General features: G+C 47.1%; 125 protein-coding genes, 5 tRNA genes, 2 rRNA genes, 2 other RNA genes, 1 pseudogene and 2 CRISPR repeat arrays (2 of these 137 cut by a window edge). Of the genes and pseudogenes, 81 read left to right on the top strand and 54 right to left on the bottom strand.

What is annotated here, in order from left to right; translation table 11 throughout:
• The 3 genes in view from N186_RS03125 to N186_RS03115 are tightly spaced (each overlapping or abutting the next) and all read right to left on the bottom strand, a layout consistent with a single transcriptional unit that may run on beyond the window.
• Positions 1-162, bottom strand: the 5' portion of a protein-coding gene (locus tag N186_RS03125; protein WP_020962322.1) for a transketolase C-terminal domain-containing protein. Its footprint begins 1023 nt before the window's first position; only the first 162 of its 1185 coding nucleotides appear in the window; the start codon lies at positions 160-162; its stop codon lies beyond the left edge, outside the window.
• On the bottom strand, positions 159-455 hold the full coding sequence (porD, locus tag N186_RS03120; protein ID WP_020962321.1) for a pyruvate synthase subunit PorD: 297 nt from the start codon (positions 453-455) through the stop codon (positions 159-161). Before porD ends, N186_RS03125 begins: the two co-directional genes overlap by 4 nt.
• On the bottom strand, positions 448-1020 hold the full coding sequence (locus tag N186_RS03115; protein WP_020962320.1) for a 2-oxoacid:acceptor oxidoreductase family protein: 573 nt from the start codon (positions 1018-1020) through the stop codon (positions 448-450). Before N186_RS03115 ends, porD begins: the two co-directional genes overlap by 8 nt.
• Before the next feature lie 70 nt (positions 1021-1090).
• On the opposite strand from N186_RS03115, the gene N186_RS03110 reads away from it, so the two are divergent.
• The gene (locus tag N186_RS03110; RefSeq protein WP_020962319.1) at positions 1091-2137 is read left to right on the top strand and encodes a histone deacetylase family protein; all 1047 of its coding nucleotides are present in this window, start codon (positions 1091-1093) and stop codon (positions 2135-2137) included.
• 40 nt (positions 2138-2177) lie between these two features.
• On the opposite strand, the gene N186_RS03105 is transcribed toward N186_RS03110, so the two are convergent.
• On the bottom strand, positions 2178-2423 hold the full coding sequence (locus N186_RS03105) for a hypothetical protein (protein WP_020962318.1): 246 nt from the start codon (positions 2421-2423) through the stop codon (positions 2178-2180).
• 196 nt (positions 2424-2619) lie between these two features.
• Here N186_RS03105 and N186_RS03100 point away from each other — a divergent pair, with 196 nt between their 5' ends.
• Positions 2620-2937 carry an AbrB/MazE/SpoVT family DNA-binding domain-containing protein gene (locus N186_RS03100; protein WP_020962317.1) on the top strand — a complete coding sequence of 106 codons (318 nt, stop codon included), beginning with the start codon at positions 2620-2622 and terminating at the stop codon, positions 2935-2937.
• 21 nt (positions 2938-2958) lie between these two features.
• Here N186_RS03100 and N186_RS03095 read toward each other — a convergent pair whose 3' ends face one another.
• From N186_RS03095 to N186_RS03085, 3 genes are all read right to left on the bottom strand, one after another.
• Positions 2959-3366 carry a hypothetical protein gene (locus N186_RS03095; protein ID WP_020962316.1) on the bottom strand — a complete coding sequence of 136 codons (408 nt, stop codon included), beginning with the start codon at positions 3364-3366 and terminating at the stop codon, positions 2959-2961.
• A 91-nt stretch (positions 3367-3457) separates the two neighbouring features.
• Positions 3458-4114, bottom strand: a complete 657-nt coding sequence (locus tag N186_RS03090) for a CDP-2,3-bis-(O-geranylgeranyl)-sn-glycerol synthase (protein ID WP_020962315.1) — start codon at positions 4112-4114, stop codon at positions 3458-3460.
• A 49-nt stretch (positions 4115-4163) separates the two neighbouring features.
• Positions 4164-4406 carry a hypothetical protein gene (locus N186_RS03085; protein WP_148682012.1) on the bottom strand — a complete coding sequence of 81 codons (243 nt, stop codon included), beginning with the start codon at positions 4404-4406 and terminating at the stop codon, positions 4164-4166.
• 224 nt (positions 4407-4630) lie between these two features.
• Here N186_RS03085 and N186_RS03080 point away from each other — a divergent pair.
• The 4 genes from N186_RS03080 to ftsY all read left to right on the top strand — a co-directional run bounded on the left by N186_RS03080 (position 4631) and on the right by ftsY (position 6422).
• A tRNA-Ala gene (locus N186_RS03080) sits at positions 4631-4733 on the top strand.
• Positions 4734-4821: 88 nt separating this feature from the next.
• Entirely contained in the window at positions 4822-5085 is a 264-nt protein-coding gene (gene rpl18a, locus N186_RS03075; protein ID WP_052887180.1) for a 50S ribosomal protein L18Ae, read from the top strand.
• A gap of 6 nt (positions 5086-5091) precedes the next feature.
• The gene (gene pfdA, locus N186_RS03070; protein ID WP_020962312.1) at positions 5092-5493 is read left to right on the top strand and encodes a prefoldin subunit alpha; all 402 of its coding nucleotides are present in this window, start codon (positions 5092-5094) and stop codon (positions 5491-5493) included.
• A 20-nt stretch (positions 5494-5513) separates the two neighbouring features.
• Positions 5514-6422 (top strand): signal recognition particle-docking protein FtsY, encoded by a 909-nt coding sequence (gene ftsY, locus N186_RS03065; RefSeq protein ID WP_020962311.1) that lies wholly within the window; start codon positions 5514-5516, stop codon positions 6420-6422.
• Between the two features lie 7 nt (positions 6423-6429).
• Here ftsY and N186_RS03060 read toward each other — a convergent pair whose 3' ends face one another.
• The 4 genes from N186_RS03060 to fen all read right to left on the bottom strand — a co-directional run bounded on the left by N186_RS03060 (position 6430) and on the right by fen (position 11026).
• Complete coding sequence (locus tag N186_RS03060) at positions 6430-7329, bottom strand: hypothetical protein (RefSeq protein ID WP_148682011.1); 900 nt, start codon at positions 7327-7329, stop codon at positions 6430-6432.
• A 66-nt stretch (positions 7330-7395) separates the two neighbouring features.
• Positions 7396-8394 (bottom strand): MBL fold metallo-hydrolase, encoded by a 999-nt coding sequence (locus N186_RS03055; RefSeq protein ID WP_020962309.1) that lies wholly within the window; start codon positions 8392-8394, stop codon positions 7396-7398.
• The gene (locus N186_RS03050) at positions 8378-9979 is read right to left on the bottom strand and encodes an ATP-dependent DNA ligase (RefSeq protein WP_020962308.1); all 1602 of its coding nucleotides are present in this window, start codon (positions 9977-9979) and stop codon (positions 8378-8380) included. Before N186_RS03050 ends, N186_RS03055 begins: the two co-directional genes overlap by 17 nt.
• A gap of 24 nt (positions 9980-10003) precedes the next feature.
• Complete coding sequence (gene fen / locus N186_RS03045; RefSeq protein ID WP_020962307.1) at positions 10004-11026, bottom strand: flap endonuclease-1; 1023 nt, start codon at positions 11024-11026, stop codon at positions 10004-10006.
• 64 nt (positions 11027-11090) lie between these two features.
• Between fen and N186_RS03040 the strand changes: the two genes are divergently transcribed.
• A complete protein-coding gene (locus N186_RS03040; RefSeq protein ID WP_020962306.1) occupies positions 11091-11441 on the top strand; it encodes a thioredoxin family protein in 351 nt (116 codons plus the stop codon).
• A gap of 2 nt (positions 11442-11443) precedes the next feature.
• Here N186_RS03040 and N186_RS03035 read toward each other — a convergent pair whose 3' ends face one another.
• Positions 11444-11764 (bottom strand): translation initiation factor aIF-1A, encoded by a 321-nt coding sequence (locus tag N186_RS03035; RefSeq protein ID WP_020962305.1) that lies wholly within the window; start codon positions 11762-11764, stop codon positions 11444-11446.
• 83 nt (positions 11765-11847) lie between these two features.
• On the bottom strand, positions 11848-12225 hold the full coding sequence (locus N186_RS03030; RefSeq protein ID WP_020962304.1) for a 30S ribosomal protein S6e: 378 nt from the start codon (positions 12223-12225) through the stop codon (positions 11848-11850).
• Between the two features lie 111 nt (positions 12226-12336).
• On the opposite strand from N186_RS03030, the gene N186_RS09670 reads away from it, so the two are divergent.
• The 3 genes from N186_RS09670 to N186_RS09455 all read left to right on the top strand — a co-directional run bounded on the left by N186_RS09670 (position 12337) and on the right by N186_RS09455 (position 12999).
• The gene (locus N186_RS09670) at positions 12337-12507 is read left to right on the top strand and encodes a ribbon-helix-helix domain-containing protein (protein ID WP_020962303.1); all 171 of its coding nucleotides are present in this window, start codon (positions 12337-12339) and stop codon (positions 12505-12507) included.
• A 65-nt stretch (positions 12508-12572) separates the two neighbouring features.
• On the top strand, positions 12573-12794 hold the full coding sequence (locus N186_RS03025; RefSeq protein WP_020962302.1) for an LSm family protein: 222 nt from the start codon (positions 12573-12575) through the stop codon (positions 12792-12794).
• A gap of 13 nt (positions 12795-12807) precedes the next feature.
• Positions 12808-12999, top strand: a complete 192-nt coding sequence (locus tag N186_RS09455) for a 50S ribosomal protein L37e (protein ID WP_148682010.1) — start codon at positions 12808-12810, stop codon at positions 12997-12999.
• Here N186_RS09455 and N186_RS03020 read toward each other — a convergent pair.
• The 4 genes from N186_RS03020 to ffs all read right to left on the bottom strand — a co-directional run bounded on the left by N186_RS03020 (position 12986) and on the right by ffs (position 15225).
• On the bottom strand, positions 12986-13474 hold the full coding sequence (locus N186_RS03020) for a RecB-family nuclease (RefSeq protein ID WP_020962301.1): 489 nt from the start codon (positions 13472-13474) through the stop codon (positions 12986-12988). The genes N186_RS09455 and N186_RS03020 overlap by 14 nt on opposite strands.
• 65 nt (positions 13475-13539) lie before the next feature.
• Complete coding sequence (locus N186_RS03015; protein WP_240366754.1) at positions 13540-14487, bottom strand: DNA cytosine methyltransferase; 948 nt, start codon at positions 14485-14487, stop codon at positions 13540-13542.
• Positions 14488-14547: 60 nt separating this feature from the next.
• An RNA gene (gene rnpB / locus N186_RS09940) (RNase P RNA component) lies at positions 14548-14845 on the bottom strand.
• A gap of 61 nt (positions 14846-14906) precedes the next feature.
• Positions 14907-15225, bottom strand: an RNA gene (gene ffs / locus N186_RS09450) — signal recognition particle sRNA.
• A gap of 113 nt (positions 15226-15338) precedes the next feature.
• On the opposite strand from ffs, the gene N186_RS03010 reads away from it, so the two are divergent.
• From N186_RS03010 to N186_RS09445, 5 genes are all read left to right on the top strand, one after another.
• Positions 15339-15926, top strand: coding sequence for a DNA-directed RNA polymerase (locus tag N186_RS03010; protein ID WP_187147051.1), 588 nt, complete (start codon positions 15339-15341; stop codon positions 15924-15926).
• Positions 15919-16128 carry a transcription elongation factor subunit Spt4 gene (gene spt4 / locus N186_RS03005; RefSeq protein ID WP_020962298.1) on the top strand — a complete coding sequence of 70 codons (210 nt, stop codon included), beginning with the start codon at positions 15919-15921 and terminating at the stop codon, positions 16126-16128. The genes N186_RS03010 and spt4 overlap by 8 nt, the downstream gene beginning before the upstream one ends.
• 81 nt (positions 16129-16209) lie before the next feature.
• A complete protein-coding gene (locus tag N186_RS03000; RefSeq protein ID WP_020962297.1) occupies positions 16210-17205 on the top strand; it encodes a deoxyhypusine synthase in 996 nt (331 codons plus the stop codon).
• 13 nt (positions 17206-17218) lie between these two features.
• Positions 17219-18241 carry an MraY family glycosyltransferase gene (locus N186_RS02995; protein WP_148682009.1) on the top strand — a complete coding sequence of 341 codons (1023 nt, stop codon included), beginning with the start codon at positions 17219-17221 and terminating at the stop codon, positions 18239-18241.
• A gap of 5 nt (positions 18242-18246) precedes the next feature.
• Positions 18247-18480, top strand: a complete 234-nt coding sequence (locus N186_RS09445) for a hypothetical protein (RefSeq protein ID WP_148682008.1) — start codon at positions 18247-18249, stop codon at positions 18478-18480.
• On the opposite strand, the gene N186_RS02990 is transcribed toward N186_RS09445, so the two are convergent.
• The 3 genes from N186_RS02990 to serS all read right to left on the bottom strand — a co-directional run bounded on the left by N186_RS02990 (position 18421) and on the right by serS (position 20856).
• On the bottom strand, positions 18421-18969 hold the full coding sequence (locus N186_RS02990) for a pantetheine-phosphate adenylyltransferase (RefSeq protein ID WP_020962295.1): 549 nt from the start codon (positions 18967-18969) through the stop codon (positions 18421-18423). The two genes, N186_RS09445 and N186_RS02990, sit on opposite strands and share 60 nt — an antisense overlap.
• A gap of 59 nt (positions 18970-19028) precedes the next feature.
• Positions 19029-19427, bottom strand: coding sequence for a translation initiation factor IF-5A (locus N186_RS02985; protein ID WP_020962294.1), 399 nt, complete (start codon positions 19425-19427; stop codon positions 19029-19031).
• Between the two features lie 70 nt (positions 19428-19497).
• Positions 19498-20856: a serine--tRNA ligase gene (gene serS / locus N186_RS02980; RefSeq protein WP_052885503.1), complete on the bottom strand. Its 1359-nt coding sequence runs from the start codon at positions 20854-20856 to the stop codon at positions 19498-19500.
• Positions 20857-20949: 93 nt separating this feature from the next.
• Here serS and argF point away from each other — a divergent pair, with 93 nt between their 5' ends.
• The 4 genes from argF to N186_RS02960 all read left to right on the top strand — a co-directional run bounded on the left by argF (position 20950) and on the right by N186_RS02960 (position 24134).
• Positions 20950-21909: an ornithine carbamoyltransferase gene (argF, locus tag N186_RS02975; protein ID WP_020962292.1), complete on the top strand. Its 960-nt coding sequence runs from the start codon at positions 20950-20952 to the stop codon at positions 21907-21909.
• Between the two features lie 57 nt (positions 21910-21966).
• The gene (locus tag N186_RS02970; protein ID WP_020962291.1) at positions 21967-22245 is read left to right on the top strand and encodes a SecE/sec61-gamma family protein translocase subunit; all 279 of its coding nucleotides are present in this window, start codon (positions 21967-21969) and stop codon (positions 22243-22245) included.
• Positions 22246-22262: 17 nt separating this feature from the next.
• Positions 22263-22742, top strand: a complete 480-nt coding sequence (locus N186_RS02965; RefSeq protein ID WP_020962290.1) for a transcription elongation factor Spt5 — start codon at positions 22263-22265, stop codon at positions 22740-22742.
• 69 nt (positions 22743-22811) lie between these two features.
• Positions 22812-24134 carry a UbiD family decarboxylase gene (locus N186_RS02960; RefSeq protein WP_148682006.1) on the top strand — a complete coding sequence of 441 codons (1323 nt, stop codon included), beginning with the start codon at positions 22812-22814 and terminating at the stop codon, positions 24132-24134.
• A 28-nt stretch (positions 24135-24162) separates the two neighbouring features.
• Here the strand turns inward: N186_RS02960 and N186_RS02955 are convergent, their stop codons facing one another.
• Positions 24163-24549: a hypothetical protein gene (locus N186_RS02955; protein ID WP_020962288.1), complete on the bottom strand. Its 387-nt coding sequence runs from the start codon at positions 24547-24549 to the stop codon at positions 24163-24165.
• Positions 24550-24612: 63 nt separating this feature from the next.
• Here N186_RS02955 and N186_RS02950 point away from each other — a divergent pair, with 63 nt between their 5' ends.
• The 7 genes from N186_RS02950 to N186_RS02920 all read left to right on the top strand — a co-directional run bounded on the left by N186_RS02950 (position 24613) and on the right by N186_RS02920 (position 31897).
• Positions 24613-25206 (top strand): hypothetical protein, encoded by a 594-nt coding sequence (locus N186_RS02950; protein WP_020962287.1) that lies wholly within the window; start codon positions 24613-24615, stop codon positions 25204-25206.
• 225 nt (positions 25207-25431) lie between these two features.
• Positions 25432-26932 (top strand): 16S ribosomal RNA (locus N186_RS02945).
• Positions 26933-27093: 161 nt separating this feature from the next.
• Positions 27094-30174, top strand: a 23S ribosomal RNA gene (locus N186_RS02940).
• Together the 16S and 23S rRNA genes form the textbook arrangement of a ribosomal RNA operon.
• A gap of 106 nt (positions 30175-30280) precedes the next feature.
• Entirely contained in the window at positions 30281-31180 is a 900-nt protein-coding gene (locus tag N186_RS02935; protein WP_020962286.1) for a CBS domain-containing protein, read from the top strand.
• 115 nt (positions 31181-31295) lie between these two features.
• Positions 31296-31371 (top strand) — tRNA-Met (locus N186_RS02930).
• Positions 31372-31432: 61 nt separating this feature from the next.
• Positions 31433-31509, top strand: a tRNA-Gly gene (locus tag N186_RS02925).
• Positions 31510-31570: 61 nt separating this feature from the next.
• On the top strand, positions 31571-31897 hold the full coding sequence (locus N186_RS02920; protein ID WP_020962285.1) for a helix-turn-helix domain-containing protein: 327 nt from the start codon (positions 31571-31573) through the stop codon (positions 31895-31897).
• A 2-nt stretch (positions 31898-31899) separates the two neighbouring features.
• On the opposite strand, the gene N186_RS02915 is transcribed toward N186_RS02920, so the two are convergent.
• Together N186_RS02915 and N186_RS02910 are read right to left on the bottom strand one after the other, a co-directional pair.
• On the bottom strand, positions 31900-32253 hold the full coding sequence (locus tag N186_RS02915; protein ID WP_020962284.1) for a hypothetical protein: 354 nt from the start codon (positions 32251-32253) through the stop codon (positions 31900-31902).
• 55 nt (positions 32254-32308) lie between these two features.
• A complete protein-coding gene (locus tag N186_RS02910) occupies positions 32309-32776 on the bottom strand; it encodes an OB-fold nucleic acid binding domain-containing protein (protein WP_020962283.1) in 468 nt (155 codons plus the stop codon).
• Positions 32777-32854: 78 nt separating this feature from the next.
• On the opposite strand from N186_RS02910, the gene N186_RS02905 reads away from it, so the two are divergent.
• The 3 genes from N186_RS02905 to N186_RS02895 all read left to right on the top strand — a co-directional run bounded on the left by N186_RS02905 (position 32855) and on the right by N186_RS02895 (position 34844).
• The gene (locus tag N186_RS02905; RefSeq protein ID WP_020962282.1) at positions 32855-33832 is read left to right on the top strand and encodes an ATP-binding protein; all 978 of its coding nucleotides are present in this window, start codon (positions 32855-32857) and stop codon (positions 33830-33832) included.
• A gap of 85 nt (positions 33833-33917) precedes the next feature.
• Positions 33918-34190: a hypothetical protein gene (locus tag N186_RS02900; protein ID WP_020962281.1), complete on the top strand. Its 273-nt coding sequence runs from the start codon at positions 33918-33920 to the stop codon at positions 34188-34190.
• On the top strand, positions 34191-34844 hold the full coding sequence (locus N186_RS02895; RefSeq protein WP_020962280.1) for a DUF47 domain-containing protein: 654 nt from the start codon (positions 34191-34193) through the stop codon (positions 34842-34844).
• A gap of 10 nt (positions 34845-34854) precedes the next feature.
• Here N186_RS02895 and N186_RS02890 read toward each other — a convergent pair whose 3' ends face one another.
• On the bottom strand, positions 34855-37245 hold the full coding sequence (locus N186_RS02890; RefSeq protein WP_020962279.1) for a DNA-directed DNA polymerase: 2391 nt from the start codon (positions 37243-37245) through the stop codon (positions 34855-34857).
• An 80-nt stretch (positions 37246-37325) separates the two neighbouring features.
• On the bottom strand, positions 37326-37943 hold the full coding sequence (psmB, locus tag N186_RS02885) for an archaeal proteasome endopeptidase complex subunit beta (RefSeq protein WP_020962278.1): 618 nt from the start codon (positions 37941-37943) through the stop codon (positions 37326-37328).
• Between the two features lie 63 nt (positions 37944-38006).
• Between psmB and N186_RS02880 the strand changes: the two genes are divergently transcribed.
• The 11 genes from N186_RS02880 to N186_RS02830 all read left to right on the top strand — a co-directional run bounded on the left by N186_RS02880 (position 38007) and on the right by N186_RS02830 (position 45798).
• Positions 38007-39032 (top strand): NOG1 family protein, encoded by a 1026-nt coding sequence (locus N186_RS02880; RefSeq protein ID WP_020962277.1) that lies wholly within the window; start codon positions 38007-38009, stop codon positions 39030-39032.
• Positions 39033-39080: 48 nt separating this feature from the next.
• A complete protein-coding gene (locus N186_RS02875) occupies positions 39081-39632 on the top strand; it encodes a 50S ribosomal protein L15e (protein ID WP_020962276.1) in 552 nt (183 codons plus the stop codon).
• Complete coding sequence (locus tag N186_RS02870; protein WP_020962275.1) at positions 39610-40092, top strand: RNA-binding domain-containing protein; 483 nt, start codon at positions 39610-39612, stop codon at positions 40090-40092. Before N186_RS02875 ends, N186_RS02870 begins: the two co-directional genes overlap by 23 nt.
• Positions 40093-40105: 13 nt before the next feature.
• Entirely contained in the window at positions 40106-40876 is a 771-nt protein-coding gene (locus tag N186_RS02865) for an RNase P subunit p30 family protein (protein ID WP_020962274.1), read from the top strand.
• The gene (locus tag N186_RS02860; RefSeq protein WP_020962273.1) at positions 40866-41183 is read left to right on the top strand and encodes a hypothetical protein; all 318 of its coding nucleotides are present in this window, start codon (positions 40866-40868) and stop codon (positions 41181-41183) included. Before N186_RS02865 ends, N186_RS02860 begins: the two co-directional genes overlap by 11 nt.
• A 29-nt stretch (positions 41184-41212) precedes the next feature.
• Positions 41213-42118 carry a ribose-phosphate diphosphokinase gene (locus N186_RS02855; protein ID WP_020962272.1) on the top strand — a complete coding sequence of 302 codons (906 nt, stop codon included), beginning with the start codon at positions 41213-41215 and terminating at the stop codon, positions 42116-42118.
• Complete coding sequence (locus tag N186_RS02850) at positions 42099-43061, top strand: eIF2B alpha/beta/delta subunit family protein (RefSeq protein WP_020962271.1); 963 nt, start codon at positions 42099-42101, stop codon at positions 43059-43061. The genes N186_RS02855 and N186_RS02850 overlap by 20 nt, the downstream gene beginning before the upstream one ends.
• A gap of 6 nt (positions 43062-43067) precedes the next feature.
• The gene (locus tag N186_RS02845; protein WP_020962270.1) at positions 43068-44057 is read left to right on the top strand and encodes a ribose 1,5-bisphosphate isomerase; all 990 of its coding nucleotides are present in this window, start codon (positions 43068-43070) and stop codon (positions 44055-44057) included.
• A gap of 42 nt (positions 44058-44099) precedes the next feature.
• Positions 44100-44654, top strand: a complete 555-nt coding sequence (locus tag N186_RS02840; protein ID WP_020962269.1) for a phosphoribosyltransferase — start codon at positions 44100-44102, stop codon at positions 44652-44654.
• 89 nt (positions 44655-44743) lie between these two features.
• Positions 44744-45301 carry a DNA replication complex GINS family protein gene (locus N186_RS02835; protein ID WP_020962268.1) on the top strand — a complete coding sequence of 186 codons (558 nt, stop codon included), beginning with the start codon at positions 44744-44746 and terminating at the stop codon, positions 45299-45301.
• A 65-nt stretch (positions 45302-45366) separates the two neighbouring features.
• Positions 45367-45798, top strand: coding sequence for a translation initiation factor IF-2 subunit beta (locus N186_RS02830; RefSeq protein WP_020962267.1), 432 nt, complete (start codon positions 45367-45369; stop codon positions 45796-45798).
• Here the strand turns inward: N186_RS02830 and N186_RS02825 are convergent.
• From N186_RS02825 to N186_RS02810, 4 genes are all read right to left on the bottom strand, one after another.
• Positions 45785-46939 (bottom strand): tRNA (guanine(10)-N(2))-dimethyltransferase, encoded by a 1155-nt coding sequence (locus tag N186_RS02825; RefSeq protein ID WP_020962266.1) that lies wholly within the window; start codon positions 46937-46939, stop codon positions 45785-45787. The two genes, N186_RS02830 and N186_RS02825, sit on opposite strands and share 14 nt — an antisense overlap.
• A gap of 61 nt (positions 46940-47000) precedes the next feature.
• Positions 47001-47924: a helix-turn-helix domain-containing protein gene (locus N186_RS02820; RefSeq protein ID WP_020962265.1), complete on the bottom strand. Its 924-nt coding sequence runs from the start codon at positions 47922-47924 to the stop codon at positions 47001-47003.
• A 61-nt stretch (positions 47925-47985) separates the two neighbouring features.
• Positions 47986-48687 (bottom strand): fibrillarin-like rRNA/tRNA 2'-O-methyltransferase, encoded by a 702-nt coding sequence (locus N186_RS02815; RefSeq protein ID WP_020962264.1) that lies wholly within the window; start codon positions 48685-48687, stop codon positions 47986-47988.
• The gene (locus N186_RS02810) at positions 48684-49955 is read right to left on the bottom strand and encodes an NOP5/NOP56 family protein (protein WP_020962263.1); all 1272 of its coding nucleotides are present in this window, start codon (positions 49953-49955) and stop codon (positions 48684-48686) included. The genes N186_RS02815 and N186_RS02810 overlap by 4 nt, the downstream gene beginning before the upstream one ends.
• 104 nt (positions 49956-50059) lie before the next feature.
• Here N186_RS02810 and N186_RS02805 point away from each other — a divergent pair, with 104 nt between their 5' ends.
• From N186_RS02805 to N186_RS02790, 5 genes and pseudogenes are all read left to right on the top strand, one after another.
• Entirely contained in the window at positions 50060-50344 is a 285-nt protein-coding gene (locus tag N186_RS02805) for an H/ACA ribonucleoprotein complex subunit GAR1 (protein WP_020962262.1), read from the top strand.
• Positions 50341-50409, top strand: a pseudogene (locus tag N186_RS09905) (hypothetical protein); the annotation flags it as partial. The gene N186_RS02805 and the pseudogene N186_RS09905, both read left to right, overlap by 4 nt.
• Positions 50410-50604: 195 nt before the next feature.
• The gene (locus tag N186_RS02800) at positions 50605-51180 is read left to right on the top strand and encodes a transcription initiation factor IIB family protein (RefSeq protein WP_020962261.1); all 576 of its coding nucleotides are present in this window, start codon (positions 50605-50607) and stop codon (positions 51178-51180) included.
• A gap of 146 nt (positions 51181-51326) precedes the next feature.
• Entirely contained in the window at positions 51327-52271 is a 945-nt protein-coding gene (locus N186_RS02795; protein WP_020962260.1) for a coiled-coil protein, read from the top strand.
• 56 nt (positions 52272-52327) lie between these two features.
• A complete protein-coding gene (locus tag N186_RS02790) occupies positions 52328-53020 on the top strand; it encodes an orotidine 5'-phosphate decarboxylase / HUMPS family protein (RefSeq protein ID WP_020962259.1) in 693 nt (230 codons plus the stop codon).
• Between the two features lie 10 nt (positions 53021-53030).
• On the opposite strand, the gene N186_RS02785 is transcribed toward N186_RS02790, so the two are convergent.
• Positions 53031-53816 (bottom strand): ATP/GTP-binding protein, encoded by a 786-nt coding sequence (locus N186_RS02785; RefSeq protein ID WP_020962258.1) that lies wholly within the window; start codon positions 53814-53816, stop codon positions 53031-53033.
• Positions 53817-53925: 109 nt separating this feature from the next.
• Between N186_RS02785 and N186_RS02780 the strand changes: the two genes are divergently transcribed.
• Genes N186_RS02780 through N186_RS02765 form a run of 4 tightly spaced genes read left to right on the top strand, consistent with a single transcriptional unit; the run spans position 53926 to position 56980 of the window.
• On the top strand, positions 53926-54339 hold the full coding sequence (locus tag N186_RS02780) for a helix-turn-helix transcriptional regulator (RefSeq protein ID WP_020962257.1): 414 nt from the start codon (positions 53926-53928) through the stop codon (positions 54337-54339).
• Positions 54332-54895 carry an RNA 2',3'-cyclic phosphodiesterase gene (gene thpR, locus N186_RS02775; RefSeq protein ID WP_020962256.1) on the top strand — a complete coding sequence of 188 codons (564 nt, stop codon included), beginning with the start codon at positions 54332-54334 and terminating at the stop codon, positions 54893-54895. Before N186_RS02780 ends, thpR begins: the two co-directional genes overlap by 8 nt.
• The gene (gene cca / locus N186_RS02770; RefSeq protein ID WP_020962255.1) at positions 54882-56252 is read left to right on the top strand and encodes a CCA tRNA nucleotidyltransferase; all 1371 of its coding nucleotides are present in this window, start codon (positions 54882-54884) and stop codon (positions 56250-56252) included. Before thpR ends, cca begins: the two co-directional genes overlap by 14 nt.
• Positions 56240-56980, top strand: coding sequence for an RIO1 family regulatory kinase/ATPase (locus tag N186_RS02765; protein ID WP_020962254.1), 741 nt, complete (start codon positions 56240-56242; stop codon positions 56978-56980). Before cca ends, N186_RS02765 begins: the two co-directional genes overlap by 13 nt.
• A 15-nt stretch (positions 56981-56995) precedes the next feature.
• On the opposite strand, the gene N186_RS02760 is transcribed toward N186_RS02765, so the two are convergent.
• Positions 56996-57460, bottom strand: coding sequence for an Lrp/AsnC ligand binding domain-containing protein (locus N186_RS02760; protein WP_020962253.1), 465 nt, complete (start codon positions 57458-57460; stop codon positions 56996-56998).
• 123 nt (positions 57461-57583) lie between these two features.
• Here N186_RS02760 and N186_RS02755 point away from each other — a divergent pair, with 123 nt between their 5' ends.
• Genes N186_RS02755 through N186_RS02745 form a run of 3 tightly spaced genes read left to right on the top strand, consistent with a single transcriptional unit; the run spans position 57584 to position 58795 of the window.
• Positions 57584-58090, top strand: a complete 507-nt coding sequence (locus N186_RS02755; protein ID WP_020962252.1) for an SAM-dependent methyltransferase — start codon at positions 57584-57586, stop codon at positions 58088-58090.
• Positions 58091-58136: 46 nt separating this feature from the next.
• Complete coding sequence (locus N186_RS02750; RefSeq protein WP_187147050.1) at positions 58137-58427, top strand: RpoL/Rpb11 RNA polymerase subunit family protein; 291 nt, start codon at positions 58137-58139, stop codon at positions 58425-58427.
• Positions 58424-58795 carry a ribonuclease III family protein gene (locus N186_RS02745; protein ID WP_020962250.1) on the top strand — a complete coding sequence of 124 codons (372 nt, stop codon included), beginning with the start codon at positions 58424-58426 and terminating at the stop codon, positions 58793-58795. Before N186_RS02750 ends, N186_RS02745 begins: the two co-directional genes overlap by 4 nt.
• Before the next feature lie 12 nt (positions 58796-58807).
• Here the strand turns inward: N186_RS02745 and N186_RS02740 are convergent, their stop codons facing one another.
• Positions 58808-58960, bottom strand: a complete 153-nt coding sequence (locus N186_RS02740; protein WP_020962249.1) for a 30S ribosomal protein S30e — start codon at positions 58958-58960, stop codon at positions 58808-58810.
• A 153-nt stretch (positions 58961-59113) separates the two neighbouring features.
• Here N186_RS02740 and gatD point away from each other — a divergent pair, with 153 nt between their 5' ends.
• Complete coding sequence (gene gatD, locus N186_RS02735) at positions 59114-60475, top strand: Glu-tRNA(Gln) amidotransferase subunit GatD (RefSeq protein ID WP_020962248.1); 1362 nt, start codon at positions 59114-59116, stop codon at positions 60473-60475.
• A gap of 6 nt (positions 60476-60481) precedes the next feature.
• Complete coding sequence (gene gatE / locus N186_RS02730; protein WP_020962247.1) at positions 60482-62377, top strand: Glu-tRNA(Gln) amidotransferase subunit GatE; 1896 nt, start codon at positions 60482-60484, stop codon at positions 62375-62377.
• On the opposite strand, the gene N186_RS02725 is transcribed toward gatE, so the two are convergent.
• Positions 62364-62669: a signal recognition particle subunit SRP19/SEC65 family protein gene (locus tag N186_RS02725; protein ID WP_020962246.1), complete on the bottom strand. Its 306-nt coding sequence runs from the start codon at positions 62667-62669 to the stop codon at positions 62364-62366. The two genes, gatE and N186_RS02725, sit on opposite strands and share 14 nt — an antisense overlap.
• Before the next feature lie 2 nt (positions 62670-62671).
• Complete coding sequence (locus N186_RS02720) at positions 62672-63058, bottom strand: 30S ribosomal protein S8e (protein WP_020962245.1); 387 nt, start codon at positions 63056-63058, stop codon at positions 62672-62674.
• A gap of 161 nt (positions 63059-63219) precedes the next feature.
• Between N186_RS02720 and N186_RS02715 the strand changes: the two genes are divergently transcribed.
• Positions 63220-63969 (top strand): proteasome assembly chaperone family protein, encoded by a 750-nt coding sequence (locus tag N186_RS02715; RefSeq protein ID WP_020962244.1) that lies wholly within the window; start codon positions 63220-63222, stop codon positions 63967-63969.
• A gap of 11 nt (positions 63970-63980) precedes the next feature.
• Here N186_RS02715 and tgtA read toward each other — a convergent pair whose 3' ends face one another.
• On the bottom strand, positions 63981-65627 hold the full coding sequence (tgtA, locus tag N186_RS02710) for a tRNA guanosine(15) transglycosylase TgtA (RefSeq protein WP_020962243.1): 1647 nt from the start codon (positions 65625-65627) through the stop codon (positions 63981-63983).
• Positions 65628-65738: 111 nt separating this feature from the next.
• Between tgtA and N186_RS02705 the strand changes: the two genes are divergently transcribed.
• Complete coding sequence (locus N186_RS02705; RefSeq protein WP_020962242.1) at positions 65739-66047, top strand: 50S ribosomal protein L21e; 309 nt, start codon at positions 65739-65741, stop codon at positions 66045-66047.
• Between the two features lie 11 nt (positions 66048-66058).
• Here the strand turns inward: N186_RS02705 and N186_RS02700 are convergent, their stop codons facing one another.
• The 7 genes from N186_RS02700 to N186_RS02670 all read right to left on the bottom strand — a co-directional run bounded on the left by N186_RS02700 (position 66059) and on the right by N186_RS02670 (position 69727).
• Positions 66059-67360, bottom strand: a complete 1302-nt coding sequence (locus tag N186_RS02700; protein WP_148682000.1) for a tRNA pseudouridine(54/55) synthase Pus10 — start codon at positions 67358-67360, stop codon at positions 66059-66061.
• Between the two features lie 9 nt (positions 67361-67369).
• The gene (locus N186_RS02695; protein ID WP_020962240.1) at positions 67370-67996 is read right to left on the bottom strand and encodes a DUF655 domain-containing protein; all 627 of its coding nucleotides are present in this window, start codon (positions 67994-67996) and stop codon (positions 67370-67372) included.
• A 23-nt stretch (positions 67997-68019) separates the two neighbouring features.
• Positions 68020-68343 carry an RNA polymerase Rpb4 family protein gene (locus N186_RS02690; protein ID WP_020962239.1) on the bottom strand — a complete coding sequence of 108 codons (324 nt, stop codon included), beginning with the start codon at positions 68341-68343 and terminating at the stop codon, positions 68020-68022.
• A 91-nt stretch (positions 68344-68434) separates the two neighbouring features.
• Positions 68435-68716, bottom strand: a complete 282-nt coding sequence (locus tag N186_RS02685; protein ID WP_020962238.1) for a hypothetical protein — start codon at positions 68714-68716, stop codon at positions 68435-68437.
• Positions 68717-68722: 6 nt separating this feature from the next.
• Positions 68723-69070, bottom strand: coding sequence for a hypothetical protein (locus N186_RS02680; RefSeq protein ID WP_020962237.1), 348 nt, complete (start codon positions 69068-69070; stop codon positions 68723-68725).
• A 61-nt stretch (positions 69071-69131) separates the two neighbouring features.
• Positions 69132-69407: a 30S ribosomal protein S17e gene (locus tag N186_RS02675; RefSeq protein ID WP_020962236.1), complete on the bottom strand. Its 276-nt coding sequence runs from the start codon at positions 69405-69407 to the stop codon at positions 69132-69134.
• A gap of 59 nt (positions 69408-69466) precedes the next feature.
• The gene (locus N186_RS02670; RefSeq protein ID WP_020962235.1) at positions 69467-69727 is read right to left on the bottom strand and encodes a histone family protein; all 261 of its coding nucleotides are present in this window, start codon (positions 69725-69727) and stop codon (positions 69467-69469) included.
• Between the two features lie 183 nt (positions 69728-69910).
• On the opposite strand from N186_RS02670, the gene N186_RS02665 reads away from it, so the two are divergent.
• The 6 genes from N186_RS02665 (at position 69911) to N186_RS02640 (ending at position 74772) form a co-directional block, all read left to right on the top strand.
• Positions 69911-70018, top strand: a tRNA-Leu gene (locus N186_RS02665).
• A gap of 120 nt (positions 70019-70138) precedes the next feature.
• Positions 70139-70235 (top strand) — tRNA-Asn (locus tag N186_RS02660).
• A 152-nt stretch (positions 70236-70387) separates the two neighbouring features.
• On the top strand, positions 70388-72310 hold the full coding sequence (locus N186_RS02655; protein ID WP_020962234.1) for a carboxypeptidase-like regulatory domain-containing protein: 1923 nt from the start codon (positions 70388-70390) through the stop codon (positions 72308-72310).
• Positions 72311-72332: 22 nt separating this feature from the next.
• Positions 72333-73598 (top strand): M56 family metallopeptidase, encoded by a 1266-nt coding sequence (locus tag N186_RS02650; protein ID WP_020962233.1) that lies wholly within the window; start codon positions 72333-72335, stop codon positions 73596-73598.
• A 106-nt stretch (positions 73599-73704) separates the two neighbouring features.
• The gene (locus N186_RS02645; RefSeq protein WP_148681998.1) at positions 73705-74052 is read left to right on the top strand and encodes a hypothetical protein; all 348 of its coding nucleotides are present in this window, start codon (positions 73705-73707) and stop codon (positions 74050-74052) included.
• A 60-nt stretch (positions 74053-74112) separates the two neighbouring features.
• Positions 74113-74772 carry a zinc ribbon domain-containing protein gene (locus N186_RS02640; RefSeq protein WP_020962231.1) on the top strand — a complete coding sequence of 220 codons (660 nt, stop codon included), beginning with the start codon at positions 74113-74115 and terminating at the stop codon, positions 74770-74772.
• Between the two features lie 10 nt (positions 74773-74782).
• On the opposite strand, the gene N186_RS02635 is transcribed toward N186_RS02640, so the two are convergent.
• Positions 74783-75880, bottom strand: coding sequence for a transglutaminase domain-containing protein (locus N186_RS02635; RefSeq protein ID WP_020962230.1), 1098 nt, complete (start codon positions 75878-75880; stop codon positions 74783-74785).
• Positions 75881-75968: 88 nt separating this feature from the next.
• On the opposite strand from N186_RS02635, the gene N186_RS02630 reads away from it, so the two are divergent.
• The 4 genes from N186_RS02630 to N186_RS02615 are packed head-to-tail and all read left to right on the top strand — an operon-like array spanning position 75969 to position 80684.
• Positions 75969-77774, top strand: a complete 1806-nt coding sequence (locus tag N186_RS02630) for a V-type ATP synthase subunit A (protein WP_052885502.1) — start codon at positions 75969-75971, stop codon at positions 77772-77774.
• Complete coding sequence (locus N186_RS02625; protein ID WP_020962228.1) at positions 77774-79189, top strand: V-type ATP synthase subunit B; 1416 nt, start codon at positions 77774-77776, stop codon at positions 79187-79189. Before N186_RS02630 ends, N186_RS02625 begins: the two co-directional genes overlap by 1 nt.
• Before the next feature lie 8 nt (positions 79190-79197).
• A complete protein-coding gene (locus N186_RS02620) occupies positions 79198-79800 on the top strand; it encodes a V-type ATP synthase subunit D (RefSeq protein ID WP_020962227.1) in 603 nt (200 codons plus the stop codon).
• A complete protein-coding gene (locus tag N186_RS02615) occupies positions 79800-80684 on the top strand; it encodes a V-type ATPase subunit (protein WP_020962226.1) in 885 nt (294 codons plus the stop codon). Before N186_RS02620 ends, N186_RS02615 begins: the two co-directional genes overlap by 1 nt.
• Positions 80685-80691: 7 nt before the next feature.
• On the opposite strand, the gene N186_RS02610 is transcribed toward N186_RS02615, so the two are convergent.
• From N186_RS02610 to N186_RS02600, 3 genes are all read right to left on the bottom strand, one after another.
• Complete coding sequence (locus N186_RS02610; protein WP_020962225.1) at positions 80692-81048, bottom strand: ATP synthase subunit C; 357 nt, start codon at positions 81046-81048, stop codon at positions 80692-80694.
• A gap of 62 nt (positions 81049-81110) precedes the next feature.
• Positions 81111-83948 carry a V-type ATPase 116kDa subunit family protein gene (locus tag N186_RS02605; protein ID WP_020962224.1) on the bottom strand — a complete coding sequence of 946 codons (2838 nt, stop codon included), beginning with the start codon at positions 83946-83948 and terminating at the stop codon, positions 81111-81113.
• 107 nt (positions 83949-84055) lie between these two features.
• The gene (locus tag N186_RS02600; protein ID WP_020962223.1) at positions 84056-85552 is read right to left on the bottom strand and encodes an acetate--CoA ligase family protein; all 1497 of its coding nucleotides are present in this window, start codon (positions 85550-85552) and stop codon (positions 84056-84058) included.
• A gap of 290 nt (positions 85553-85842) precedes the next feature.
• Between N186_RS02600 and N186_RS02595 the strand changes: the two genes are divergently transcribed.
• Positions 85843-87756, top strand: coding sequence for an anaerobic ribonucleoside triphosphate reductase (locus N186_RS02595; RefSeq protein WP_020962222.1), 1914 nt, complete (start codon positions 85843-85845; stop codon positions 87754-87756).
• 8 nt (positions 87757-87764) lie between these two features.
• Here the strand turns inward: N186_RS02595 and N186_RS02590 are convergent, their stop codons facing one another.
• From N186_RS02590 to N186_RS02580, 3 genes are read right to left on the bottom strand one after another with little or no spacing between them, the layout of a single operon-like run.
• The gene (locus tag N186_RS02590) at positions 87765-88643 is read right to left on the bottom strand and encodes a metallophosphoesterase (protein WP_020962221.1); all 879 of its coding nucleotides are present in this window, start codon (positions 88641-88643) and stop codon (positions 87765-87767) included.
• 9 nt (positions 88644-88652) lie between these two features.
• Positions 88653-88901 carry a hypothetical protein gene (locus N186_RS02585; RefSeq protein WP_020962220.1) on the bottom strand — a complete coding sequence of 83 codons (249 nt, stop codon included), beginning with the start codon at positions 88899-88901 and terminating at the stop codon, positions 88653-88655.
• Between the two features lie 56 nt (positions 88902-88957).
• A complete protein-coding gene (locus N186_RS02580) occupies positions 88958-89650 on the bottom strand; it encodes a VTT domain-containing protein (RefSeq protein WP_020962219.1) in 693 nt (230 codons plus the stop codon).
• A gap of 105 nt (positions 89651-89755) precedes the next feature.
• Here N186_RS02580 and N186_RS02575 point away from each other — a divergent pair, with 105 nt between their 5' ends.
• The gene (locus N186_RS02575) at positions 89756-92881 is read left to right on the top strand and encodes a DEAD/DEAH box helicase (protein ID WP_020962218.1); all 3126 of its coding nucleotides are present in this window, start codon (positions 89756-89758) and stop codon (positions 92879-92881) included.
• A 30-nt stretch (positions 92882-92911) separates the two neighbouring features.
• Positions 92912-94309: a pyruvate kinase gene (pyk, locus tag N186_RS02570; protein WP_020962217.1), complete on the top strand. Its 1398-nt coding sequence runs from the start codon at positions 92912-92914 to the stop codon at positions 94307-94309.
• Between the two features lie 54 nt (positions 94310-94363).
• Here the strand turns inward: pyk and N186_RS02565 are convergent, their stop codons facing one another.
• Both N186_RS02565 and N186_RS02560 read right to left on the bottom strand, forming a co-directional pair.
• The gene (locus tag N186_RS02565) at positions 94364-94984 is read right to left on the bottom strand and encodes an SAM-dependent methyltransferase (protein ID WP_020962216.1); all 621 of its coding nucleotides are present in this window, start codon (positions 94982-94984) and stop codon (positions 94364-94366) included.
• A gap of 594 nt (positions 94985-95578) precedes the next feature.
• Positions 95579-96450: a CRISPR direct-repeat array (repeat unit 25 nt; unit sequence GATGCAACTAAGAAAGAATTGAAAG).
• Positions 96451-96516: 66 nt separating this feature from the next.
• A complete protein-coding gene (locus N186_RS02560) occupies positions 96517-96819 on the bottom strand; it encodes a hypothetical protein (RefSeq protein WP_148681995.1) in 303 nt (100 codons plus the stop codon).
• A gap of 132 nt (positions 96820-96951) precedes the next feature.
• Here N186_RS02560 and rpiA point away from each other — a divergent pair, with 132 nt between their 5' ends.
• The 6 genes from rpiA to N186_RS02530 all read left to right on the top strand — a co-directional run bounded on the left by rpiA (position 96952) and on the right by N186_RS02530 (position 102226).
• Positions 96952-97662 (top strand): ribose 5-phosphate isomerase A, encoded by a 711-nt coding sequence (gene rpiA / locus N186_RS02555; protein WP_020962214.1) that lies wholly within the window; start codon positions 96952-96954, stop codon positions 97660-97662.
• 57 nt (positions 97663-97719) lie between these two features.
• Positions 97720-98487 (top strand): protein disulfide oxidoreductase, encoded by a 768-nt coding sequence (gene pdo / locus N186_RS02550; protein WP_148681994.1) that lies wholly within the window; start codon positions 97720-97722, stop codon positions 98485-98487.
• Between the two features lie 119 nt (positions 98488-98606).
• A complete protein-coding gene (locus tag N186_RS02545; RefSeq protein WP_020962212.1) occupies positions 98607-101033 on the top strand; it encodes a valine--tRNA ligase in 2427 nt (808 codons plus the stop codon).
• 2 nt (positions 101034-101035) lie between these two features.
• Complete coding sequence (locus N186_RS02540; RefSeq protein WP_020962211.1) at positions 101036-101632, top strand: ASCH domain-containing protein; 597 nt, start codon at positions 101036-101038, stop codon at positions 101630-101632.
• Positions 101633-101660: 28 nt separating this feature from the next.
• The gene (locus N186_RS02535; RefSeq protein WP_020962210.1) at positions 101661-101906 is read left to right on the top strand and encodes a hypothetical protein; all 246 of its coding nucleotides are present in this window, start codon (positions 101661-101663) and stop codon (positions 101904-101906) included.
• 62 nt (positions 101907-101968) lie between these two features.
• The gene (locus tag N186_RS02530; RefSeq protein WP_187147047.1) at positions 101969-102226 is read left to right on the top strand and encodes a 50S ribosomal protein L35ae; all 258 of its coding nucleotides are present in this window, start codon (positions 101969-101971) and stop codon (positions 102224-102226) included.
• A gap of 109 nt (positions 102227-102335) precedes the next feature.
• Here N186_RS02530 and N186_RS09660 read toward each other — a convergent pair whose 3' ends face one another.
• Complete coding sequence (locus tag N186_RS09660) at positions 102336-102485, bottom strand: hypothetical protein (RefSeq protein WP_020962208.1); 150 nt, start codon at positions 102483-102485, stop codon at positions 102336-102338.
• A gap of 58 nt (positions 102486-102543) precedes the next feature.
• Here N186_RS09660 and thiI point away from each other — a divergent pair, with 58 nt between their 5' ends.
• On the top strand, positions 102544-104007 hold the full coding sequence (gene thiI, locus N186_RS02525) for a tRNA uracil 4-sulfurtransferase ThiI (protein WP_020962207.1): 1464 nt from the start codon (positions 102544-102546) through the stop codon (positions 104005-104007).
• On the opposite strand, the gene N186_RS02520 is transcribed toward thiI, so the two are convergent.
• Positions 103987-105231, bottom strand: coding sequence for a M28 family metallopeptidase (locus N186_RS02520; RefSeq protein WP_020962206.1), 1245 nt, complete (start codon positions 105229-105231; stop codon positions 103987-103989). The two genes, thiI and N186_RS02520, sit on opposite strands and share 21 nt — an antisense overlap.
• Positions 105232-105335: 104 nt before the next feature.
• On the opposite strand from N186_RS02520, the gene hypF reads away from it, so the two are divergent.
• The 5 genes from hypF (at position 105336) to N186_RS02490 (ending at position 111411) form a co-directional block, all read left to right on the top strand.
• The gene (hypF, locus tag N186_RS02515; protein WP_052885631.1) at positions 105336-107600 is read left to right on the top strand and encodes a carbamoyltransferase HypF; all 2265 of its coding nucleotides are present in this window, start codon (positions 105336-105338) and stop codon (positions 107598-107600) included.
• A gap of 472 nt (positions 107601-108072) precedes the next feature.
• Positions 108073-108421: a CRISPR direct-repeat array (repeat unit 25 nt; unit sequence GTATCAGAAACGAATGAATTGAAAG).
• Between the two features lie 121 nt (positions 108422-108542).
• A complete protein-coding gene (locus N186_RS02505; protein WP_020962203.1) occupies positions 108543-109430 on the top strand; it encodes a ribose-phosphate diphosphokinase in 888 nt (295 codons plus the stop codon).
• Between the two features lie 52 nt (positions 109431-109482).
• Positions 109483-110688, top strand: a complete 1206-nt coding sequence (locus N186_RS02500) for a M20 family metallopeptidase (RefSeq protein WP_020962202.1) — start codon at positions 109483-109485, stop codon at positions 110686-110688.
• 5 nt (positions 110689-110693) lie between these two features.
• Positions 110694-110948 (top strand): MoaD/ThiS family protein, encoded by a 255-nt coding sequence (locus tag N186_RS02495; protein ID WP_020962201.1) that lies wholly within the window; start codon positions 110694-110696, stop codon positions 110946-110948.
• 1 nt (position 110949) lies between these two features.
• Positions 110950-111411: a molybdenum cofactor biosynthesis protein MoaE gene (locus N186_RS02490; RefSeq protein WP_020962200.1), complete on the top strand. Its 462-nt coding sequence runs from the start codon at positions 110950-110952 to the stop codon at positions 111409-111411.
• A gap of 10 nt (positions 111412-111421) precedes the next feature.
• On the opposite strand, the gene moaC is transcribed toward N186_RS02490, so the two are convergent.
• Positions 111422-111520: the 3' portion of a cyclic pyranopterin monophosphate synthase MoaC gene (gene moaC, locus N186_RS02485; protein WP_020962199.1), read on the bottom strand. 357 nt of this gene lie beyond the right edge of the window; the window shows 99 of its 456 coding nt (coding positions 358-456); the start codon falls outside the window, past its right edge — the gene reads right to left on this strand; the stop codon is at positions 111422-111424.

Below are 111520 nucleotides of genomic sequence, written 5' to 3'. Positions count from 1 at the left end.
AAAAGCGGCATCAAGTTCACCATTGTTCACATACTCGGCGAGTGTCTCGACAATTATTGTCTGGGGGGTTATTGGGTAAGCGGAGATCACGTCGACCTTTGCCTGTTTAGCGGCAAATGCTACAGCCCTGTCCCCATTCATTCCGACACGTTTTCCCATCATTCCTCCATCACCATTTCAATTGCGTGTACGGGGCAAACATTCGCACATATCCCACATCCCTTACAGTAGTCATAGTCTATCGATACATAGTCGTCATCAAGTCTAATGATCGCAGGCTCGGGGCAGTGGGTCCAGCAAAGCAGGCATCTTATACATTTGTCCTTGTTAAGGACGGGCTTTAACGCGCGCCAGTTACCAGTCTTATTGTATAGGCTCGTCTTGGGCTCCGAAATTATGCCTCCAATTGGCATTTCTTTCCAGGTTTTCAAGACAAATGGTGTGCTCTTACTCATATTTCTTCACCTCCTCATAAGCTCTTTTAATTGCGAGAACATTTAGCTGTGCAATTTTGCTGTCCTTGGAGAACCGCTCAGAGACGGCTGAGAGAACAGAGTCTAGATTAACAATGTTGCTTGCCTTTACTAGTGCTCCGAGCATAGGCGTATTATAGAATGGGCGCCCAAATACCTCCATTGCTATCTTGTAGGCGTCCACAATCCACAGATTTAATCCAAGGTTCTTCACATTTTCTAGAACCTTTTCGCTAGGAGTCTTCGCATTTATTACTAGTGTCCCGTTTTTCTTGAGCCCAGCAAATATGAAGGGCTCGTTCTGCATTGAGGGGTCTATCACGACAACTATGTCGGGCTCGTATATGCCGGAGTGCAGTTCTAAAGGGACGTTCCCTATCCTAGTGTAGGCTCTCACAGGAGCTCCCCGGCGTTCCGGCCCAAATTCGGGAGCATGGTAAACGTGTTTACCCTCTTTTAGGGCGGCGAGGGCGAGAAGTTCACTGCTTGTGACTACTCCTTGTCCTCCACGTCCATGCCAACGGACTTCGTAAAACTCTCTTTCCATTTCTCGTCAAGCTACTTAAAGATATGTGGGATAAAAATGTTTTTAATAAGAGGGAATATAAATCATAGGCATGGAAATATTGGTAGCCTGGCACAAAGAATATCGAGATATATCTTTTACTCCTCCCTCTTTGAAGGATAGGTGGACAGGCTCCCGGAGAGTTTTCTATGATAGATTTTTGCCGCTTCTTCAGAGCATGTTGCCTCTTAGGATTGTAGAGGTTAGACCTATTCAAGAAGATGTATTGCTTCTTGCACATGATGAGAAATATGTCTCGTTTGTCAGAGAGGTGTCTAGAATCGGTGTCGGTCTTCTCGACTATGGAGACACTCCGGCTTTCCCAGGGGTATACGAGAAAGCCTTGCTGGCGGTTTCAGGTACTTTTATGCTTGCAGATTTTCTGAGAGAAAGAGGGGGGATAGGCTTCAATCCTCAGGGAGGTTTTCATCATGCCAGGAGATCGTCTGCCGGCGGTTTCTGCGTTTTTAACGACATTGCTATCGCCGCGAGACATTTGTCGCGAAATGGAGTGCAACGAATAGCAATAGTGGATATCGACGCTCACCATGGCGATGGGACACAAGAGATACTCTATAGGGATGCAATTCTAAAAATTAGTAGCCATGGCTACGGCTATGGATTTTATCCGGGGACAGGATGGATAGATGAGCTAGGCGAGGGAGAGGGCCAATGTAGAAACATTAATCTTCCAATGCCTTTCCCAAGTGGGGACGACGTATTCAGGCTCGTTTTAGCTTTTATCGACGAAATACTTGAAAGGTATCATCCCGACTTCATTATTGTTCAGGCGGGGGGCGACGCGTATAAAGGAGACCCCCTTGTAGGCCTCAGATTGACTGATAATTCATACTACGCTTTCTCGTTGATGCTTTCGAGGTATGCATCTAAGGGAATACCTATACTTATGACTGGAGGGGGAGGCTACCAGCCCGAAGTTGTGGCAAGGCTCTGGGCCCTCATGCTGGCGTGCGTTTCAGGCAAATGCATAAAGGAACTTGGACCCATTGACCGGGAAACCGTATCAGAACCCGGAATTGTTAAGGCTATGCAGTCTAGAATAGAGCATCTTAGAAAGAAAACTGCTGAATGTCTTTAAACATCAAGGAAATATGTTCTCTATTCAACTTCAACCGGACTTAGTAAATCTCTACTTCTACACCGTACGCGGCTCCTTGTATGCTCACTATGACATCTGCGTCTTTTGCGCCAGTAAGCTTCGCTATGCCAGAGACGAGGTCGCCAAGCTTGACGAACAACGTGTTGAGTTCTTCGCCTACTCCCTCTATCGCTAGCTTAACACCTTTTCCGTCAACTTTGACGTCTATCTCGGCATCCTTAAAAAGGCTCTTTACTTTTTTCTCAATATCAGTTTTAGCTATCACATGCCCTCAAGTGGCTTTCAGACGACCCCTCTTTAAAAGTTTTTCTAGCAGATGCCACGGTTGCTATTGTGAAATGGCTTATTGTGTGTCATGAGGCAGTATCGAGACATGTACCGTTTCGTGGTTTTGAATTTTTGGGTGGCTTAATCAAAAAATTTTAATCTATGAAAATTCTTATTTTAAATGGTGATGATAAATGATTTCAAGGGGTAGAAGGGGAGCACGGGGACTCAGCATAACGACTTTGCCTTACAAGGTTAAAGTCTATTCCAACAATCAGGTATTGATCCCTGCTCAGCTTGTACGAGCCCTGGGAATTCAGACCCTTGAATATGCGGAAATAGTCCTACGCAGGGGCGATCAATCTGTAACTGTTTTTGTGAGGTTGCTTAAGACACGGTTCACAGACTCTAGACAGTTCACCATACCTAAAGAAGTTAGAGAGAAGCTGGGTATTCTCCCAGGCATGGAGGTAGAGATAGTTGAAATAAGGCGTCCAAAAGACGTTATATAGCAATGTGTGTTTCCTGGAGTCCTAAACTACTCCAAATCTCTCCTCGTGTGTGGGCGGAGAAAGAGAAGCAACGACTATCAAAGCCCCCATTATGAATGAGAATAGTTCTGAAACAGAGCTCGCCAGGAGCTGGACTAGCTGTTCTTTTTCCCCGTAGGCATAGAGGGGGCTCACGTATTTCAGCCCCTCGAGGACACCCTTTGTGTATGAGAGTGTCTTTTCATACCCCGAAATATAGTTGTCTGCCAATGAACGTACAGTAGGGTCAATTATCACCCCTAAGACCTCGTTTCTCGCTATCGTGACGAGTTTTTCTAGCACCATAAGTGCAAGGGAGATTGCCGCGTCGTAGTCTTTTCTCGAGACTGCGTCAGAGAACTCTTGTGTGTATTTTTTCATTAGCTCGCTGAGCTCAACGATGCTTGTCATAGATTCACTGTTTATCGAGAAATCTTCAAACGGTTAAATTTATCGGATATCTATAACGGGCAACACACTTCTTTGAGAAGAGAATAGCCCTTTACCATGGAACATTTTTTAGCTTTAGAAGATAAGCGGCGAAATTCGTTAAGATATGTATGAGAGGCGTTATAACCATGGCAATGAATGCGAGGCCCATGTCTAGGTCTCCGAAGAAGATAAACTGTAAAATGAAGGATCCTATTAGGAAGTCCACCTGGTCAAGTATCCACGCGGGATCCCCCGGCTTTATTCCTATTCTACGTTTTATGAAGGCGCCGACCAAATCCCCCAGCAAAGCTCCCAGCGCCAGCAAACTCCCTAGGGCTAAGTCGTGAAGACCCATGTATTGTAGTATAAGGGAGGCGAGACAGCCAGCGGCCAGTCCGCCGAGGAATCCTTCAAATGTCTTGTTCTTGCCGAATATTTCCCTACCGTCAAAGAAACGCTTGTTAAAATCTATTGGGTGTCTCTTTATGTTTTTTGACAAGAAAAATTTTCCAATGACTACGGGCGACCCGTTTGCTACGTATGCAGGTAAAATCCAGATTATAGCATTGACCACGTGTTGCAAGGTAAAGACATTCATGAGAGCTTTGGGCCCCATTGTGAAGAAGAATAAAACCAAAAGGACAAACACGTAGAAGCCATAAAACACTAGGAAGCTCGAAAGCAACGCCTTGCGAACATTGTCAATGGCAGCAAATGCACTATCCATGGCTCATCTAGAAACAGAAAAAGGATTATAATTTATCTTTTTCCACGATCTACTGGTTTGAGAAAGAGGCCTTAATGTAATTCCTAATTTCCTCGTAGCCCGAGAGAATCGTATTGTTAGTGACGAGTAATGGTGTCTTTGTAGACCCATATTCTACTAGAAGCCAGCCCCTTAACCCATTTACACTTACATCTACAATCTTTATCTTGTCGTGTGCCCCCCAAATCTTAATGTCTTCGAGGAGCTTCTTTGAGTCCTCATCACTACCAACAAACAAGACTAGGTTCTTCATAGTGTTTTCCACCCTAACTAGGGAATCTCCTCCGCTAATCAAAAAAGTGTCACTTCCTTTGTTGACCATATGAACCCCGTAATAGGTTTGTAACAAAAACATGAAATTGCTTCCGAAAATAATCCTGAAAGTTATCTCTCCTATACAAAAAACAATGACTGGAAAGAAAAGCGATGGAGCTCAGCGCAAAAACTTTTAAAAATCTCAAGTATTCTAAACAAAGGGGGCCGGTCGTCTAGTGGGAGGATGCCGCCTTTGCAAGGACCATGAAAGTTGGGGTTCCGAGAACGGCGGTGGTCCCGGGTTCGAATCCCGGCCGGTCCACCATTTTTCTGACAAATGCTTTGTGAGGAAGTTTTGGCCGCGTTGAAGCAAAAAAACTATAAATCTTGTTACATTTTTTCTGAGGGTCGTTATGGGTTCAGTGAAAACATTTGAAGTTTCGGGAACAATGCGTCTAAGGCTCGGCGAACAAAGGAAGTTTAGGATCTACGTAAGGGGGCTAAGCGAGGACGAAGCAAAAGAAAAAGTATACAGTATCTTGGGGTCGAGACACAAGCTCACTAGAAACCACATAAAGATTGCAAGTATTAGAGAGGTTCCCCTAGAAGAGGTTCAGGACGAATACGTCAGGGATCTGGCACAGGCAGACAAGATTGTCGCGTATATTTTAAGGTGAATATAATTGTCACAGATAAGTAGGGAGAGGCTGGCCGAGGAATACGGTTACCTGGCCCAAATAGCTGAAGAACTCGAGAAGGAAATAACCCTTGCACAGAGCCTAGTCGCCGAAGTTGAAGCTGCTATTTCGGCTCTTAAAAATATAAATTCTTTGGAAGATTCAAAGGAGATACTTGTCCCGGTTTCCTCAGGGATATATATCAGGGCAAATGTGAAGAAGCAAGAGAAGTTCCTAGTGGCAATAGCGCGAGACATACTTGTTGAGAAAACCTTCGAGGAGACTTTGGATTTCCTCAGCAAGAGAAAGGAAGAACTGAACCAGCTCATACAAAAAAGAGTAGACGATTTGAACAAAATCGTGTCTAGGATCAGAGAAATCGAAGGAATAATCAAGGCAACAAAATAGCCTGCCGGGAGTAGTTTCTAATGCCGAGCTTTAGCCTGAAAAATGTTTTAAAGTCGTTTGTAGAGGAGCTTGCCTATACGGAGCTTGACCCCAAGGCTGTAGAAGAGGTTTCGTCGACCTATGTATTGAAGCTTGTCGAAGAAGGAGTAGCCCTAGAAGTTGCAGAGTCTATTTTTAGGGATCTTTCCGAGCGTATTTCTGGGAAAAAAGTAGGCAGACTAGAAAACAAGAAGGAAATCATCCTTAAAGAGTTCAGGAGGCTCCTCGAAGACCTTTTCTCCCAGGCGGGGAAGATAGATATATGGCAGAGAACTGCTGAGGCTATTCGACAAAAAGGCTATTTCACAATTGTATTTCTAGGGCCAAATGGCCACGGAAAAACAACTACTGTGGCCAAGCTGGCCAATCTATACAAGGAAAAGGGCTATAGGGTTACCATAGCGGCGGCTGACACTTTTCGGGCAGGTGCCATAGAGCAGGCACAGTACTGGGCGTCCAAAATTGGTGCAGACTTTGTGTCTCTGGGATATGATGCTGACCCCGCCGCTGTTGCCTATGAGGCTGTGAAACGCGGGGAAAAGGGTTTGTCTCAGGTTGTTTTGATCGACACTGCGGGCAGGATGCATACAAAGAAGAATCTAATGGACGAGATGAGGAAAATAGTTAGAGTATCTCAGCCAGACCTAAAGATATTTGTGGGAGATGCCCTTGTAGGGAACGATGCAGTAGAGCAGGCCAAGACATTTTACAACGAGGTCGGATTCGACGGCTCTATTCTCACCAAGTTTGATGCAGATACTAAAGGAGGTGCTGCCCTGTCCATTGTATACATAACACGGAAGCCAATAATTTTTGTCGGCGTCGGGCAGGGTATAAGAGACCTAAAAGAATTCGATCCGGAATGGTACCTAGAAATGCTTCTTGACTAGCCATGCGTTAGAATGTTACCTTGCCTACTATCCGTGACATTTTCCCATTTGTATTAGGCGTTGCTATCAAGTATTCCTTTGCCTCAGGCAACGGTTTCCTAAGCTGTACTCTGATGCCGTCTCCTTCAACCTCAACTATTCCAGTAGAATAGCAGCCTTCGCTGTATATATGGTACTCATTGCCATTTTTGAGGTCGACGGACCAGGGGAGCTTTACGATCTTGCCTTCAATTTTTTCAGTCAAGTTGCCTCTTACCAGCGAATAAGTCTCTTTGAGTCTTTCGTACTCCTCGCCCTTAATAGCTAGGCCTACCCTTGTCCCATAGCCCACTTCTTCAAAGTCAACGTCTAAAACTTGTATGCTTTTTATCTCTATTTCCTTTTTTGCAGGGAGAGAGACAAACTTGTCATGTGCTCTTATGGATGTCTTGGCATATCCAAGCATCACTGTGCCGACACCCCTCACCGGGAAAACTCTGTCGATATAGATGAAGCCCGCATTTTTATCTACTGCTAAGTCTTCAAAGCGGATCTCGTGGGGGCTGTCTACGAAGAGGGCGTTCTTGACTCCGGCGCTTGACGCAAGTTTCTTAATTCTTTCGTCTCCACCTATAATTATGCTTTTCTTCTCGAGCATGCCCATCAACAGTAGGAGTTCTCCATCAAATGAATTTAGCGGCTCGTCGCCGTAAAATATGATCACATCAGAGAGAGTAGCCGTGGAAACAGCGTTGAGTATGCTGTCTGGGTAGTCTGTGGGTACAAGTAGAGAGAGGAGAAGGTCTGGGGAAAGCTTTCTATAGTAGATTTCAACCTTGTTTTTGTCCTCGAGTTTTGCAATGCTCCCCGCTATTTCACGTGCTTTTTCTGGGGATTTAGATAGCACGGTTACTATTATTCCCCTCAACCTTATCACCTTCACTATTTTTCACAACAAGGAGTTTGCTATAGCAGATGCAGAGTTAATAAGTCTTTATTTTTCCAGGAAATCAAAGAGCTTATCACATCTCGCGCGTTCTTTTTTCAGTGCCTCCAGTATCTCTCTGTAGTTGCTTGGCGGCGGGTTGTTTTCGAAGAGGAAATTTCTGTATGCCTCCAAACCCGTGTATGGGAGCCCGAGAATGTCGCTATAAGTCTTTATGCTGTTCCCAGGGATACCATAGCTTTCAAGCTTTTCTCTCCATTCGGGATCTCTTAGAAGGTGGTGGGAAATAATGATTTTGCTTTCTTGTGAGAGCTGGGCGTAAAGCCTCGAGAGGTTCCTCATCCCCCTGTCCACAGCATCCTTTGATACTTTCGACCCCGAGAGATAAGTTGGGGGACCTCCAACTATTACGATTCTGGGTTTGATTTTTGTTATCTTTTCTAGGACATCGTTGCTGTAGGGACCCTGCACGTCGGGCAAGAAGGCTAGCTCGGCTTTGTCTTGAAAATAAACGATAAAACATAGCACATAGCCTAGATTTTCTCCATGAGGGGCCAGGAAGCTTTCAATTTTAGTATCTCCAAAGCTTAGGAGAGAATCGTTTACTAGGTGTATCTCATTGGTTCTGCCTTCGATAGCTTTAAAGAACTTTCTAGCTCTCTCTTTCTGACTGGGATTTATCTTTTCAGAGGGATGTTTAGCTACGAGTATTTTTCCAGAATATATTTCTAGGTACTCGTTTCCACCTGTACATTCAAAGAGAGATGGGTAGGGCGGTGTATAATGGTCACGATGGTAGTGTGACACTGTGATTATTTCTGCTTGTCGAGCTTTTTCTAGAATCTTTTCTCGGCGCTTAGCCAGTGCTTTGAATTCTTCTGGATGCGGGGGTAAGCCATACCTTTCCGGGCCAAGAGAAACAGACGCATCGAAGAGAATCTTTAGTCCCGCTATATCTGCATAGAGCGCCATTGATCTGACTCCGAGGCTCTCGTCGGCAATAGGCTCTATACTTATCTTTGCCAATGCTCTATCCCTCCTCCTCATCCAGTTCTTTATTCTGCATTTTCTGGAGATATCTTCTTCTAAGCTCGCCTAGCGTTGTGGCTTCATCGGGGCTTTTGTCAAAGCGTATCCTTCTGATACGTGCAAAACGCAACGCAAAGCCTGAGGGGTATCGCTTGCTTCTCTGTATCTCGCTATAGTCGACCTCCACAACTATTTCAGGCTTCACATATACAGTGTAGCCTTCCTCTCTGGTCTTCAGCTGTAAAAGTTTCTTTGTCATTTCTTCGAACTCCGCGTCGCTGAGCCCCTTGAATGTTTTTCCTACAGATAGAAACTTTCCACTTTCCTCATCTAGAACGCCTAGATGATAGTTGCTGAGCCATCCACTTCTTCTGCCGTGCCCCCATTCTGCCGCGATGATGACGCAGTCAATCGTATCATAAGACTTAAGTTTAAGCCAGTCGCTCCCCCTTATTCCAGGCTTGTAAAATGAAGATGCACGCTTCGACATTACGCCTTCATGGTTTTCGCTCAGCGCCTCCTTATAGAAATTCTCGGCCTCCTCCTTCTCGTATACGATCTTCATCTTGGCAAGTAGCTCGTCGCTTGTAACTATTTCCTGCAAGATGCTCCTTCTCGAACTATAGGTTTCCTTAACCAGCGTCCTGCCATTGATATATATCACGTCGAAAAGATGGAGCTGGAACGGAAGCTCGCGGAAAAACTTTTCGCGTTCTCTTTTCCGTCTCACCCTCTTCAGCAGATCCTGAAAAGCTACAGGTTTGCCGTCGACAACAGCTAGGGCCTCGCCGTCAAGAATAGCTTTCTCCGCCTTAACGTTTCCTAGGACTTTTTCTACAACATCCGGCACAAACTCGGTAATCCTGTTCAGCCGCCTAGAAAAAACCTCAACCCTTCCTGAGTCTATGTGTATCTGCAAGCGTATACCGTCATACTTGTACTCTAAGTATAGTGGAGCCCCATGCTCCTGGAAAAGCTCTTCCACACTGTATGCCATATCTGCAAGCATGGGCTTGACTGGATGGAAAAGATTCAGCTCTGCTCTTCCAAGCATTGAAGGCTTTTCTCGGGCCATTAATAGCACGTCACCCACATCGCTTAGAACCATGTATGCGTGCAGTACGTCGCTTATTGGCACATTTGCAATCTTTGAGGCCGCCTCGAGCAGGAGGCCCTTGCTTGCACCTATCCGGACCTCGCCGAACAGTACACGTAGCAGAAAGTCTATTTCTCTTTGCTCCATCCTAGAAAGGAGAGACTGCAAAAGCTTGATCTTCTTGTTTTTGCTACCCTCTCCAGTAGCGCCAGCTATCCTCTCAAGTGTACGATAAACCTCAGTAATTGTTAAAGGCTGTACAGCTATCGGCAGGATAGATGCATGCCTCACCACACTATATGCCTGTTTAAGCGAAGAATACCCCACGCCGAGCTCCTTCGTGTCATATTCTGGGAAAACCTCGCCGGCCAGGAACCTTGCCGCGATGGGCACTTCTTCTGGGGACAGCTTTTCAAGAAACTCTGCTAGTAGGCGTATCTTTTCTTTTCTACTAGCTACCTGTGTAACCCTGTCTGCTACTTCTACTAGGTCCCTAAAGAATGCCACATGATAATAGACTCTGCAACACCATTATAAAAAATAATCTAGAGTCCTAGTTCGCCTCTGGAACGCCTCTCTTAACCTTTTAAGATATGTTTCTACTTTTTCATGTGAAAAGTCGTTTTCGTCTACGAGAAACTTTCTAAGCCCCTCCTCGTCGAGCTCTCCAAAGATTATATCATAGCTCGTGGTTATAGGAGGATTCAAGAAGAGTTCACGTATTTCCTTATAGTTGTTTGGGAGCATTTTCTTCAGATTTAGCGGCAAGCCTTCGAGGGATCCATACTTTTTTATCAGGTAGAGTGCACGTTTAGGTCCTACCCCGGGAATCCCGTCATTGTAATCCGTGCCGACAAGGATAGCTAAATCAACTAGTTGCTGATGCGTGATGCCAAGCATATTCAGCGTCTCCTCGAGCTCGACTATTTCTGGCATAAGTTTTCGAGCCATCATCTTAGAAGGTAGCCATTCGAACCCTGTAAGCGTAACGTACCGGACAAGTCTGGGTGAACCGTACAAGAGAGAGTCCCAATCCATGGAGCCCACAGCCCACGCTTGCTCACTTTTCACCAGGAAGGCAGCCTGCGCCTCGGCGTCATGGGGAGCCTGTATAATTGGGAAGCCCATAAGTCTCAAAAGCTTCTTTGAGCTTTCAACTATCCATTCGTCTATCGAGGCTGAGACTACTGCCTTAGAGAAAGCTTTTTCTAGGTCGCCTTTCCTCAAAAGCTCAAGATATTCTTGTCTAGCCTTTTCGCGCAGGGTTTTCCTTCTTTCCAGCTCTTTTCTCTTTAATGGGTGGGGTGGCCCATCGAATACGAAGATAAAGAGCATGTTGTACTCGTATACAAGCCTAGAATACCGGGACACTAGTCCAACCAAGTGAGAGGTAACTTGTCCTCTACTGTTTGTTAGGGGTCTCCCATACTTGTCTCGCACGAGGGCCAGGAACTGGTAAATAGAGTTGAAAGCGTCTATGGCCAGTATTCTTCCCTGAAGCTTGTCCAATTCAACATGTTTAGGGCTTATCAGAGGAGTTAGATATGTACCCATCTTTCTGTTCTATTTAATGCCTTGCGCTAAATAAATTAAGTGCCTGGGACACCTTGGATAAGGTATGTCTGAGGCATGCAACCAGCTAGTAGACGTGACTGGCGACGTCTTGATACAGCTCTTGCAAAACATGAGAGTAGTTGTTATAGACTTTTATGCAGATTGGTGTGTCCCATGCAAAGCTGTTGACGAGATACTTAGACAGGTTAGCAAGTTGTTCGCGAAATATGGATCTGTATGCTTTGTCAGGGTAAATGTTGACGTAGAGAAGGAGATTGCCGAGAAGTTTGAGGTTCTAGGTCTCCCGACAGTAGTTGTGATAAAGAAAGGAACGGAAGTCAAGAGGTATTCGGGCGTGCCGAGAGACCTCGCTTCCGACTTGGCCCACACAGTTAAAAACTGTCTCAGAGAGTAGGGCTATCCGAGAAGGTCCTTCAGCTCCTTCAAAAGCCCCTTCTTCTCTAATTTTTGTAGCTCGTTAGAGGTATACCTATAAATTATGTCGCCACGCTCTGGCTGAAAATCCCACGGAGCGACAAGTACAACGTCGCCGACCTTCATCCACATGCGTTTTTTGAATTTTCCAGGTATCCTGCATAGCCTGATCTTACCGTCACTGCAATAGACACGTGCCCTATCAAATCCTAATAGTTGCTGGATTATACAGAGAAGTGTCGTTTGGTTGTCGGGAAGCGGAAATTCTTCTGTTTTTTCTGTCTCATCAGGTGTTTTACTCATATATTTAAGGCTAGGTAGACCGCACTTATAAAACTATTTACAACAATTGCGGTTTGAAGAAAGCCGGCTTAAACTACAACAATCTAGCTTGAGGCTTTTGCTTGTTCCTCGTAGACGATTACAGCGTTTATCTGTACAATGTCTTCCGATATTGTATTTCCACGGACAAATCTCCTTCTGCGTTCACCCTTTTCTTTGGGCCAGTAGCCTGGAGGGCCAGAGAGCAGGAAGTACCCTTTCCTGGCGCCCTGGATATCGGGCCTCATTGGCTCTCCAGCTCTTCCAGATCCACCGGTGATGCGGAGCTTGATTCCGGGCTTTCCTACGAGCGCGCCGTCTATTATGTCTCCAATCTTGTGTCCAATCAGCCTCAGGGCTTGTTCACCGCTTACCTCGACTTGTTCTGCTTTTCCAGTCTTTGGGTCGGATATTACGATTTTGAACGAGGTTTTAGCTGACACGTGAACACCTCTCAACATAGACAAAAACGGACTTTTTAAACTTTAGCTTTGCATGAGCATAGACCCCGTCCTTGTGGCAAATATTTAATAGAGCGCTACATCATATATAAGATGATGAGCAAGGAAGGCGACCTGGTAAAGGTTAATTTTCGCCTGAGCGTTGAGGACTATAATAGGGCGCTTGAACTCGTTAAAAGGGGAGAATACTCCTCTATGAGTGAACTCGTCAGACACGCAGTCACGCTACTAATAAATGAGTACAAAAACTCTCAGCGTCCCTGAGTGTAACTTGTGCTAAGAAAAACTTTATAAAGTTCCTAGGGGGCTGTTAGTGAGGCGAGTATCAGATGGAAGAGGGGACAATCTCGATCCTAGCAGAATCTTTGGGCAAAAACGTGCTTGTAAGGCTAAAGGGTGGAAGAGAGATACGTGGGCTCCTAAAAAGCTATGACTACCACTTGAACCTTGTTCTAGAAAATGCCGAAGAAATAAAGAACGCCAAGACCAGGCAGCTAGGCACCATAATTGTTAGGGGGGATAACGTGATCCTGGTTTCCCCAGTCCCGTGAGGGGTGTTGAGGAATGGTTAAGGGTACAACATCTTTCGGCAAAAGGGGTAAAAAGATCACACATATACGTTGCCGCCGGTGTGGACACCACAGCTACAACATTAGGAAGGGCTACTGTGCGCACTGCGGCTTTGGAAAGTCTAAAAGGATTCGAAAATACAGCTGGCAGAACAAGAAAACAGTTACACGCATCAGACTTGTCTAGTCTGTATTGTCTGTGACACCGTGTAAAGCGTTATTGCTACTGTTCCGACGGTGCCTATATCTTCTATTACCCTGTCCGGGTGTACTACCTCTCCAAGCTTCATTTCTTTCTGGGTAAGCCCGGGCTCTGAGCCTCCGAAAACTAGGAGCACTTTCTTTATCTCGCTAAGCCTCTGGGATAGTTTGCTAAGTGTCTCCGAGAGATTCGCTCCTCCATACTTGCCTGGCACAACCACTAGGGTTACGTCTGGCTGTAGAAGCTCTATTACTTCTGACAGGTCCGAGAGAAAAATTATATTTGCATTGTAGCGGATCGCAAGTTTCTGCGCCTCGGGGAGCCCTATCTGTGCCGCCGGCCCTACTGCCTTAGATATAACTAGTGTCTTGTATCCTAGGCCGAAGGCTATTCTGGCAGTGTCTGCTACACGCTGTGAACTATTGGTGTTGTGGAGCACCGGTATGAATTTGTCAAGCATACTTTTTCGCTACAAGGGATGCATACTGGGTAAAGAACTTTTTGGAAACTCTCCAATGGCTGGGGTCATAGGATCTTTCTTATCTCTCCAGCTATTGCACGCGCCAGCGGCACTGGGACAGCTTCCCCAACCTGGTTGAACTGTGAATCCTTGCTTCCAACGAAAACATGGCTATCTGGGAACCCCATCAATCGTGCCTGCTCACGTACCGTTAAAAGCCTGTTTTCAAACGGATGAACAAACCGTGTAGACCCCATCACGGTGGGAGAAGGTCGATAAGGGTGTAGCCTAACCAAGTTCCCTAGTACACGTTTTCCGTAGCCTCTGTAATGTATCAGTGGTTCGCCCCACTTCAGTTTTGCTATTCTCTTGAGCTTCCCCGTGCTCAGGGAGACTGGCTCATGATTTGGAATTTCATAATATGGGTCAGGCGGCGGCAGGTCGCCTATCGCCTCCCAAACAGTAACCTGTCTGCCCGTCTTTTTCGGGGCTATCTTTTTGTTAGAGATAAATACGCGTACACGATGAGAAGGGGTTCCATAGTCCTCAGCCTTTAGCACATTGAAGTATACTTCTGAATATCCGACGCGTGCAAATTCTTCCCTAATAACTTCACCTAGTCCACCGTCAAGAATTCCCGGAACATTTTCCATTACGAAGACTTCTGGCTCTAGGTCCCCGACAATACGGATAAAATGTAGGACAAGAGATCCAAGCGGGTCCACATAAAGCCTGTTTAGCGGCTCTTTTTCTCTCTTGGGGTTAGCCCTCGTATAGCCTTCACACGGTGGACCCCCGATAATTACATCTGGCTTTTCCCCAAGCTTACTCAAAATATCCAGTGAGTGTAGCTCCCTTATGTCGTTCACGAATACATGGGCCTTAGGAAAGTTCAGGGCAAAAGAGGAGGCAGCATTACTGTCCAGCTCTACAGCCCCCACAATTTCGAACCCTTCCTGATGAAACCCCCTGCTAAACCCCCCAGCGCCGGCAAACAGGTCTAAGACCTTCATTGCAAACTCCATGCATGGAACGCGGCACCAGAAATAACTATTTCTACGATCGGGCGCCAAGTGGCCGGTCGTACCCCCCCTTATGTTTAGGCGGCATCTGTCTAAGGGTCTACCCGGAGCCTCCCCGCGGAGCCTCATAGGCTCCTGCTTGACCCTCCCCCTGCAGGATCAGCGTTCCACGCAAGCTTGCCACGTCGTCGCTACCACTAAAAGTAGGTCATCCCCATCCGTGGCAAGAGCAACAGCTGATCCACGGCATCTCGCCGTGCCGCTTACGCGGCTACAGGTCCGCGGCGGTGAGGGGGTTCCACAGCCCGTCTCGTCGCCGAGACGGACCGGAGGCCGCCCGCCGGACCACTTGGCGCCCATTAAAATTGATTACAGTGATACTATACATTTTTTTCGCATACAGAAATGCCCGGCGGCATCCCCCCACGGTGGCCCAGCCTGCTGTGTGGGGTCCCCGCAAAGGCAGCCCTCTAACCGTCGCCTCCACGAACACGCCTCGGAGGCCTTAGGGCCGCTCCCTCCCGGGCCTAACCCGGTTCGGCCTCTGCCGCGCAAGGACTCCTCCTACGAGGAGCCTTACGCGGACGAGGCGTCCCGTGGAAACGGTTTTCATTGGTACCTTTGCGGGTCTCCGCACAGCAGGCTGGACGCCCATGGGGGTTGACGCCCCCCACCGTAAAGCCCGTTTGTGGTGCAGGGGAGGGCTAGCCCCCTGGGGCTTTCCCGCCGGGCATTTATTTTTGTTCTGAGAAGTCTTATTTACGTTTCGGTTGCTCGCGATTATTCTGAGATGATTGTCTTTAAAGAAAATGTTTAAAATATCTGTTTGTCTAAGCAAAGATGTGTACAAGTTAGTAGAGCTTCAAGACGTAATTAGGATTCCTCCGAGAATGTTTGGCAGACCCCTAAAAGAGGTTGCACTAGAGATTTTGAAAGAGGAGTTTGAGGGCAGAGTTATCCAGGGAATCGGGATGGTTGTCACAGTTTTGGATGTGGATGTATCTGAGTATGGCTATTTGACTTGGGGGGATGGCGCGCCATATCACGATGTGAGGTTCAAGGCATTGGTTTATAGTGCTGTCAATAACGAGATTGTTGAGGGAGAAGTTGTCCTCGTTGAAAATATTGGCCTAACTGTGAGGCTAGGACCCGTTGATGGCTTTGTGCACAAGTCACAGATCTATCCATCGAAGAACATAACGTATGATCGAGAAAATGGCGTGGTTCTTATACAGGACGAAAAGGGTACCAGGACGATAAGGAAGGGCGACATTGTCAGGGCGAGAGTAGTTGGTATTGCTTACGATGAGCAGAAAGGTCAGCTAAAAATTAGGTTGACGATGCGTCAGCCCTACTTGGGCAAGTTAGAGTTTATTAAGGAGCTTATCGAAAAGTCTAAGACGCAGCAAGCCGGTGAAAAGAGTGGCTAAGAAACGTAAGCTCCCGTTAAAGGCATGTGTAAAGTGTAAAACGCTTGTCCAGGACACTGTAGAGGTTTGCCCCATATGCGGGTCTAGAGAGTTCACCGAGGAGTGGGATGGCTTTATAGCGGTGATTGACCCAGAGAAGTCTGAAGCCGCTAAAATGCTGTCGATAAGTCAGAAAGGAGTGTTCAGTATAAAGGTGCACTAGGGCGTTGGCCTTCTTTTTCCGAAATAGCTGTACAGTATAGCCTGCATTAGGTTTTTTAGAAAGGACGTTTTCTTCGTGGCTGTGAATGAAAGCGAGAAGATAAAAATCCGTCGAGAACTCTTGCGTGAGCCAGTTACAGACATTAGGCTAGCCGACATAGCTGAAGCCTCGGAAAAATTAATGGAGAAGTATAAACAGATGGGAGGCTTCTCGGTAAAATACCTAGTGAGAGCCGCAGATATACTGGTCGATGCGATCACCACCTCTAGCAAGATTGCGTTGGCTTTTCCAGCAAACCTTGTCTCTACGGGCTTAAGGGGCATCATAGCCGATATGGTCAATAAAGGGATATGTGAACTACTCATGACGACTGGCGGCACTTTCGACCATGACATTGCACGAGGAACAGGGAACAACTACTATATAGGCGAATTCGCGATGGACGACGTCTTTCTAAAAGAGCTCGAAATACATAGGCTGGGAAACATCCTTATTCCCGTCGAAAACTATGGCCCGCCAATTGAGCGTTTCGTCCACGAGATGCTCGAGGAACTAATAAAAATAAAAGATACATGGACAACCAGCGAGCTTGCACATGAGTCTGGTAAAAGACTCAGAGACGAGTCATCTATTCTCAGAGCCGTCTATGAGAGAAACAAGCTCCTGTTTGCACCCGGAGTTCTCGATTCTGCATTTGGAACCGCCATATTTACCTTTAACGAGGAGCAACGCCTCAGACCCAACGCCAAGCAAGTCAAGCTTGACTTGCTAGAAGACGAGAGAAAAATCTCCGAATACATATACAGTGTTGACAACTTGACGGGTATAATTCTTGGCGGCGGCATATCTAAGCACCACCTTATTTGGTGGTCACAGTTCCGAGGTGGACTAGACTATGCAGTCCAAATTACTTCGGCTCCAGAGTGGGACGGGAGCTTGTCTGGAGCACAGACCAGGGAGGCAATAAGCTGGGGAAAAATAAAGCCTCAGGCCAAACATGTGACAGTGCCGGGGGATGTAACTATATTGTTCCCAGTGTTGATGGGTTACGTAGCCAAAAAAACAGGTGTTGTCTAGGAGGTAATGAGGTATGCCGGAAGCCTTTTTAGGTGTCTTGCTGTCGTCTATCGTAGCTTTTCTAGTGGTAAAGATAGCCACACCTAAAATAATTAAGCTGCACTTGGAGCACGGCCTAAGCCGGCCCGATGCACATAAGCCTGGAAATCCTCTCGTTGCGCACAGCGGAGGCGTAGCCCTCTTTATAGGCTTTGTATCTGGACTGATATTGTTCATGCTTTTCTATCCTCTGGACGCATCTTCTCTAGCAAAACTAGTTGGAGTCGCCCTCAGCGCTGGGATAGGTTTCGCTATAGGATACATAGATGACAAAAAAATCCTGGGAGGACTGACGAAAACTATTCTAAGCGTTTTTACATTTGTTCCACTAGCCGTCATAGGTTTTCTTTACCCAAAAGCTATCGAATGGGGCAGACCAGTAGTTCCAATAATTGGCAGGATGAGAATGACAATAATATACTGGCTCCTCCTACCTGTCTCCGTTGCCGGCACGGCAAACGTCGTCAACATGCTTGATGTTTTAAACGGCATTGTCCCAGGCACGTCAATAGTCATATTTACAACACTTGCCATAATCAGTTTACTGAAAGGAGACACGCTTCTCTTTGTACTAACAGTAGTATCTCTAGCCGTTCTACTCGCCTATTATCCTTTCAACGCTTACCCTGCGAGGATATTTAACGGGGACAGCGGTAGTCTCTTCCTGGGCGCTCTTCTTGGAGCAATTGCCGTAGCTTTCCACCTGGAGTTCGTTGTCCTGGTTCTTCTGTTGCCACATATACTTAATGGTCTCTTTGTTCTAGTGAGCTTTAGGGGCTTCAGGGAGCATCGGGAAATAAAAGTGAGGCCGGTTCTTGTAGAGAACGGGATATTAAGGTCTAACCCAGACCCAAAGGCACCTCTGACCTTAACTAGACTGATTCTGCATTTCTCTGGGCCGTTAACTGAGAAAGAGGTTGCTGAAATGTACATATGGTTGGAAGTTGTAGCAGCTTTCCTTGCTTTTCTGTCCTATTTGTTAACACCGGTGGGGTGATGTAGATGGCTAGCATAAATAGGAAGATTAGAACCATTGCTCTCTTGTCTGGGGTGTTACTTGTTTTCTGGGGGTCTCTTATTGCCCTCGTAGCACTGGCTGAGAAGGTTGCAACAGTTGTTCCACAGAGTTTTGCAAGGAGTCTCCTGGGAATACTTATCCTGGCTATATGGGGGCTATTAGTAATTTTCCTTGTTGAAGCTATACGGAGAAAAATCGCCTCTAGTCTGTCTGCTTAATATTTTTCTCCATAACGTTGTACTTGAGAGTTTTTCTCCCTCATGTCCTATGAGCTCAACGGAATACACCTTGAGAGGTTTTAGACCCCTCGCTCTCCTGGCCAGGTTTACCTTTACAGCGCCTGAGAATGTTTCTTCGCTTACGAAAATACAGTCAGCCTCCACCTCTGTTAAAGCTGGTCCATACTCATCGTCGATTGGCACTACGAGTATGTTTAGCGAGGGGTCAACGTGCATCAAGAATAGAATCACGGATAACGCTCTCAGCTCGTATGGCTCTACTGGATGACTTTTTTGGTTTTTCCTAATATATTCGTCGCTAGTCACGCCAACTATAAGTTTCTCAGACTTGCTGGCCGCATATCTCAGAAGGTGTCTATGTCCCCGGTGAAGGAGAGAAAAAGTGCCACCGACAAGCCCAATTTTGCACTCTTTTTGTGGCAGTACGCATCCCTCAGGTGTAAGCCAGGAGAAAATTTGTGTCAGCACTCAAGATCGCGGTCATCGCTTTTGGCTCACTCCTGCCTGGCTCATCACGAAAATAGTCTCTAAGTCCTAATCCTCATTATCTTTGGTCTGCCCATTACTTCCCAGACTTCGACCTCAACGCCCTCGCTGAGCTTTGACTTTAGTTCTTCTTCCTGTGGCATCGGCATCTCAAATGTAGAGTAGTCTTCCAGGTTCATCAACTGTAGGTTGTCACCAACAATAGCAACGACTTGTGCAGTGAACTTCCTTATCACTGGGACCTCTACGCGTGCGTCTGTTGGCACAACGATGCTTCTTTTGCTTCCGTCAAAGAAGCCTATGCCCACTATCCTGGCCTTCGCGGATCCATGTTTTCCTGTTTTGCTTTTCTCGACTTCAACTACCTTGCAAGGTTCACCGTCGATAACTATGAACGATCCAACCTTGATGTTTCCAGCTTCCTCGGGTCGTGTACTCATATTTCATCAAGCATAAATGGTTAAATGTGTATATAAAAGATTATCTTTACCATGAGAAGAGGAATGGCAACTATTCAAGTACAAGTACCTTAAGGTTTTTCTCTACATGTTCTAGGTATTTATGAAGTACTTTCGGTACCTTTACGTAGCCGTCCTTTGTCTGGTGGTTTTCCACTATAGCACAGATTGTCCGCTGAATAGCGAGGGCGGTGCTGTTTAGGGTGTGGACATAACCCTTCGTTACACCTCCTTTGTATTCAGCATACCTTATGTTAAGCCTGTAGCTTTGCCAATCAGTGCAGTTCGAGCATGACACCATTTCTCTGTACTTAGCCTGGGCAGGCATCCATGCTTCTAAGTCATACTTTTTGGCGGCCACCATTCCTAGATCTCCAGAAGCTATGTTGACGACCCGGTAGGGTATCTCTAGTCCCTGCCACAATTTCTCGGCGTTCTCTATCAGCTTTTCATGCCATTTCCAGCTCTCGTCGGGATGCGAGAAGACGAACTGTTCTACCTTTTCGAAGTGGTGGACCCTGAAGATTCCCTTGGTGTCTTTTCCATGAGCGCCAGCCTCTTTCCTAAACGATGGACTGAGGCCAGCATAAAGTAGTGGCAAGTCTTTTTCTGGTATAACGTCCCCTGAGTGTAGCGCGGCTATCGGGTGCTCGGCTGTGCCGATCAGGTACAGTTCTTCGCCATCAATCTTATAGACCATGTCTCGGAAGTCCTCGAAGCTTATCACTCCCTCCAAGACTTCACGTCTAAGCATGTAGGGTGGCAGAAGTATAGTGAATCCCTGCGAAGCCAGGAATTCCAGTGCATACATTTCTAGCGCGAGTTCGAGCCACAAAAGGTCGTTGAACATGTAGTAGAATCTTGCTCCTGCAACTTCGCCTGCCTTCTGAGTGTTTGTGAGCCCTTTGCTTTCCAGAAAATCTGCGTGGCCCAGCGGTTTCCAGTCAATTACCTCATAGTCAACGTTGAAGCCCTTCTCCTTGGTTTCCTTCAAGAATGCTTCAACGTCTCCACTGTAAACCTTCGGCTTTCCCCAGTATCTCACTGGCTGGTTATAGCTTTCGTCGGGACCGATGGGGACTGTCTCGTGGATAACATTTGGCAACTTTTTCAAAACCTCGTCTCTCTTTGCCTCGAGCTCGGCCAGCTCTTTCTCGATATTGTCAACTTTCCTGCTCAATTCACGTGCCTTGGCCAGGATCTGTTCCCTCTCCTCGCCTTGCGCCGTCCTGATGCGGGAGGAGACAACATTCAGTTCGTGTTTTGCCTCGTCATACTCCTTCTTCTTCGCCCTCCACTCAGTGTCAAGCCTTATAGCCTCCTCCACCAGACCCGTATCCAGAAACCTAGCCTTCATGTTGTCTATGAGACGCTGGGGATTGTTCCTTAAAAGATACAGCATCGACCACATGCAGACTCAAAGACACAAAGTCTGATAAACTGGTATATATTTTCTTGGTTTACCTGCGTCACTTTTAAATTTTTGATCAAAAATTTTTGAAACGTGAAGAAAAGAGACCTGTTAACCTTGAGAGATTTCTCTAGAGAAGAGATACTTGCACTTCTACAAGACTCAATCCTGCTCAAAAAGCTTAGAAATGCAGGTGCAAAGTACCTGAATCTATTATCCGGGAAAACAGTTGCAATGATTTTTGAGAAGCCCTCTACAAGGACCCGCGCCTCATTTACTGTCGCCGCATATGAACTTGGGGCGTTCCCCGTAAGCTACTCCTCTAACGAGTTGCAGCTTGCCAGGGGAGAACCCGTAAAAGATGTTGCGCGCGTCTTGTCCAGGTACCACGACCTCATAGCTGCCAGGGTTTATCGGCACGAGGATCTAGAGGAGCTTGCAAGATATTCAAGTGTTCCAGTTGTTAACCTGCTGAGCGATAAGTATCACCCGTTACAGTCGCTAGCCGACTATATGACTATCCTGGAGAAGAAGGGCAAGATAGACGGAGTAAAGATTACGTTTGTAGGGGACGGCACGGACAATGTTCTCAATTCGCTTATAATTGCTGGAGTCAAGCTTGGAGCCAAGATTACAGTGGCGTCTCCAAGAGATTACATGCCCAGGGAGGATCTAGTTGGAAAAGAGTATTTGTCCAAGATCCAGGTTACGGAAGACCCATATGAGGCTGTGAAGGACGCGGACGTTATCTATACGGACGTGTTTGTGAGCATGGGGCAAGAAAAAGAGAAGGAGGCCAGGCTCAAGGCTTTTCTCCCAAGGTACCAGGTAAACAGCGAGCTTTTGAAACACGTGGGGAGGGAAGACTTTATCGTGATGCACTGCCTGCCTGCGCATAGGGGCGAAGAGATAACCGACGAGGTTGTAGAGTCGAAAAACAGCGTGGTGTTTGATCAGGCCGAAAACAGGTTGCATACGTCTAAGGCTGTTCTCCTTCACCTGCTGTACCCAGAGTGGACCAAGTATCTGGGCAAACAGCCCTTACATCAGTAAAGTTTTCCCGAAACACAAGATATTTATTTTACATTTTTCTCAGAAGAACCGAGCGACATGAGTAGCAAAAGTGGCAAACTCAGCGACACAATTATCCGGCTATTGAGGATGGTTTCACGCCCAGAACCAGAAGAATACAAGATGATGCTACGAGTAGTGCTAATTGGTCTGGGCCTCCTAGGAACCATAGGCTTCGTATTCCAGCTGATGGGCTCGTTCCTAGAATTTGCTGGCCTGGGAGGCATCTCTAGGGAATACGTACTCCTAGGAGGAATAATCATCATAGTGGTAATCCTCGTCCTCGCCGTCTATCTACGCAGACGCGAAGAAATATAGCCCCTGGGTGAAGATTGTTGGCAGAGGAGAAGAAGGTTGAGCTCTCCCGTTTCTACGCGCTGAGGGTAACCCAGGGCCAGGAATACAACGTTGCCTATCTCCTGTATAGACGTGCAACCTCTGGAAACTACAAGGTGTACTCGATACTCGTTATCCCCGCACTTAAGGGCCTAGTGTTTGTTGAAAGCGACGCCCTCTACGAGGCACAAAGGCTTGCCTATGGCCTGAAACATGTCAGGGGCGTCATAGGGGGCGCGGTTAGCCTCGCCGAAATGGAGAAAATGCTGAAGCCCAAGCCACTTGTGGAACAGCTTAATGTTGGCGACCTTGTAGAAATAATTAGGGGCCCCTTCACTGGAATGCGTGGCAAAATTGTGGGCATCGACAAGTCAAGGAACGAGGTAAAAGTAGAATTGGCCGAGGCTGTCTTTGTTTTACCAGTTACAATAAGTGCCGAAGACTTAAAGGTCATAAAGAAGGCAGAGGGAGAGTCTTAACGCATCTTCTAGAAGTCTGACTACTTGCATATGGATGACAGCCGAGTATAGGTTTATTTACACAACCATGTGTCTAAAGTACTCATGGAGCAAAATATTTCCCTTGATATTAGAGCACTTTTGACACATTTAGACGAATCTGGCCTGCTTAGAAAAATCCCGGGGCAACTCGCGCTAGACTATGAGGCCGCTTGGCACATCCAGCAGGCCCAGCCATACCCCGTAGCTCTCGATACGCCAAACGGAAAAGTTGTTGCAAATCTGCTTGCGAAACGGGAGAACCTGTCGCTGGTTCTAGGCGGAGGCTCCGACGCAGAGATATATACACGTGTAGCGAGAGCCATGGAAAACCCTACATCAATAAGGATTCTAGAAAAGCCCAGCCTCAAGGAAACGAGCGTCGATCTCTACAAGCTACCAATCCTTAAATTCTTCGAGAAGGATGCTGGAAGATACATTACTTCAGGCATATTCATAGCGAAAGACCCCGAGACAGGCGCAGTAAACGCGAGCATCCACAGAGCACTTGTACTAGACGAGGAAAACCTAGCAGTAAGGCTTGTCCCAAGGCACCTTTACCAGATACACAGGAAGGCAGAGGCGAGGGGACGGAACCTCCCAGCGGCCATACTCATAGGTGCACCACCGATAATGTATCTAGCGGCAGCAATGAGCCCGCCGTTTGGCGTCTACGAGGCCGAGGTCGCAAACACACTTGTAAACGGCGCCTTGAGGGGGACTGACAGCTTCCTTGAAGGAGTCGCGTTGCCTATTCCCACGGAAATAATAATAACCGGGGAATTCGTAGCTGGGAAACGGGTAGACGAGGGGCCATTCGTAGATATCCTCGGGACATACGACATAGTTAGGAAAGAGCCTGTTTTCCACGTTGAATCGATAAGTGTCAGGCAGGACTACCTGTACTATACTATTCTGCCTTCGGGCTACGAGCACCTGCTATTGATGGGTTTTCCAAGGGAAGTAGCAATCTACACAGTGGCGTCAAAGACAGCCCCAGGCATAAAAAAGGTTAGGCTCACGCCTGGGGGTGGAGGGTGGCTCCACGCAGTCATCTCGATGGAAAAAACAATAGAGGGCGACCCCAAAAACGTGATAATGGCGGCGTTCGCTGCACATCCCTCCCTGAAATCGGTAGTAGTTGTGGATACAGACATAGACCCCGACAATCCACAGGACGTTGAATGGGCGCTGGCTACAAGGATGCAGCCAGACGAGGACGTAATCATCATAAGGGGGGCAAGGGGGAGCAGCCTCGACCCGTCAGCAGACCAGGAAACACTTCAAACCTCGAAGATCGGCATAGACGCTACACGTCCACTACACAAAAACCCAGAGCTCTTCCGCAAAGCCAAGATCCCGCATCCAGAGTAGGCGCGCCCCTATAATCCTATGCGAGAGTCTAGAAAGTCGTACCGTCCTCAAGTAAGACGTCTGGGTAATGCTTCCTAGCATTTTCTACAATCCAGTACCCAACCAGGTCAGAACCTATCCTACCCACACCCCTCACACGCCTAACAACCATCCTTACCCCTCCACCGTCCTCCACCAGCCTCACCATGAAGACCTCGCCCCACTTCCACCTATCTTTCTCCCTGAGGCCAACCTTTACCAAGAAGTAGTCGTCCTGCCTCTTCACCTCCCTGAAAAAAGCATACATCCACCTGCCGCCCCTCCTCTCCTCGATGAAGTAGTTCACCCCCCATCCACCCATATTCAGCAAGACCTCTGCAAGCTGATCGCTTGACACTCCGTTAAGCAGGAAAGACGCCTCCTTTACGTAGCCCACATAACTTTATTTGAAGCCCACAAAATAAAAACTGTCCACTTTGCCGTTCATAGAGTGAAAAACATGGTCACAAAGACAGCGCTTAGAAACAGGTACAAGAGGAACCTCCGGAAAGCAGGCATAAAGAGGCAGGACAGCATCCTAGTAGCGACACTGCCAAACCTCCAGTCAAAAGCATCACTAGACCTCCTCGTAGACATAGAGAAAGAGTTCCAAGTAAAGATAAGCCACATACACATCGGCCGAAACATCCCCCAAGAAATCAACCAGCTAGCCCAAAAACTGCCAGGCATAGAGACCATAGCCATAGACGCGGAGCCTGCAACATACACCCAGCTCAAGCTCAAAATACTGGAAAAAGCCTCGCCACACCAACTCGTCGTACTCCCCCTCACCGCAGAAGAGATCGCAACATACTTCCTAGACGAGCTCATAAGGGGAAACATAGAGGGGCTAAAACTCGAGGCAAGGCACAGGACAGCATACCCCCTAGCCACAACAACAATCAACGAGCTACAAGCAGTCTACAAGCAGGACACGTTGCCCCCGGCAACGTTATATATGAGCAAGCTACTAGAATGGCTCGCAGGCACAGTAAACCCCCAGGCACTAGCAAAATTCTACATAGACACGTATGCTTCCCGGAGTATAGCCTAATAGTAAAATTTATAAACAACCCCATTAACCAATAATTTTGCCGCCATGGGCACCGGCGGCTCGCCTAGATAACGGGAGAGGCAACCTCTCCCAATGAAAAGGCGGCCTCCGCCCATGGCTACACAGTGCGTCCCCGAGAAAAACGAGCGCTAGCTCGGAACTCTCGGGGATAAGAAAGTGAGGCACGGTGTGCGTAAGCTTATCGACTCCTCCGCACGCGGCCAGACTCCGGTTGATCCTGCCGGACCCGACCGCTATCGGGGTGGGGCTAACCCATGGAAGTCTAGGAGCCGGGGGCACGGCCGGCTCCGGCGGACGGCTCAGTAACACGTGGCTAACCTACCCTCGGGAGGGGGATAACCCCGGGAAACTGGGGATAATCCCCCATAGGTGTAGACTTCTGGAATGGGTCTACGCCGAAAGGGCTACGGCACCATCCCTGCCGTAGCCGCCCGAGGATGGGGCTGCGGCCTATCAGGTAGTTGGCGGGGTAACGGCCCGCCAAGCCTATAACGGGTAGGGGCCGTGAGAGCGGGAGCCCCGAGATGGGCACTGAGACAAGGGCCCAGGCCCTACGGGGTGCACCAGGGGCGAAACTTCCGCAATGCGGGAAACCGTGACGGAGTCACCCCGAGTGCCACCCGATGAGGGTGGCTTTTGCCCGGTCTAAAAAGCCGGGCGAATAAGCGGGGGGCAAGCTTGGTGTCAGCCGCCGCGGTAATACCAACCCCGCGAGTGGTCGGGACGTTTATTGGGCCTAAAGCGTCCGTAGCCGGCCCGGTAAGTCCCTCCTTAAAGCCCACGGCTCAACCGTGGGAGCGGAGGGATACTGCCGGGCTAGGGGGCGGGAGAGGCCGGGGGTACTCCTGGGGTAGGGGCGAAATCCTATAATCCCAGGAGGACCACCAGTGGCGAAGGCGCCCGGCTAGCACGCGCCCGACGGTGAGGGACGAAAGCTGGGGGAGCAAAGGGGATTAGATACCCCCGTAGTCCCAGCTGTAAACGATGCAGGCTAGGTGTTAGGCGGGCTTCGTGCCCGCCTAGTGCCGTAGGGAAGCCGTTAAGCCTGCCGCCTGGGGAGTACGGCCGCAAGGCTGAAACTTAAAGGAATTGGCGGGGGAGCACCACAAGGGGTGAAGCTTGCGGTTTAATTGGAGTCAACGCCGGAAACCTTACCGGGGGCGACAGCAGGATGAAGGCCAGGCTAACGACCTTGCCAGACGAGCTGAGAGGAGGTGCATGGCCGTCGCCGGCTCGTGCCGTGAGGTGTCCTGTTAAGTCAGGGAACGAGCGAGACCCCCGCCCCTAGTTGCTACCCGGTCCTTCGGGACCGGGGCACTCTAGGGGGACTGCCGGCGATAAGCCGGAGGAAGGTGGGGGCTACGGCAGGTCAGTATGCCCCGAAACCCCCGGGCTACACGCGAGCTGCAATGGCGGGGACAACGGGTTCCGACCCCGAAAGGGGGAGGCAATCCCTTAAACCCCGCCTCAGTAGGAATCGAGGGCTGCAACTCGCCCTCGTGAACCTGGAATCCCTAGTAACCGCGTGTCATCAACGCGCGGTGAATACGTCCCTGCTCCTTGCACACACCGCCCGTCGCTCCACCCGAGGGAGGCCCAGGTGAGGCCTCCTGCCGACGAGGTGGGAGGTCGAATCTGGGCCTCCCAAGGGGGGAGAAGTCGTAACAAGGTGGCCGTAGGGGAACCTGCGGCCGGATCACCTCCTTTCGATCCGGTCGAGAAACGCACACCGTGCCTCACTTTTCATGCTTACCGAGATGCAACCCGGAAACCAGAGCGTTTCCGGGTGAAGGGCGTGAACTCCCACTGGGGTACCAGTGGGAGAATATGAGCGCCGCACAGAGAGTGTGCAGACCAAGCTTACACCGGTAGACAGCGTTAAGCTACCCGGTGGATGGCTCGGCTCGGGCGCCGAGGAAGGCCGTGGCAAGCGGCGATACGCCTCGGGGAGCCGCAGGCAGGCTTCGATCCGAGGATCGCCGAATGGGACCTCCTGCCGTGGGGATAACCCACGGTGCTCGGGAAACCCGCAAGGGGAGTACCGAGTGGGAACCCCCCCAACGGAAACATCTTAGTAGGGGGAGGAGAAGAAACCAATTGGGATCCCCTGAGTAGGGGCGACCGAAAGGGGGAGAGCCCAAACCGAACTTCCGTGCGAAGAGCACGGACGGATGTGGGGTTGTAGGGCTCCGCGCTCCCCCAAGCCCGGATAGCCGAAGTCGGCTGGAATGCCGCACCGTAGAGGGTGACAGTCCCGTAGGCGAAATCCGGGTGGGGGATAGCGGATGTCCCTGAGTACCACGGCTTGGTTTTGCCGTGGGAAGCTGGGGGGCACCGACCTCCAAGGCTAAATACGTCCCGAGACCGATAGCGAACTTAGTACCGTGAGGGAAAGCTGAAAAGTACCCCGGAAGGGGGGTGAAAAGAGCCTGAAACCGGGTAGCTACAGGTGGCGCGGCTCGAAAGGGTAGATCCTCCCCGAAGGAAACTCGGGCGACCGAGGAGTACGAGGGGAGGGGACCGGGGTCGCGCCTTACGTCTAGAAACACGGGCCGGGGAGTTCATGGCTGTGGCGAGCTTAAGGGGTCCAAGCCCCGTAGGCGTAGGGAAACCGACATGCCCGTAGCCAGCCGCAAGGCTGGTGTGGGGCGGGGTCTGAAAGGGCCCGTAGTCACAGCCATGAGACCAGAAACCGAGCGATCTAGGCCGGGGTAGGGTGAAGCCCGGCGAAAGCCGGGTGGAGGCCCGAAGGGGTTCTGACGTGCAATTCGTTCCCATGACCTCGGCCTAGGGGCAAAAGACCAATCAAGCTCGGTGATAGCTGGTTCCCCCCGAAGCGGGCCCCAACCCGGCCTCCCCAGAGGTGGCCAGTTGGGTAGGGCACCGATTGGGGGTCCGGGGACCGAAAGGTCCCAGCCCCCTTTCGAACCCCGAACCGACTGGCACCGTAGAAGGGGAGAGGCGGGTTCTGGCGGATAAGCCGCCAGGCCGAGAGGGGAACAACCCAGACCGGGGTTAAGGCCCCAAAGTGCCGGCTAAAGCGTCAAGCTAGAAGGGTGTCTCCCGCCTTAGACAGCGGGGCCGTAGGCTTAGAAGCAGCCATCGGCTAAGAAGTGCGTAACAGCTTACCCGCCGAGGCGGGAGGCCCCGAAGATTACCGGGACTAAGCCGGCCGCCGAGACCCCGGGGCACTCCGCACTGCGGAGTGATCCGGTAGGGGGGCGTCCGGGTGGACTAGAAGTCGGGCCGTGAGGTCCGATGGATCCGCTCGGAATGAATATCCCGGCGGTAGTAAGAGCGCAAGAGGGGTGAGAATCCCCTCCGCCGAAAGGGCAAGGGTTCCTCAGCAACGGTCGTCGGCTGAGGGTTAGCCGGTCCTAAGGCGGCCCTTAACCGGTGCCGCCGAAAGGGAAAGGGGTTAATATTCCCCTGCCGTGGGGGTACGTTTCGCGGTAACGCACGCCCTGCTCCTGACGCCTCGGGATAGGGGGAGTGGGACCGCCGTCCCATCCAAGCGCTGAAGCCCGCTGAGTGCCGTCATGGCGAGAAGCGGGTGAAGGCGCGATGGGCCCGCCTTTAGGCGGGTTCTCCCGACTCCCGGGGCCCGTGAAAAGGGAGCAGGGAAGGAGCCCCCACGCCCGTACCGAGAACCGACACAGGTGCCCCTGGGTGAAAAGCCCAAGGCGTGGCGGGGTAACCCAGGCTAGGGAACTCGGCAAATTAGCCCCGTAACTTCGGGATAAGGGGTGCCTGCGGTTTTGGGGCATACCCCCGGAACCGCAGGTCGCAGTGACAAGGGGGACCCGACTGTTTAATAAAAACATAGGTCCCCGCGAGCCCGAAAGGGTGAGTACGGGGGCTGAATCCTGGCCACTGGCGGTACGTGAAACCCGGGTCCAACCGGGCGAAGCGCCGCCGAAGGCCGGGAGTAACTCTGACTCTCTTAAGGTAGCCAAATGCCTTGCCGGGTAAGTTCCGGCGCGCATGAATGGATCAACGAGGTCCCCACTGTCCCAGCCTGGGACCCGCTGAACCCGCAACCAGGTGCAGAGTCCTGGGAGTCCCGGTGGGGCGAGAAGACCCCGTGGAGCTTCACAGCAGCCTGGCGTTGGGATACGGTTGCGGGTGCGTAGCGTAGGCGGGAGCGATGAACCTAGCCCTCCGGGGCTAGGGGATGCGACCATGAAACACCGCCCACTCGCGACTGTGTCCCTAACCCTGGGGCGTTACCCGGGGGACAGCGCCAGGTGGGCTGTTCGGCTGGGGCGGCACACCCCTGAGAAGGTATCAGGGGTGCCCAAAGCTCGGCTCAGGCGGGTCAGAACTCCGCCGTAGAGGGCAAGGCCAAAAGCCGGGCTGACTGCGCCCTTAAACGCACGGGGCGCAGGCGGGAAACCGGGGCCTAGCGAACGCTCGTGCCCCCTTCGGTGGGGGCCGGGCATGACAGAAAAGTTACCCCGGGAGTAACCGGCTCGTCGCGGGCGAGAGTTCACATCGACCCCGCGGTTTGGTACCCAGACGTCGTCTCTTCCTAGCTTGGCCCTGCAGCAGGGGCCAAGAGTGGGGCTGCTCGCCCATTAAAAGGGAACGTGAGATGGGTTTAGACCGTCGCGAGACAGGTCGGACTCTACCTGCCGGGACCGTTGGCCGCCTGAGGGGATGGTCCGCACAGTACGAGAGGAACTGCGGGCCGTGGCCTCTAGTGTACCGGTTGTCCGGCAGGGCACTGCCGGGCAGCCACGCCGCAAGGGGTAACCGCTGAAGGCATCTAAGCGGGAAACCCACCCCGAGACGAGGCGGCCGCTCCCGACCGTGGCCTACCGGCGACGGGGGCTGGGTCGGGACGAGGGCACCCGTAGAAGACGGGGTTGATGGGGTGGCGGTGTATGCACCGAGGGTTTCCGAGGTGCGAGCCGGCCACTCCCAATAGCCCGAGGCTGTCTACCGGTGTAAGCTTGGGCACAAATCTCTCTGTGCGGCGCTTTTCGTTTTTTGTTGTAGTTGTTTTTGCCTAACGGCAAAGTTTTTTAGTCATTTTTGTGGTTTTTTTGTTATGCGTGTAGCAGAACTACCGATCGGCCGTTTTCCTCCGTTGGCGGTTTTGCCTAGGAGGTCAAGCGTTATGGACGTATTGCTGGCTATGGGGAGGAACAAGGTGCGTCATGTCCCATTGGTTGACGAGGATGGGAAGCTTTCCGGAATGGTTTCTGCGCGTGGCGTTGTTGACTTTCTTGGGGGCAAGAGATACGATGAGATTGTCGTGTCTAGGTTTGGTGGAGACGTTTACAGGGCGCTGGGAGACGTATCTGTTGATATAATCAGTTATGATCCGCCATTTGTGTTCAATGATTCCGATGTGCGCGAGGTTATCGAGTTAATGGTTGAGCGTGGGCTTGGCGCGCTTGCCGTCGTCGACAAGGCTCACCGTGTTGTTGGTATTGTGTCTGAGAGGCACGTGATTTCACTGTTGGCCGACGTTGATACGCATGTCAAGGTTAAGGAGATTATGACTCCAGAGGTTGTCACGGCTTCGCCAATGGATACCTTGCAGCACTGCATGAGGGTTATGTCTGAGAGGCGTATACGTAGATTGCCCTTGGCGTCTTCGGGAGAGCTGAAAGGCATAGTCACAGTCAAGGACGTGCTGGCTTACCTTTCGAAGGAGGAGAGCCTCTCGAAGCTCAAGAGCGACAGGGACGCCGTCTATTCGACTCCCCTGGTATACCTGGCCTCCAAGCCAGTGATAACAGTCGAGGAGGAGGCAGACGTGGGGGAAGCAGTCAACCACATGAAGAAGCACGGCATCGGCGCCCTCGTCGTCACTAGGGGCGGCAAGATCACCGGCGTACTGACGGAGAGAGATGTCTTGACGCGTCTCCCCAGAGTGAAAGGCGTCGAAATATTCCTAGACGAGGCAGAAAAGAGAATCATTGGTAGCAGAGTCTCCTTCTAGGAGGCAACAATACGGGTAGCTTTGTATCCATGGTATCCTTTTTCCAAGAGGTATCCAGCACGTCCTCTACAAAAGATTTAAATCTCCACCAGGCATTTTCCTTTATGGCGCGCCAGCCGGGGTCGCCTAGCCTGGTCAAGGGCGCCGGACTCATAATCCGGTCAACCCGGGTTCGAATCCCGGCCCCGGCACTACCGTAGCGTTCTTGTGGAAAGCTTTTTAAGGCCGGCTCTTTTTAGATAAATTGTTGTAGCGGCCGTAGTCTAGTCTGGTAGGATGGCGGCCTTCCACGCCGCAGAACCCGGGTTCAAATCCCGGCGGCCGCACCACTGTTTCTGGCGTTGGAGAAAAGCTTAAAAATGGATTTGTTCGAGTATTGACGGTGTTAGGATGTCTCAGGCAACTACGGGCGTGGAGAAGTTTCTGCTTTCGTATATTTACTATGAATACTGGGGCAAGATCTATTTCCAGAGCGGGGGCAGTGAGGCGGAGAAGTTTATAGCCGAGCTAATAGCCGAGGAGTTCCTGCCACGCAAGAATCCCAACTTTAACCGTGTGGTTGAAGGATTCGCGGCGGCTCTTCAGGGGCTTAGAGACAAGGGGCTCATAGAGATCAGGGGATATGAAGTCGTTTTGACTGATGCGGGGAAGGCTATAGCTACACAGATGAAGCAGGAAGAATACAAAGAGCTGAAAAAGAAGTTCTCAAAGGTATAATGCTAGCTGGCCACATAGACGTATTCCTCTATTTCTGGATCAAATATCCGCTTGACTTTGCCCTTTTCCATTAGCCTTGTTAGGGCCTGGTAGAATATTACGGGCTTGACTCCCCTACGGACAACTTTCTCGTAGAGCTTTGATTTTGGAAGCTTGTTGCCTGCCTGGGCAAGCTCTGATAGAACTATTTTTTCCACTTCGTCTGTAAAGTATGCTTTTTCCTCGGTTTTTTCCTCGGGGGACTTTTCTTTTGTCTCGGAGCTCGGCCCAGTTAGAAATGCTGTTAGGTCTATTGATTGCGGCTTTTCCTCAGTCTTTTTCTCTTTCTTAGTCTTTTTTGTTGTCTTCTCGCTCATTATCTCTTTTCATTTAGAAATGCATTCAACAAGGATTTAAGGTTGACGCGTATATCTACGACACGCCTGTATTATTGTTTTTCAGGAATCTTTCGAAGAACTTTCTATCCTCCCCTACACTTGTGTAGAAGCTTTCTATGTGGTTTTCTGGGATGCGGCTGAGAGCCAGAACGGATACATATATATTCCCGTCCCGGTCCTCCCTAAGTGTGCCGAAGGCTTTAAGGAAAGAGTTTTCCTCTATGTTCTTTACGTCGAGGAGATGTTGTTTCTCTGGCCAGAGCCTTAGGGGTACTACATCTTCCTTTGCCTCTAGGAGTATGTCTGTGAATTTTTCACCTTTATAGATCTCTTTTACCCTTCCTGCGAGGGAAACCTTCCTCGAGTAAAGAATTATGTTGCCGAGCTGTATCTTAACGAAAATGTTTGTGCCTCGCTTTACATTGTTTGTTTTTATTTCCCATGGGTAGATTTTCAGAAAACAGTCCAGATAGATTTCCCTCGTATCACTGTTTTCCTGCATCCTGTTTCAATGGCAATATATCCCACGGTAAAAAATGTTTCCTTGACCAATTTAAAAGCTAGATGACAGAAAATATTGATGGTGATCCGCTCAAAGATAAAGCTCTCGCTGGGCTCCCTGCCTTTTCCAAGGCTTGTAATCGACCAGGGACACATGCTTGTCGTTGGGCCAACTGGTAGCGGCAAGACAAATACTGTTAAGGTTGTTTTGGAGGAGCTCGAGAAAAACGAGGTACCATCGCTTGTTCTCGATTTTCACGGGGAATACGATGAACTGCCCCGGGTTACTCCGGGCGAAGATCTTTCTTTTAACATGCTGGCTACACAGGAAATAGAATTCATAGTGGATATTCTCAGCAGTGTATTTCAGGTATCAGAGCCACAGTGGTACATCTTGCTGAAGGCCTTGAAGAGGGGGAAGCCGCCCTACAGGCTAGTGGATGTTATTTCACTGCTCGAAGAGGAGGCTGTACGGGATTGGCGGGAATACGAGATTAAGTCTGCATTATTGAGGAGGCTAACGATACTCAATGAGGGCACACTTGGAAAGACCCTTAACGGAGACAACCCACCGAGTTTTCTATTTGAGAAGACGGTCGCAGTCGATCTGAGCCGTCTCCCGGTAAGATACCGCGGCCTTCTTTCACTCATTATACTGAAACATCTGTACGACTATGTCACGTCCAAGACCAGGCCAGGGAGAATCATGCATGCAACCGTAATAGAGGAGGCATGGAACATACTAACATATAGGGCTAGATGGGAACAGCCAACTATAGGTGAAAGGCTTTTTCTTGAACTGAGAAAGTACGGAGAACTCGTGATAGCTGTGTCCCAGCGGCTAGACGACCTCTCAGAGAGGGCAGTCTATAATTCGCGCTATATTTTGCTTACCAGTTTTACCCAGCTAGAACTCCAGAAGCTTGGATGCCAGCTTCAAGCCTCCGAGCTCCTGAAATACACAAAATTGAAAAGAGGCGTCGTATTATGCATAACTGAGAATTGTAGGATACGAAGGTTAAAGGTGCGTAGAGCAAAAAGATCTATGCACAGGTAGAATAGATTCAGTATGCCTGAACATGTATTTTTATCCTAACTGCGAAAAAAATAATTATTACAAGCGTTTACATTCATGAGTCCGTATGGCTATGCAACGCAAGGAAAGAAGGCTAAGGCTCCGATGGCGCGAAGAGGTCCCGGCTGGCAAAGCATTCATGCACCCCGACACAATGAACGAGCTCTCGATATCCTCGGACATAGAAGTAGTTATAGCCGGCAAGAAAAAACTCTACTTCACAGCCATGCCAAATGAGTCTGTACCACGAGGAGAAGTCTGGTGCAACACCGATGAACTTAAAAGCAATGGCGTCGCAGACAACTCGATAGCTACTATAAGGGCGAAAAGGGTGGAATAAATGTCCAACCTATCCATCGCGGACGCAAAACTAATCGCGACATTGAGGAAAGAGCTCCAGCTCTCACAGGAAATGCTAGAGGAGATACGGAGGATAATAAAGACTATTAATGACGAGAAGTATCGGGAGGACCAGAAGGCACGGATAAACAGGATACAGAAGGCAAAAGAAGAAACAATAAATCTCCAAACAGACTACCTGAGCTACTTAACGAAGGCCTCGCGTGCACTGATGCATCGCGAAGAATGGGTAAGAATTGGTTCACAGATCCTCGCTGTAATTGACAAGTTGAGCGGGATATCCTACAGGCTGGGATTCCTGACGGACAAAAACTGGATTATCCCCGAAAATGTCGCAACAAACCTCGTCAAGATATGCGACAACGTCTCAGCAATGACCGAGCTACTCAGCCAGGCTATGAACAAGTTGCTCAACGACCCCTCTCAGTCGCTAGGAGACCTGAGAAAAATCGCCGAACTCGAGCACGCCAATGACGCGCTATACAGAGAAACAATCTTCGAGGTTCTTGGGTCCAATATCTCAAGCGGAACAATGCTCCTGCTAACAAGCATAGCAGAGATGCTGGAAGACAGCTCTGACACCCTCTACGACATCGTGAACAACCTCTACATTATACTCTTAGAAATCACCTAGAAACACTGAGCTAGAAAAAGTCTGTCAGGGAAGCCTGTTTCTTGCCTCCCAAGAAGTGTTCTTCTCTCACACCGAAATACTCAAGGATTCTCAACGCTGCCGGTATGATTTGACGCTTAACATAGTAGTCTATGTCTATCTCGTCTGGAGACTTTACGGCAACATAGGGCTTCGCTTTTTCAGAAACCTTGCCGGAGCCTTTAACGACTATGTATCCTATCTTGGACCCCTTGCCAACCCTGTAGCCAAGCCTCTTGAGTTCTCTTGCTGCCTGAACATGGGGGGCGTCAACCTCGTATTCTTCTAGGTCCTTTGAGAGAGTTTTCCAGATTATTAGTTTCTCGAGGGGAACTTTTCCTCTGCTTAGTTCACCTATGGTTTTCTTTACGTAGTCCACTGCCTCCCATGGATCCTCTTCTGTTAGAACTATACGGACGACTTCTTCCTGTATGTCCTTTGATATCTCTGCCCAGTCTCCACGAACAGCCTCGAACCCAACAACGTCTATCCTGCCGTCTGCAAGCAGGCCGCAATACTTTTTCTTTGCCTCTGTGAAGAACACCTTTGAATACACCTTGTCTACCTTTATCTCGAATCCTAGCTCTCCCTCGACAAACTCTATTAGTTTTGCAACTTTTTCTTCATCGTTTTTTACAAATACGCTGTCTGTGTCGCCATAGATTATTTCCAGCCCGAGCCCCTCGGCGTAAGAAATAGTCTTCTTGATTAATTCGCGTCCCCAGGCAGTCGTAGCCTCGGCAACCTCTCTCTTGTACCACCGTGCCAGGCTCCAGCCACTATAGCCATACGTCGCGTTAGTAATTACCTTTATGGCTTTTTGTCTCTCATCGAGTATCTTGTATTCGTCGCTTTTGACGTCGAGCCTCTTCATGGCTTCCCTTATTTCTTTCCTAGCCCTTATCAAGCTCTCCAAGACAACCCGATAGAAACCGGGAGGCTCCTTTCTGAAGCGGTGGCCAACTTCTGGGGCGACCCACACCATATCCCTGGGGACATCCTCGTCCGGCGGAACATATGTGTCAGGAGAGACGTTGTACTTTATCATCACGTTTGGATACATCGAGGAAAAGTCCAGCACCGCGATGTTCTTGTGTATTCCAGGCTTCGGTTTTAGAACGATTGCGCCTTGGTATGTTTCTTCACGTCTCTCCTTCACATTTGGAACAAGCTCATTAAATCGATACGCCTGCCTGATCAGGAACCATTCAACCCTGTTCCCAACCGAAGCGGCAAAAACCTGGTCAAGGGGTAGCCCAACGAGGCTCGAGAGTTGTATTCCAAAAGGTAAAACTACCTGTCCAAGCAGGTACGTGCTCTTCGCGTCGTCCAGCGCATACTGCCTTAATATAGGCCTCTTTGACGTGTCGTCCCAATATTCATATATCCTATTGGTGTCTATCAGTATCCTCCTCGACTTCGGAACCACGCCCAAGAATTCGGCCACATTCTCTAGGGTCTTTATTTTTACTTCTTGCAGGTCGCCAGCGTAGTCGTATAGATCTATGTTTGCCCTGCCGACGACCGAGAAATGCCCATAGACGCTTTGCGCTGGTTCTCCCATGTTTCTTCCCAGTTTGAGTTTCACATTATTTACATGTGCCCGCTTGAGTAGGTATGGCCAGTCGAAGAGGTTCGTGTTGTATCCGAATATAATGTCTGGGTCGTATGTTCTCAGGTCTTCGACGAATTCTTCAATTAGTCTTCTTTCTCCCCCGTTTTCTGCCGTGAAAACTTCTTCCCCAGCGTCGTGCATCCTGCTAATAATAATTATGGGGTCTCTTTCTGGGTCAGGCTCACCATATTTATTATAGCACTCAATATCAAACGCATAGGTTCTCAGCTTTGGCGCCCTTTTTTCGTCAAGTACAGTAATGTCACCGACGACTTCATATGCCTCATCTACTTGCCAGCCCCTTGGAACCTCTACTTCGCGAACCTTTGCCTCTAGCCATGAGCTAGGGAGAATCCCCTTGTCAACCATGTATCTCATATAGAACCGAATGTCTGCCTCCAGGACTTCCCTTATGCCGGCTAAACTCGCCACTGCTTCTCTGGCTTCTGGGACGGTTCGTGGATTGCTGAGCGTGACTTTAATTGCTGTGACGGGCCTTCCAAAGTACTTTTTCTCGACTCGATCAATACTGAGAACCCTGTATGGCTGCAATTTTTTCTTTATTATCTCTATGTTTCCAGGGTCTGTCAAGACATAAAAGTAAGGTCTAAAGTTTTTCTCTACTACAACTATCCTTTTGTCATCTCTAGTTACTCCCCACATATAGATTATGGGCTCTTCATCTATTACGTCGTAGTTTATGTCTAGTAGCCAAAACTCTACGCTTGAAACTCCATTAGAAAGTGTTTGAGTAAAGCTTGTCGCCATAGTATGCTACAGTATTTTACATGAAGCACAATGATTTAAAGTTTAGAGTTCTAGAAGAAACCTTGGAAAAATCGGAAAGGCTATTTGGAAAACATTTTTTCTATGTCTCCCACGGAGTATGTCTGCTCATATGTCTTGTCTTTGCTGATGACAAGCACGTCCACGCCGTCGCCGCTAGACGCGTCCCTCTTCATGGCCGCGTAGAGGGCTTTTATGGCAAGGGTTTTTGCATCTTCCACCTTCATGTCGGGCTTGTACTCTGCCTCAATGATGCTTATTGCAAGCTGTGTTCCAGAGCCAAGGGCAGAATAGTTGTCCTCAATTATTGCACCTATAGGGTCAAGTGTGTAAAGATGAGATCCCTCTTCATCTATCCCGCCCACAAGGATCTCGGCATAATACGGGAACAATCTTCTCTCATAAAGGATATAGGAAAGTGTCTTTGCAACTGTTTGGACCTTTGGCGAGATTCCAGAGTCGAGCTCGTACAGCCTCATCTCTGCCTCGATTATCCTAGCAAGCGTCTGCATGTCAGCCATCAATCCAGCGCTGGCAAGTCCCATTTTGTCCAGTATGAGGTAGACTTTTTTCCCGCTTTTACTCATTAGGTAAAGCTGATAAGCTACTCTCTTCTCGGCAGCTAGAACAACGCCCCCGTCAACCTTTATGCCTACTGTTGTGCCTGGTAATGCCTCCATACACTTCGCCTATGAAGAAAGAAAGAACACACATATAAAACTATGTCTGTGGATACATATTGAATGTGTGCAGAGATAGCTAGGCTGAAGCAACAGATGGTGTTTGCACCCAAGACTTCTAGCGAGCTTTTCGAACAAATGGTCAAACAATGTAGAAAAAGGACGACGAAAAAAGGCGCAAACAAGCTTGAGACTAGGAGGATAAGAACACTTGAATGCATCAAGTCGGCAACAAGGTTTGCCGCAGGTAAACTAAAGAATGTTGCATTAAAGAGCCCATTCGTTGAGGATCTTCATCCATTTTTCAGAGAACTCCTCGAGATAAGTGTCAATATAGAGGACTATAAGAGTTGTGCCTCGCGTGTCTACAGTGCGTCCAAACTCATAAACAGGATTGGACGCGGCTATATTATAAAAGTTAAACGAAGCCAGAAAACAGATGAAATAGTTCGTTTCGAGAGAGAGTTCTTTGGCAGGACATATTCTATTCTAAAAGATATTGAAGATTGTCTTTCAACTGTCAGGAACTTCCAGGTAACCTTTCAAAACCTTCCCGATATAGATGTCTCCCTTCCAACCGTTATAATAGCTGGTGCCCCCAATGTTGGAAAATCATCTCTACTAAGGAGACTATCTAGGGCGAAGCCCGAGGTAAAACCATATCCATTTACCACCAAGGAACTAATCGTTGGCCATCTGGAACACTTGCTTGGAAAAATCCAATTAATAGATACCCCCGGTCTTCTGGATTCTCCACTAGAAGAGAAGAAAAACGTAGAGAGAAAGGCGGTCATCGCCTTGAAACACATTTCCAACCTTGTACTGTTTATCGTTGACCCAACTGAAACATGCGGCTTTTCACTCGACTACCAGAAAAAAGTCCTAGAAACCGTTAGGTCAATAGTCAGCTGTGACGTTTGGATAGTATTGAATAAGGCGGACATAGCTTCCCCCTCACACGTTGAAAACTTTAAGAAGAAATTTAACATTAATGAATTTTTTATAATATCCGCCGAAAAAGGAGTAAACATTGACAAGCTAAAAAACGAGATTATAGAGTATTTTCAAAACAGAAACGCCAAGATTTAACAGGAAAACTTATAAACAGGGTTTTACTGAAGAGCAAGGGATAACAAAATGGGGTATCTAAAATACATGGCCGAACAGTGGAAAAGACCCATGCAAGGTGAACACGCAGAATTAATGAGGCAAAGGATGCTTATCTGGAGGAGAGAGCCAACAGTCGTGAGAATCCCGAAGCCAACCAGAATTAACAGGGCAAGAGCACTGGGATACAAGGCCAAGCAGGGATTTGTTGTAGCACGCGTAAGGATTCGCAAGGGCGGTCTAAATAGGCCGCGTCCATCCAGCGGAAGGAGACCAAAGAGAATGGGTGTGTACGGCTATTCCCCACACAAGAGTGCACAGCTTATTGCAGAGGAAAAAGCCGCTAGGAAGTTCCCGAACCTTGTTGTGCTAGGGTCTTACTATGTCGGAGAAGACGGAGTATACAAGTGGTACGAAGTGGTAATGGTCGACCCGAACCACCCCGCAGTAAAGAAAGATATTGAGCGCCGCTGGGTATCCGGATACAAAGTAGAAAAAGCACGGCCATCCCGAGAATTATTGCTCAAGATACTTTCCAAAGCCAAGCTAGATGTAGAAAATGAGCAGAAGAACACACAGTAATTCAGTAAGCAGGATAGAATTTTCCTGTTTTGTCCATGCAACTGAAGAAGAATCAAAAGTCACGAATGCAGTTTTGAACCTTTTTCCAGAGGAACTAAGAGAAGATGTTACTAAAAATATCTATAAAATGGTTACTCATGGCTACCATGGAAACCCTATAGTCATCTTGCGTGTGTTATTGTCGAGCGAAAAGGACTCCGAAAATACTTTTTCTCACATAGTTTCTAGCCTAAGCGAGGACGATTTTCAATCACTTGTGTCAACTATACCGGAGAGATTTGACCACGGCAAACTGTACATACGCGTTGACAAGCAAAAAGCATATGGGGGAAACGTTTCTCTTAGCGAGAGCGACGACGTAATAAGGATTGTTGTCTCTTTGAAGCCACACTTAAGAAGTCCCCAAAGTATTGAAAACTTCCTGATTTCGTTGAGAAAGGCTCCAACCCGCGCCGCGTAAGAGGAGCCCATACATGAGTAAAAAAGCCAAGTACATAGATGCTTACGCCGCCGAGCTACCTCTAGATAGGCTTAAAGAATTGTCGGGAGAGGACCTTCACAAATGGATAAACGACACTTATTCTGTTGCTGTTGAAGCCGGATATGCAGGGTGTGCCGTTACCACTAGAATTACTAGGTACAAAGGGGACTTGTATCTTCTTGTAAGGAAATTCGATGAAGCGGTTGCAAATACCAGGGAAGAAGGTGCACTCGTATTCTCGCGTTGCCACATTGAAGTAACGAATCAGCCAGAACTCAAAAGGATTCTAGGAAACATTAGACGCTATTGTGACTTGATATCTGTATCTCCACAGGACAGGCAGCTAATGGCCTTCAGTAGTAGGGATCATAGGATAGATGTCATTAGTCTGCCCCCAGAAAAGGCTCCCCCGTTTTTTTCAGGCGACATAGTAGAATTAAAGGCTCAAGAGAAGCTCATCGAAGTGACAGTCTCAAGTCTTTTCTCCGGCAACATGCTTAACCCCTATCGGATAAGGGCGCTGAGAGATTCTCTGAAAACCATCAAAAAGAAAAATCTCAAAATAATAGTATCAACGGGTCCCCAGCAGATATATTCGCCGAGGGATCCCAGGGCATTAATCAGCTTTGCAAAAATTTTCTTGGAGATCGACCAGGCAAAGCTTTCAAAGGACATGTCTGATGGCATATATAAAAGGATAAGTGAAAACCAGCTGAAGAGGAGCGGCAAGATTCCTGTTAGAGGTGTAGAGATTGAGAAGTAAAAAGAGATACGTTATACTGCGGTTGAAAAGTAATCTTCTCCAGACAGAAAGTCCCAAAGATATACTCAAAGGATGGATACAGGCGCTCTATGGGATTTATGGGCTTTCTAGGATACATCTAAAAGAGGTTTACAGTGACGAGAGGAACATATACATATACAGCATAAATGCCGATGCCAAAGACCTTTTCAGGTCAATTTTCATCCTAGACGACAATAACTTGTTCAGGATAATCCGTGTGACTGGAACACTTCGTAAAGCCAAAAGAATTGTTTCCTCGCTTCCAGGACTAGAAGCCAAGCAATAAACTAATATGTAGATGCATAAGAAAAACTTGTGGAACAAATAGTAATCATCTCTGGAAGCCAAGCGAATGCCCTGGCGCAAAAAGTAGCAAGCCAGCTAGGTATTCCTCATTACCCCTCTACCATCAGATACTTTCCTGACGGAGAACTATATTTAAGGCTTCCCACAGATGTTAAAGGAAAGAAAATTATATTGTTCGAGAGCTTTGCGAGGCGTCCCAACGACGCTCTCGTTGAAACAGTATTTTTATCGGAAACTCTGCATGATAAGGGTGCAGGCGAAGTAATACTAGTGGCCCCATATTTACCCTATCTTAGACAGGACTCCGAGTTTAACCCCGGCGAAATTGTCAGCGCAAAAATGTTTTCCACCATGCTCTCCAAGGCCGGAATAGATGCCCTTGTCACAGTTGACCCTCACCTTCATAGGTTCAAAGACTTGTCAGAGCTCTTTAAAATGAAGACGCTTAAAGTATCAGCTATGCCTCTATTAGCCGAGTACTTTTACAACTATCATCAAGAGGCGCTTGTCGTTGCTCCCGACGAGGAAGCAGAACAGTGGGCTAAACTTTTCTCTGGAAAAGTAAACGCGCCCTACATTGTTTTGGAGAAACACCGCTTTGGCGACACTGAGGTCGAGGTCTCGGGCAGTATACCCAAGGGAACTACAGCGGTTATAGTGGACGACATTATTAGTACTGGCGGCACAATTGTTGAAGCCGCAGAGAAGCTTAAGGAACACGGCTTCACGTCTATACACGTATGTGTCACACATGCTCTGCTTGTCCAGGATGCCGAGGCAAAGATATTCCAAGCTGGAGTTAAGAGCTTGATAGCTACTGATACAGTTATTAATCCCTATATGCGTGTTTCTGTAGCAAAAATCATAGGTGAGGCTTTGGAGAGGTTAATGAGCCATGTTGGAAACAGAGCTTGACAAGGTAATAAATGGTAGAATCTATAGCTCAACAGAGACAGTTATCTATACGCTTGAACTTCTTGGGAGAATTCTCAAAGAGAACCGGAACCCCACACTATTCGTCAACTCGCTAGAAAGAATCCTGAAAGCCAGACCAACAGCCTCAATGCTGCAAAACGCCGTACGGTTACTAACCAACAATCTCGCTGTAACGGAGATATCTACACTAGACGACTTTATTGCCTCGTACGAGAACACTCGACAAGCAATAGTAAAGAAGATTTTCTCAGATATCGAAGAATCCTCCACGATAGCTTCCCGCAGACTCGCAAACAACGACACAGTCATGACAAACTCCTATAGTTTATTTGTCAAGAGAACAATCGAAAAGGCTGTAGAAGAAGGCAAAAAAATCAAAGTGTACGTGACAGAATCTAGGCCAACGGGAGAGGGGGTGAAATTTGCGGCAGAACTTTCAGACAAAGGGATAGAGACCTACCTCATTGTCGACTCTGCTGTAAGGTTTTTCATGAAGGAAGTAGACAAGGTTCTTCTCTCCAGCGAAGCAATATCTGCAAATGGCGCCGTTGTAAACAAGATTGGTACGAGCCTTATCGCCCTAGCCGCCCACGAGGCCAGGGTTCGGGTCTACGTGGTATCTTCCACGTTTAAATTTAGCCCTGAGACCCTTGTCGGCGAGCTAGTAGAGATCCCAGAAATAGAGATTAGCGAATATATGCCTGAAGGTTGGGAAAAGTTGAAAGCGCTGAAGCCTAAATCTCCATTGTTCGACGTCACACCGCCATCATACATTGACGCCATCATTACAGAAAAAGGAGTAATAGCGCCCGAGTTTGCCGTCATGATGTTTAGGGAATCATTTGGATGGCCACACTCCTTGGCAAAGTATCAGGCTGACATAGACAAGCTAAAAGAGAAAATCAATAAACTCACAGGGTAATTTCTCATGATCAAGGAGACGGCTTTGTTCCCCCAACAAGTATACCAAATAGCCAATGATATCAGGGACATGAAGATAAGAGGAGCCGGGAGAATAGCAAAGGCCGCCGCGGAAGCCCTGAAGATTGCGGCTGAAAGCTACAAGGGCGAAGACCTAGAAGACTTCAAAAGATATATTAAGGAAGCGGCGAAGCTTCTCACGTCTACACGTCCCACAGCAGTCTCGCTACCAAACGCGGTTAGCTGGGTTCTAAAGGCACTAAACACCAACGTGAACACTTTACAAGCGGCCAGAGAAGCTGTAATCAATCAGGCCAACTCCTTTATCCAGTATGCAGACCAAGCTCTGAGAAAAATAGCAGAATATGGCGAAAAAATGCTTAGAGACGGAGACACAGTTCTAACGCACTGTAACAGCTTGGCGGCAATTAGTGTCATAGTTGAGGCTCATAAAAAGGGCAAGAAATTACATGTTTTCGCAACTGAAACTCGACCCATGTACCAGGGCTACATCACTTCTGAAATGTTACTAAAAGAAGGCGTCAACGTGACACTTATCCCTGAGTCCTCGGTGAGACAGATAATCAGGAAGGTTGACAGGGTCATCGTTGGCGCAGACACAGTGGCGGCAAATGGCGCCGTTGTAAACAAGATTGGTACGAGCCTTATCGCCCTAGCCGCCCACGAGAGAGCCGTAGACTTCTTCGTTGCCACAGAGACATTCAAGTTTAGTCCTTACACACTAATAGGCGACATCGTCCCCATAGAATTCAGGCCGCCCAGCGAAATCGTAGGCGTCGACTTCTTAAAAAGTCATCCCAATTTGAGGATCCTTAATCCAGCGTTCGACGTTACGCCACCCAACTACATCACGGGCATAATAACGGAGCTCGGTATAATACCCCCAAAGGCAGCGGCCATCATCATAGAAGAAATGTACGGGCGCCCAGTCATCAGTTCCGAAATATTGGGTCGCGTAGAGGAAGATATATCCTAGGAAAACCGAAAGAAATATTTTTCTGGAGAGAGAAAAAATAGTATGGAGAAAACTGAGTTTGTCTATATCTCGTGGGAGCAACTCTATCTTGACACCCTAGAGCTCTCTAAAAAAATTGCCCATTCAGGATACCGGCCCGATGTAATGGTTGCTATAGCTAGGGGAGGCTGGGTTGTCGGCCGAATTCTTTCGGACCTTTTAGGTATACGAGAGGTATACGCGGTTACTGTAAAGTTCTACAGGGACGTAGCTAAACCTGGAGACAAGCCAACTCTACTGCAAGAGCTGAATGTAGACTTGGCGTCTAGGCAGATACTTGTCGTAGACGATATTGTAGACACTGGCGAAACACTGAAAGAAACACTTAGACACATTTTGGACAAGAAACCACGAGAACTAAAAACAGCTGCTCTCTACGTTAAGTCTTGGTCTCCCATAAAACCTGACTTTTATGTTCGTGAATATTCAAGCTGGGTCGTGTTTCCGTATGAGATTAGAGAAACACTCAAAAATGCATCTCTGCCGCAAGGCCTATTATCAGAGCTGAAGAAAGCCGGGCTAACCGAGGAGATTCTCCGAGACATTTTAGGTCAATAATGTGTAGTTTCCTAGGAAGCCAAGTGGAAGCCTTGTTCTGCGCGCTAAATATAAATTGTCCAGTTCCCCAGATAAAATGATTCGGCTTAATGAGTACGGATTTGCCGGCAAAGGTTTACAATGTATTCAAGAGAGAGTTGACCGAGATTAATCTCCAAACGCTTGAGCCTGAATTCTATCAAACGGTTTTGAAGGCGATAGAAGAGCTAAAAAAGGATTCACAGATACGTATAACTGTTTTACAGACAATTAGGATTCTCTTTCTAATCCGGCTTAAAAAAGAAATTGATCTAATCATTAGAGGCGAAATGGATAAGTTGCGAGAACTCCCTCCAGAGGAAAAAGAAATAATAGACAAGATTCTCTCCACGATGTCGCAACGTGAAGGAGGCCGTCCTCCAGTGCAACCCTCAGAGTTACAGGAAACTAGTAAACCAATAAAAGAGGTAAAAGAGAAACAAAAAGAAGCTCCCAAAAAGATGGAAATGTCCCTCGTAACATTTTTAGAGCCTTACTCTATGATTCTGGACAAGGACTTCAGGGGAGGACCCTACAATAAGGGAGATACAGCACATATACCAAAACGTCTAGCCATAGAGCTCGAGAAAAAAGGAGTCGTAGAGATTATAGAGATTACAAGTGAGTAACGAGTAACTTACCTACAAGCGTAACTCTTATTACTCTGTAGTGCATAGGGAGAAGGGGTCTACCAGTGGCTACAAGTGAAGGCTTCATGAGTTACGATGAATTATTGGAAAGAGGCTACAGTCTGTTACCAAAGAGAAGGAAAAGAAGCCAAGGCGAAAGGTTTGTTTTGCCATCCTTTGAGGTCAGCAAAGTGGGCAAAAAGGTCTATATTCACAACTTTAAGGAGGTTGCAGACCTTCTGAACAGAGATCCACCTGTACTTTTGAGGTTCATACTAAGAGAGATTGCCCTGCCGGGTGTTTATGAAAACGGTGTCGCAGTTATACACGGCGAAGTTTCGCCGCAGACTCTAAACAAGTTGCTTGAAAGATTTTTCAACGAATACGTGAAATGCCCAGTATGCAATGCTCCTGACACATTCCTCGTCAAGGAGAAGAAATTCATGTATATCAAGTGCATGGCCTGTGGCGCTGTTTCCCCAGTTAAGCCGTTCTAAGGATAGCTACTATATCATTTATGTTGGCATCTGTCTTGAAGCCCTTGGGTTCAAAGTGTGTAGGTGAAGCCCTAAAACCTGCATTCACGAGTTTCTCTATAGTTTCTTCTGTTGTCATTTCTTTTAGGGAATAAGTCCCCGCCAGTTTTTCTGTGGTAAAATAGAAAGGCGGCATCTCATTCTCACTCAGCATTAGCGAGACAATTTTTTCTCCATTCTTGCATAGATCCATGTTCTGTTCTCTCTCCCTGTAAATCTCTAGCACCGTCTCTACCATTTTTTGTGATGCAAGATTAGATATCCAGAGGGGACCACCTATAAGCCATTCATTACCAGCGAGTCGAAAATCAAGTAGCTTTACCGCTTTCCGGTCTAGGCTCGATGGGTTGTACCATACAAACCCTATTGAATCAATTAGCCCACTGTAATGGGTCTCTCTTCTCAGTACGATGAAACATGTCCTAATATGGTGACTATGATAAAAAGAAAACACGGGGACAGCTGTTCTCCGGAGCTTTGCAGCTTCGCGTGCCACAAAATAAATCATTATTCTGACGGCCAGTTCACGGGAAAATTCTGTCAAAATACTCTTCGCAAAATACTTGCGGAGACATGTTTTGGGGAACTTGCCTAGAAGAGGGGGTAGATCTGTAGCAGTTACACAGAGCATACCCTTGTGTTTTAGGGACCGAATAGCAGGATCTATGAATTCTGCAGGGCTACCAAAGGGGTCGATATCTACAATGTCTATACCTCTCAAGGAGGCTAGCAACCTTACAGCATCTTCGTTGCGTATCTCTACTGAATCTGAAACATTATTGATTTCAACATTTTCACGTATAATCTCAACTGCTCGAGGATTTAAGTCGTTCAGTATAACCTTTGAAACTGCCGTGTTTTCAAGCAAGTACCTTATACCTCTAATGCCAGTGGCGCTCAAAGCGTCTACAACTACAAGGCTTTCTTTGCCAAGCAGTCTTGCGTATGCCTGAATAATTGAGGATGAAATATCGCGGGAACACTTCATCCTCGGATTATAGAATACGGGTGCCCACGCTGGATCCTTATATTTCTGTGGCGAGTAGACGAGGAATGATCCCTTACCTTCCCTCACTGTTATTATGTCGCTCTTCACAGACATGCGTAAAAATGAAGGCTTAACGCTTTATTGAACTTTTATCCCCAGCGATTTAGGATACTAGTTATTCGATGCTAAACTGTCTAGAAATGGGGGTTCTAGCCAAGATTTCTCGGATTTTTTCTATTTTCTGCTTATCTAGGGTTATTAGGTTTTCATCATCGCTTGCTGTCTCCGTATTCTCTTCTCCTAGTACAATAGTGGGGGTATGTGTTGCTTTAGAGATCTTGGAAATTTCTTCTAGCTCCTCGTCTTCCTGGATACCAGTCTTCACTGCTATCCTGTGAAACATGCTCGTGGAAACCTTGAACCCAGCATCGAAAGGAGCTTTGTCGAAGAAGTATTTCTCTTTTATCATATCTTTTAAAAACTGGATGAGCCTCTCAATGTCCCTATTTTCCTTGCCAGACTTCGTGTTTTTTGTCTCGACAACTGTCTCTTTTTGGGGAACAAGTTCTTTTAGAGACTCAATATTAAGTCTTTCAAATACCTCGTCTCCAATTATCTCCTCAAGCTTTGAAGCTATTTCCAGGCTTACGTCACTTACCCCCTCCTCGTAGTAAGCAACAGCCTTGATTGACACCCCTAGTTCTCGTGCCAAACGTGTCCTCGAGATACCCTTTCTTTCTCTAATCTCTTTAAGCTTTTTCCCGTCTATTTTTACGAAGATCCCTCCCTTATTCACATATATAAAGTAGCTATTTCTCCCCTCTATCAGGGATTCAGCTGTTTTCTCGCTAACCACAGGGATATTGTGTCTCGTGTAAACTACTTCTTCTTCTATGTTTTCTCCCTTATACTCTTCTGCCACTATGAGTGGAATGCCGTTCAAGAACTTGCTAAAAGATTTGAGATTATCTGCAATGCTTTGTGGAACACTGTAGGCATCCTTTACCTTTTTTGTCGCAATAACTTCACGAGAAACTACCGTAAGCTCATCAACACAATAATTAGGCTTCTTGAGCTGAATGTGTATCTTGTCGACCATAGTGTCTGTTTCTTCTAAAGAAGAAATACCGCCTTTATTTTTAAACTTTTCCCAATAAACCTTACGTCTTTTCTGCTATCACGAACGCGTGTGCCTCATCGTACGGCTCTAAGTGTTTTACATCCTTTACTTTGTAGCCTCTTTCTTCTAAGTGAGAGATTTCCTTTTTATAGGTCTCTGAAGGAGCCGCTGTTACATCGATACTCATAGCCTTTATTGCCATCATGATGTGGCCACCCTGCTTTAGGAAAAAGTCTGCGTTGTCTGCCACATACTTTGCCTGGAACGGCTGGGCTATGTCGGCATAGACAACATCTACGAGTTCAACTATATGTGCGTATTTGGCTGGGAACCGGGCATCTGCGAGGAGCGGTATAACGTTTTTCCTGTACTTGGCAACTTTTTCGACAAATTCACGCATCACACGTGGGGCAAATTCGACACCATACAATATACCGCTGGGACCAATAATGTCGGAGACGTGGCTTGGGGTTGTCCCAGACGCGACGCCTAAATAAAGTACTTTTGTTCCCGGCTTTATCGGGTTTAATTCTATACCCTTTAGTATGGCTCCTGCAAGCTTGCTTCTATACGGGTTCCATGTCCTTAATTCCTTGTTCTCAAATGGTATCAACATTTCATCGTAGACCTTGACGCCTGGCGCAAGGCTCGCTGTAGCTAGTCTTTGCGAGCCGTCCTCGAACTCGACTACATAGATTCCTTGAAACTTCTCGTGTTCACGTATCCTTATTGGTCTAATCACTTTCTCTCACCTCTACCTTTTTCAAATTTTTTCTTTTCAAATTTTTTGCCGTGGCCCTCTCTATGTCCCTCTTTCTTGGGGGGCCTAGGTGGTTTCGCAGGGGGCTTTGCATACAGTGTCTTGATCTCTTCTATTCTCTTTTCAAGGTCTTCTCGAAGCTCGTCTGCCCTATATTCACCTGTGAAAGCATCGATTCTGGCGGCTATTGCTAGTTTCCCTGCGAGGGCCCTTGCAATTTTACCTCTTTGCCACTTTGGCGCCTTGTGGATGTATGGATGCTGGAAAATGACACCGTGTTTCGGCGGCTTGGCCCCGAAGCGTAGCGCCCTGAAGAGAGCCTTCTCAGCCCCCAGAACCTGGATAGTGCTTGCTGGCATTCTCGCCAATTTCTCTAGTCCACCTGCGAGAGATATTAATCTGGCGCCGAGAACCGAGCCAACTATTCCTCGTATGTTTGGCGCGACCTCATACATAGCTTCATCGATGTATTTCTCGAGTTTCCTACGAGCGTCGTAGAGCTGTAAACCTATGTCTGATACCAGCCGGAGCGCCTCTAAATCGAAGCTTGTTAGTTCTGCCCCCATGCTAGAGGATGCCGCGTCAACAATTTTCTTAATAACGTCTTCTTTGAATCCAAGTTTCTCTAGTGCTTCCTTTGTAATTTCGTTTCGTCCACCAATCTTGCTGACGATTTTGAAGTAGTCCTCGTGGTCCTCCACTATATCGTTGAGTTCTGGGAAATGCAGGCTATACCATTCACGCACTCTTGAAGCGAATAAATTGATTGTTTTGTTGATGTCGTCTAGAGCATTTACTGCCTGTGCTATGTATAAGTCTCTTTTCTCTGCTTTTTCTCTCACTTTTAGCCTCGAAAGAACGTTTGTGGCTTGCCAGACTATATTGTAATATTCCTCTGGAGAAACTCCACACTTCTTGGAAATAATCTCTACTTGTTGGAGCCTTATTGCTCTGTGAACTTTGTTTGATGGTGCAACACGAATATTTAGACTTGGAAACTTTTGAGAAACCCTGCGGGCCAAGTCTTCGTCCTCAAGTATCAATACGTAGTCTTTCCCGCCTGTAAACTTTGAGAACACCTTGTCTAAAACGTCATCTGGCAAGCTGGCATTCTCTATGCTATACAGAATTTGTGCCAGCTCGTTTGGAGTCTTGTCTTTGAACAAGCAAATTACATCCATAATATTCTTTTCGTCACTTGAAAGTATTACTCCGAGTGGCGTAAAGTGAACGTAGACTTCCTGAGGCATGCAACATTCACAGTTATGTAGCCTTTAATCTAACATTTATAGGTTTTTGTCTTGGCCCTTTCCAGATAATAAAGTTAAATTACTTGCCTGTGTAAAGTAATCCTATGCAACTCATTGGTCGTGTAAGGCTACTCTCGAGAAACAGGAATCTTGTAGTTGAAGCAAAAAATGCGCCACCGATAGGAGAAAAAGTCTACGATGAAAAAGCTATGCTGGTCGGCTATGTGTACGACGTTATAGGTCCAGTTTCTTCCCCCTTTGTATTGGTCAAAGTAGACGCGTCACGGTGGAAGCCAGAGTCACTTGTCGGTAAAATGCTCTACTGGACGGGTAATACCTCAAGAACAGGTGACCAGGCACGACGCAAAAAAGCAAAGGGCAAGAAATAACTTGTCCAAACTGTGGCCTAAAGGTTGCCCCCATAATTAATGCAGAAACAGGAGAATATGTTTGCCCAAACTGCGGGTATGTTTTCCCAGAGCAGCTATTACAGGAAGGAAGATCAGCAAGATCAAAAGAAGAGTTCCAGAGAAAGGTACATGACCATCCCATAAAGCGTGGAATAGACACTACACCTCCGGAAATCGCAGAGAAACATCGTATCGCTCAAAGAATTACTAGAAGTGGAGTCTCACGCGAAGAAAATCTATTGTATCAAACAGAGGTAATTGCTAAGAAAGTCAATCTCCCCCAGTACATCATTGAAGAAGCAAAAGAAATCTTTACTAGGCTACACAAACAGGGAATTCTGAAAGGGAAAAACCACAAGGCCATAATCTCTTCAATCATCTACTTCGTTTCTGCTAATTCGGAAAACATAAATGTCTCTTTCAGGACGCTTGCAGAAATAACAGGTGTATCAGAGTCCAAGATAAGAAAAACCTATAGATACTTGCTGATGAATGGCTATCTCCAAAGCAAAAGGTCTTCATTGGCAAAGCCAAGCAAATATATTTCACAAATAATTTCCTCGCAAGAATTTTCTCAACAAAAATCTCGAATAAACCTCTCTCTCCTAGCACAATTCGCCGACGAACTGGGAAGTCTACTGCACGGAAAAAAGCCTAGAGGGATAGCGGCCGCGTCTGTATACATTTTTTCTACCATGCTTGATACGAAATTTCCTCAGTCAAAAATTTCAAAACAGGCAGGAGTTTCATCACTGACCTTGAGAAGAATAATAAAAGAAGTAAGCCAGAAATTCTGTGTCATAGTTGAAGTATAGACCTAATCTCCATTACATCATAAGATAAACAGCCCAAAAATTTTGATGATGCTTCGTTTAAAACTACGAACACTTTAAAGCAAAGATTTATAAGTGAAGCGGTTAAATCCACGAATTGCAAAACGACTACACAAGGCGCAGAACATATGTCTGCAGATACAGAATCCATCGAATCACTAAAACAACAACTGATCGACCTCAGGCAGAAATTACAGGAAGTCACAGGCAAAATGCAGGATGCCAGGGCAAAAAGGGACACAGCAAATAGCGAAGTAAAGAGGCTATCAGCCGAGCTGAGAACCCTACGTGAACAATATCAACAGCTAAAGCAACAGATCTCTACAGTTGCGGAACAGAAAAAGAGTCTATACGAGAAGCTTTCTAAGCTAAGGGAGGATAGAAAAGCAAAGACAGAAGAGCTCAACCGCCTCAGGGAGGAACTAAAACGCCTCAACGTTGAATACAAAAACTTGAGGAGCTTCATTGGCGCAAAAAGAATAGATGAAGACGAGCTTAGAAGCAGGATAGAACAGCTAGAATGGCAGTACCAGACAACCACTTTGCCGCCAGAAGTCGAAAAAATCGTAATTAACAAGATCCGTAGCCTCGAGTCAATCTATGTCAACGTCAAGCATCTGAATGAGCTCAGATCAAAAATAGACGAAATCAGAAACAAGATCCCTGCCCTCAAACAAGAAATACAACAGATAAATGAAGAGCTGAAAAACACGGTGGCAGAGTACTTGAAACTCAAGGAGTCAATGCAGAACTTGAAGCAGCAAAGAGAAGAACTCGTCAAAAAGATAATATCGCTCAGACAGGAACGTGACAGGATTAGGGAAGAAGCCAACCAGCACCACCAGCTCTACATCTCTTTGCTGAGCGAGGAGAGAGCCATTAGAGAAGAACTCGAAAGAGTATCCATCCTGTTAAAGGCAAAAGAGCTTGCCAGACACATCGATGAGAGGAGGAGGCTGCTACAAGGAAAGGCACTAGAGGCCTTCGAGAAATACCAGAAAGGCGAACCAATAACCCTCGAAGAGTACAAGCTCCTAGCAGAATTCAACCTACTAAATCTCAAGCAACAGTAGCCAGCTACCCAGCACAGCCAGCCAAAACTTTAAAACTATAGGGACATGCTTATTTCGTGTCGAGAAAATACAAGCTCCAGATAGCGATCGACTTAGTCGACGAAGAACCAGCCCTGCAAATTTCTTCACTGGTAAGTCAGGCATGCAAGCAAGGCTTGATTCCTGGAGAAAGAATAATTATAGAGGCTGGTACCCCCCTCATAAAAATGCTTGGGCTCAGGTTTCTCCCGAAACTTAAGCTAGCCTCTGGCAACTTACCAGTCCTCGCAGACCTAAAAACAGCGGACGTTGGAGAGCTCGAGGCCTCTCTAGCATACAGGAACGGGGCAGACATAGCATCTGTCCTTGCACGTGCCCCGCTTGCAACTGTAAAGTCTTTTCTTAAAACTAGCCTCGAATACGGCAAACAAGCAGGAGTAGACTTTATCGGTGTGCCTCTACAAGAGCTTAGAAGAGAAATAGAAAAAACTCTAAAGGTAGCAAAGGAGACTAATTTCCCAGAAAATAACCTTATTCTTTACCTACACAGAGGGATCGACGAGGAAACAGCAAACATAAACTTTTTCCAGGAGCTGGTAAGCATAGTGAAGACTGTTAGAGAGACCTACCCGGATGTTCAAATCGCGATTGCAGGCGGATTAACGCCCCAAACCATGAAACAAGTGTCTGTCCTAGATCCAGACATATATGTAGTGGGAAGGTACATTACACAGTCTCCGAGTATTGAAAAAGTTAAGGAGTTCTTCTAAATGTAGTTTTTTACTCTTCAAGCTCTTCTTTTTCGAAGTCCTCGCCGCCACGATATATTTGATGGAGGTAATAATAGACTTCTTCAAAATTTTCACTTAGCTTTGAAGAGACAGGTATGAACGGTACGATTTCCATATATTCAGACAGCATCCTTGCAATTTTTCTCGTGAAATCCTTGTCAACTGACTCTATGCCTTCCAGGGCATTTTCTAATGCATCTTTCTCGGAGACCCATTTCGCTATTTTTTCTCTTTCTTTCTGATCCAGGAGGTCGATTTTGTTAATGAGGGCTAAAAGGGGAACCCTGAAACGGTAGTAAACCGAAGACGAGAGAAAGATCTGCGACAAGAAGTCGTAGGGCTCCATGCAAATTGTTGCATCAATCAAAAATACTGCTGAGCACTTCCTATCCAAAGGACAAAGCTCCTTAATAATGTACCTTCCGCTCTGCCTATAAGCGAATATCTCCATTTGCCCCGGTGTGTCGACTAGGACATATCCCTCCGGTAGCTCGTTGACCTGGTCCGTGACTTTATCTAGATACTCAACTGCGAGATCAAGTGAAGCTATAATTGCACCATTCGGGCCAAGATCATATTTTTCCAATACATCACGCACAAATACAAATTCCCTAATATCTATGTCTGGGTCATATTCGAGCGATTCTACGGCCGGATCCATATTTATGGTGGATACAGGAACGTTCTGGGACAAAAGCCAGTCTTTAAAGCTTGATGTGAAAGTGCTCTTTCCAGAACCAGCTGGACCAATTATGAATACCAGCAAGTGTTGCATGCTTTCTACCCTAGGAGAATAATCATTTTTTCATAAATAAATTAGCTTTTAGCGCGCCAATCGAAGACAATATATTATTGTTCTTATCAAAATAAAGTAGGGGGATAGTGTGGCACCAACTACAAGAGCCTTCACCGAGGAAAAAGACATTGAAGAGCTAGAAGAAAGCTCGGTTCAATTTCAAGCTCTAGAGCGACGTATACTCGAGATACTGAGGGAAGCCGGAGACAACGGGATACTTCAAAGAGAAATATGGAAAAAACTCGACCTAGACAGTAGAAAGGGTTTAAAGATTCTTAGAAAGCTAGAAGCACAGGGCCTCCTAGTAAAAGAACAAGTGACGTATAAGGGGCGGAAAACCTATATTCTCAGGTTAGCGAGAAAACACGAGGAGATAAGGCTTCCAGATTTCTTGGACAATATACCATGTTTCTACTGTCCATACCTGCAAAAATGTGCATCTGGAGAAAGAGAAATATATTCGTGCCCAAAACTCCAAGAGTGGCTTGAGAAAGATGACTGAGCTCATCCGTAGCTTTATCGCGGTGAAAATTGAGGCCCCAGAAACCGTGGCACGCATAGGCATTCTCCAACAGGATCTACAAAAATCAGGCCTCCACGCCAAATTTGTGGAAACAGAAAACTTTCATCTCACCTTAAGATTTCTAGGCGAAATACCATTGACAACATTAGAAACAGTGAAAAATAGGCTTTCAGAAGTCAAGTTTCACCCGTTTAGGATTTCCCTGAAAGGCGTAGGCGCTTTTCCGGCAATGTCGAGGCCAAGGGTTCTCTGGATAGGAGTAGAGGAAGGAGCAGAAGATCTAGTATCACTGGCGAATCAAGTTAGAGGAAAACTTGCATCCATAAAGCTCCCAGAACCAGACGAGGATTTTCACCCACATCTTACCATTGCTAGACTCAAGGGACCTCTCAACGCTGAGGCTAGGAAAATAATTGACTCCTCTAAAGATTTATTATTCGGGACCCAAGAAATAAAGTATTTTGCGCTATATCAGAGTATCTTGACGCCTAGGGGTCCAATTTACAAGGAGCTAATGAGGTATGAGCTATCCTGAATGTCTAGAAAAAGTTGTTAAACAGATAGAGCCCTCCCCAGAGGAAAGGAAAAAGATAAGTCAATTGGCAGACAAAGTAAGGGTACTTGTACAGCAAAGTATTGGAGAAATAATTGGAGATGAAACAGTAAAGGCCGAGTATCATGGTTCTTATCGGCACGATACATGGCTTAGAGGCAAGGCAGACCTAGACCTCTTCGTCCTCTTTCCCAAAAGATACGCCCTCGAGGAAATGAGCCAGCTAGTAAAGAAGGTTGCCCACAGCGTTGCCGGAGATCTGAACGCGTACGTAGAGGAACGCTACGCATCGCATCCCTACTATACACTTGTACTACCAGATGGACAAGAGGTAGAACTGGTCCCAGCCTATAGGGTTTCCTCCTCTCAAGAAGTCACAACACCTGTCGATAGAACCCAGCTACACACAGAGTACCTAGAGAGGGTTTTGTCAGAAAAACCGCACCTCAAGGCCGAAATCAGGCTCTTCAAGAAGCTCTTGATGAATCTAGACATCTACGGTGCCGAGCAAAGCGTACACGGGTTCTCGGGGTATCTCGCTGAAATTCTTGTCACATATTTTGGCGGTCTAGAGAATCTCCTCTTAGCAGCGGCGAATTGGAGGCCGGGAAAAATCTTCATTCCTCCATCTCCCGAGGCCAGAAAACTCTTCCAGGGCCAGCCAATAGTTGTAATCGACCCCGTCGACCATAAGCGCAATGCGGCGGCCTCGGTTAGCCAAGAAGCATTATCAAAACTTATTCTGATAGGAAAATTATTCTCAGAAAACAAAGACATTATGTGTTGCCTGCTGGACCCCCCAAACCTTAGAGTTACATTCGAGGAGCTCGTCTCGGTTCTTAACTCCCATGACGTCCTTGTAGCTATGGCGACAAAGTATCCAAAGCTTCCTGAAGACGCACTGCTTGCAAAGCTTCAAAGGATAGCTAGAAAATCCTCAAGTGCAATGGAAAGCTACGGCTTTAGAGTCCTTAGAACACATGTAACAAAGATAAATGGGTCTCCGGCAATATTGTTCTTTTTTGAAAACATGGTGCAGTCTCCTATTTATCTGCACATGGGTCCACCCGTCTGGCACCCGAACAGTGTCGAATTCGTCAAAAAATGGGCTTCAAGACATATCGCTCCAATAATAATCGAAGGAAGAGTAGCAGTATTGAGGAAGAGAATACCACTTGACCCTCGAGACTATTTGCTAAAAGCTCTAAAGAGCTACCCTGGATTCTCATGGGAGATAAATAAACTGAGAGACATTGTTTCGTATCTTCCGCAGGAATACTATGTCGAGGTTTACCGATGGGTTACCGGTGTCGAGAACTGGACAATGTGTATACAATAAACGAGCTCAGCACTGTCCTGTGCTACCCTTCCAGAGAACTTACATGTGCTATAAGACGATGCGTAGAGCTAGGCTTGCTGGGAATACGAACCCTTTGCCTCGGAGGGGGAAGTGAAGTCTATGGAAAAAGAATAGTTGGGAAAGGGACAACGGCTCTCGTTGTTAAAGGCTTTCTTAGGGGCGAACCTGTGGCCGTAAAAATTAGGAGAACAGATGCTAATCGGTTCTCACTTCTGCACGAGGCCAAGATTCTAGAAAAAATCAAGGGAACAAACATTGGGCCTGAATTGTTAGCGTCATCCAGAAACTTCTTGGTATGGAGATTTATAGAGGGGCTTGACTTTGCCGACTGGTTGCAAGGTATAAATTCCCGAGAAGAATTACAAGAGACATTCCATAAGATTCTCTATAAGCTTTACCTCTTAGACACTATTGGCATAGCTCATAACGAACTGTCGAGACCATTTAACCATGTAATTATAGATCCGTGGAAGAGGGAGCCCTACATTATAGATTTTGAATCTGCCTCTGTTTCTTCTAGGAGATCAAACCTTGCGCAATTCATGGGATATTTTCTAGGCGAGTGGTCCCATTTACCAGAAAAGCTCTCGAAGAATCTAATGCTAGACTCCAGCAAGATCCAGAAAATCAGGTTTCTGCTTAGGGAATACAAAAATGAAAGAGAAATGAGACTGGTTGAAGAGATAAATGAAATCCTGTTTTCTTGAAGCAAATTTGAGGAGCTACTTTAATGTCTCGATAACCACGTAGGTTTTTGTTTCTCTTACGCCGTCGATCGTATTGATTTTGTCTAGAACTTCGTCCAGCATAGGCTGTGACACTTGTAAAATGACGTCTATGTCGCCTGTTACTCTGTAGATTTTGTCGACTGGTAGTTCTTTGATGGCCTCGTATGCTGGTAGCCTTTTGGGTGGATCGAGCTTTACAAAGATGAAAGCGTCTCCCCTCTGTTTGCCTATGATTGGCAACACGTTTTCTGTTAGGTCTATGAATCCTCTTCCTGTTCGTATGTAGCCTAGCTCCTTCAGTTTCCTTAAATGTATATTTAGCGCTTGGCGGGATATTCCAATGTCCTGTGAGATTTTTAACTGTGTGTCAGTGACTGTGAATACTCTCATTGGCTTGCTTTTCTTGAAGAGATGCTTTATCAGTTCGATTTGTTTTTCTGTCAGGCTCGTATGAATCACGTTGTTATAAATGTAAAGATAAATATATACTTTTGTTCACTTGCTCAAGACAGAAAATCATCATACAATGACATTGCTTGCCAAAGAAAAATGATAAATTGCTGAATTAATGTTTTTTTGACTATGTCAACTATCGTCCCCTATGTTCCGAGCCCCTATGAGGTCATAAAGAAAGCATTGGAGATCGCTGGTCTAAAGCGTGGCGAGCTCTTTTTGGACCCTGGATGTGGAGATGGGCGTTCCCTCATAATTGCTGCAAGAGATTTTGGGGCAAGAGCTGTGGGTATAGAGATTAGGAAAGACCTGCTTGAACGCGCCTACAAAAATGTTATTGAAGCGGGGGTATCCGATAACGTACTAATCGTGAATGGGAGTTTTTTTGATGTGGCTTTTCCTCCAGCAGACGTAGTTTTCCTATATCTTCTGACAAGTGTAAACGAGAAACTAAAACCGAAACTGAAAAAGGAGCTAAAACCCGAGACAAGAATAGTGTCACACGATTTCCAGATAACGGGATGGAAGCCTGTAAAAATACTAGAGGTAAATGAGGGTGGAAGGTCACACACAATCTACTACTATATTGTCGGTGAGAGTTCACGCGAGGAAGAAAAACAATCAGTAAAGATATAATAAAATTAATAGCAGACCCTCAAAACATGCACAAGAGGTGTTAATAGTGAGTGCTACCCAAAAAACAGCAATATATGTAGAGAAATATACGCAGAATTTCCTTGAACTAAAAATTGAGGGAGAAGGTCACACACTCCTAAATCTTATCGTAGACGAGTTAAACAGCATACCAAATGTCGAAGCAGCATATAGGGTTGAACATCCTTTGCTGAAGACTGCACGACTAATGATTAGGACCAGTGGGTCCAAGTCTCCTCTTGACGCTTTTCGAGAAGCAACAGAAAATATAAAGAACAAGCTCGAGGAACTAAAGAAGCAGGTAGCCCAGCATAAATGAGTCTTGTAGGTTCCCCCGCGAACTTCAAAAAGATACTTTCAAACAAGAAGCTAGCTCTTCTTGGCGACGCAATTGTTAACTTTATAGCTTCAGCGGCACTATCACTGCAGAAGGGTGCAACTGGGATAAAAGTTTCGGGAAAGATCCTCCAAAGTGTCTATAGCTTGTCTATCCTTGCGACGTTAGACATAGAGGGGATTGATAAGGGCGAAGCCGTGGAAGCTTTTCTAGCTTATGCATGGCTAAACAACATGTTCACGTGCGAGGATGGGGTAAAAGTTGTATACGGATCACTTAAAAAGGGGAAAAACTTAGACGAAGCTCTCGCTGGGTTAATCGATAAAGTATTCAAAGAACATTTGACCTGAATCAAGTATTTCTTATTGATTTGCAGACTGTGCGTAAAGTATCCTTCTTTTATAGTTCCTGTAGTTCCTTCTTCTTGGAATGAGGTTCTTCTTGGGTTTCGGTGGAATCTTTGGAGTTGCATTTCTAACTTTACCAGCCTTAGTCAAGCTTCCGTGGGACGGCATATTGATCCGATGCATGTATGGGTAAAAACGTATATAAAGCTTATGGCCGGAAAGCGTCCCAGCAAAAATAAAGTGCCGTGTTTTATGGTGACCTATCCTAAAGGCGAAATAAATGATTTTTTATAGTTCATTTTCAAGTAGAATGCGAGATCTATGGAAGCTCTGAGTGGCTATGGTCCTAAGGTTAAAGAACTCTTATCAAGTGTAGGCGCGTCTACTTTTGACCGCGTAAAACTGTCTCTTACAAACGGGCAGACCCTCGAAGGACTAGTGATGCCTCGCCCCTCCTTCGGAGACCCAGATGTGATTGTTGTAAAGCTTGATAATGGCTATAATATTGGGATTTCTGCTGAGAGAATATCTTCCATTACGTTGGTAGAGAAATTTAGCGGCAAGGCTCAGCCAACATCAAAAGAGGCCTTATATCCTAGCGGAGAAACTCCACGCGGGGAAAGAGTGCACTTTCTTAGTACGGGTGGAACAATCGCTTCTAGGGTTGACTATGTTACAGGAGCAGTCTACCCGTATTTTACCGCAGAAGAGCTCTACTCAATGATACCTGAACTTAGGGAGATAGCAAATATCACTACGAAGACGGTCTATAGCATCTTCAGCGAGAACATGACTCCGCGTCACTGGAGCCAGCTTGCCCAAGAAATCGAAAAAGTGCTCAGAGATGAGCCCGACGTAAGGGGAATAGTTGTAGCACATGGCACCGATACTCTACACTATACTGCAGCCGCAATGGCATTCGCTATACAAAAGGCTCCGGGCCCAGTAGTCTTTGTTGGAGCACAGAGGTCTTCAGACAGGCCTTCCAGTGATGCGGCTCTCAACGCAATTGGAGCAACAATAGCCGCAATCAAAGCTCCTTTTGCGGAATCCGTCATAGCGATGCATGCAACTACAAGCGACGACTTAATTCTTGTACACAGGGGTGTGAGGGCCCGTAAGATGCATACAAGCAGACGTGATGCTTTTATGAGTATCAATGCAGTTCCTCTTGCAGAGATTAATCCATACACGAGAGAGCTAAAGCTCAAGACTGACAAGTACAAGGGAAGAGAAAAAGCTGTAGAAGCCTATCCCAGATTCAGCGACAAGGTCGCGTTAGTCAAGTTCTATCCAGGTATGACTCCTGACATTTTTAGTTTCTTCTCTGAGAGGGGCTATAAAGCCCTAGTTATTGAAGGCACAGGTCTGGGACACATAAATGAAGGGCTTATAGGTGCCGTTAGAGACATTGTACAGCAAGGTGTATTTGTTGCAATGACCTCCCAGTGCTTATGGGGGCGGGTTAACCTGAACGTTTATCGAACTGGTGTTGAGTTGTTGAAGGCGGGCGTCGTGCCAGCCGAGGACATGACCCCTGAAACAGCATATGTCAAGCTTAGCTGGATTTTTGGGCAGACGGACGACTTAGACGAGGCAAAGAGGCTTTTCCAGACAAATATTGCTTTTGAGTTTGACAAGAGGACCGGGTTTGAATATTATCCTGGAGCCTATCGCGGGTGATGCAAAATGCAAGGCGTGAAGATAAAATGTGGGTTAGAGATACACCAGATGCTAGACACGGCTGAAAAGCTTTTCTGCTCTTGTCCAACGAGGCTGACCCAGGATCCGCCTCATTTTGTGTTTACGAGGAGGCTCAGGCTCGCTAAGAGTGAAATTGGAGAAATAGACCCAGCGGCCTTGTTTGAATACGAGAAGGGGCTTGCCTATAGATATGAGTGTCACAGGGATAACGTGTGTCTAGTAGAGATGGACGAGGAGCCTCCCCACAACATGAACAGTGAGGCACTTGAGCTGGCGCTGAAATTCTCTTTAATGATTGGAGCTAGCATCGTAGATGAAGTACACGTTATGAGGAAAATAGTTATCGACGGCTCGAATGTCTCGGGTTTCCAGAGAACGTCCCTGATAAGCCTAGGTGGGTCTATTGATGTTAATGGAAAGAAGATTGGTATTCAGACTGTTTGCTTGGAAGAGGATGCGGCCAGGAAAACCGAGGAGAAACATGAGGGGTATGTTAGCTACAGATTGGATCGTCTAGGTATCCCTCTCATAGAAGTGGCCACGGCTCCAGACATAGAGTCTCCAGAAGAGGCACGGGAAGTCGCGCTACGTATAGGATTACTGTTGAGGGCTTTGGGGAAGGTTAAGCGGGGTCTAGGAACGATTAGGCAGGATCTCAACATCTCTGTGGAGGGAGGTGCAAGGATAGAAATTAAAGGTGTACAATACCTAGACCTCATACCTAAAATAGTTGAATTGGAAATTCAAAGGCAACTATCGTTGCTCGATATAAGAGATGAGCTCAAAAGAAGAAATGTCAAAGAAGAAGACCTCGTCTTTGAGCCTGTCGACGTCACAGATATACTAAGAAGTTCACAGTCAAAAGTAGTAAAGAAGGCTCTCGATTCTGGAGGCGTAGCTTTGGCCCTTAAACTTAAGGGGTTTGGAGGTTTACTGGGCAGAGAAATCCAGCCAGGACGCAGGCTTGGAACAGAACTAGCCGACAGGGCTAGATATTGGGGCGGAGTTGGGGGACTATTTCACAGCGATGAGCTACCAGGATACGGGATAACCAAGGACGAAGTTGAAAAAATAAAGACCAGGCTAGGAGTCGAGGCGAATGACGCCTTTATACTAATTGTGGATTCACGCGAAAAAGTAATGAGGGCATTAAAAGCTGCATATGAGAGGGCAAAAGAGGCATTAGAAGGTGTCCCAGAGGAAACACGTGCGGCGAATCTTGATGGAACCACAAAGTTTATGCGTCCACGGCCTGGAAGCGCTAGAATGTATCCAGAGACAGACATACGACCAATCAGGATAACTCCAGAAAACCTAGAAGAGTTGAGGAAAAACCTGCCAGAGCCCCCAGAAAAGACACTTGAAAGATTAATGAAAGAATATAGCTTGCCAAAAGATATGGCGTTCCAGCTTTTCAGCCAGCAACAAATATACTTTTTCGAAGAAGCTGTTAAGACAACTGGCCTGGCACCGCAGCTCATAGCTACAACATTGACGAACACCATTGTAAGTCTCCGGCGAGACAATATACCAGTAGAAAACCTAACAGAAGAACACTTACTCGCCACATTTAAGGCTGTAGCAGATGGTAAAATAGCAAAAGAGGCAATACCAGTTGTTTTAACGGAATTTGCAAAGAATCCTGATGCATCTCTCGAAGAAGTTTTAAAAAGAGCTGGGCTAGAAAGGCTTACTATTGAAGAGCTAAGAGAAATAGTCAGGAAAGTAATCCAGGAGAACAGAGAAGACGTTTCGCAAAAAGGAGAAAAAAGCTTTGGAAAACTGATGGGAATAGTGATGGAAAGAGTTAGAGGCCGAATAGACGGAGCAGTGGTAGCGCAGGTTCTCCGAGAAGAACTTAAGAAGGCTATCTCTTCTTAGAGCGTGCTTTTTCTTCCCTAATTTTTTTAAGGTGCAACGCAATAGTCTTTATCACGGCGCTTTTCTTCATTTGTGCTTTTACTATCAACCTGCCTCTCGAGTCAAACCAGAAACCAGGATGTTTGGCTTCTGGGTCGACAATTACCGTGAATCCAGCCTTTACTGCCGCGTCCTTTATTTCTTCTATTGTTGGTTTATCGACAGAGAGAGATTTAGAGACGCGTCTCCATTTTCTGGGCTTTGAAGAGTCAAAATATTCCGGCCAGATAATATATCCGTCTCTTTTTCTCATTTCTATTCAACGAGAACCGCGTTTAAGACCCCGTCTTGGCCAGGTCTGGAGGTAATCACAGCTTTTCCAATTTCTGTCTGGACTATTGCTCCCTTGGTTATTATGCCCCTTCTAGCCAAGTCTTTGTTTGAGGGATTGTCAATGAACTTGGTAATCTTCGTTTTTACTGTTTTCTTTTCTTTCGGAATATACACATTTACCTCCATAGCTTGTTTTACTTTGGCTTTGTATGTCTCACCAGTTGCTTTTACAACTTTAATCTCGTTTTTCTGTCCAATAGTTGTGAGTATAGGATATCCCCCTGTCAAGGCTTTTCTCTTCTTCTTTGCAATTCTCCCCTTTAGTCCTCCTGTTATTTTTCTTAAATCGTTACCGTGGTATATACCCATACCTCTACCCTTTTTCCAATTCAAAAACTGAAAATATAAATATTTTCAGGTGTTTCCAGTATCAACTGGTAGGGGAAACCAAGAGTTTCCTGTTTCGTAGCATAAGCTTTCCTTGTGCATCAAAAAATTTAAGCAACTGTGTATGAAGAGTAGAGACTCATATGGGGACGCGTGAAATAGTCTATGCTAAGAACACTAAAATATTGCTGAATGAAGGAGTCTCTCCCAAAATATTTGTTACGGGCTTTCATGGTGTAGGGCATGTCGGCTGGATAGCTACCCGACACATAGTCACGAAGCTTGAAGCCAAAAGGGTAGGTATGGTCTTAACTCCGAACATGACCCCTTTTGTCAGCATAAAAAACGGTGTGGTAACACCATATGAACTATATGCGAAGGACAACTTGCTGGCATTTTTACCAAATGTGCCAGTGAGTCCAAAAGACTCGATAATCGTTCCACAAATGCTCGCACAAATGATATTCGACATGCATGTGGACATGGTCATACTCTTTGGGGGCCTTGACGCGTCATTTGCAGAGCCAGACTCAAGGCCGAGAATCGCACCGACAAGCAGTTTCTTGTCAAATTATGCCGAAATCATCAATAAACATGGGCTTCCAATAATAGATGAAAGGCTAGGGATAGTAGGACCCCTAGCCACCCTACTTACTTACTTTGAAGCCGGAAATATTCCAGCCGTAGCTATTCTTCCATATGCGTCACTCGATAGACCTGATCCTAGAGCTGCTGCCCAAGCAGTAGAAATTTTCTCAAACATCACTGGCATAGGGATAGATGTTAAAGAGTTGCTGGAGGAGGGTGAACAGCTAGAGAAACAGCTAGAGGAGCTCGAAAAGAAAATAAAAGACACAATGAAAAACCGTGAATCGCTAGTGTACCATGTATAAACGCTGAGGCCTTACCTTTTTTCTGAAGAAAGGATATTTTCCAGAGACCGTATTGACTGCCTTATCTTTGCATCGAGTTCTCCGGGATTTTTTAAGGCATCATTATAGCTTTCAATCTTTATAGGTATAAAGAGTACCCCCTCAAGCACAAGTTTTTGCTGAAGCTGTTCCACAAAGCTTCTCGGAAGAGAGTGGTAGACAAAAATGAGTCCCTTGTATTCTTTGCTCAGAACAAACCATACAAGATCCGTCGAGATCTCGTCCTTTGCCTCCTCAAATACTGTACTTGCAGCTTCGTATTGTGAAAGAGGATACACTCCGTCCAGTTCAAGAGGAATAATTGAAAAAGATGCAGACAGCACAACAAAGTCTACGTCGACTGGTAGATCCTTGTCAATAGAGAGAAGCTCTTTTATAAGTCCCATACGGGTAAATGGCTTCTGTGGTGTTTCTTCGAACACAAGCAGTATGTCACGGGACTTGTGGTGTCTTCTAGCAAGTCTATTAATGTGTCTTACAACCTCCGGTCTGTACCTGCTCAGCCAACTATAAAAGAAAACACCTTGTACTGGCGACCTTGTAACTGGATGTGTCTTTGCAATGTATTCAGCATACCTTGCATAGGTTTTTAACGCCTCCCGCATGGATGGATGTGTCATGGCTTTTTCTTCTAATATTTCCCACAACCTGCCCTCATGGATTGCCTCACGTATGTTCCTTATTTCCCTCATTATGACGTATAGGTTATGCTTAGTAAGTAGGACAGTTCTTTCCTGCTTGGGCATCTCTCTCAATTCACTAGCCGTGTATTTTGAACATACTGGACAGTTGCAGGGGAGCTCCCTTATCTCCTCTAGACGAAGAGTTCCTCTAGGCGTCAAAATCCTATCTTCTCGTGCATAGAGAACATACGATGCAGAGTCAAAAGTATCTACACCCATCGCTACAGCCAAGGGAAGCATCATTGGATGACCAGCACCAAACAGGTGGAGGGGGGCCTCCCAGGGCAGGTTTAGCCGTGCAGTCATGACCAGCTTGACGAGTTCTGGGAAGTCATATTCCTCCATAAACTGTGTAGGGCCTCCAACTGCATACACGTCGAAAGGCATCTGAGCCATCTTGCTAGCAGAATAAGCAACTATGTCTACATACTGGCCTCCCTGCACAGGACCTACAAGGAGCATACCCTTCCTATCCAGCTTCAGAGAATCGCTTGCCCTTCGAATTGTTTCGTTTACCTCGCTCAAGACTTGCTCCTTGGCTACACCTTTCCTTGTTGGGATGTCTAGGATAACTCCAATATCGGACCCGATTTCAATTTCATAATTCACGATTTCGATAGGATCCACTTCCACATGGCCATATACCATTAACTGATACGCGCCAGAGTCTGTCATTATGGGGGTTTCTACGCCGAGAACGCCGTGGACACCTATTTCCTTAGCCAGCTCACCATAGTGACGCTTAACAATGTAACTATTGGTCATCAACAGCTTAAAGCCCATATCGGCGATTTCCCGCGGCTCAACTACGGGTTTAGACGGGTTTATAACGGGGGTCAATGTAGGTGTCTCTACGACTCCTCTTCTCGTGTAAAGCTTCCCATTTCTACCGAGGAGATCTATCTCTTCTATCTCGAATACTTCACTCCAAACCATATCTAGCATTAGACAAGGCACCAGCTTAAAATGTATTCCCCCTAGGGCGTTGTCTACTTGCGGCGCCGCAATGTTTAAAAATAAACAGCAAAATATCGAAGAGGGAAACTTATGAGGCACTCGCATGGATACCGGAACAGGGGAAGAAAACTACTTAGACAGCATCCACGCGAAAGAGGATACAGGGGCCTTAGCAGACTAATGTATGAGTACAATATAAATGACAAAGTAATTATTGATATAGATCCCACATACATTGAAACTGCGCCCCATAGACGCTACCAAGGAAAAATCGGGACAATAGTTGAAAAACGTGGAAGAGCATATGTCATAGAGATTTTAGTTGGGAGCAAAATAAAGAAAATAATAACTACTCCCGAGCATATGAAACCCTTCGCAGTACAACAAGCACAGAACTAGGCGTTAGCTGTTTAACTTGAAAAAGCTTCTTCAATTTCAACTACATCCAGCTCTATACTTTTTACACCTACACCCAGATACTCAGCTATGCTCGGCGTTGTCCTGCCGTTGTCTCCGTGTATAAATTCTTTAATATAGAATCCTCCCTGAGCCTCAATAACGAGCTCAGCCTCATTGTCAGAAATCTTTCTAACATCGACGGAATACACTATTTTCTTTCTAAGCTTATCTGCACGCCTATGGAGTACTCTTGTTGGCGTCCATTGATTAATCGTGGCATGATGGAAAATCTTGGGTAGTTCCTGTAGCTTGGCATCGTCCAAAGATCCCTCGAAGACGACGCGGGCTACATATTTCTTTTTAGCTATTGATGATAGGCTTTTGAGCCTCTTCAAAGTTTTCCTGTCGGCAAATTTCAGATCAAATACCTCTATAAGGCCATTAGCCTCCTTGTTTATCTTCTCCTGCAAAATCTTCAAGTCCGCATTTCTTATCCTCGGTCTTTTAAGCTCTAAAACAAACGGTCTCCCACTGCCGAGGGTGCGAACATCTATGTCTTCTCTCCCAGCAGCGTGGAGCTTAGCATTTTCAGCTTTAAACATTTCAATGGCCGGCTTCGCGATAAGTTCCTCAATACTTGTTGGGAACTTTATACGCTCATCTGGCTGTGGCCACGGACTCTGCGGAAGTCCACGTACGAGCTTCCTATATCTCCCATATATGAACAGGGGTGCAGGAAGAAACTCGATACTATCATTTTCCAGGTCTATAATGATGGTGAGCTCTGGATTGTTTCGGCTATACTCTTTTCCAGAAAGCTTTGAAAAGGCTTTGCCTATCTCTCTGCTTGCCTCGTTCTTGAGGTTCTCGGCAGACGATAATCCATACCTCACCCAGAAGTCTTCTTCTCTACGAAGAATACTCGGAGGAATACGTATCCCTATCTCAAAAGTCGTAAACTCGTAGTTCTTTGCTTCTCCTAAAACCCTTTTCGCTATCTCTTCATATTTCTCTGTTAGGCCACCGCACACACTACATGTGGACTTTTCAATTTCTTCCCCAAAAAGCTTTTTGACGAGTTCCCGCGCGGGGGCAAAGCCGCTCCTCGCGAGGCCCTTAAGAAGTTCTTCATCAACATTTCTTGGTACAGCCTGATACGCCTCCATGAATAGAAGTGTCTTTATGGCTTTTCCCCGCTCGGCGTTAGTCAACTCGGAGCCTCTAAGACCAAAAAATCTTCCAAGACACCAGTCGCAAACCGAGGGGTTTTCACGAAGAATCTTCTCTGCTTTTTGAAGAACCTCTGACACCATAACTAACCCTTAGCCCCAGCCTCTACGTTCTTCAAAGCTCCTCTTGGGAGAAGGACCATAGGGAGGATTAACAAATAAGTATATTGTCTGTGGGCTTCTAAGTTCGTCAAGTATCCTTTCAACGATAAGCTTTACAGGGTCAATGTCCACCCTTTTCTTTATGTCCTCGTAAGACTCGAAAGGCTTTTTTCTTCTTTCATCTAGAATCGTCCACAATGTCTTCTTGCCTATGCCCTTAAGAAGTTCCAATGTATGTGCCTTTTTCGACAATGGCTGGGCGTTATTGAAAAAGTTTACAAAACGTTTTTCCTGAGACTTGACAATCAATGCGATGGCATCTGGAAGAGTAGACTTCGCAGTAGCAGTTAAGTCCTCGTATGCCAGGTATCTGCCAAATGCTAGAATCTTGCCGTCCAGGCTAGAACTAAGAGACACCAAGTCCAGTGGCTTTAGGGATGGCGCCTGATGTATAAGTGATCTAAGCTCTATTAGAAGAAACCTTGAAACTCCAATTGTCTGTATCAGGGGTGACCGTATGCCACGGATAGGATCACCGTATGGAAGGACGTCTAGAACAATGACTTCCTCTTCTAAAGGTTTAAAAGGTCTCTTCGGATAGTCTCCTCTTGAATGCAAGAAAAATCGCCTCCCAAAATTTTTTACTCTGTCGAAGACAATATTTCAATTATCTTTTTTAATTCCTCCTCGGTGAAGACCTTGTTTAAAGTGGCAAGAAAAACTCTGACCTCTGAAACGTCGGACGGTTTTACATTTACTAGCTGGACAGCGATTGTCTCTGGTATGTCCAGTTCCTTGACTAGACGCTCCACTGCCTCTCGGGCCTTCGCAGGGTCACCTATTTTGGAAAATTTTCGGAGATACTCAAGTGTGTACCGCTCGATATTCGTTAAGTCCCTTTTTGATTCTTCCTGTTCTAGGATCCTCAATGCCTCCGGGTATGTTAGGTCTTTTTCTGAAAGCATCTTTGGCAAGATTTATCCCCTTTATAATGTTTCTTAATATTTCTCTTCTTTAATCTTTTATATATACTTATTCTTTTTCTTTCTTCTCAACCTAAATTAGTTTTAGAAACTCCTCGAGGTTGCTGTAATTTTCTTCCTTCCCGTCTCTCTTAACAAGTATTCTCTTTATATGGAAGGTTACAAAGACATCAATAGGCTTTTTCGTCCCAAAGGCTTTGCTCCACGGAACAATGTTTCCCGAGGCGTCCTCCGCCCTGATAAATTTGTCTATCCGGACACGGTAAAGGGTTTCATTAAAGAAGAACTCAACAAGCGAATTGGTTCTGCGAGTCCAGTCCAAAACTTTATCTAAGAAATTGGCGCCAACCATCATCTAGTCTTAAACTGATCGGAGCTTAAAATATATTTTGTCTCCAACCTTTAAATCACGGTAAAACTCTTCCGATTTTATAGCCAAGCGGAGACCACCAAGAGAACTAAAGACTAGTTTCTCCTTCTCATTTTTCAAATAGACTTCTCCCGACATCACGATTTGCCATTTGTCGAGATCCCCAACTTCGTGTGAAACCTCAAACTCTACGTCACGGTCCTTTACCGCGTAAAAGTTTGCCTCCTGTAGCACACGTGTAGGTATCTCTACGTCCACCTCGGCGTTCCCAGAAGAAATTGTGAGACGTTTTACAAGTGCATAGCCTAAATCATTTACGTCTACAATTTTTCCTATCATAGAGATAATATTCACCCTCACCTATTTTTAATTTTCTAATAGAATAATTGGAGAACAGTCTCTACGACGTGAAGCCCTCTATCCTCTTTATGTACTCCTCCTCGTCCGTCATGGTAATTTCCTGACGCATAGCCAGCTTTTGCTCAATAAGTTTCTGCCTCTTAACTAGCCGAGTAACATAACCAGCAATCTGGTTTCGCAACATTTCAGAAGATATATCTAAGAGCTCTGCTACCTTCCTCTTGTTAAACTCGAAGTCCGTTGTAAACGCGTCTGGGTGCATCTCTACCAGCATTTTGGCTGTCCTCTTGACCAGCTTCGGTTTTACATTGCCCATTTAGTCCCCCCTACGTGCAACAAAACTTCCAAAAAATAAATTTACCGCTTTTCCATGTCTCATAGAGACTGGAGCATATACGTCCTCTGCAGACGGGAAATAGCAAATTTTACATCCTCATCTGTGACGGTCTTCCTGTTGGCATGCCGAGAAGCCTCCACAGCCTCCAAAGCTATCTCTTTAGCAACCTTCTCCAGATACTCACGGAGCAACGCCACAGCATCATCACTAACACGGTCGGCCCCCTGGCTTCGAAAAATCCTACGCAGAGGAGCTAGAGGCAACTCATGGTCCCTCGATTTTTGACCCCTATCAGACATACATTATAGCCACAGACACAAATTTTAAACAAATATTTTAACTTTTCATCAACAAAGAAAAAGTAAGGCCTCTATAAGAAAAAAGAGATTAAACATTAAAGAAAAACACGAGAAAACCCACTTGATATCATATACCTATTAACCACGAAAATCTTATAGCCCTCAGAATACACAGATATCTTGGCGGGGGTGCCCGAGCTAGGACAAAGGGGGCGGCCTGGAAAACACAGGCCCACACTTAAGATCCGCTGGCGTAGGCCTGCCCGGGTTCGAATCCCGGCCCCCGCACCACTTTTTTCAAAAACAGGCTGGCAAGCACAGTAGGACTTGCAGGCACTCTGCCCCTTCCACAAAAAATATAAAACCCAGAACAAAACATAATGGAGCGAGCATTGGAGACTTAAACCTCGGGCCGGGGTAGCTCAGCCAGGCGGAGCACTCGACCACCCTGTGTGGGGTGAAGCTGTTAACCGAGGGGTCCCGGGTTCAAATCCCGGCCCCGGCGCCACTTTCTCTATTATACGTCTCATTTACTGTTTACACCTGAAGTCATTGCCCTGGAAATATTGGTTGTAATACGCTTTTCTTACAGTGGTTTGTTGTTGATTAAGGATTGAACAAGTAATTTTGTTTCCGTGAAATGTGATTAGTTGAACTGGCATGAAGAGAATAATTGGATTGTTAGTAGTGCTACTTGTAGCTCTACCATTGGTTAGCATGGTGGTTCCCCAGCCTGTAAACGCCGAGTTTTACGCTAAGGTCGATGTCCAGCTCGCCGTATCGGATAGTCTGGTTCTAGACTTTGGAAGCAAGAACGTTATTAGTGTAGCAGGGGCGGCTGAGCCGCCAGGCTTCAAGCTAGAGAAAGTAGTCGTGGTTTTCGACGACGCGGCTCCACCACAGATTGTCCCAGTAAAGTATGACTCGGTTAGTCAGTCCATGGGAAAGGTAAAGTCGATAGCATCAAATAGTGGGGAAGTCGTTTTAGCATCGAACGGCTTCAATGGCACAGTAAGTGTCAGGGTGTTGACGTACTTTGTTAAGACTTACTATGAGAAGCTCGGCGATGGAAACTTAACAGTTGACACTTCGGAATTTTCCGGCTTAGGAATCCAGGACGTCATACTCAAAGTTACACTCGACAACTATGCACCCTACAGTATAGCTGGAGTCATTGGTCCAAATGGCGACAACCTAATGGATCTCGGCATACAGGAGAGGCTAGGTGCAGGGATAGTAAAAGTTGATCCAAAACATGTCGAGATAAATGTTGGACGAGTCGGGTTCGGAAAATACACTATAACGGTTGCCAAGGGAGAAGAAAAAGTCATGCCAAACGCGCTCCTCGTGGTAGAGGACACATTTACCGAAATAACTGTGCCTGCAAAGTCCTCCAAGGTATTCAGCCTCAAGAACAGAAACGGTTGGAGCCCACTTGGATTCATAGTAGTCCTTTACTCAGTGTCTCCTGGACCCCTATCAATCGATCCAACAACCGGTATCGAGGCTGCAATGGCTAGCTATGTCTTTTCAAGGCAGGAAGAATTCGATATAAGGGGAGCGTCTCTCCTCATACCGCCGCTCCTCATGAACTACTGGATAAAGGGCTACATCGTGTTTGGACAAACAGTAAAGATAAACAACAACCAGAATAGAGACCTGCAGGCCCTGATAGTTCCAATATACTACAAGGAGGCTGGAACCTGGACACCGAACGGGCTAGTAGTAAAGGTTTCAAAGGCCGACATAGGAAATGCGTACTCAGCCTACATAGTGGTCCAGGTACCCGCAATCGCCAGAATCTCCTCAATAGTACTGCCAAGCGGACAAGTAATACAAAACGTAGAAAACTACACTACTGGATGGCTTGGAACATGGCGCACAGCCGTCCTCGAGAAAAACGAGGCTACAATAATGGTAAAGAACGGCGATGCCATGGAGGATGGAACCTACGTCTTCAACATTAACTGGGCACCACTTACACTCAAATTTGTCGACTCGAAAGGATACCCGATCTCAGGCGTAAAGGTTCACGTGGAAGGCCCAGTCTCACTTGACACATTGAGCGGAGCCGATGGCACAGCAAAGATAAACATCTATGCTCCGGGCGTCTACAAGATCACTGGAACATTCAAGGGAGTCGAGATAGCCTCGATAACTCTCGGCACTCTCATGGACCAAGACATAGTACTCAAGTGCCCAGTCTACAACCTACGTGTCAAGGTAGTTACTGCTTTGGGCAACACCCTCACCGGAGCAACCGTAACCATTACAAATGACGGTGGATATTCCCAGTCAATGGAGACAGATGCAAACGGAATAGCGGTCTTCCAGCAGCTACCAACTACAAAGTACACCATCGAGGCAAGCTACAAGAGAATCTCAACCAAGACCACAATAACGCTTACAGGCGACCAAGAAGTCACAGTCAACACGGGCATACTACTAGACATCCCACTCCTCGGACCAATAACTGCGGTAGAGGCACTTGCGGCAGGAGCCGCAACAATGGTTGCAGGCGTGCTCCTTTCAGGCGTAAAGAGAGGCAAAGACAAGGAAGAAGTAGAAATCGAGCTCGACTAACCAGGTATTTTTTCGTGGTTTCATGGACGAAAAAATAGACTTCTTTATTCCTCCAGCATGTCTCGATGAAACAGAGAAAGTTTTTTCTGAAATCAAAATTTTCCTAGCAAGTAATGGTTACCGGGTAAGAACTGAAAAAAGAAATCTTGTCGTAGCCGAGAACATATACAGTGGAGAGAAGATAGGTGTAATTTTTTCTGGCCATAAAGTGTCCTTTTTTCTAGACAAGAATCATAAAGGCTTAGACCTGAAAAAACTCTACCAAAAAATTTTTTCACTCTGCGGCTCAAAACGAGAAGTTGTATTCATTTTTCCCCTTTCGAAAGGAAAAGCAAAGCCTAAAACATTCTTTTCGAAAAACAGGGAAGTATATAATTGGGCGTTCCTTGCAGTCCCACTGCTAACTTTACTTATATTCATGACAGAAATTTTCCAGGCATCTATTTGGTCTCTTTTCCTCTACACTGTTCTACTGGTCTTCGTCTTCATTAGCTTAGTGAGCCTTGTATTACCCATTGTATTAAAGGCAACGAGAGCTGACGACAAGCAACTCCTAGTTATCAAGATACAGGTCGACGGTCAAGTATTGCCGAGAGAAAAATATCTCTCAACAAAAAAAGCTCTATATCAGGTGGTTAGCCAAAAAATCGATGAAGAAACAATATCGACAGTGTTAAGGAACAACAGTGTAAATCCTACGAAGCTATCAATATACGTCTTTGACTTTAAAGAAGTCTTCCAGACAAACAAAAAGAAGCCACGGGTCTACTTAGTTAACACGGTAAAGCGTGTATCCTACAGTATCTCATTCCCAAGGCCCTTGGTTCTTATCTCTACTGGACTATTGGCAGAGCTAACTCCTGAAGAACTAAAAGGCGTCCTGATGCATGAATATTCTCACATCAAAAACAGGGATACTGTAATCTTACCTCTTCTATTCTTGACAGGAGTTCCGATAGCCTACTGGATACTTTCCTCAAGCCCTCATTCCTCATTCTTTATAATTTTTCTCGTAGCATACTATGTTTCTTTGTCTCTTCTTTTTAAAGCTATAGAACTCAGGGCAGACGTATATGCTACAAGAAAAGTCGGTGGAGACGTCTACTCAAAAACAATAGTCAAACTCGAGTATCCAAGATTGATAAGACACGAGACAGCCGTGACAAAGATATTGAACCTGCTAAACATTGCTAGCTACCCTCTGCCCACCCAGAGACTCCATGCAGTAGAGCATTCACATTTCATCAAGGGACACATTTTCGAAATGATAAAGTTCCTTTTCAGCTAGCAACAGCTACTAGACATTACGTTGTAGGAAGAAAGTATTACCCCTATATTTACAAGATTTATGGATCGTGCCAGATAAATCTTGGGTCTTCCAATTATTGTATGCTATGAGTATGAGGAACTATATTGGGGAAGCAATGCAACTTATAGAAGACCTCGTTATAAACGAACAGATACCAGACGACAGCAAAAAGGTTCTCATGAGGGTTTTAAAGCTACTCTCCCAGGCCGAAGACTCACTTGTCGAAGTCAGAAGCCAAGTCAGAGACATCACGTATACTTTACAGGAGCTCGTAAAGTCTCTGGGTCTCGAGGTTAAAGTCTCTAACCCAAGAATCTCGAGCAATACCCAAGACGTGTTAGATCTCTTACGTAAGAGCGACATAGCGGACCTGGAAATAGATGAGGAAAAAGCCGTAGTCAAAAAACTCGTGATGCCACAACAAGAAGCATAATCATTGCAAGAAACGATAACAACAAATATTGAAAACACCATGGATTTTTGGTGCTAGAATTTGCCTTTAAAAATACCCGCGAGAAACTCCAAGCAAAACCCTCGAGAACCAAATCCAGCTAAGATCAGACCAGAGTTGTCACCAGAGAAACTACGTGAAGAAGCAAAAATATATCTCTATATTTCCCTAGGCGTGACTGGCTCTGTACTGATTTCTGGAATACTTGTATACTTGTTTCTAGGACAGAACATACTTTTTCTCCTAGCTTCAATCGGCGCCGAGATTCCCGTTGCTCTTGTCTCCACCTATCTAGTAATTGACAGAACAGTCAGGGCATACACCTTAAAACTCAAGCAAGTCTATGAAGTCCTCTACAAGACGCCCACCAAAGAAACAATTATCCAGCAGCCGCAGGCACCCCTCCAGGCCGCTCCACTAGTTCAGCCGTCTCCAGTAGTAGTGCGGCCTCCTCCCACTACACCGCAAAGAAAATACGAGGCACCACCAGTTGAACAACCACTCATTGAACAGCCTAGACGGGCACCTATGCAACCCGTGAGACAGGAACCGGTTCAGGTTGTGGTTCCAGTGGAGCCTAAACAAGAACAAATTCTCGAAGCTGGTCAAGACAGTATAAAACGTTGCCCCCACTGTGGACGCGAGTTGCCCTATGGCGACCTCCACATTATATGCCCATACTGTGGAAAATATCTCCGATGAGAAGCAAGCATTAATCCTCTTCGACTGTGTCCCATCTTTTACTTATTAGGACTAGTGCTATTGCCAGGAGTCCCAGCAGAATCTCGGTGTCCAGCATGGGAGTCGACGTGTTTGCCTGTATAATCTCTACTATCAGTGATACCTTGGCATCATTGTTTGGGGCATATAGTATCAGGTAGTCATTCGGGTCTCTATTCATAACCTTGTAGAGAATAACTACATTGTCGAGGGCTACCGCAGAAGCCCCCTTTATTGGATCCCCAGTGTTCGCGGTCGCGTCTATAGGTACTCTTTTGCCATCGATATCTATCACTGTAAACATGTGTGGATAGGCACCCCTCGTTACAAACGAGTAATTTGTCGAGTTAGAGGTTACAAGAGCTTTTGCATCATACACCAGGGCATAAAATACATAGGATTTGACTCCTCTAATCTTGAAGAGCGCGGCTATAAAGCTGGCATAGTCGCCGCACGCCCCACTAGCCTGCTCGAGGAAACGCGAGGGACAAACAACCCCGCCGAAACTGTTGTCGTATTTAACACCCCTGTTTTTCAGCCAGGAAACAATTTTCTCCGCGTATTCAATGGGTGACGCAGACTGCATGGACAGTGTTTTAGAAACATTTTCTAGGTAGGGTAGGTTAATCTTTGTCCCGTTGCAACGCCAAAAACCGTTCCTAGGGAGTTCATCCTCGGGACGTAGAGGCCAGGGCAAGTTGTCGGCAGTTTTAAAGAAGCCCCGGGCAGAGGCCGGATAAACGACGACTCTTTGTACGAGCGTTATGTTGAGGCGGCCTGCATAGCTTAGGCTCACAAATGGGTACTCGTTTCCCTCTTCGTCTATCCCGATGGAGAAATTTACTTCTCGAGAATCTACGTAGAGCTTTGCAGAGACTCTTTCTTGGAAGCCTTGCAGTGACGGGACAAGGTGAAGATTATGGGAGAAAACTTCAAGCGGCAGTTGTCCTGATCCACCATTTACTATGTAGCTTGTCTTTATAATGTACGTATTTGAGCCTATTGGGGCTGCACCTACAATAGAAATTGATAAGCCGAGAACGATGACACCTATATATATTGCAGTTCGTTTTCTCTGTTTGAGCACCATATCCACGACGGCCATGGACTTATACAAAAATAAATAATAATAACCTTTGTTTCTAATCTTGTCATAAACTAGAAAATAGGGATTGATGATGTCTAGCAATAGAAAGGGGTATATTGCCAGCATCTCGGGCCCCGTCGTAATAGCTAAGGGGATTCCCGACATAAAGATGGGAGAAGTCGTCTACGTAGGAAACGAGGAGCTCCTCGGAGAAGTAGTAAGAGTAATGCAGGACTCTTTCGCTGTACAGGTATACGAGGACACAAGCGGTGTCAAGCCAAAAGAGCCAGTAATAGCCACGGGTAAACTCCTTGTCGCAGAGCTTGGTCCAGGACTAATGGCACAAACATTTGACGGTATACAGAGGCCGCTTAAAAACATAGAGGAACTTGTAGGCCCATTTATAAAGAGGGGTGTCAAGGTTAATCCCTTACCCAGGAACAAGAAATGGCACTTTGTCCCTAAGGTAGAGAAAGGGACAAAGGTTTCAAGTGGAGACATAATAGGTGTCGTCCCAGAGACACCACTCGTCGAACACCGCATAATGGTGCCAATAGGCGTCAGCGGAACAGTGGTGGAAGTTGTCCCAGAAGGAGACTACACAGTCGAAGACCCCGTCCTCGTAATTGAAAACAACGGTAAAAGACAAGAACTAACAATGAAGCAAGAGTGGCCAGTCAGGCAGGCACGCCCCTACAAGGAAAGGCTTACCAGCGAGGTTCCCCTTTTGATTGGGCAAAGAATCATAGACACGTTTTTCCCAATAGCTAAAGGCGGAGCAGGAGCTATCCCCGGAGGATTCGGAACCGGTAAAACAGTAACACTGCACAAGGTCTCGATGTACAGCGATTCACAGATAGTTGTCTATATTGGTTGCGGCGAGCGTGGCAACGAGATTGCGGAAATGTTGAAGGAGTTTCCAGAGCTAACGGACCCCAAATCAGGTCGTCCAATTATCGAGAGGAGCATTGTCATCGCGAATACATCCAACATGCCTGTATCCGCAAGGGAGGCCTCAATCTATATGGGCGTAACTATTGCTGAATATTATAGGGACCAGGGCTACGACGTAACGCTGATAGCCGACTCAACCAGCAGATGGGCAGAGGCACTCAGAGAAATAGCCGGCAGGCTTGGAGAACTGCCTGTAGAAAGGGGATACCCAGCCTACCTTCCAGACAAAATAGCAGAGTTCTATGAGCGAGGAGGCCGCGTATTGGCGCTGGGGCAACCAGAAAGAAGCGGGTCAGTTACAGTCCTAGGCGCTGTTTCGCCTCCTGGAGGAGACTACAACGAGCCAGTAACAATACACACCCTGAGATTCGTAGGAACAATGTGGGCACTAGACACGGACCTGGCATACAGGCGCCACTTCCCAGCAATAAACTGGCTTAAAAGCTTCAGCCAGTACGCAGACATCGTTGAAAAGTGGTGGGTGAAGAACGTCTCTCCAGAATTTCCAAAGTACAGGAAGAAAGCCCTCAGGCTCTTAACCGTTGCAAGCGAGATAGAGGCAATAGCCTCCGTCGTGGGTGAAGGAGCACTGCCAGACGACCAGCGCCTAATACTCTTGACCTCCGAAATAATAAAGGAGGGATTCTTGAGGCAGACAGCCCTCAGCGGCGAAGACGTCTTCTGCAAACCAGAGAAACAGTACTGGCTCCTCAAGCTCATGATGGACTTCTTCGACAAGTCATATGAACTCATCAGGAGACGTGTATCAATCGAGGAAATATCCAAGTTGCCAGAAATATACGAGATGATGCGAGTAAAAGAAGACGAGAGAGGGCTCGCAGCCGTGAAGGAGCTGTATGACAGGGTCATGTCCAAGCTGGACGAGATAGCTAAAAGACACGGCGTAACGATAGGCGTTACAGCTAAAGAGGTGGTAGCCTGATGGCAGAAACAATGCTCCAGAAATTGATACAGCTGTATCCAGGAAGAATATACAGAGGAGTACGAGAGATCAGAGGCAACCTCCTTATCGTCGACGGCATCGAGGACGCCGCATACAACGAGGTTGTCAGGATCTTCGGTAAAGACGCCCGCGAGAGATTTGGCAGCGTACTCGAGACAAAAATAGGACAAGCGACCGTACAAGTTCTCGGCGACAGAGAAGGCCTCGACACAGACACCGTCCTCAAGTTTACGGGCTCAACATTCAAAATAAGGGTCTCAGAGGACGTAATCGGCAGAATATTCAACGGACGCTTCGAGCCACGCGACGGGTTGCCTCCAATAGTCACGGGCGAGCTCAGAGAAATCACTGGCGAGCCAATAAACCCTGTGTCAAGGGAATACCCCAAAGACTTTATCCAGACAGGTGTCTCAGCCATAGACGGGCTCTTCAGCTTGATCAGAGGACAAAAGCTTCCAATATTCAGCGTCTCAGGGCTACCCCACAACCTCCTAGCCGCACAGGTAGCCCGACAGGCAACAGTTAGAGGCGAAGGAGAACAGTTCGCAGTTGTATTCGCAGGTATAGGTCTAAGGAAAACAGAGGCAGAATTCTTCCTAGAGCAGTTCAGGGAAACAGGAGCAATAGAGAGACTAGTCGCAATATTAAACATGGCTGACGACCCAGCAGTAGAAAGGCTATGGACCCCCAGGATAGCCCTGACCGTCGCAGAATACCTAGCATTCGACCTAGACATGCATGTCCTAGTAATCATGACTGACATGACAAACTACTGTGAAGCCCTCCGCGAAGTAAGCTCCGCCAGAGGAGAAATCCCAGGACGTCTGGGTTACCCAGGATACCTATACAGCGACCTCGCCACGCTGTATGAAAGGGCAGGCGTGATAAAAGGCAAGAAAGGGACAGTCACTCTCTTCCCAATACTAACAATGCCAGGCGGCGACCTCAGGCACCCAATCCCCGACCTAACGGGATACATAACTGAGGGACAAATCTTCTTGGCACAAGAAATGTATGCACAAGGAATCTACCCGCCAATCAATGTTCTGCCAAGCCTGAGCAGGATAATGAAGTCAGGAATAGGACCCGGAAAGACACGTGAAGACCACCGCTACCTCGCCGACCAGCTCTACGACGCCTACTCAAGGGGCGTGAAGGCAAGAGACCTAGCCAGGATTATAGGCGAGGTTGGACTAAGCGAGAGAAACAGGCGCTTCCTAAAGTTTGCAGAAGAATTCGAAAACAAGTTTGTCAACCAGGGCTTCTACGAGAACAGGACAATCGAGGAAACACTCGACATTGGATGGCAAGTCCTCTCAATACTCCCAGAAGAAGAACTAGTAAGGATTCCGCAAAAAATTATCGAAAAATATCATCCAAAGTACAGGAGCTAGGGAAGACTATGGCCCTACAAGAATTAGCCTTTCTCCCGGCCTCGAGGGGCACACTACAGTATCTACGAAGAAAGCTTGAGCTCGTAAAGAGGGGTAAAGACGTCCTGCAGATGAGGCGCGACCAGCTCGCCAAAGAAGTTCTAGCAATTATGGACGAGTTGAGGAAGCGGCCGGAGGCAGAGAAACAATTCATAGAGGCTGCAAGGTACGCCGCCATAATGCGTATGGCCAGGGGCGAACACGAGTTTAGATCAATGTCATCACTGGTAAGGCCGCCTAAACTCACACACATAATAGTCAGCTACCAAGGCATACCAGTCCCCCAGATAAGGATAACAGAGGAGCCCGACTGGACGAGGCTAGCAGATCCCGATTACCGGAGAGTTATCGAGAACCTGTGGAACGCCGTCAAGACAATGATCGATGTAGCTAACAAGGAGGTAGCAGTAGAGAAGATAAGCGACCAGCTACTCTACATAAACAGAGTCGTGAACAGCCTCGAGAAAAACGTCATCCCACAGCTCGAGTCAGCACTAAGAAGGGTCGAAGAAAAAGTAGTAGACGAGGAGCTAGAAGACTTCGTACGTGTAAAAATCCTAGGTGGCAAGTAATGGAAAACTATATTGCTGTAAGGGCCCACGGCTTAAAATCCAGGCTCCTAACCAGGAACGATTACGAACAAATAGTAAATGGAGACAAAGATGTAGGCGCCTTCAAAGACTACTCGTTGATTGGCGAGAAGGATACACTAGAAGAAAAACTAGAAAAAATATACCGGGTATACGTTTCACGCATAAGCCTCCTGGCAAAAGCGTCACAAGAATATTCGCCATTCATCTATGCGCTCTTAGACAGGCTTGAAATTGAAAACATAAAGATACAGCTAAGACACATACTCGGCTACGCAAGGCCAGTCATATACTACCCCTACGGGAGGCACATTGGCCCAGCAAAGATATCAAACCTAAAAACAGAGTCCTCTATATGGGAGGTACTCAGAGAAAGCTACCTGCTGACAACCAATGTCCCCAACTTTACTACGGGCTTGGTAGCAGAGAGAGAAGCATTTCTCGACTTCCAGTACTATGCCTACCTCATGAAACAGCTAGATGCTGTAAGAATAGATAAGGAGGAGAAAAGCGAGCTAAAAGAAGCCATAAAAAGCGAGGCAAGTCTACACCTAGCTTACTGGATAAGAGTTCTAAAGCCACAAACAGTGGAAAACTTAGCTAAATACTCAGGCCTAGACGCTAAACCAGCAGAAATAACATTAAAAGAGGAATCAACAACTGACCTCTTAAAGACTATACATGAAACAATAATGAGAAAAATAATAACTAGAATAGAGACTAGACATTTCACAACCATTCCATTCGTCTATGCATACAACTTTTACGCCAAGCTAGAAGCCCAGAACCTCGAAAAAATACTGCTGGGCAAAACAATTGGCCTGCCGGGAGAAATAATAATTCGAAATTTGATCTTTCTCGAGTAATCTTCTTTTATATCTTTCCAAGTATCAGTATTCCTAGTAGCAGTCCATAGACCGCGATACCTTCTGCTAGACCGCCCATGATCAGCAGCCACGTGGACAGCTCGGGTTTTTCTGCAGCTGCTGCGAAGCCTGCTGTAGCTACGCCTTTTAGTGCTATACCCGAAGCAAAGGTTGAGCCAACAACAGCGATTGCTCCAGCCAATAGGGCTATTGCGTCTGGAAGCTCTAGCCTTTTAGTTGTCTCTTGTACTTGGAGATTTACGGTGCCTATTTTCGAGGTTGCATGGGCAAGGACGCTTAGCCCTAGCACCATGATGACTATGTTGGCCATCAGTAACAGGTATGCTATTTTCTTGTGCTTCATACAAAAAAAGATATCTTGAAAAAGAGTATAAAAATGTTATTGAATATTATTCTTTTAACTACTTATGCTTTTGTCTTCTCTATGCTTGATATCGGAGTAGCAACGGGCTCGAACTTTATCCCTGTGCCCTTGAAGAACTTTGTGGAGAATTCGTAGTATGTAAGTCTCATAGCCTGTATGCCGACGGCCAGCCCCTCTATTCCTAGTACTAAAAAGTTTGCCACAAGGTAGCTAGCTATGGGCCCAGTAAAGCCGGCCATGTTTTCTGCGAGTATCCCGAAGGCCTCGTGTGCCATTGCAAATGCGGCTAGCCGTATATATGACAACGAGTTAGCTGGGAATGCAATAATCATTTCTATGACTTCGCTGATTGCGTGCATAAATTTCTCTTTTTCTCCACGGTGCAAGGCCTCGAACATGCCGTAGCCCACTACGCTGAGCAAAGCTATAACTAGAACCGAGATGAACGGGGCTAATTCGGACGATGACAGGATGGCTAGATTGAAGCCAGAGGTGGCCAGCCTATACGCGATTACTACTCCTGAACCGTAGAAGGCGAGCCCAGCGCCGCCCATGCCACTGAACAAGGCTCCAAGCCTGTCTCCATATATCCACAGGTTTACCATGTTCAGTATGAATGCCAGTATTAGCTGTGCAACTCCGAACCATAGAGCTACAGCTATTATGCCGTAAACGTCATGTATAGGCGCAATAATGGGTTTGCCGAGCGGCACCAAGAAAAACATGGTTCCGTATATGTAGCCGAAAATCATGCTCGCAAGTCCTGCTAGCAGTGAGAGAACCCCTAGTGTGGCTGCTCCCTCCCTTGTTATTCCCAACAGCCTGTATTTCGTTTTCCACATGAATGCTCCGAACAGCGAGAGTACTAGTCCGTGTCCAATATCGCCGAACATCATTCCATACATGACTATGAATAGCCCTGTAAAGATGAGTGTTGGGTCTAACTCCCAGTAGGCTGGTGTACCCCTCATCGACGTAAGCGTGTACAAGTATTTCTTCAAGCCTTTTCTTTCGACATAGGTAGGAGCAGTGGCTGTCCTCGGGATTTCGAAGTACTTAAAGTACAAGAGTCTCGGCACCTTGCTTTTTAGTGTTTGTTCTAGCAGTGGGACATATTTTACTGGGACATACCCCTCTATGACCGTGATTCTCCTGCTTCTGAAGACCCTGATCTCACTCAAGAGTGGCTGTGCCCTAAACATTGTTTCAACGACGGATTTGTATGAAAGTAGCTCGACAAGCTTGCTCGAGACATCTACGAGGGATTTTTCAATGTTTCTGAGTCTCTCCGTAACGTTTTCACATGGAACCTCTTTTACAAACTCTATTTCCTCGCGCACATGGCTTATCTCCTCGGAAGTCTCATCTGCGAGCCCTGTTAGAGACTTTAGATATGAATATATGTCTCCCTCTGGTAGCCCCCTCTGTGGAACACCACTTTTAAGCTGGGATATGTAGCTGTAGGCTTTTTTCAGCTCCTCATTGTTAAGTATTGAGAGGATCCTTTCAGGCTTTGTACCTGTTTTAAAGATGCTCCTTGAGACTATAGTTGTCAAAAGACTGTTTTTTACAGTTTCTAGGCTTCTAGCAAGCTGTTCCTGAGTATTGTTAAAAGCTTGGCTGTCTCTAGTTACAACAATTACTTGTGCCCTCAGTCTGTCCTTCAAATAATTGACTAAAGCTGACGAGGTTTCCTCCGGGACTGAGAAGATGTAGATACGCATGTCTTCGTCAGCAAACTTGTTTATAGTCTTGTACCCATAACTCACAATGTATTCTGGGCGCTCTACTTCTTCTAGTCTTTGTCCTCCTGATGCCACAATGTAAACGCTTTTCTCGGCTAATTCTTCTAATTTTAGTGTCCCCAAGGCTTTATACAGGCTTTGTAGAGAGAGAAGCCTTGTATATTCGTTTTCGATTTCGTCTAGTTCCTCCTGGGAAAAGATATGAGCCAGCACTCTCCTGAACTGTTGACGTGTAACCTTTTCGTTATTGAGTATGTTTCTTAAAAGCTCACATACTGGTTTTTTAAGGCCGATTTCTTCGAAAACAGTGATTCTCTTTCTACAGATCCCGTGCACGATGTTAAAAGCCATGAGTTCAGTGAAGAGTCTCTCTAGTTCTTGGATGTTCTTTTCAGCGTTTTCTATTGCCTTCAAGGTGTTAGAGATAATTTCTATCCTAGTGGCTCTTTCAAATTCAAAGGCGTCTCTTAGGACACCAGCAATCTCTACGAGCGTCTCTATTATCTCTTTTTTGATCCTGGTTTTTTCTTCCTCGGCCCTTCTCTTTGCCGTTTCTAGGGGCTCAAAGAACCACTGCGGTAACTGTATGCCTAAAGAGTATTTTTTCTTTACTGCATCTACCTCTTGGCTCTTGTTGACGCTGTAAATCATGATGACTATGTGGTGCTCGGGTGAGACTCTTGCACGTCTAACAATTATCCCAGCATTTACAAGTTCACTTATGGCATCGTGCACGTTCTCATCTCTAACCAGCATAAAGCCCGTTATGACGCCGAGACGCTGTTTGCCGAAGCTGTCAGGCGAAACCCCTATTCCACCAAGCTTATCCAAAATTTTCTCTATAAACTCTACTTGTCTCAATTCCTTTACCTTGTCCTCTAGCTTAAGCAGGAACGGGTCTTCTGGGCGGAGAACCTTCCTTGCAACCTCTAAGGCCTCGTCAACATTCAGGTTAGCATAGTTCACTCTGCCTTCTAGGACATCTACAAGAAGCTCTGGTAGAGCACTCTTCAAAGACCCAAGCTCGCTTTCCAAGTGGACACTGCCAACACTTATAATTGCATTTAGCAATGCTACTTCTTGCTCAGCTGGAGCCGCTGCCCTAAACCTTGCAACTTTTTCTGGTAGCGACAATTTTCCTCATATAACAGTTGGCTAAACCAATATAAATTTTTCAATATTTACTATTAACAAATACCTCATTATATATATATAAAAAGATATACATAAAGAGAAGAACCTTAATCTCTAGCCCTTAGCCTTAGGATCCCCTCAACGTATCTATCAAGCACCCCCTTGCGAGAAAGGTACTCACCGTACCTAATCAGACCTGCAAGGGACTTTACAGCTCTCTCGGGAGTAGGATACGCTGGTATACCATTTATGTCGAATTCCCTTCTTTCCAGTATGGCTGTCTCGCTCCACCCAGTGTCTACAGCGACGACAGGTTTATCGTAGTTCTTGGCAATGCCTGCGATTTCACGTGCGAGGGCTACTGGGTCAGGGATGCCGGGCACCTGGTGCAGAGCCAAAATAACGACAGCGTCGACCTCGTCTGATTCGAGAAGTATCCTGGTGGACTCTACAAACATTTCACTGGTAGCAGAGCCTGTTAAGTCAACTGGGTTTGACAGCTGTGAATATTTGGGTAGAAAACCTTTATCCTTCAGCTCTTCCAGCTTTTCCCGAGCCTCGCCCTTGAGCTCGGGAACCCTCAAGCCAAGCATCTCGGCCATGTCCGTAGCCATGACCCCTGCGCCGCCCCCATCGGTGATTATTCCAATCCTGTTTCCCCTGGCGGGAGGCTGCTTGACAAATGCCTTTGCCAAGTCAAACAGTTCCTCGATGTCGTTTGCCCTTATAACGCCAGCCCTCCTGAACGCCGCATCATAGATTTCGTCTACGCCAGCGATAGCCGCTGTGTGTGAAGCGGCTGCGCGTTTTCCTGCCGCTGTTCGGCCAGCCTTCAGGGCTATTACCGGTTTTTCCTTTGTGACCTCGCTAACTATATCTATAAATTTCCTGCCCTCCTTTATGTTTTCAACATACAGCAGTATAACTCTTGTCCGTGGATCGTTCTTCAAAAACTCGATCAGCTCGACCTCGTCGACATCGGCCTTGTTGCCAACACTGATGAAGTGTGAAAGCCCTATACCCTCTCCAGACATGTAGTCAAGGGCCGCTGTGCCTACAGCGCCGCTCTGCGAAATTAATGCTACGTAACCTTTCTCGGGTCTTGGTGCACTCAAAACTTCTCTACCGTCACCAAGAACCTTGGTGTACGGCAGAAATATAGTGTCAACACCGCTCCACGCAGAGAACACTCCGACACAGTTTGGACCCATAATTCTGATTCCAAACTTTTTGGCTTTATCAACAACTCTCCTCTCTAATTCTACGTTGCCAATCTCACTAAAGCCGGCAGTGATCACTATTGCGGCCCTCACGCCCTTCTTTCCTAGGTCCTCCATCGCGCTCTCTACGAGGTTAGCTGGAACCACGATAACTGCAAGATCAACGTTGTCAGGTATCGCGGAGACGCTGGGATAGATTTTTTCTCCTAAAATATAGTCTGCCTTAGGGTTCACCCCGTAAACCCTTGCCTTTAAGAGGCCCCTCTTCCTGTTTTCAAGCAGAATCTTAAAGATGACGTGGCCGGGCTTTTCTTCTTCCCGGGAAGCCCCAATAACAGCAATGCTCTCGGGGTTAAAAAACTTCTCAAGATTCGGGTCAGTCATACTTACCGATTGTATGTATAGGAATGAAGATATTTTTATTATTAATGTTAAGACCTACTATGGGAGAAACTACAAAAGATGAACACTTAGCCTTTAATTGATCTACTACAAGCAACGAAAAACTATCTAGATTTTTCGATATACTTGATAGAGAAATTTTGTAAAAAGTCATAAAATAAATTTAGTCTTAGCATTTTTACTATGATATTCATTTTCGATTATGAGTTCTTCCTGCATATATTTCCAGACAGTGAAAAACTTGTCTGCACATACACATCTACGTGATCACTATGGTTGAAACTGTTGCCCAGAAAAAGGTTCCAGAAATTGTTGAGTTTGAGAGATCGTATCTTTCGGATTTAGATTGGGAGAAAAATGAAAACGCTAATCATAATGTTAGTTACAGTAATTTTAGGAATTATCTCTTCGAGAAAATGGTTAAACGCAGAGAAGTACTTGCAGAGTACCTGCCTGCAGGAGCCGTCGAGCAACACTTTAGGGGGGATCTGCACATACACAAGCTTCCAGACGCGCTCTGGATACCCTACTGTGCCGGATGGAGCTACAAGAAGGTTCTACAGATGGGTCTTAAGACTCCCACGATTGTTTCTTCTCCAGCTAAGCACCTCGACACAGCCGTTGCCCATCTAACGAACTTCTTCTTTATGGGTGCCCAGGAGTGGACAGGCGCGCAGGCAGTCAGCGCCTTCGACCTATTCATTGCTCCATTCATAGCTAAAGACGCCTTGTCGCCAGAGAGGGTAAAGCAGATACTCCAGGGAATGCTTTTCGAGCTTAACTATCCGGCTAGAGCCGGCTATCAAAGCCCATTCACCAATATAACGATAGTGATGGATACTAGCAAAGACATGCTTGAAGGAGAGGCGATAATTGGGGGACAAAAGAAGGGAACCCTTGGAGACTACGTGGAAGAGGCACTAATAGCCGACAGGATGTTATTCGAGCTTTATAGGGACGGGGACGCAATTGGGCAACCCTTCACCTTCCCCATTCCAACAGTGATGCTTACCAAGAATTTCGACTGGAACGGCAGGAGATGGGGAGATTTCACAGATGTATTCTTCGAGACGTTGTCTAGGAAGGGCTCCGCATACCTGCTCAACGGCTATGCAAGCAACGTTGAAGCTCTCTACGCGATGTGTTGCCGCCTCACAATCGACGTAAGCCACGTAATGAATGGGGCGTCCAACGGGCTCAAGCTCAAGCTTGACCATGCAGACGAAGAGGACGCGTTTGAAAAATTCATGAAGTCCAAAGAGAACTCCAGAGCCTACGGTATATGGGCGTTGCCAGACGCCACCGGGAGCATAGGCGTTGTTACGCTTAACTTGCCAAGGCTAGCGATACTTAGCAGGGGAGAGTGGCCTAGATTCGAGGAACTGTTGGACTCTCTGCTGGAAAATGCCAGGAGCGTGCTAAACACCCTTAGAAAGAGATATGAGAAATCTCTTAAGGCTGGATTGATGCCTCTTACAAAGACCTACCTCGGGCACTTTAAACACCACTTCAACACTATCGGCGTGATTGGTTTACCTGAAGCCTCTGCAAACTTCATGAGAAACCCCAAGCTGTGGTTCGAGGGCTCTACAAGCGACATGAAGGAGGCAATAGACATCGAGAAAAAGATGGTGTCGCTCATAAGGGAGAGGGCACAAGAGCTTGAACAGAAAGACGGCGTCCTATACAACGTTGAAGAGATACCAGGCGAGAGCACAGGCTACAAACTCGCCTCGGCAGACGTGAAGCTCTTCAAGGAAGAGCTGCAAAACGGCGACATACTCATACCCACGGATGGCACCGCGTACTTCTACAGCAACAGCGTCGTGCCATACTATGCTGATGTCCCCATATACCAGAGAGCAATATGGGAAGGCGAGGTTCAGCAAGAATTTACGGGAGGAGTAATGATGCACCTATTCCTACACGAGCAGCCAGACCCCAAGGCACTTAGAAACCTCATATACAGGATAGCCACAAACACGAAGGTAGTCTACTTCAGCATAACCCCAACAATAACCGTCTGCAGAAAATGTGGAAAAAGCGTGACGGGATACATAGACACCTGTCCACACTGCGGCAGCAACGAGGTAGACCACTGGAGCAGGATAGTCGGATACTATAGGCCAGTCAGAAACTGGAACATAGGAAAGAAGGCAGAGTTCAAACTACGCGTAACATACTAGACGCAAAACTAGAGCGTTACAATTTCTCTCTTATTACCATCCAGTAGCAATGCCGCAGGCGAAATACCGTAAAACCTGCAACTAAAAACTGAGGCCAGCCTCCCATCAAACAAATACTTGACACCATTTTCTACCGGCTCATGAGCCCTTATAAGCAAATCTAGGCTGTTTCTAGACATAAACTCTTCAAAAATTCTTTTGCCGAAGAGATAGATGCCTGGACCCCTAGGGCTATCGGCATAGTCCTCAATGTACTCGTCCGGGTCATTCCAGAGCATCTGGAGAACTATATCGTTCCCTTCAATCTCATGGTCTTTTAGACCCTTGGGAATTCCGCGAATTTCTTCGATAGATATAGGTCGAATAGGTATTCCCCCGTGTACGGCAAGTATTCTTTTGTTCAACAAAAATGCTAGACTAAGGTTCGAGAACAATTCTTCAAACACGTCGTACAAACCTGGCCCATATATACGAGTCACGGCTCTAAGGAAACCATACGCCTCATTCATCACCCTTGTTTCGTGGTTGCCCCTGAGAAGATAGACCCACCCTGGATACATGTTTTTTACTTCTAACAGAAAGAGAATATTTCCCAACTGGTAGGGCCCCCTGTCAACGTAGTCCCCCAAGAATACAACTTTGTCTACCGATAATTCAACCGCCTTCAGCAACGCGTTTTTTGTACTTTCAATGTCCCCATGAGTATCTCCCACAAAGAGCACCTTGCCCGTCTCTGCATCTATGACTATAGTTTCCCGAGATAGCGTCTTTTTTGACTCCTCGAGAAGCTCTTCTACTTGGCGTTTTTCAATGGAAAAATCCTTGTCGGGAAAATAGTATTTCTTTGCAGTCTCTTCAATTTGTTCTATTCCCGGACGGTTCTCCATAGCTTTATCTTAGAGTGGGTTGCCTCTACAATAAACTTTTCCCTTGACTCTGCGGACAAAGTTCTTGCAGTTATAGCATTGTAGGAACGGCACCTGTGTGCCTAGAACAGGGCAGTTTACAGCCTCTTTCTTCATTTCTGCAATCATTTTTCTGGAAAGCTTGGCCTGCTTTAGGTCTTCTAGAAGCTTTGCGTCAATCTTCAGAGGCTTTTCGAGCTTGATTATCTCGATTTCATACTTATAGTCTTTTTCGGCCACGAAGAAACCAGGAGTTTTCCAGCTTAATATCCTTTTTTATTTGAGGGTTGAGATTATTAGGACTTAGAATTTCCCGTGTCTTCTCTTGCTCGATTAGTTCTTCTGAGATACCTTGAGAAGCCGTTCCTCCTAAGTTCCATGAGGAATCTCTGCAGTCCCTTTTCTCCTAGGTCTGTTAGAAGTAGTTCCCAGTCAACGATAACTAGCAATATCATTACAAATAAAAAGAGAAGTATGGATGTTATGATCTCATATAGGAGGCTTTCTTTTGTCAAAAATGCAACAGTTTTACCTAAATATGCAGTAGCAATGCTGATCATTATTTTTCCGATTGTAACTGCGACGAAGAACCTTAGGGGGTCATACTTCATGAGGCCAAGCGGGATAATAATTACGTCGTCGGGAGAAGGTGTAACTGCGAAGAGAAAGACCATTAGGGCGCCATAGTTTCCTAGTAGCTTGCCGATTCGCTCATATCTCTTCTGTGACTCCTCGCTTAAAACTACATGTGCACCTTCCCTGCTAGCCAGGTAGACAAGAAGCTTGCCTACCCCACCACCGAGGCCGCTCACGATACCAACCAAGATTGGGTTGGAGCCAGGAATAAAGGTCGCATAGAGATATACCACGAAAAGGTAGGGAATTGGCATAAACGGCAGGAGGTTACCAAGAAGAGAAATGACAAAAATCCCTGGGTAGCCTCCTACCCAATTAGCAACATCAAACAGCCATTTGATGAATGGATGCATATTACTCTAAGGTTGAAGACCTACTCTCCTTATAAAGTTATATACGAAATGAAAAACAGCAAAAGGGTAAAATAATGCCTAGAAATATCGCAACGCTAGGAAGACATGCTTAATTCGGAGACATTATTAGACAAGCTGTCCTACTACTACACTACAGGCGAGGAGCCGGAGTCAGAGCCGGAAACGCTTGAAACAACGTTCTCAGAGCTATTTGGCATAAGCGGGGCTGAAGGACTACTTGGGAAACTTTTGACGAGAAAAATATACGTGCATCAGTTAAGGGCACTCCAGGCTCTGACCGAGGGAAAAAACATTATACTGAGGGCTGGAACTGGCAGTGGGAAGACGGAGGCATGGTTCATATATGCGTGGAAACACCGCAAAAAGACCCTGGCAATTTACCCCACGCTGGCCCTTGCTTCTGACCAGTTGAAGAGGATAGAGGACTACTCACGTAGCCTTGGCATAAAGACTGCAAGGATAGACTCTGTTTCGAAAGAGCAGTTGCTAAGAGACGGAAAGAAGATTTCTACGCTGAGAGGAGAACTAAAAGAGGCAGACATCGTTGTGACTAATCCAGCCTTCATGCTAATGGAGATAAAGAGAATAGCTACAAAACCCTCCAGCTCAATCCTGTATGCCTTCCTTAACAATCTAGACCTAATCGTTATAGACGAGGTAGACTTCTATAGCCCAAGAGAAATCGCCCTACTCTATTCTATGCTAAAGATTCTCTCTGAAATCAGGCAACAGCTACAGGTAGCTGTGCTGACCGCCGGGATCTCGAACCCCGAGGAGCTATGCGCCATGCTGACAGAGACAACTTCACGTGAATGCGTGGTTATAGAAGGTAAGCCCTTCAAGAGGAGGAACAAGTACATACTGGTTCTCGGGAAAAACTTGGAAGAACTATGGAAGTTTGCACAGGAACACGCATATCTGCTCGAAGAGGCCGGAGTCGGTGAAGACATAAAGCGTTCACTAAAAGACTTCGACCTTTTCAAGAAAAACTTGTACAAAATAGTGGAGGTCTTCAGGGCGCTTGGAGTAGATGTCCCATCGCCTTTTATAGACCCCGTGGAAATTGTCTCCTCATATCTGGAGGACGACGTCGTTACTGTTGTTTTTACACGTAGTATTGAGTCTGCAGAAGACCTCTACAGGAAGCTGAGGAGCCGGCTCGGCGAGAAAAACCTTGAACTCGTGGCTACACATCACCACCTTGTTTCGAAAAGGCAAAGAGAGGAAATAGAGGAAAAAGCCAGAAAGGGAGAAATAAGGATCATTATTTCTCCGAAGACCCTTGCCCAGGGAATAGACATTGGAACCATAGCCAGGATAATACATCTTGGGCTTCCAGAAGATGTAAGGGAGTTTTACCAAAAGGAGGGAAGAAAAGGTAGAAGGCTTGAACAAGAGTTTACCGAGTCTATAATAATACCTATCTCTAGGTGGGACCGCGAACTACTCTCGCGTGGCGTAGACGCCTTCTTTAGCTGGGTGAAGTCTCCACTAGAAATCACGCTGATAAACAAGGACAACAAGTATGCATACTTGTTCTATTACCTATTCAAGGTAAAGGCGAGACAAAAGCTGTCAAGAAGCGAAGCAGAGTTCCTGCAGAGTCTAGGGCTTCTCGAGGGGAACAGGCTCACCAAAAGAGGGGAACAGGCATGGTACTATATCAACTTTTACGAATATGCCCCACCGTTCGGCGTGAAAAGAGTCTTCAAGATAGATTCGTCAGAGAAATACCTAGAAGACGTCTCGTTCTCTGACCTCGTGGAAAAGTTCCAAGTTGGATGCTTCGACTACACTAGTGATGGCATCGTTGCAAATATTCAGATCGGCGGTAGCAAGGGGAGAGTAGTCAGGAAAATAGAAGTGTATCCATTGAGCGAGCAGCTCCTCTACAGCCACGATGCCCTAGCCTACACCATCGAGGAATACAAAAAAACAAAGATACAGTGGGGCGAGCAACCAAGCCTCTACAGAGACTTCTATAGGGGGCTGCTACGCTCAGAAGCCGTCAGCAACGTGATACCGCCAACTACTGGCTTCGGGATGTACATTAAGCTCCCCTACAAGGTTCTCTGGATAACGGAGAGCGAGAGGGGCCAAGTGTACGACCTTTCCGGAAAAACGCTCATCCTGCATAGACGCAAGGTAATAGAGGTTCCAGGATTCGTGGCCGGCAGGTACAGTGATTTCACGTACGGAGAACTATACGAGCTCGATTCTCGGGAAGACACCAACAAGATAAGGCTCGGGCTGGCCACGCTTTCAGTCTTTCTGCGCGAAAAATACAATCTTCCCCTGTGGACATTCTCATATTCCCTCTCATCTTTTGGGGGCAGGAAAACCCTTGTACTGTGGGAAGAAGAATGTGCAGGCTACATCGAGAAGCTAGACTGGGCAAAAATCTACAATGAAATAGACGGCTTCGCCCCCTCTGATCTCAGCGAGATATACCTTCTGCAGAGGGACGAGGAGGCACACGTTGAATGGGTCTCGCTGTCTGGGAGCTGGGACATTGCGAAAATGTTTGCGAAGAGGGTCCTGGAATATATACTTGCAAAGAACAAGATAAGACTTCAGTTTGGCGGAAAAGAGTTCTTCGTGCCGAAGCCTGGCAGGCACCTCAAAGTATTATCAATGGAAACCCTCCAGATCCCCCTAACAGAGACGGGAGAAGTCCTCAGAACCTATATCTGCATCTACGACGGGGAAGAAGCCAAGGTATCCTCGTTCGACAAGTACTACTACAAGTCAAGCGGCCCCGTAGACACAGTAAACAACACGCTCATGAATCTTGTCAATAGTGGCTTTAAGATCCTGGTCTATGACCTTGACAGGGTAAGAAGCGAGCTCCACAATTCTGGCCTAACATACCAGGCAGCCCTCCTAAGCGGACTCATCCAGCTCAAACTAGTCATAGACCTCAAGCAGAAAGCCGAAGAAAAATTTGGCTCGCCTGCCACCCTCCTGACCATTAGGCAGTTCCTTGGAAGCGACGCATACAGGGCAATAGGGGTAACACAGCCCATTAGGCTAGAAGACCTAGAACTCAAGATAACAAACCTCCAGCTGAAGGTAAAAAACTCCAGGAAAATTTATCCAGACATGGTAAGCGAAACCTACGACGAATTCTTCAAAAAATTTGTCGAAGAGAACGCGAGGATAATTTATCTCCTGTGGCTTCTATTAGGCCAAAAAGAGGAACAAACATAGCTTTATATTAAATCCAGGCAAACAAAACCCATGCAAAGAACTAAGATCGTGGCAACGCTTGGACCCGCATCTTGGAGCGAGGAAACAATAAAACGCTTAATCTTGGAAGGGGTAAGAATATTCAGGCTAAATTTCTCCCATGCAGACTATGAAAAATACAAGGAAATAGTAGATACTCTCAGAAAGTTCGAGACCCAGACACGTCCAATAACGATACTGGGAGACCTGCAGGGACCAGTAATACGTCTAGGAAACTTCAACAGCTTCAGGGTTAACCCAGGAGACGACGTAGTCTTTGTAAACGCGAAAGAGACAGCCGAGAGCAAAAAAGTCCCAGTCCCCTATGCCCCGTTCTTTGAAATAGCTAAGGAGGGAGACGAGGTACTAGTCGAAGGAGGCGCACTCACGTTTAGAGTCACAAAGGTCGGCGCCGGCGAAGCCGTCTGCCAAGCGGTGGTAGAAGGCGAAGTCAAGCCCAGGAAGACTGTAACAATTAGGGGCAAGGATGTCCCGCTACCCACGATCACAGAGAAGGATATGAAGGACATAGAGTTCGCAGTTAAAACAGGCTTCGATGTTATTGCTCTCAGCTTTGTAAGAAAGCCTCAAGACATACAGCAACTACGAGACACTCTCTTCGACCTGGGCGCAGAAGACGTCAAGATAATGGCAAAGATAGAGACGAAAAGCGCAGTGGAGTCCCTTGAAAGCATACTCCAGCTGAGCGACGCAGTCCTCGTTGCGCGAGGCGACCTAGCAAACTACTATGAGCTAGAAGAAATCTACAGGCTACAGAACTTCATAATAAGAGAGGCTAGAAGACAGGGAAAACCAAGCGTAGTTGCCACCCAGCTCCTAGAATCAATGATCAACAACCCCATTCCCACCAGGAGCGAGGTCGTAGACGTCATAACAGCGGTCCGAATGGGGGCCGACGCCCTCATGCTTGCAGGAGAAACAGCCGCGGGCAAATACCCAGTAGAATCAGTTGTCTGGCTCAAGAAAATAATCACAGAGGCAGAGAAACTCCCCCCAGAACCCCTAGAGATAACGTCAGACAAGGCCGACCTATACGAGTCGATAGCGGAAGGAGTAGTTCTCCTCTCAAAAATAATCAACGCAAAGATCATAGCGTTCTCCGAAAAGGGAAACACCGCGAGACGGCTCTCAAAGTTCAGGCCACAGAAACCAGTAATACTCATTACAAACGACCTCAAAACAGCACGCTACACAAACCTCATGAGCGGGGCAACCCCACTCTACTATCCAGAGATACAAAAAACCGACCCAGAAATCTTCCAGAAAATGCTCGCAAAAGCCCTCGAAAACAGCCTAGTCAACGTGGGAGAACTAGTAGTCTTCACGTCTGGCAGGAGACGCGGCTCAACCGACCTCGTATCTGTAGAAAGAGTCAAGACAAGCGAGTAAACGCACCGTTGAACAAGAACCAAGAGGGCTTGGCGCCGGCACGGCAACATGTCTCTAGCATATGGCCGGGGGCCTGCCCTGGGATAAAAACTGGTACTCGTCCTCCTCTAGCTCCTCTAGAATGTATCTTTTCTCTTCCTCAGAAATAAACGGGGCACCGTTCCTCAATGGGTAGCGATACGGCAAAAACACCTCGAAACCTTCACCCGTCAAAGTCAGCCCGTCAACAAAGGGGACCTCCTCCAACCTCTTCCCCCTCGCAACCTCGCTAGCCACATATACTGCGCCGTCAATCGTATACTGCCCAGCCCCAATATTTCTCGCCTCGCCCACGGAAAGCCTGCTAGTCAGCTCTCTATGGGTTCTCCCAGAAGGTGGATGCGAACCCATAATACCACCAACAACGACTAGAACCCGGCCCGAGAAGTCCCCCGGCGAGAGCGCTTTTTCTGCACGTGGATCAAGCACCAACACCCTGTCAAACCGCTGCAAGTCCCCGCTCTCCGCTATGCTCCCCTGAGACACATAGCCGAAAAGACCCGCAAGAATGGAGACCTCGCATTCCCTCCTAACGTTATAAATGTGAACACAGTCCCCGGGAAGCACCTCTAACACATGCTTTAACTCGTGGAACATCCACTTGCTTATAAACGGCTCAAGCACCTCTATAGCCACAATATACTGGCACCCACCCACAAAAACGAAACAACAATGCCGCTTTAAAGAATTTCTAGCTCAGCGGGGTTCGACACATCACCTATACAGACCTTACAAGGATCATCATTGCATTGTTAGATACGTAGAGACCTATTTAAAACGAGCGCCCCCAAAACAACAGTCCACAGCCACAGCCTCCCAGGATCCACCACTCAAAAACGAAAACACACGGCCATCCTAAATCAAAACCCAGATAGCCCGAAACCTCCGACAGGAAACATTCAAGTGATTAGTCAGACCCAAACAGGAAAACTCACCCCTCCAGTTCTCCAAGTATACAAAAGCCTTCTTATAAACCAAAATAGATTTTTGTCAATATCTTCCTTAAAGCCAAACTAAAAGTTATTTATGAAGTTTCTCGTTGGGAAGGTTATTTTAAATTTAGGTTTACGGGAAAAATTCCCGACCTAAAACGGGGTGTTTCGGGAAGTTTCTCGATAAGGAAGTTTCAGAAGCTTCCAATGTGTAATTTTGAGTGCTAGGGCAGTTTTACAGACTTCTTGATAAAATCAAACGTTAAACATATAAACCCCTCCTGGGTAAAAAATTTCGGATGCAACTAAGAAAGAATTGAAAGTGAATATGACAGCGTGTCCCTGACGCATCAAGAGTTGAGATGCAACTAAGAAAGAATTGAAAGTATGCAATAGGACTTTTAATGAGTTCTCAGATTTCTCTGATGCAACTAAGAAAGAATTGAAAGTGGAAGAAATAGTAATCAAATCTTTTAGCCAGGTAGAGATGCAACTAAGAAAGAATTGAAAGAACTATATTAGGCTTAAGAGTGCAATCCTAGACCTCGAGGATGCAACTAAGAAAGAATTGAAAGTCTAAAAGAGTTTTTCGTTCCTCGAAGTCCCCAACCTCCAGATGCAACTAAGAAAGAATTGAAAGGCTTTTTTGAGGATGTTGAGCGCGGCATTGATATCTGAATGAGATGCAACTAAGAAAGAATTGAAAGCCTCAATATCGGTCACGGTTAGTATCAGGCACGCGGAAGCCCTGATGCAACTAAGAAAGAATTGAAAGTTATCGCTTTGTAGAGGTAAACAAGTCTCTTTTCAGTGATGCAACTAAGAAAGAATTGAAAGTTGCCAATGCAATCTTTTCTCCACCCACGACGCCGAACTCGCCTTTGATGCAACTAAGAAAGAATTGAAAGGCTGATGTGATGCCCAGCTTTGGAATAAACTCTGACGGGATGCAACTAAGAAAGAATTGAAAGTGTTTATTGCCCCCTCCGTGTAGCCCGCTTTTTTCAGCCTCGATGCAACTAAGAAAGAATTGAAAGACATCGCGTAAGACCCTCATTCTCTTTAAGGCCTCCCACTTTGGGATGCAACTAAGAAAGAATTGAAAGAGAATGGAACCACCGCAGCTTCCAAAGCCGCCGCCCCTAGATGCAACTAAGAAAGAATTGAAAGACGAAGTATCAAAGTTGTTTTTGTTTTCCCGGGGAAAAGGAAAGCGGGCGAGTGGAGCGAGAATGACTAGACTTCCTCCATTTCTGTTATAAAGTATTTTCCATCCATGGTGGGTAGCCGTAGCGCCAGCCAAGCCTTGATCTCTAGGCCTACCTGTTTGTCAACGATGAGTTCGACTCTTTTGCCTCCTAGAGCGTTCTCTGTAACCTTTGCTTCTACGTTGTAGTCTATTAGCCTCTTGCGTAGCTCTTTCCTGTAAAGAGTGTATGGAAAATTAAAGTACATCTTGTCGCCTGTCTCGAGGATAAGTATCTCCTCGTCCATCAAAGGCCAATCTCCAACGGTTTCCACGGAGGCTTTCACCAACACTTTTTTCGCCTACATCGCATAAAAGACCAACATTTAAGATAAAGAGCAAAAATAAGTGAACAAAATAAATACTCAAAGTTTCCCGGGGGCCAAAACTATAATAATGCACGCATATTTATCCCCGTGCCTCAAATGGAGCAAAAGAAACAACACGACCAATTAACACAAGAAAAAACCTCCGCCGCGCTCGCAGCCCTACAACTCGTGAAAGACGGAATGGTTCTCGGGCTGGGCAGCGGGTCAACAGTCAAAATCTTCATGAAGCTTCTCGCCGAGAAGGTCAAAAGAGAAGGCCTCAAAGTCTACATTGTCTCGTCATCATACGATACAAGCATCCTAGCCGCCACGCTGGGCCTAATAGAAGTCTCACTGAACAGCTTTACGCCGGACCTAAGCATAGACGGCGCAGACACTGTTTTCCCAGACAAGTCCCTCATCAAGGGAGGGGGAGGGTGCCTCCTAAGAGAAAAGCTTGTCAACTACTATGCACGGGAATACGTAATCATTGTTGACCACACAAAGCTACGGGCAAAGCTTGACGGGCCCCTAACTGTTCCAATAGAGGTCCACCCAATGTCATACAGCCAAGTGGTGAAGGCTCTCCGGGAAACCTTTAACGCCGAGTCTTCGCTACGAGTTTTCTCGGAGAAAAAGCTTGGCCCCGCTATCACTGATAACGGCGGTTTCCTGCTAGACGCGACACTCAAGTGGAGCGGTGATATGAGGATACTAGAGGAAAAACTCAAGTCCCTGCCGGGAGTTCTAGAGACAGGCATATTTGCCATCAAGAAGCCTTCAAAGATATTTGTTGGACAAGGCGAAAGCTATACAGTCATTGAATAGTCACTCTGTATACACAAAAAATTTAAATAGGCCATTCTAAGAAGCGTGGGCTACACTATGCCAGTAGAATATGATGAGGAACTAGTAGAAGAATTAAAGAAGACTTTTGCAGGGCTAGAGTCACCCGTAAAGATACACTGGTTCCTAGACCCAGATGCCGAATGCGTCTACTGTGAAGACACACAGCAGATCCTCGACCTGGTTCAGCAGACGTCAAACAACAAGGTGACAGTAATCAAGCATGTAAAGTCCGACCCAGAAACAAGGAAGTACAACATCGACATGTTCCCAGCGCTTCTAATCCACGGCGTCGACGAGTGGAACATACGCTACTTTGGGATACCCGCCGGCTACGAGTTCGGGGCATTCATAGAGGACATTGTAGACGCCTCTACTGGGCGAGTCAACGTATCGCCAGAGATAAAGGAAGCGTTGCTCAAATACGTCACAAGGCCCACACGCATAATGATATTCGTAACGCCCACGTGTCCATACTGCCCACTAGCCGTCAGGGCGGCGCACAGGTTCGCAATGGTGAACAAAAATATCTATGGAGACATGATAGAGGCCCTAGAGTTCTCGGATCTAGCCGACAAGTACGGGGTCTACGCGGTGCCCAAAAACGTTATACAAATAGATGGAGAAGACAAGCTTGAATTTGAAGGCGCCGCTCCAGACCCCTACTTTGTTGCACAGATTCTCCAAGCCTATGGTGTCGAGCTTCCACAAAAGCTACAGGAGCAACTGGCAGGTCTAGGCTCAGAAGAAATAGAAGAAACTGTCGAAGACGTACACGAGCATCACCATCACCACCATCACCATTAGAACCGTAGACATACATCTACCTCTCATATAATTTTTCTATTTATATTGGGAGCATCACCACACGCTAAGCTTAAATTATCAGCAAGTCCCTATTTTTTCAGCATCCTTGGTGCATACACATGGCTGAATTCAAGCTACCAAAGGTATACGACTTCAAACTTGTCGAAGAAAAATGGCAGAAAACATGGGAAGAAAAAGGCCTATACCGGTTCAGACGCGAAGACAGGACTAGGCCAACATTCTCGATTGACACGCCGCCACCCTATCCAAGCGGAGACCTCCACGTGGGCAATGCCCTCAACTTTTCATACATCGACTTCGTTGCTAGATACAAGAGGATGAGGGACTACAATGTCTTCTTCCCGCAGGGGTGGGACTGCCACGGGCTTCCCACAGAGGTCAGGGTTGAACGTGCAATCGGCAAGAGGCGTAGCGAGGTAGACCCCCTGGAGTTTCTCAGGCTGTGCAAGGAATACACGCTCAAGTGGATAGGCGACATGCGTGCCGCCCTTAAAAGGCTTGGGCTGAGCATAGACTGGACAACCGAGTACATGACGATGAATCCTGACTACTGGCGTAGGACACAGCTAAGCTTCGTAGAGATGTACAAGAAGGGGCTGATTTACCGCGGGGAGCACCCTGTCATCTGGTGCCCAAGATGCGAAACGGCCATCGCCGAGGCAGAAGTAGAATACGTGGAGAAATCTCGTCCCCTATACTACATAAAGTTCAAGGTCGCCGAGACGGGCGAGGACGTCGTAATAGCCACGACTAGGCCCGAGCTTCTAGCTTCCTGTGTAGCTGTAGCAGTAAACCCGACTGACGAGAGGTATAGGAGCCTCCAAGGCAAACATGCAGTCGTCCCCATCTATGAACGTAAGGTTCCCATAATCTTCGACGAAGACGTAGACAAGACATTCGGTACAGGCGCCGTGATGATCTGTACCTACGGCGACAAGACAGACGTAAAATGGCAGAAGAAACACAACCTGCCCTTGATAATCTCTATCACTGACAACGGCAGAATGAACGGGAACACTGGCCCCCTGCAGGGACTGCCAATTGAGGAAGCGAGGAAAAAAATAGCAGAGATACTAAGAGAAAAGGGTTTACTTGTCAAAACTGAAAACATACAGTCCACTGTTGGCACTTGTTGGCGTTGCCATACGCCCGTCGAGATACTTCCAAAGAAACAGTGGTTCGTGAAGTCTACGGCTCTTAACGAGAAGGTTCTCGAAGAAGCAAAGAGGATAAACTGGGTTCCACCCTACATGTACAAGAGGCTCGAGAACTGGGTTCTCAACCTAGACTGGGACTGGGTAATCTCCAGGCAGAGGCTGTTCGCTACGCCAATACCCGTCTACTACTGCAAGGACTGCGGAGCAGAGCTCGTCGTGCCACCAGAGAAGCTCCCACACGACCCACGCTTCGACAGTCCACCCTTCGAGAAGTGTCCAAAGTGTGGGTCTAAAAACATTGTCCCAGAAAGAGACGTCATGGATACCTGGATGGACTCAAGCATAACTGCCGCCGTCCACGCTGGCTGGCCAGACAACTTTGACGAGAGGCTTTTCCCCGCAGACCTCCAGCCAAACGGCTACGACATAATTAGAACCTGGGACTACTATTTACTGCTCAGGGGTATAGCCCTCTTCGGCAAGCCCCAGTTCAAGACCGCACTGATCAACGGCATGGTCCGCGGCACAGACGGCAGGATGATGCACAAGAGCTACGGAAACTATGTAGCTGTCACAGAGGTCCTCGAAAAGTACGGCGCAGACAGTTTCAGGCTCTGGGTCGCGATGGCGGCCTCCACTGGACAGGACGTGAGGTTCTCGTGGGAGGGCGTAGACTATGCGCACAGGTTCCTCGTGAAGATATGGAACGCTGCCCGGCTCGCGAGCTCATTTATAGAGGAGGTTCCACCGCCAAGCATGGAGGAGCTATCACATGTAGACCACTGGATACTTCGAGAGCTGTCCGAGACTATAAGGCAGGTCACGTCTTCGCTTGAGAACTACCAGTTCCAGGAGGCTTCACAGAGGCTGGTAGACTTTGCCTGGCACAAGCTCTGTGACCACTACTTAGAGATCATAAAGTATAGGCTGTCTCAGGGCGACCGTGTAGCAAAATACGTGTTGAGGCTAGTGTTGCTGAGGACTATACAGATGCTCTCGGTTTTTGCCCCACATGTCTCAGAGGAGATTTACCAGGAAGTTCTCAAGGGCTCCGAAAACTGGGAAAGCATAACTACCTCGCCCTGGCCAGAGCAGGTAGAATACGACGCGGAAAAGGCGAAGACAGGAGAAATCGTTGTAGCCATAATTGCGGAGGGGAGACGGGCAAAACACGACGCAAAGATACCGCTGAGCAAAGAAATCTCCAAGCTCACCATCTATACTACTATGCACCTCGAGGAGCTGAGGAAGGCTACCGGGGACATCGCGGGTACCCTCAGGGCACAAAAAGTAGAAGTGACAAGCAGTGGTAGAGGAGACAGGGCTGTTCCAGAATACCCAGAAATAACTATCTCCCTACAGCCGTAGACATGCGTGAAAAACATCTCCTCTTTTCCAGGAACTACCTAGACAAGCTTGTTTCAGGCGAGAAGCGGGCAACTATACGTGTACGCTGTCCCAACCTGAAGCCAGGCGACAAGGCACTTGTGCACTGCGGCGGGAGGGTTATAGGGGAAGTCGAGATAGTGGCCGTCTACAAGAAAAAGTTGCGCGACATCACTGTCGACGAGGCGTTGCTTGACGGCTTCACGAGTCTGCAGGAGCTACGCATACAGCTCAAGAAGCATTATCCAAGGGTAAACGAGGACACGCGCCTATGCATCATCGTTTTTAAATGGATCCATGTCTACAAGGACGCAGTCCGAGACGCGGACATTTCTTGGCCGTACGGCGTGTCTTTCCAAGAAGTTGCAGTAAAGGCCCTGCAGTCCCTGGAGCTCGACGACTACGAGAAAAACGTCCTAGAACTCGTCGCGAAGACGGGCTCTATACGTCGGGCCGCGTATGCTCTGGGAGGGCTTGACCAGCGCTTCATAGTCAGGGACGTGTTGAGGCGGGCCGCGCGCTTGCTAGAGGAGAAGGGGTTGCTCCAGAAGATTAACGCTAACAACGAGGGCAAAAGTTAAAATAATAATTCAGCAACGTGGTATATACATGTCAGACAGGCGAGACGCGAAGAAAATCATGGATGAATGCATCTCACAGTGCATGGACTTTGTAGACGATTGCCATGCAAAGTGTTCTGAGAACGCGTCGGAGTGCATGGAGGAGTGCTCCGAGTTTCCAGGGGCATACAGCGACCAGTGCGAAGAGATATGTAACGACAACAAGAACGCCTGCGACCATATATGTGACGAGTTTGCAGACAAGTGTACAGATATCTGCTCGAAGACACACTAGTCTCCCCGTTTTGGGGAAAAAGTTAAAAACGCTTTATCTTTATAATTTGCTGGGTGATGCGCTTGGAAGGGTACATTGTCTCTTTCAGGCGCGGACAGAAAAGGTACTATCCTAGGCAGGTATTAGTCGAGCTGAAGGGTGTAACATATAAGGACGCCCACAAAGTTATAGGGAGGAAGGTTGTCTGGATACATCCTGTCACTGGCGAGAAGTTTGTCGGCAGGATTGTGAAGATGCACGGGAGGAAGGGCAGGGCCATAGCCTATTTTGAGCGTCATCTGCCTGGGCAAGCTGTAGGAGGAAAAGTTCTTGTTTCCTAGAAAAGAATCAGAGTACTCAGTAGCGACGGCCATCGTCACTTGGTCGCGTTCGGGTTCATCTCGTCATTGCAAGTAATTATTTTTCATTGTGGCTTTAAGCTTATCGGGTCTACCCGGCCTTCACTATGATTTTCTTCATTTGTCTCCTCAGTCTCCAGTAGTGATACTCTATGGCGAAGACAATGAGAAGCGCTATGAATGCGACGGTTCCTATCACTAGGAGAATAAAGTCCATCGTCCCGAGGACAATTTCACTCATAATCATCTAGTCTAAAAACTGTAATATAAGCCAAGTGTTTATTTTAAGATGAGTGCTTATGGAGAACAAACTGCGCGACGTGCTGATAGTCAGGCTTGGAGAGGTAACTATAAAGGGGAAAAAGTCTAGGGACAGGTTCGAGAAGAAGCTTATCGAAAACATCAAGGAGGCCTTGAGGCTTAGCGGCCTGCAGGGCGAGGTCAAGAGAGAGTATGGACGAATATACGTATATTCTACCCAGGAGGCGATAAAGGTGCTACGCAGGGTCTTCGGGATCACGTCTATTTCAAGCGCCGTGGAGTTCGAGTTCGAAACCCTAGGAGAAATAGTTGAAGTAGCTTATCAACTGTTCTGTGACAAGGTGAAGGGAAAGACTTTTGCTGTTAAGGCGAGGAGAACGGGGACGCATAGCTTTACCTCTATGGACATAGCCAGGGAGGTTGGTGGACGGCTCTACCCATGCTCGAGGGGCGTAGACCTAGAGAATCCAGAGTTCACCGTGTATATCGAGGTCAGGGGGAACAAGGCTTATCTCTTCCAAGACGTGGTGAAGGCTTACGGAGGGCTCCCAGTGGGCGTGGAGGGGAGAGTTGTTGCCCTAGTCTCGGGGGGCTTCGACTCCATAGTCGCGGCATGGTACATGCTTAAAAGGGGGGCCGAGGTCCACTTTGTATTCTGTAACATGGCTGGCGAGCTAACAGAGAGACTAGTAGCATCGGTTGTAAAAATGCTTGTAGATAACTGGGGCTACGGCTACTCTCCCAAGCTGTATGTCGCGGACTTTAGGCCACTGGTAAAGGAACTTAGGAAAAAAGTGGATCCAGGCCTCTTGGGCGTCGTCCTGAAAAGGTACATGTATAGGACGGCTGAGCACGTAGCCCGGAAGATAAACGCCCTGGGCATAGTCACCGGCGAGAGCCTTGGGCAAGTCTCGTCCCAAACCCTGGAAAACCTCTACTCGTCCTCGACGGCCGTATCGTTGCCAGTGTATAGACCGCTCATAGGGATGGACAAGGAGGAAATAATCGCTAGGGCGAGAGAAATAGGCACATACGAGGCCAGCGCACGCGTCAAAGAGGTTTGCGGAGTATATTCGGTGCATCCGCGCACGAGAAGCAGGCTTGAGGAGGTTCTAAGAGAAGAAGATAAAATCGATAAGACAGTTTTCGAGGGTGTTGTTTCGAGTCTAAGGGAGATAGAACTCAGAACCCTGGGAATCCAGGCGGAGTCACTGGATGAGGTGGAGATAAGCACCATCGACCCAGACAGCATAGTTATTGATCTGCGTCCCCCAGAGAAGTACCGAGAAAGCCACGTGCCCGGAAGCATAAACATTGACTTCGCAGAGCTCCCAGTAGCCTTGGATAAGCTGGATCCAAACAAGAAATACATCTTTATATGCGACGAGGGCGGGCTCAGCCGTGAAGCGGCCTACACGTTGAGGAAGCTCGGCTACAAAGCCTGGAGCTTTAAAGGGGGCTACAGGGCGCTCTCCAGGAAGCTAGATGGGCTGTCTTCTTGAAAAGTACTCCTCTACTTTCTTCTTTATGTCTTCTGGGATCTCTCTTTCGAAGGGTATCTCCTCGGCGTTGAGGATTTCCTCGAGGAGGAGCAACGTAAAGTACCCGATCGTCTTAAAGGCGATTGGGTGTAGGTGCTCCGAGCTGTCTTTCACCGTGTGTATGTCCGCGCCCGAACCACTAGCCCTATAGAGGTTTACAGCTGGTATACCGTGTTTAACGAAGGACGAACCGTCGCTACTCATCACGTCTTCCGATATGCTCAGATTCACGCCTACACGTTTGGCCAGCGCCTCTACAAAGTACCTGAGGCTCTTTGCGCCACTTATGATTGCGGCTGACGAGCCAAAGATTCCTCCGTGCACGTCGAGGTTGACTACTGTCTTTATCTTTTTCTTCTCGTCGTCGCTAAGCGAGTTTACGTGGAAGAGTGAGCCGCGTAGTCCAAGCTCTTCTGCGCCGAAGAGTGCAAACCGGACGGTTCTCTTGGGCCTGGAGGCAGAGAGAGCCTTTGCAAGGGCCAAGACCATGGCGGTTCCGCCAGCGTTGTCGGTGGCGCCGGGGACCCCCTGTACACTGTCGTAGTGGGCCGTAACATATATGACCTCGTCTGGGTACTTGGATCCCTCTATTGTGGCAAAAATATTGTATGTCTCAGTGTCCCTATAGGTCTGTACAACTTTTAGTCTTGCCCTCTCGGCCGAGAGCAGTTCATATGCGTCTCTATACCTGACATAGACGCTGGGGAGAGAGCCCATTTTTTCCCTCCACTCGTATGGTATCGCTACCCGGCTGAGCTCCCTGTAGGGAGAACCCTCAACGATGACCAGCCCACTTGCTTTTCCTATTAGCTTTTTCCAGTACTCCCTGGAGGGCCTCTGCGACGCGAGGCCAATCCAGCCTGTAGCTTCTGGGAGAAGAATGTTGTCCGCGTTCTCGATGTATAATATGTCTCCCTCTACTCCCTCTATGGGCGTTTCACCGCTGAAGCCTAACACGCTGCACTCTATCTTCTTGTTATGGGGCTTGACTATCTCTAGCTCCGACTCTACAACGTCGTATGTCTTGACAGAAAATTTCTCGAGGGACGGGTTATAGCCGAGGCTTTCCAGTTCCCTCACTATGAGCTCCCTAGCCTGCCTCTCGCCCTCTGTACCCGTAAACCTGGGCTGTCTAGAAAGGGCCAGCGCTATGTTATATGCATATGTATAGTCGAATTTTTCCATAAAGAAAATTGGGCCAAAAACAAAGATATGTTTTTTGCAGAGTCATGCCCGGCTTTTCCAAGATCGAAAAACCTTTTTTGTTGCCCATGTGTAGGCTAAGCACAATGCAGGCTTTACGTGTAAGGGTTGCCGGGATTGTCCAAGGCGTGGGTTTCCGGCCCCACGTCTACAGGCTAGCTGTAAGACACGGCCTAAAGGGCTATGTCCTAAACCTGGGCGGGAGCGAGGTAGAGATATGGGTAGAGGGAGACCCTAAACAGATAGAAGACTTCCTATACGACCTGAAGAACAAGACGCCCCGCTCGGCAGAGATAGAAGAGATCCACATTCAAGCCGAAGCCCCAAAAGGCTACAAGGACTTCATCATACTCAAAAGCGGCACAACAATCACGAAGCTTTCAATGATCCCGCCAGACTTCGGAATATGTGAAGAATGCTTGAGAGAAGTCCTCGACCCGTCCTCCAGGTGGTACAGGTACCCATTCCATAGCTGTGCATGGTGTGGACCCAGATTCACAGTGATCGAGAAGATCCCCTACGACCGAGAAAACACCTCGATGAGAGACTTCCCACTCTGCGAAGAGTGCCAAAAAGAATACAGAGACCCCAACAATCTGCGTAGGTTCCACATACAGGGAATATCGTGCCCCAAGTGCGGCCCCAAGGTTTTCCTAGTCGACCCCACTGGAAAACAGCTAGAAGCCGAAGACCCGATACGTGAAGCGGCAAGGCTAATAAACGAGGGCTACATCGTAGCTGTAAAGGGGATAGGCGGCTTCCACCTGGCCTGCCTAGCCACAGAAGACAGCGTACTAGAGAAGCTACGCAGACACAAAAAGCGCCCGACAAAGCCCTTTGCATTGATGGCCCTAAGCCTAGAAGTCGCCGAGAAAATAGCGGAAGTAGACGACAGTGCACGAGAACTCCTGACAAGCCCAGCCAGGCCCATCGTGATACTCCCAAGAAAGCCCGGGGCGGTTTCCGAGCTTGTAGCCCCAAACCTAAAGACCGTCGGGGTCATGCTTCCCTACACTGCCCTACACTATCTCCTCCTCATGGATACAAGAGACAAGTTCCTAGTCATGACCAGCGGAAACGAGAGCGGAGAACCCATAATCAAGGACAACGACGAGGCGCTAAGAAAGCTCGGAAAGGTGGCAGACTATTTCCTGATGCATAACAGGAGGATAGTCAACAGGGCAGACGACAGCGTAGTCAGATTTACAGACGGCGAGCCAGTAATGATAAGGAGAAGCCGTGGATACGCGCCTCGCTGGATCATTCTTCCAAGAAGCATCAAGAGCCCCGCCATAGCTACTGGCGCATTCCTAATGAATACAGGCAGCGTAGCCGTAGAAAAATACGTTATCCCCACACAGCACATAGGAGACCTCGAAAACCTGGAGACCCTCGAGTTCCTGAGGGAAGCCTTGAGCTTCCTCATCAAGACATACGGCATAAAAGAGTGCGACGCCATAGTCGTGACAGACAAACACCCAGCCTACCCCTCGAGGCTCGTAGCCGAAGAAATAGCGTCAAAATGCTCCAACAACCTGGTCGAAGTCCAGCACCACGTGGCCCACGTCTCGGCGGTCATGCTTGAAACAGCCTCCACAGAGGAGTACGGCATCGCAATAGACGGCGTCGGGTACGGAGACGACGGCCAGATATGGGGAGGAGAAGTACTATACGTCGGCCAGGGATACGAAAGGCTCGGACACCTAGACTACCTACCAATGCCCGGAGGAGACATGGCTACAGTCTACCCAGCAAGGATACTCATTGGAACCCTAACACGGGCACTTGGAGAAGAAGAAGCACTAAAAATATTCCAGTCCAACGGGCTACAAAGATACCTCCCAGGAGGGCTAAGCGAGGCCCGGCTCGCCGCCAGGCAGACAAGCGGCTCGCCAATGTCAAGCAGTGCGGGTCGCTTCCTCGACGCAGTCTCAACAGCGCTAGGCGTATCCTGGAAAAGAAACTACGAGGGGGAGCCAGCAATAACACTAGAAGAATACAGCTATGGGGGAAACATCATATCAGACAGCCTCCTAGATGCCGAGGGAGACACAGTCAAGACATACGATTTCCTCCTGAAACTGCTACAAGGCGAGCTCAGACACAGCCCACGTGACCTGGCCTACACAGTCCAGTTCCTCCTCGGAAAACGACTAGCAGAAATTGCCCGCGAAAAAGGCGCCAAGAAAATACTCGTGTCCGGAGGCGCCGCAGTCAACACCCCAATAGTTAAGGGCATAAGAGCCATCTTTGGCAAGGAAAACACCATTCTCCCCAAAAAGCTGCCTCCCGGAGACAACTCCATATCCGCCGGACAAATCTACTACGCCTACCTTCAGGGCTACATCTAACCACACATAGAGCTTTGCATAGATGCGGCTCAGAAAGAATTAATGCACCTCTACGTTCCTCCACGTACCCGCTACCCGACAATAAGCCTACACCACACAAAGCTGTACATCCATAACGACCACACAAGCGTTTCGGAAAACCAGGAAAAACCCCTCGCTCCAAAATTAAAAATATACGAAAGTGAAAAACAGAGATTTCTCCATTGTGATACGGGTTGGGAGGAAATGGTTCCCCTGGAAATCTCTGTAGAAACGTTTTCCACGGGAAACTTTAACGCTTTACGGGAAGAAGCCTTTTTGTAAAATACACTCTTCCCTAGACCCTCTTCCCGTTCCATATCATTTACATGCAACAACGAGGAAAAATAAAACAAAATTAATGTACTTAACGAGAAACACTTACACAAAAACACTTTCACCCAACACCAAAACAAATAAATAACACCCCAACAAAATAAACCCCAAGGAAACAGTATCAAAAAAGAATGAATTGAAAGTGTCCTTGATTTGTTCCCTTATTTCGTGTTTTATTTGTATCAAAAAAGAATGAATTGAAAGGTCCTCGTACCAAACCGTGAGCTTCATTCGTCCACCACCCTGTATCAGAAACGAATGAATTGAAAGAGCTCAGGGATGTCGTGAACCTCACTGAGCTCGAAGTAGTGTATCAGAAACGAATGAATTGAAAGGGGGACCTTCTCGGTCGATAATACAGATACAGAGAGTCTAAGTATCAGAAACGAATGAATTGAAAGCTTTTAATCTGTCCAAGCAATGCTAAAATCTTTCGAGTTTTGTATCAGAAACGAATGAATTGAAAGGTCAACTTTGCTGGCGGCTGATATGTCTTTTTTGCTGTGCATGCATTTTTTCATGGTACTTTCGGGTTTTCCATTTTTTTCTCATGCAAAGATTTTTATTTCTGCGTAGGTATTTCTCGGGATGACGGTATATTCTCTGGAAGCATCGAACGGGATTGCTGCCCAGGTGGCTAGACATCTTGGAGATGAACTCGTGTTCTTGGAGAAGAAGACTTTTCCCGACGGCGAGGTCTATGTGAGGGTTCCCTCGAAGCCTAGGGGCGTAGCCATACTTGTCTCATCAATGTATCCTAGCCAAGAGAAAAGGTTCTTAGAGCTGTTATTCTCGGTGGAGGCCCTCTCTGCATACGCGGAGGGCAGTATAATTGCTGTTGTGCCGTATCTGGCATTCGCTAGGCAGGATAAGCGTTTCCTGGAAGGGGAGCCGATAAGTGTCAAGGCTGTCTTGAAGTCGCTGGAGGCTCTCGGGCTGTCCGGCCTTGTCACTGTCGACCTCCACCAGCCCCGTGTGCTAGGCGAATACCTCAGCGTCCCGTCTATAAACGTCTTGCCAGCCGAAGAGATTGCAGGCTACTTCAAGGGGAAAGTCTCTAATCCACTTGTCTTGGCCCCGGACATGGGCGCATTGGAGCGTGCAAAGAGTGTTGCAGAGCACCTGGGCGCGGAGTTCGACTACCTAGTGAAGGAGAGGGACAGAGTCACAGGCGAAGTGAAGATTTATCCGAAGAGCCTAGAGGTAGCTGGCAAGGACGTAATCATTGTTGACGACATTATAAGTACGGGTGGAACCATGGCCTTGGCCGCGAAAAACGTGCTGGGCTCGGGAGCAAAAAGCGTGAAGGCCGTCTGCACCCACGCGGTCATGGTTCAGGGGGCGCTCGACAAGCTGTACTACGCGGGCATAGAGGAAGTGGTAGCCACAGACACTGTTCCATCGCCCGTCTCGAAGGTCTCTGTCGCGCCTTCCGTGGCGAGGGGCCTCAAGGAACTGCTTGAACAGATGGTGTAGCACCTAAAATAACCTTTAAATTCAAGATAAAACATAGTTAGGTTGACTGTTTATGCCTTTAGACATTGTCCAGGCGCTAAGTGAGCTTGTAAAAATCCCCTCAGAGGTCTACTACGTAGAGAACAAGTTGGTCAGGAAGCATTACCGCGAGGCCGCGGACGCTGTTGCCCGCATAGCCGAGTCGAACGGTTTAAAGGTTGAGAGAATAGACCTGGAGGGAGGAGAAATACCAACACTGATAATTACCCTCCCTAATCCTCCAAAGAGCAAGCCCTCTGTAGCCTTTGTTTCCCACTACGACGTTGTGCCGGCAAAGGGGCCCTGGAAGATAGACGGCGAAGAGATCGACCCATACACGCCCATAGTCAGAGATGGAAAGCTGTACGGCCGGGGCGCGGCAGACGACAAGTCCGGCATCGTCGCGTCGATCGCTGGGCTTGTGGATCTAAAAGAGTCGGGCGCGGAGCTCGCATACAACCCCGTAGTCATCGTTACGGGCGACGAGGAGGTTGGAGGGACAGGTATCAGGAGGCTCCTCGAGAGTGGTGCTAGATGGGATCACGTGGTCATAGTGGATTCGGGCTCAGAGTACGTCTCTGTAGGCGCGTCCGGCGTCGTGGAGGGATGGATAAAGGTCAAAGGAAGGTCTGGACACGCGGGCTACCCGCACACAGCGAGCAACGCGGCCGAGAACCTGGTAAGGGTACTCGGAGACCTCATGGAGTTCAAGGCTGTCCGCGGCTCGAAGATTTCTAGGTTTCCGTCTCCTCCTGGAAGCCCAGTGCCGTATGTCTGGGGGAGGTTCACAATTAATATTGTGAAGCTTCCGCCCTCTGAGCCAGAGAAGCACAACCGTATACCGGGAGAGGCGTGGGCCGGCTTCGACATGAGGCTTTTGCCGGAGGAGGACCTGGAAGAGGCTATACGCGGGCTCCTCAGCACGATTTCCTCTATAGCCATGAAGCATGGAGTAACACTTGAGACAACGATCCTCGGGAAACAAAAAGGCTGGTACTCGAAAAACCAGGCCTTCGTGCAGAAAGTCGTCACTGCGGCCAGCAAGGCTAGAGGAGGCAATATCGGGATAGCGGCAGAGCTGGGCGGAAACGACGGCTCCTTCTTCGACGAGTACGGAATGGACGTGATTGCTTTTGGAACAATACGTGAAGGGACAAACATCCACAGTGAGGGCGAATTCGTGTATCTAGAAGACATAGAGTTCTTCCGAAAGTTCATGGTGGAATTCCTAAAGGCGTAGCCCAGATGCCCCTGAAGCTATACGTAAAATATGTCTCGGTCGTCAGGGACCAAGTAGGCAAGGACCAAGAAGTGATTGTCCTAGATAAAGAGAAGGCTACACTCAGAGAGCTTCTACAGCTCCTGTACGAGAAGTATCGCATGGAAGAATCCCCCGTCGAAGAGCTCCTGGTGCTCGTAAACGGTAAACGCCTAGACCCCGACGAGTACCTTCCAGACGAAAGCCAAATAATTATAGCGCCCCCAGTATCTGGTGGATAAAATGGCACAGAAAGGCTTCATTCGGGTGGGGTTCGTCGAAAAAATTGAGCCAGCCCAGCTACTCGGCGATTTTCTAGGTTCACTGGGCAGAGAGGCTGGAGCAGTAACGATATTTACAGGGCGCATCAAGGGCAATATGGAGGGTAAAAAGGTCAACAGCCTTGTATATGAAGCCGCCGAGCCATACTCCACTCAGAGCCTAGAAAAAATAGCCCGCGAGGAGCTCGAAAAGAACGGCCTCCTCGGGATAATGATTTACCACAAGAAGGGCGAAGCGTTCCCAGGCGAGCCCGTTCTCTTTATAGCTGTAGCCTCTGTGTCGAGAAAAGAAGCCGTGAATGGGCTATACACGGTGCTTGAACGGGTTAAGCATGAGGCATACGTCTGGAAGCTCGAAAAGAGGGAGGACGGCGACTACTGGATAATTGGGGACTCGAAAAGGGTTCCCAGGAAAGAAAGATAGCTAAATTTTGTTACTCCTTTTTCTTTACCTTTTCAATTACTCTTATCGACCTTATTTCTGTCTGCGGGTATTGGCCGCGCTCATCCTTTTCGAGGGCTTTAACCATGTC

Source organism: Thermofilum adornatum (assembly GCF_000446015.1).
Taxonomy (GTDB): domain Archaea; phylum Thermoproteota; class Thermoprotei; order Thermofilales; family Thermofilaceae; genus Thermofilum; species Thermofilum adornatum.
This window is presented reverse-complemented; position numbering and strand designations above follow the sequence as displayed.

Excerpts from the sequence above, each read along its gene's own strand:
- porD (WP_020962321.1), bottom strand. The coding sequence starts at position 455 with ATGAGTAAGAGCACACCATTTGTCTTGAAAACCTGGAAAGAAATGCCA.
- N186_RS03115 (WP_020962320.1), bottom strand. The coding sequence starts at position 1,020 with ATGGAAAGAGAGTTTTACGAAGTCCGTTGGCATGGACGTGGAGGACAA.
- N186_RS03110 (WP_020962319.1), top strand. The coding sequence starts at position 1,091 with ATGGAAATATTGGTAGCCTGGCACAAAGAATATCGAGATATATCTTTT.
- N186_RS03100 (WP_020962317.1), top strand. The coding sequence starts at position 2,620 with ATGATTTCAAGGGGTAGAAGGGGAGCACGGGGACTCAGCATAACGACT.
- N186_RS03095 (WP_020962316.1), bottom strand. The coding sequence starts at position 3,366 with ATGACAAGCATCGTTGAGCTCAGCGAGCTAATGAAAAAATACACACAA.
- N186_RS03090 (WP_020962315.1), bottom strand. The coding sequence starts at position 4,114 with ATGGATAGTGCATTTGCTGCCATTGACAATGTTCGCAAGGCGTTGCTT.
- N186_RS03085 (WP_148682012.1), bottom strand. The coding sequence starts at position 4,406 with ATGAAGAACCTAGTCTTGTTTGTTGGTAGTGATGAGGACTCAAAGAAG.
- rpl18a (WP_052887180.1), top strand. The coding sequence starts at position 4,822 with ATGGGTTCAGTGAAAACATTTGAAGTTTCGGGAACAATGCGTCTAAGG.
- ftsY (WP_020962311.1), top strand. The coding sequence starts at position 5,514 with ATGCCGAGCTTTAGCCTGAAAAATGTTTTAAAGTCGTTTGTAGAGGAG.
- N186_RS03055 (WP_020962309.1), bottom strand. The coding sequence starts at position 8,394 with ATGAGGAGGAGGGATAGAGCATTGGCAAAGATAAGTATAGAGCCTATT.
- fen (WP_020962307.1), bottom strand. The coding sequence starts at position 11,026 with ATGGGTACATATCTAACTCCTCTGATAAGCCCTAAACATGTTGAATTG.
- N186_RS03040 (WP_020962306.1), top strand. The coding sequence starts at position 11,091 with ATGTCTGAGGCATGCAACCAGCTAGTAGACGTGACTGGCGACGTCTTG.
- N186_RS03035 (WP_020962305.1), bottom strand. The coding sequence starts at position 11,764 with ATGAGTAAAACACCTGATGAGACAGAAAAAACAGAAGAATTTCCGCTT.
- N186_RS09670 (WP_020962303.1), top strand. The coding sequence starts at position 12,337 with ATGATGAGCAAGGAAGGCGACCTGGTAAAGGTTAATTTTCGCCTGAGC.
- N186_RS03025 (WP_020962302.1), top strand. The coding sequence starts at position 12,573 with ATGGAAGAGGGGACAATCTCGATCCTAGCAGAATCTTTGGGCAAAAAC.
- N186_RS09455 (WP_148682010.1), top strand. The coding sequence starts at position 12,808 with ATGGTTAAGGGTACAACATCTTTCGGCAAAAGGGGTAAAAAGATCACA.
- N186_RS03020 (WP_020962301.1), bottom strand. The coding sequence starts at position 13,474 with ATGCTTGACAAATTCATACCGGTGCTCCACAACACCAATAGTTCACAG.
- N186_RS03015 (WP_240366754.1), bottom strand. The coding sequence starts at position 14,487 with ATGAAGGTCTTAGACCTGTTTGCCGGCGCTGGGGGGTTTAGCAGGGGG.
- N186_RS02995 (WP_148682009.1), top strand. The coding sequence starts at position 17,219 with ATGCCGGAAGCCTTTTTAGGTGTCTTGCTGTCGTCTATCGTAGCTTTT.
- N186_RS09445 (WP_148682008.1), top strand. The coding sequence starts at position 18,247 with ATGGCTAGCATAAATAGGAAGATTAGAACCATTGCTCTCTTGTCTGGG.
- N186_RS02985 (WP_020962294.1), bottom strand. The coding sequence starts at position 19,427 with ATGAGTACACGACCCGAGGAAGCTGGAAACATCAAGGTTGGATCGTTC.
- serS (WP_052885503.1), bottom strand. The coding sequence starts at position 20,856 with ATGTGGTCGATGCTGTATCTTTTAAGGAACAATCCCCAGCGTCTCATA.
- N186_RS02970 (WP_020962291.1), top strand. The coding sequence starts at position 21,967 with ATGAGTAGCAAAAGTGGCAAACTCAGCGACACAATTATCCGGCTATTG.
- N186_RS02950 (WP_020962287.1), top strand. The coding sequence starts at position 24,613 with ATGGTCACAAAGACAGCGCTTAGAAACAGGTACAAGAGGAACCTCCGG.
- N186_RS02935 (WP_020962286.1), top strand. The coding sequence starts at position 30,281 with ATGCGTGTAGCAGAACTACCGATCGGCCGTTTTCCTCCGTTGGCGGTT.
- N186_RS02920 (WP_020962285.1), top strand. The coding sequence starts at position 31,571 with ATGTCTCAGGCAACTACGGGCGTGGAGAAGTTTCTGCTTTCGTATATT.
- N186_RS02915 (WP_020962284.1), bottom strand. The coding sequence starts at position 32,253 with ATGAGCGAGAAGACAACAAAAAAGACTAAGAAAGAGAAAAAGACTGAG.
- N186_RS02910 (WP_020962283.1), bottom strand. The coding sequence starts at position 32,776 with ATGCAGGAAAACAGTGATACGAGGGAAATCTATCTGGACTGTTTTCTG.
- N186_RS02905 (WP_020962282.1), top strand. The coding sequence starts at position 32,855 with ATGGTGATCCGCTCAAAGATAAAGCTCTCGCTGGGCTCCCTGCCTTTT.
- N186_RS02900 (WP_020962281.1), top strand. The coding sequence starts at position 33,918 with ATGGCTATGCAACGCAAGGAAAGAAGGCTAAGGCTCCGATGGCGCGAA.
- N186_RS02895 (WP_020962280.1), top strand. The coding sequence starts at position 34,191 with ATGTCCAACCTATCCATCGCGGACGCAAAACTAATCGCGACATTGAGG.
- N186_RS02890 (WP_020962279.1), bottom strand. The coding sequence starts at position 37,245 with ATGGCGACAAGCTTTACTCAAACACTTTCTAATGGAGTTTCAAGCGTA.
- psmB (WP_020962278.1), bottom strand. The coding sequence starts at position 37,943 with ATGGAGGCATTACCAGGCACAACAGTAGGCATAAAGGTTGACGGGGGC.
- N186_RS02880 (WP_020962277.1), top strand. The coding sequence starts at position 38,007 with ATGTGTGCAGAGATAGCTAGGCTGAAGCAACAGATGGTGTTTGCACCC.
- N186_RS02875 (WP_020962276.1), top strand. The coding sequence starts at position 39,081 with ATGGGGTATCTAAAATACATGGCCGAACAGTGGAAAAGACCCATGCAA.
- N186_RS02870 (WP_020962275.1), top strand. The coding sequence starts at position 39,610 with ATGAGCAGAAGAACACACAGTAATTCAGTAAGCAGGATAGAATTTTCC.
- N186_RS02865 (WP_020962274.1), top strand. The coding sequence starts at position 40,106 with ATGAGTAAAAAAGCCAAGTACATAGATGCTTACGCCGCCGAGCTACCT.
- N186_RS02850 (WP_020962271.1), top strand. The coding sequence starts at position 42,099 with ATGTTGGAAACAGAGCTTGACAAGGTAATAAATGGTAGAATCTATAGC.
- N186_RS02845 (WP_020962270.1), top strand. The coding sequence starts at position 43,068 with ATGATCAAGGAGACGGCTTTGTTCCCCCAACAAGTATACCAAATAGCC.
- N186_RS02840 (WP_020962269.1), top strand. The coding sequence starts at position 44,100 with ATGGAGAAAACTGAGTTTGTCTATATCTCGTGGGAGCAACTCTATCTT.
- N186_RS02835 (WP_020962268.1), top strand. The coding sequence starts at position 44,744 with ATGAGTACGGATTTGCCGGCAAAGGTTTACAATGTATTCAAGAGAGAG.
- N186_RS02825 (WP_020962266.1), bottom strand. The coding sequence starts at position 46,939 with ATGTCTGTGAAGAGCGACATAATAACAGTGAGGGAAGGTAAGGGATCA.
- N186_RS02820 (WP_020962265.1), bottom strand. The coding sequence starts at position 47,924 with ATGGTCGACAAGATACACATTCAGCTCAAGAAGCCTAATTATTGTGTT.
- N186_RS02810 (WP_020962263.1), bottom strand. The coding sequence starts at position 49,955 with ATGCCTCAGGAAGTCTACGTTCACTTTACGCCACTCGGAGTAATACTT.
- N186_RS02805 (WP_020962262.1), top strand. The coding sequence starts at position 50,060 with ATGCAACTCATTGGTCGTGTAAGGCTACTCTCGAGAAACAGGAATCTT.
- N186_RS02795 (WP_020962260.1), top strand. The coding sequence starts at position 51,327 with ATGTCTGCAGATACAGAATCCATCGAATCACTAAAACAACAACTGATC.
- N186_RS02785 (WP_020962258.1), bottom strand. The coding sequence starts at position 53,816 with ATGCAACACTTGCTGGTATTCATAATTGGTCCAGCTGGTTCTGGAAAG.
- thpR (WP_020962256.1), top strand. The coding sequence starts at position 54,332 with ATGACTGAGCTCATCCGTAGCTTTATCGCGGTGAAAATTGAGGCCCCA.
- cca (WP_020962255.1), top strand. The coding sequence starts at position 54,882 with ATGAGCTATCCTGAATGTCTAGAAAAAGTTGTTAAACAGATAGAGCCC.
- N186_RS02755 (WP_020962252.1), top strand. The coding sequence starts at position 57,584 with ATGTCAACTATCGTCCCCTATGTTCCGAGCCCCTATGAGGTCATAAAG.
- N186_RS02745 (WP_020962250.1), top strand. The coding sequence starts at position 58,424 with ATGAGTCTTGTAGGTTCCCCCGCGAACTTCAAAAAGATACTTTCAAAC.
- N186_RS02740 (WP_020962249.1), bottom strand. The coding sequence starts at position 58,960 with ATGCCGTCCCACGGAAGCTTGACTAAGGCTGGTAAAGTTAGAAATGCA.
- gatD (WP_020962248.1), top strand. The coding sequence starts at position 59,114 with ATGGAAGCTCTGAGTGGCTATGGTCCTAAGGTTAAAGAACTCTTATCA.
- gatE (WP_020962247.1), top strand. The coding sequence starts at position 60,482 with ATGCAAGGCGTGAAGATAAAATGTGGGTTAGAGATACACCAGATGCTA.
- N186_RS02725 (WP_020962246.1), bottom strand. The coding sequence starts at position 62,669 with ATGAGAAAAAGAGACGGATATATTATCTGGCCGGAATATTTTGACTCT.
- N186_RS02720 (WP_020962245.1), bottom strand. The coding sequence starts at position 63,058 with ATGGGTATATACCACGGTAACGATTTAAGAAAAATAACAGGAGGACTA.
- N186_RS02715 (WP_020962244.1), top strand. The coding sequence starts at position 63,220 with ATGGGGACGCGTGAAATAGTCTATGCTAAGAACACTAAAATATTGCTG.
- tgtA (WP_020962243.1), bottom strand. The coding sequence starts at position 65,627 with ATGGTTTGGAGTGAAGTATTCGAGATAGAAGAGATAGATCTCCTCGGT.
- N186_RS02705 (WP_020962242.1), top strand. The coding sequence starts at position 65,739 with ATGAGGCACTCGCATGGATACCGGAACAGGGGAAGAAAACTACTTAGA.
- N186_RS02700 (WP_148682000.1), bottom strand. The coding sequence starts at position 67,360 with ATGGTGTCAGAGGTTCTTCAAAAAGCAGAGAAGATTCTTCGTGAAAAC.
- N186_RS02690 (WP_020962239.1), bottom strand. The coding sequence starts at position 68,343 with ATGCTTTCAGAAAAAGACCTAACATACCCGGAGGCATTGAGGATCCTA.
- N186_RS02685 (WP_020962238.1), bottom strand. The coding sequence starts at position 68,716 with ATGATGGTTGGCGCCAATTTCTTAGATAAAGTTTTGGACTGGACTCGC.
- N186_RS02680 (WP_020962237.1), bottom strand. The coding sequence starts at position 69,070 with ATGATAGGAAAAATTGTAGACGTAAATGATTTAGGCTATGCACTTGTA.
- N186_RS02675 (WP_020962236.1), bottom strand. The coding sequence starts at position 69,407 with ATGGGCAATGTAAAACCGAAGCTGGTCAAGAGGACAGCCAAAATGCTG.
- N186_RS02670 (WP_020962235.1), bottom strand. The coding sequence starts at position 69,727 with ATGTCTGATAGGGGTCAAAAATCGAGGGACCATGAGTTGCCTCTAGCT.
- N186_RS02655 (WP_020962234.1), top strand. The coding sequence starts at position 70,388 with ATGAAGAGAATAATTGGATTGTTAGTAGTGCTACTTGTAGCTCTACCA.
- N186_RS02650 (WP_020962233.1), top strand. The coding sequence starts at position 72,333 with ATGGACGAAAAAATAGACTTCTTTATTCCTCCAGCATGTCTCGATGAA.
- N186_RS02645 (WP_148681998.1), top strand. The coding sequence starts at position 73,705 with ATGAGTATGAGGAACTATATTGGGGAAGCAATGCAACTTATAGAAGAC.
- N186_RS02635 (WP_020962230.1), bottom strand. The coding sequence starts at position 75,880 with ATGGTGCTCAAACAGAGAAAACGAACTGCAATATATATAGGTGTCATC.
- N186_RS02630 (WP_052885502.1), top strand. The coding sequence starts at position 75,969 with ATGTCTAGCAATAGAAAGGGGTATATTGCCAGCATCTCGGGCCCCGTC.
- N186_RS02625 (WP_020962228.1), top strand. The coding sequence starts at position 77,774 with ATGGCAGAAACAATGCTCCAGAAATTGATACAGCTGTATCCAGGAAGA.
- N186_RS02620 (WP_020962227.1), top strand. The coding sequence starts at position 79,198 with ATGGCCCTACAAGAATTAGCCTTTCTCCCGGCCTCGAGGGGCACACTA.
- N186_RS02615 (WP_020962226.1), top strand. The coding sequence starts at position 79,800 with ATGGAAAACTATATTGCTGTAAGGGCCCACGGCTTAAAATCCAGGCTC.
- N186_RS02610 (WP_020962225.1), bottom strand. The coding sequence starts at position 81,048 with ATGAAGCACAAGAAAATAGCATACCTGTTACTGATGGCCAACATAGTC.
- N186_RS02600 (WP_020962223.1), bottom strand. The coding sequence starts at position 85,552 with ATGACTGACCCGAATCTTGAGAAGTTTTTTAACCCCGAGAGCATTGCT.
- N186_RS02595 (WP_020962222.1), top strand. The coding sequence starts at position 85,843 with ATGGTTGAAACTGTTGCCCAGAAAAAGGTTCCAGAAATTGTTGAGTTT.
- N186_RS02590 (WP_020962221.1), bottom strand. The coding sequence starts at position 88,643 with ATGGAGAACCGTCCGGGAATAGAACAAATTGAAGAGACTGCAAAGAAA.
- N186_RS02580 (WP_020962219.1), bottom strand. The coding sequence starts at position 89,650 with ATGCATCCATTCATCAAATGGCTGTTTGATGTTGCTAATTGGGTAGGA.
- N186_RS02575 (WP_020962218.1), top strand. The coding sequence starts at position 89,756 with ATGCTTAATTCGGAGACATTATTAGACAAGCTGTCCTACTACTACACT.
- pyk (WP_020962217.1), top strand. The coding sequence starts at position 92,912 with ATGCAAAGAACTAAGATCGTGGCAACGCTTGGACCCGCATCTTGGAGC.
- rpiA (WP_020962214.1), top strand. The coding sequence starts at position 96,952 with ATGGAGCAAAAGAAACAACACGACCAATTAACACAAGAAAAAACCTCC.
- pdo (WP_148681994.1), top strand. The coding sequence starts at position 97,720 with ATGCCAGTAGAATATGATGAGGAACTAGTAGAAGAATTAAAGAAGACT.
- N186_RS02545 (WP_020962212.1), top strand. The coding sequence starts at position 98,607 with ATGGCTGAATTCAAGCTACCAAAGGTATACGACTTCAAACTTGTCGAA.
- N186_RS02540 (WP_020962211.1), top strand. The coding sequence starts at position 101,036 with ATGCGTGAAAAACATCTCCTCTTTTCCAGGAACTACCTAGACAAGCTT.
- N186_RS02535 (WP_020962210.1), top strand. The coding sequence starts at position 101,661 with ATGTCAGACAGGCGAGACGCGAAGAAAATCATGGATGAATGCATCTCA.
- N186_RS09660 (WP_020962208.1), bottom strand. The coding sequence starts at position 102,485 with ATGAGTGAAATTGTCCTCGGGACGATGGACTTTATTCTCCTAGTGATA.
- thiI (WP_020962207.1), top strand. The coding sequence starts at position 102,544 with ATGGAGAACAAACTGCGCGACGTGCTGATAGTCAGGCTTGGAGAGGTA.
- N186_RS02520 (WP_020962206.1), bottom strand. The coding sequence starts at position 105,231 with ATGGAAAAATTCGACTATACATATGCATATAACATAGCGCTGGCCCTT.
- hypF (WP_052885631.1), top strand. The coding sequence starts at position 105,336 with ATGCAGGCTTTACGTGTAAGGGTTGCCGGGATTGTCCAAGGCGTGGGT.
- N186_RS02505 (WP_020962203.1), top strand. The coding sequence starts at position 108,543 with ATGACGGTATATTCTCTGGAAGCATCGAACGGGATTGCTGCCCAGGTG.
- N186_RS02500 (WP_020962202.1), top strand. The coding sequence starts at position 109,483 with ATGCCTTTAGACATTGTCCAGGCGCTAAGTGAGCTTGTAAAAATCCCC.
- N186_RS02495 (WP_020962201.1), top strand. The coding sequence starts at position 110,694 with ATGCCCCTGAAGCTATACGTAAAATATGTCTCGGTCGTCAGGGACCAA.
- N186_RS02490 (WP_020962200.1), top strand. The coding sequence starts at position 110,950 with ATGGCACAGAAAGGCTTCATTCGGGTGGGGTTCGTCGAAAAAATTGAG.